The following is a 105,481-nucleotide window of genomic DNA, read 5'->3' as shown; positions in this document are numbered from 1 at the left end:
TACCGGTTCCACTGGACCTACTGGGACTACCGGGGCTACTGGAGCTACTGGAGCTACCGGGACTACCGGTTCCACTGGACCTACTGGGACTACCGGGGCTACTGGAGCTACTGGAGCTACCGGGACTACCGGTTCCACTGGACCTACTGGGACTACCGGGGCTACTGGAGCTACCGGGGCTACTGGAGCTACTGGAGCTACTGGTTCCACTGGGACTACCGGGGCTACTGGAGCTACCGGACCTACTGGAGCTACCGGTTCCACTGGACTTACTGGCTCTACTGGGGCTACTGGACTTACTGGCTCTACTGGGACTACCGGGGCTACTGGGACTACCGGGGCTACTGGCTCTACTGGGACTACCGGGGCTACTGGAGCTACCGGTTCCACTGGACTTACTGGCTCCACTGGGACTACCGGGGCTACTGGAGCTACCGGGGCTACCGGTTCCACTGGACTTACTGGCTCTACTGGGGCTACTGGACTTACTGGCTCTACTGGGACTACCGGGGCTACTGGAGCTACCGGGGCTACCGGTTCCACTGGACTTACTGGCTCCACTGGGACTACCGGGACTACCGGGGCTACTGGGGCTACTGGTTCCACTGGACCTACCGGGGCTACTGGAGCTACCGGGGCTACCGGTTCCACTGGGACTACCGGGGCTACCGGTTCCACTGGACCTACTGGGACTACCGGGGCTACTGGAGCTACTGGAGCTACTGGAGCTACTGGAGCTACTGGAGCTACCGGGGCTACCGGTTCCACTGGGACTACCGGGGCTACCGGTTCCACTGGGACTACCGGGGCTACTGGTTCCACTGGGCCTACTGGGACTACCGGGGCTACTGGAGCTACTGGAGCTACCGGGGCTACCGGTTCCACTGGGACTACCGGGGCTACTGGGGCTACTGGTTCCACTGGACCTACCGGGGCTACTGGAGCTACCGGGGCTACCGGGGCGGCTAGTGTAGGATTAACAAACTATCTATATGTTTTTGATACTACTAACCAATCAATTGCAGTAGGAAGTAGTGTTACTTTTAACACAAATGGACCTATAACAGGAACTGCCCTTAGCCACATCACAGGTACTGGAAATATTATAATTAATACACTAGGAACATATGTAGCAGAGTTTCAATTACAAGCTTCTCGCGAAAACCAATTCTCCCTCGAACTAAATGGTACACCAATTCCAGGTGGGCGTTTTGGTACGGGGTCACCACATTCAATAAATCAAGGTACTGCTGCTTTTACCGTAACAGTTGTTCCTTCAACATTGACTTTAATAAATAACACCTCTTCAGCAGGTACTATCACTCTCTCAAATAGTGATGGTGGCTCTTTAACAAATGTATCTGCAAGTATAAGTATTTTTCAGGTCGGATAATTAATTTGGTTAGAAAAGTAATTCATAAAGTTTACAAATAAAAAAATGAGGCTTCTCTTTTCTAGAGAAACCTCATTTTTTTTATTAAATTTTAAACTGACTCGTATACAGATCAAAATAAAACCCTCTATCTTCCATAAGAGACTCATGATTCCCTCTTTCTAAAATTCTTCCATCCTTTATAACAAGGATTTGATCTGCTTTTTCAATTGTTTTAAGTCGGTGAGCGATTACAAAACTTGTGCGACCTCTCATTAAATTATTTAGTCCTGCTTGTATTTGTAATTCTGTTCTTGTGTCAATATTAGATGTCGCTTCATCGAGAATTAATATATCTGCATCTGCTAAAATTGCTCGTGCAATCGCAAGAAGTTGTTTTTGTCCTTGACTTAAATTCGATCCTTCTGAAGCAATTTCTGTTTCATATTGATTTGGCAAATGCTTAATAAAAGAATGTGCAGATGCTGCCTTAGCTGCAGTGATAACTTCTTCATCAGTAGCATCTAAGCGTCCATAACGGATATTATCCATAATCGAACCAGCAAATAAATACGTATCCTGTAAAACTACTCCTATTTTACTTCGTAAAGAATTAATATCATAATCTTTTATATCTTTTCCATCAATATGAATTTGTCCTTGCTGTATATCGTAAAAGCGAGTTAACAAATTAATGATTGTTGTTTTCCCTGATCCAGTCGGGCCAACTAAAGCAATTGTCTCTCCTGGCTGCGCTTTAAGACTCACTTCTTTTAAAATCGTTTTATTCTCTGCATAGCCAAATGAAACATTCTCAAGTGCAACATGCCCTTGTAAATTTTGTACAACAAATGCGTCTTTTTTATTTTGAATTTCTGGTACCTCATCCATAATCTCAAAAACACGTTCTCCACCAGCAACTGCCGCTTGAATTGTATTCATTAAAGTCGCAAATTGACTTAACGGTCTTGAGAATTGACGAGAATAATTAATAAAAGCCGCAATAACACCTACTGTTGTCATTCCGTTTAAGACCATAACTGATCCAGTCCCAATGACAAGCCCCATACCTAAGTTATTAATAAAGTTCATACTTGGAAAAATAAAAGCTGAAAATGTATCAGCCTTCGTAGCTGAAACTCTTAGCTGTTCATTAATTTTATTGAAATTTTGTACAGTTTCTTTTTCTTTTCCATACAACGTCGTAACATCCGCACCTGTAATTGCTTCCTCAATAAATCCATTTAATTCACCTAAATCTTTTTGACGCTTCGCAAAGTTTTTACCACTATATGCAACTAGTTTTTTTGTAACGTAAAACATAATAGGTACTGTAATTAAAGTTACAATTGCTAAAATCCAATTTAAGGCGAACATCGCAATCGTTACACCTATAAAAGTTAGCGCTGATGAAATAATTTGTACAACACTTTGTGTCAAAGCTTGGTTCAAATTATCTATATCATTTGTCACACGGCTCATTAAATCACCTTGAGAACGCACATCAAAGAACCGTAAAGAAAGCGTTTGGATTTTCTCAAAAATATCTTGTCGTATTTTTTGAATTGTTTTTAATGCAACGTTAATCATGACAAATGTTTGTAACCATGTTAAAAGTACAGTTACACCGTAAATCGCGATAAGTAACATACACATTCTTGCTGTACCACTTAAATCTTTCGGTACAATATATTGATCTATAATGACTCCCATAAAATAGGGACCTAATAATCCAAGTAAAGTAGTAACAACGACTAGAAATATAACAAACATTAGAGCAGCTTTTTGATAGCCCATATAGTTCCATATCCGCATTACAGTTCCTTGGGCATTTTTAGCTTTTCCCATCTTCGGTGTGTTTCGTCCACCTTTTTTAGCAAATTGCCCTTGAAAATTACGCATGTTCTTCCCCACCTTCTTTATGCAAATTACCACCTTGGGAAAGATAAATTTCCTGATAAACCTCACTTCGTTCTAACAATTGTTCATGTGTACCATTGCCAACTAATTCACCATTATCTAATACAAGTATTTTATCCGCATCCATTATGGAAGAAATTTTGGACGCGATTAATAATGTCGTTGTGCCTTTATATTTTGTTTTTAAAGCTGTTTGAATAGTAGCCTCTGATTTTGCATCAACTGCTGATGTAGAATCATCTAATATGAGAATCGGTGGTTTTCTCACAAGTGCCCTTGCAATTGATACACGTTGTTTTTGTCCACCTGATAGATTTGTCGCACCTTGTGTTAAATTATATCGATAAGATTCTTCCAGCTTATTGATAAACTCAGTCGCACAAGCTGATGCAGCTGCTACTTCCAGCTCATCATGTGTTGCATTTTCTTTACCATAACGTAAATTCTCTTCTATACTACCTGAGAACAACAAAGCCTTCTGAGGTACAAACCCTATTGAAGCACGGAGTTTTTGCAAATCATATGTTTTAACATCTATTCCATCTATACATATTTCACCTTGATCCACATCATATAGACGTGGTAACAGTTTCGCTAAGGTAGATTTACCACTTCCAGTTGATCCAATAATCCCTACTTTTTCACCTTTTTGTATGCTAAACGAAATATCCTTTAAAACGTATTCATTATTTTTCGTATAGCTATAACTAACATTTTTAAATTCGATATTCCCCTCGATTTTCTCAGGTTCGATTGCATTAGCTGCGCTTATAATATCAACCTCGGTATTTAACACTTGCTGTACACGATCCGCAGATGGAAAAGCTCGCGCAATTTGAATAAATACCATGCTAATCGACATAAGTGACATTAAAATGATATTCAAGTAATTAATAAATGCCAAAATCGCTCCTACTTGAAGCGTTCCATTGAATACTTTTTCTCCACCAATCCATAATGTTGCGACAATCCCGCCACTTACAACTAGCATAATGATTGGCATCATTAAAGAAATAAGTTGCACAGCTCGAATATTTATCTTCGTTAAATTTGTATTTACATTTCCAAATTGGGCGATTTCGTATTTTTGTCTTACATACGCTTTTATAACACGTACACCAGATAAATTTTCTTGTAACTTTGTATTCACTTTGTCCAATGCCTCTTGCACCTTTTTAAATGTACCACTTGCTTTACTTGCAATTAAAATAATCGCAAGTAATAAAATCGGAACAACTACAAGTAATATTGGAAATAACTCTCGCGCTGTTACAAAAACAATAATTATACTTCCCATAAATAACAGTGGACCACGAACGAGAACACGTAATGTCATCGTCATTGCCGATTGAATGGAAGTGATATCATTCGTCACGATCGTTAATAATTTACCTGTTCCAAATGAATCACGATTATTACTAGAAAATGTTTCTATTTTCGCAAACACATCTTTTCGTATGTCTGTAGCGAAATTAACAGCTGCTTTTGTAGAATACATCATACACCCAAGCCCTCCAACTAAACCGAGTGCTGCTGCTCCTATCATAAGAAGCCCCATTTTTATTACATAATTTAAATCCCGATTTGCAATCCCAACATCAATGATATGTTGCATAATAGTCGGTTGAATTAAGTCCATCGCAACCTCAAGTACCATAAATAGCGGTCCAATAATAGCGAAGAACATGTATGGTTTTAAATACTGTAATAACTTACGAAATGATTTCATACATAATCTCCTTTTCCCATGAAATTACCACTGAATAATTCATATCCCTCCTTATTTAATTGATATTTTTTGTAATTTCTTCATTACTTTTATTATATTATGCAAATTAATATTTAACATTATTAAATGATAAGTATTAATGACTTTCTGGTCAATAAATGTGCTTTATATTATGTAAATACAAAAACCGCATTCTTAATGAAAAGAATACGGTTTTTTCATCTATATTTCTTCAATTGTAAAATTTAAAAACTCAGTCTCAAATCCCTTATTTTTAGAAGGACTACACGTGTAAAAACCTATTTTAATAGGCTCATTCCCTATATCCTCCATTAAATGAGCGATTCTTATTTGTTCCCATTGATGGCTCTTTTTCACATATATTGTATAATCACCGCGTTTTCGAATAATTCGAAAACGAAGTTGTTGCTTAGCTGCTTCAGTTGGATAATCTTGCGTTGACCAGTCAGAATATCCATTATTCGTTACGACAGCTCCTAAATGAGAAGGGCCATCTGGAATATACTCTAATGAAGTTTTCAACCAACACTTTTCCGAAATCATAACAAAAAGACCTGCTTGATCGAATTTTGAATTTGGATTCATACGTAACTGAACTTCAGCTTGAAAGTCTGTCATCATCTCATTATAAAATACATGACCATTCATTACTTCAAAACCATAATGTGTTTTAAGCCAAAAATCGGTTTCTGCTTTCGAACGGACAATAAACGCATGATTATCATTAATTTTATAGTATTCAGGTACATTCATTATAGTGAGTTGCTCAATACGTTCTGGTATATACGATATATTCATAGCTCCTCCATAATAAAGCATTTATATAGACATTTAAAACTCCGCTAATACTGGAAATTTATAACCTTTAAAATCTAACTCTTTATCACTTCGAACCATTAAATACTTGCGAGACTGTAATTCAGTAAACTGTACATCCTCAACCCCTAATTGATCCGGAGAAAAATAAAATTCGATTTCGGTAAACCTTTCATTGATTTCTCCACATAATTCATCTAAAACCGGAAGTACTGGCGCAAATACTCCAAATAATTTCAACTTTTCATTGTCTACTTCATAAACGATTAGAGCATCTAGTTTCTCTGAATAATACAATTTCTCATTCCATTCCGAATCATACATATTCAAATAAAATGAAGGATGGAAGTTTAAAGTTGAAAAACTATTTGAAAGTCTTTGGCTACTATCAATCGTTTCATGTATTAACTGTCTATTCTCTATATTATAGAAATCTAACTTTTTAAGTAGTGAATCGTTATTATTAAGATTTTTATCATATGGTATAGTCATCAAATATTCCTGCACAACTTTAAATCCAAATGCTGTATATAGTTCAGGTTTTTCCGTAAACAATAATGCACATTCACATTTCTTATCGATTTCCTCTATCATTTTACTCATTAATTGTGTCATTAGCCCTTGTCTACGGAAATTAGGGTGTGTCATTACTGATTGAATACCCGCCGCATTTATTTTTTCACCATTAATTAATAATGGGAGTGAAAATGCCGAAACATTTGCAATCACTTTATCTTCTTGTAAAAATGATAAAGCTTTATATGTATCATCCCAATATCCTTTATCCGAAAAATCATTCAATGTTTGAGTTGTAATTCCAAACACTTCTTCAAATAAAGGAAATAACTGCTCTCTTTTCGGTTCTTCTATTAGAAGACTTGCCAATTTTACAACATTCCCCATGTTGTACCTCCAAATGTTAAATTCCATTAAATTAGATATACTTATATGACCTACTCTTAAAAATAGAGGTCTTACCAATCAATATACTATCATAAAACATAAAAAAAAAGTCTAATTAATTTTATGTTTCGACTATTTGAAAATAAGTCGAATAAAAAAATATTAAGATTTTCGGATATTAATTAGTTTATTTTATAAAAATAGCGCTTTCTAATTAGCTTTTACTAATAGAAATACACTATTTATAATAAAATATTTTTATTCTTTTATCCCTTCAAGTCTTTCCTTCGTATTAATTTCTTCTCCACTTATACGCTTTTCAAAAGACTTTCTCCAACTATTTGAAAGTGCATTTACTTCTAATATCCTTTTTACCCCTTCAATATTTTGTTTTTCCTTATGCATGATACGGTTAGCGAATGCTACTGAAACACCTTTTGGATCAGACTGTAGTCTTTTTAAGGTGTCGACTGATGATACCCATCCTTCTTTTAATACACGAAAATAAAATCCTGTATATTCTGTTTCTTGAAAATATAGTGGTAACTTTGGAATATTATATTTTTTTGCTAATTTAAAACAAGGTTGCCTTGGTTGTGTTACCTGTACGATTGCCTGTCCTAGCTCAAACGTATCACCAATACAAACATCCTCTTCGCTCATACCACTAACTGTTATATTTTCTCCGAAAGCCCCATATACAAGATCTTGATTCAATTCTTTTTCCCAGTATGGATAGTGATCACCAGTATAAACACAAACTGCTTTATCTACTCCTCCATGATGAACTAAGTCAGCTTGTCCATCCCCATTAAATTTTACAAAGGATAAATATACCGGTTCCTTTACTTGTTTCTTATTTATGCCTGTATGAATTACCTTTCCGCCGTATGTAACCTCTTTTGGTAATCCTATATTTAAAGATAATAATTGATATTCATTAGCCATTCTATTTCCTCCTTTAAAGGTGTTACATGTATTTTCTCTCGATTAATTTTTACAACCCTCTCTGCTATATAAAGATGATTATAAAACCTTTAAAATCATTGTTCAATTCAATTATTTATATAATAATGATAGGTATAACCTATTATTATACTTGAGGTGATTCCAATCGAATTACGACAACTTGAATACTTTTTAGCTGTTTCAAAAGAATTACATTTCACAAAAGCAGCTGAGAAATTAAATATTTCACAGCCTTCACTAAGTCAACAAATACGTGCATTAGAGCATGAAGTAGGAATGCCACTTTTCGATCGAATTGGTAAAAAAATATCTTTAACTAAAGCAGGGAAGATTTTATTATCACATAGTAAAACCATTTTTCATGAAGTCGAACAAGCTCGTTCAGCTATTCAAGATCTAAACGGATTACAGCAAGGTTCCTTAACAATAGGGGCTTTGTTAACCGTCGTAAATTATTTACTACCAACAGCTATTTTAAATTTTAATAATTTATATCCCAATATAGAGCTTTCTGTATTAGGGCTTCGCACAGGAGATATTCGTGAAAAATTATTACAAAATGAACTAGATATTGGAATCACATTTCTCCCGGTGCATGATAAAGAGATTATCTCTATCCCTCTATACAAAAGCGATCTTACATTGGTCGTGCCCACTGGTCATCGATTAGCTGAACGTAATCATGTATCTATTGCTGAATTACAAAACTATCCTTTAATTCTTTTACCTAAAAATTTCTTTTTAACCGAACTAATTACATCTCATTGTCAAAAATTTAACTTTAAACCAAGACCAATTTTAGAAATTAGCACGATGGAATCTTTAATCCAAATGGTTTCCAAAGGAATGGGAATTACAGTGTTACCCAAACCATATATAGACTTTTTACAAAATAATAACATTCAAGCTATTAAAATAGAAAACCCTACTCCAACAATTGAAATAGGGTTAATTTATAGAAAAGATAAATATATGTGTGCTGCAACTCAAGAATTTATTGAACAACTAAAAAGCACAGTACGTTCTTTCCAAAACTAAAAAAAAGAGATTATCCTATGAAACCGTTTCACAACGATCTAGTAGAATAATCTCTTTTCAAAACAAAGTAAACATTATATTAAACTCTTATAGATTTTAATGTACCTTTTTAGATATTGGAATATATTTAGTAAAATATGCACCAACTAGCAATAATACAATTGAAAATAACCAAGTAAAAGCACCGCCAAAGTGAAACCAATATGCAAACATATTTAAAATTGCGAGTGAAAAGAAGCAAATAGAAGTTAACGCACTTTTCAATCCTTTTATCCCGGTTTTTTTTCTCTTTTGATAAGCAATATACATCGCAATGACAAGAAAAAAGATAAGAATAAATGGTAACATAACTTTTAGCATTGGTAATCCCTCCAGTGTAAATGCACTCTCTTCATTATCATCTTATCTCATTTATCTTTTAGGCATCAATTCATTCTTATCTTCCCTCCAAAAGTCAGTATAAGTTTTATTTTTAAAGTTCACGTTCACCTCGGAAAACGGCATACTTCCTCCAACTTTCAATGAGTACCAGTCGTTTAAAAGTGGTGATCCGAAACAAATCTTCATTGTACGATCATGTAAATCGAATAATACAGAATGTAAAGTTCCAAACCATTCTTCATAGTTATGTACAGTCAGTCCATCAGGATATTCTTCTTCTACTAACTTTTTTAAAGACTCTATGCTCACTTGTTCATATCCATTTAAATGCTCATGTAAAACATGATATCTCTTTGTAGATTGTTCTAATTTCCTATTATTTAATTTCTGAATTGATGAACTAACTGCATGGTTTGTTGATACAATAAAAGCTTGGTTGTCACCATCAATCGTTGTTGTGGATTTATGACCGTCAAATATTTCAATATGTGCTGCGTTTAAAGGATCAGCTACTATTAAATTAATATTACTAGCAATTGGTATTTCTTCTATTAGTGATTTAGCTTCCTGCACATTTTTACATTTCTCCAACAACAATCGAATTACCGCAAAACACTGTAAACCATTTACCATTGGCTTTCTTAAACCTGCAATGTTTCCTACTGGTTGACCACATGCTGAAAATGTAACAGATAATCCATGTTCGTTAACCCCTTCTGTTCGACCAAAATATTGAGTAGAAAAGCCACTATGTGCATACGCACCTTCAACATGCGTCGAGCAAAAACGCATATCATCTATTACTGGTGACAAATCATAATTTCTTAATACATAAGTGTGAGTTGAATCTGTCTTTTTAGGTAATACTGCACAATGACTACAACCTGCTTTCAATAGTGTTTGATAGTAATACATCATATTTTTTGAAGGAATTTTTAACACTTCACAAAAACCTTCAATTTCTTCATTAATTCCAGAACAATATTGATTTAATATATTTCTAGATTCTGTCCAATGGTTATGCGATATTAAGTTTTCTTGCTCTATAAATTGCGGAATAAGATAAGAATGTTGTTTCACAAATTCACCTTGTTGCTTACCAATTTCATAATGACTTCCTTTGAGCGATGAAAAATACCCCTTTACTTGATACATCAAATTCCCCCTCTTATTAAACATATCCATATCGTACCAAATGAATCCCATTCATTCTTGATGTTTTTTACTACCTTACCTTAACTCCATGCCACTTTAAAACCTCCACTAATAATTATTTACTAAATAATTATTTTTTTGTTAATATTGCTACAGAAGCTTTACTTCAAAATAAAATAGTTTAATATCAAATGAGCAAAATACTATATTGAACTTACTCGTAAGCAATCATCTAATTTTTGAGATTAAGAAACTTATTTATCAAAGCAAAAGGAGAATTTATGTATGAGCAATTGCAAACCAATTGATGAATTAACTATTGAAGACCTAAAACAAAACCCCATTTGGGAATGGGCAATAGATGAAGAGGAAAACGAAGAACATGACGAAACATGGGTAAAACCAGCAGCAACTACTAATTTTACAGAGGAGTTAAACGGTTCAATCGTACTAGGCGAACTATTCTTACATAATGGTGAAAAATTCCCTATGATGTGTGAAATTGACATTGAAAATAACGAGGCAGTAATTCGTTCTGTTGTTTATTATAACGAAGCAGAAAATGAGTATATTGCTATAGAAGATATTGTGAAAACGGTCGAAATGCCGTTATCGATTATTATTAACCTAACAATTCATGCAGAATCCAAAACCTTACGCTTCACTGCACATAAAGTAGATATTTATAAAAATTCAATAACGACTAATTTAAATTAAAGTTGGACGAAATAAAGAAAACAATTATTAAATAAAGTGAAGCTTTAATCAGTGGGGGTCTTACTGCCCAGCAAATAGCGGGATAAAAACCGGAAAATCATTATCGATTCCCCGGTTTTTCAAACTAGATTAAAGTATTCCCTTTTCTACTAAAGTCTCTGCGATTTGAACTGAATTCCAAGCCGCACCTTTTAATAGGTTATCGGAAACAATCCAGAGGTGGAATCCGTTTGGCATATCAGGATCTTTACGTATTCTTCCGACAAATGTATCTATTTTCCCTTCTGCATATAATGGCATTGGATACAGCTGTTTACTAGGGTTATCCTGCAAAATAACACCTGGTGCATCCATTAATACTTCCTTAATTTCCGTAACGGTTGCTTCTTTTTCCAGTTCTATATAAACCGATTCTGAATGCCCTGATACAACTGGAACACGTACACAAGTAGCTGCCATTTTCAGGTTTTCATCTTCTAATATTTTCTTCGTTTCTTGAATCATTTTTACTTCTTCAAAAGTAAAATCATTGTCTGTAAATATATCTACTTGAGGCAGTACATTAAACGCTATTGGGTAATGTTTTTTATCTTTTTTCGCCGGTAATATATTACTTTTCACTTCTTCACCAGCAAGCGTAGACTTAGCCTGCTCTTGTAATTCATGAATCGCATGAATGCCAGAACCCGATACGGCTTGATATGTTGAAACGATAATTCTTTCTAAACCGAATGATTTTCGAATCGGCTGAAGTACTGTTACCATCTGTAATGCTGAACAATTTGGAACTGCAATGATACCTTTATGCTGCTTTAAAGTATGCGCATTCACTTCCGGAACAACGAGCGGTACATCTTGCGCCATTCGGTACTCACTTGTGTTATCAATTACAATCGCACCACTAGAAACTGCATGAGTTACAAATTGTCTAGATACTTCTCCCCCAGCGCTAAAAAAGGCAATATCTACACCTTCAAAGCTAGTTGTTTTTGCCTCTTTTATAATTATCTCTCGTCCTTTAAATCTTACTTTCTTACCGGCGGATCGTTTTGACGAAAGCAATGTAACTTCAACTATATTAAACTTCATTTCATTCTCTAACAGTTCAATAATTTTTTGTCCTACCGCACCTGTAGCCCCAACAACAGCTACATGATAGCCCTTTTTGATCATCTTTTCTCCTCCAATATTACCTGAATGAATATTTCTACAATTTCATTTTATACAGAATTTAATCATTTGGAAAATTAAAATACATGATATAATCATTCACAAATCATGATAATAAAAGAGGGATCGCTTATGGAAATGAGACATGTTAAAACATTTTGCGCCATTGTGAAGTATGGTAATTTTTCTAAGGCTGCGCATGCGCTAGGTTATGCGCAATCTACTGTTACAGCACATATGAAAGCTTTAGAGAACGATTTACATATTCCTCTTTTCGATCGGTTAGGGAAAAAAGTGCTACTTACAAAAGCAGGTCATCAATTTCATCCTTATGCATTAGAATTACTTTCAATATATGAAAAAGCGCAAGAAATCCCCCAAAATACAGATTATTTAGAAGGTACATTAAGTATTACATCTAATAAATCATTAGCGGTATACCGATTACCACAATTATTACGTACTTACAAACAGAAAAATCCGAAAGTAAATATCGTACTTGAAACAAACACAAATGAACAAGCATTACAAAAATTACGTGAAGGAGAAACAGACGTTATCTTCATAATTGGAGAAAGTATAGAACATAATGATTTTATTACGCGTACTTTGAGTAATGAAATATTTGGATGGATTTTACCAGATCATTCCGCTGCACATACAAATCCATTCCAGTTATTACAGGACACCCAGTTCATTTTTACAGAACAAAGCTGCGGCTATAGGCCAATGGTAGATCGTTTTTTATGTCAAAGTGGAAATATTCCAGCTAAAACATTTGAAACTTCCAATGTTGAAGTCATTAAACAATCCGTTATGTGTGAGTTAGGCATTTCAATTCTTCCTTATATCGTTGTACAAGAAAGTTGCCAAAAAGGACAACTATGTTTTCAACCTATCGAAACTGCAACAGTTATTCAAAGTTATGTAATCTATCATAAATCTAGATGGATTTCCCCGGTATTACAATCGTTCCTTTCCTTACTTGAACGAGACTAAAATATTAAGACGTACATAGAAAAAGAGTAATTGCCTAATAAGCAATTACTCTCTTTCATTAATTAGTATACTATTTATTAGTCTGTTCCCCACCTACAATTAATTTACTACCTGAATATGTACCTTTGTTCATAAACACTTGATTAATTAATTCTTTTTGCTCAGCTTGCGACATTACTCCTTTTCCTTCTCCTAAATTCCCACTTTGTAATTTCCAAATCTTATTGTGATCCCCATCAACCTTTTCATACTTTCCTTGTTTCCATCGTTCTAAAATTTCTACATATGTACTTCCCTGTACAAGATCATTACTCTTTACAATATCAATTAAGCTTTCAATCCGCTCTTGTGTAATAAAAATATAGCCCCACTTTTGATCAGCTTTCGCTTTTTGATGTGCCATTTCATGTAATGCTGTCTGTATGTTCTCATCTGTCCATTTAAAATTTTTATTAAAACCACTATTCGGCAATGAATAATTTCCATTTTCTAAAAGCTTTGCATCTTCTGCTTTTACGTTACTATCAGCTAATACTTCTACTGCTGGAGCAGCTGGTGATGCCTTTTTCGCAGCTGGTTTACTATTATTTAAATAATGCAGCATACCATATGTTAAACCTACTCCAATTACCGCCATACCAGCTATAACACCTATTATTTTCAAAAATGTTTTCATCTCGCTTGTTTCCTCCCAAATATCTCCGTTCTGACTACCTAATTATTTCTTATATAAAAACTGTTACTTCATTCAAAATATCGCATCCCATCCCCTATCATATTATTTATATATACTTCCTCATATTGTATTTCTTTTTCTTTAAAATTGAAAGATTATTCTGTTAAATAATGAAAATATTCTACAAATTTTTCCTTTATATTTATAAAGAAACAAAAAACAACGAGGGCGTTCTACAACACTCGTTGTTTTTACTTTATGCACGATTTTCTTTTAACCACTTCGTAATAGCATCTAACTTCGAAACATCAAAACGTCTTTCTTCACACACGTTCAAATTTTGTGAGTTTCTCACTATTTCTAATTCATTATTTCTTACACTTTTTGCCTCAATTAATTTACAATACCCATCTGTAACAGTATTTAAATTTTCATAATAACGCTGAAACGATTTTGATATATGTAAATGTTTTTCAAAGTTTCTTCTTCTTTTCGTCTCATCAGATACTTTCCGCTTTCTAAGTTCTTCATCGTTCGTATATAAATAAAAATATTGATCCGGAAAGCCAATTTCCCTATTTATCATCTTTTCTTTATAAAAATTTTCTATTAAAGATAATGGCTGATTAAATATATCAAAATGAAAACACCAATTATAACTAAGTGGCTGATAAATATCGCCATCGAGTATTACTAATTCATATTGCTTTGACTTCTGAACAGCTATATTCCAGCGCTCAACTTGTTTTTCAAAATACCATGTTCTATGTTCATTTTTTGGCCTTTCAAATAAAGAATTCACTTCAGGTATTATATAAGCACCATAATTCTTTTCTAATTCACGGCACGTGGTACTTTTACCAACAGCGCTTGCTCCCTCAAATGCTATTATCCCCATAGTTTCTCCCTCTTTCATTAACTAAAATTTCGTTGTTTCGCTTTTCTTCCCCATAACTTTCTCCATAAAACAATTGAAGCGACAGTGAGCATGATTGTTGTAATGATACTACCTTCAATTCCGAACGCGCCTCCATGCAATGTTTCTGGTCCATTTGTTATAGACTTAAAAATTGGAGTAGAATATACAGTTGTGCCACTAACTGCAAAACCATATACATTATATTGAGCCCAGTTCCAAATTGAGTGCCATGCACATATTCCCCACAGACCGTCTTCTTTCAATACATATAAAGCTGCGAAAACACCCACTAATATTATATTCAATATAGATAATATTGTAATTCCTGGATTAAGTAGATGAAGAAATCCAAATAAAAATGAAGTTACAATTATTCCAACCCATATACGACTTCTAACAGAAAGAACCGGGAATAACCAACCTCGTACAATAATTTCTTCCGTAGCCCCTTGTATTAAAAATGCAACTAGAGATCCTGCTATTCCTACTATCACTGTTGAGGTAATATGTTGTACTTGCAATTTCACACTCCCCATTAATAATAGTAGAATAACTGGCGTTGAAATAAATAAAAACCCTATTAACGCACCTTTTAAATACTTTCTCATCCATTTCTCTTTCCAAAAGCCAATGGATGAAAAAGGTCTTTTTTCTACAAAACGAACCCATATAAATAAAATAAATATAGCTCCGCCAAACGTTAACACCATTCTAACATTGTCATAAATACCTTTCATGAATATCGTTTCAGCTTTCGGTAAAAATAACATAAATAACATAAAAAGTTCGCCTAAAGTCAAAAATATAATGGCTAATATTACAGCAAAGACTGGATGGACCTTTTTTCTCCCTGCTTTTGCTGCTTCAATTATTATAAATGAATTATTTTTCACTTTCTTTTCTCCTTTTATAATATTTAACTACCAACAGTAACCAACCATATTTTACCACAAAAAATATATTATTAATATTTACTCTAAGTTTTTCTTACATGATTTTGCATAAATCCCAATTAGGAATAATATATAAATAAAAGAGGTGCCTTTGTGCCTTTACTATTATCACCCAGATTACTCAGTGGTATTACCAGCACTTGCTATTTCCCACCATTTGTTGTAAGATAGTAATTAAGGTCAATTTAACACTATATTTTCTTTGCATATTATCAAGTATCAATCAGGGACAGTTTGTACTCCTTATGGGTTTTTGATAATATGTGAAATTTTATTTTCATTCAAATAAGGCCGATCATATTGTAATTTTTCTACTTTTAGGAGGCATTACCATGACATTAACAGGTAAAGTAAAATGGTTTAACAGCGAAAAAGGTTTCGGTTTCATCGAAGTTGCAGACGGTAACGATGTATTCGTTCACTTCTCAGCTATCACTGGCGACGGCTTCAAGTCTCTTGACGAAGGTCAAGAAGTTAGCTTTGAAGTTGAAGAAGGTAACCGCGGACCTCAAGCTAAAAACGTTGTAAAGCTATAATTCAAACAATAAAAAGGTTGTTACCAGCAAGGTTAACAACCTTTTTAATATATAACTAAAATTTTTTACATAAAAGGAGTGGTTACATGTATCGCAATCGAAAGAACGATGTAGCAGAAGTACCACCAGAACAAACCCCTGTTTGGGAATGTGAATCAGAGGATTGTTTAGGATGGATGAGAAAGAACTTTTCATTTGAAGAAGAGCCTAAATGCCCTTTATGTAAAAGTAGCATGAAAAGCGGAGAACGTTTATTACCTAAATTAGGTTAATTTATAATAAAAAAAACCTCTTTTAATTAAGAGGTTTTTTTTATTATAAATTTATGTCCTCAACATCAGTTCGCACTATAGAATACAACAATGCATCGTGTTGCTTATTTCCTTGATGAATATATCCGCGCAATAGCCCTTCCTTTTGGAAACCAATTTTAGATAACATTCTACAAGAAGTAACATTTTCAGGATATGTAATAGCTCCAATTCTAAACAAACCTAAATCTTTAAATCCATAATCAATAATTTCTCCAGCTGCTTCTGAAGCATAACCATTTCCCCAATAGCGAGGATGCAGATCATATCCAATCTCAGATCGTTTACTCCATAATTGTAAATTGTTTAGTCCAATTGTTCCTATTAAAACGTTCGTTTCTTTTAACACAATTCCCCATCGTATTGCCTTTTTCTCAAAGTAATTTTTTGAAAAAGATTCAATCATACGTGAAGCTTGTCCAAACTCCGTAAAAGAATTCATACCGTAGTAACACGTCACTTCATCCAATGAAAAGATTTCATATATTTTTTGACAATAAGATTGTTCTATTTCAACTAAACGTAAGCGTTCTGTTTCTAATATAGGAAATGCCATAGGATCACTCCTTTCTCTCTACTCATTCATTATATCAGAAAAAATATGTATAATTAGTAAAGTCCTTATTGTTCCATAAATCAAACATTTCTAATGGCACATTCTCTCTTAATTCTATATACACAAATTAGATACCTTCTGATTGCACCTCAAACATGACGCTATAATTTCCATAAATCGAATTTTAAATTATCAAGAACTGTAAAGAAATTGTTTCTTCATTTTCTCCTTCTAAACAACCAACCTACCCATACATTTATGGTAAAATATAGTTAATATTTATTTTATTGTGGAGGTGAAGATTTCCTATGTATATATTCATCGGCTTATCCCTCTTACTCATATTACTTATTTTTTTATTCGCAAAAAAATTCACACCAAACTCATTCATGATGACTAGCTTTAAAGGTAATAGCTTTAGGACATTTTCAATCGGTATTTTAATCGCTGCCATACTCTCACTTTCATATGGAACTTATCATGCGGTAACATATCAACCTAGTTATTTAGATATTAAATTAAAAAATCAAAACTATACTGTTTTCGGTAATGTAGGCGAATTCGGTTATTTCTCCGAAGAATTATTAAAAAAAGATACAGAAGTACAACTATATTTCGTCTCTTGGAAAACAATACAGTTAAAAAATCCGGTAATACTTATAGAATATCCTTCAGGAAAACAAGAAACATGGAAGCCAAATATCGTATCAATACCGGTAAATAAATTACAAGAAAAACATGATATAAAAGATATTTATCAACTATCACCGTATTCATTTAAAGAGTCTGGAGAAATAACATTAACAATAAAAGAAAACAATGTAAAAAACAATACAATTTCCATTCAAATAAAATAAATAAAAACTGTTCCTCCATTTTGCTGAAGGAACAGTTTTTATTTATTCTACAGTATTATTTATTTAATGTAGCCATTATTTCATTGGCTATATTCTTTCCATTTCCAATACACGCACCAATTCCGACACCATAATATGAGGCACCAGCTAAATATACATTTGGATAAAGATTCGTCATTTTTTCTTGCAATGCTTGAACCGCTTGATTATGTTCTAAATGATATTTCGGCATTAAATCTTTCCAATTTGTAACTTCGACTACTTCTGGCTCACCTTTAATTCCGAGACTCTTTTCAATATCATATAAAGCTACTCGTACTAATTCTTCTTCACTATAATTTTTGATTGTTTCATATACCGGATTGGTGCTCTTATAAAACATTCTTACTAATAATTTTTGTTTACCCGATGTATGTTTCCACTTTCGACTTGTCCATGTACAAGCATCACAATGTAAATCACTGTTTTCCGTTACAATAAACCCTGTGCCGTCAGCTGGTAGTTGTTCATCTAGTATGTCAAATCCTAAGTAAATACTTATAAGAGATGAGTTTTTAAATGTATTAAACTGCTCATTTAACTCATTAGACTGTAATAAAGTTTGTGCTATATCATGCGGAGCTGCTAAAACAACATAATCAGCTTGTATTGTTTCATGATTTACAAAAGAAATCTCATATCGATCTTCTTGTTTACTTACAGCCGTCGTTATAGCACCTTTTTTTACGACAGTTTCAGTGAGCACTTCTTCTAAGCGATTAATTATCGTAGATAGTCCACCTTTAAATGATACGAATTTTTTATTTCCTGCTGATTGAAATTGTTTTTTATTCTCTTCAAAACCTTTAATAATACTTCCATACTTATTTTTATAATCCAGTAAATACGGTAATGTAGATGCCATTGTAAGCTCATTCAACTTACCAGAATATACGCCTGAAAGTACAGGAGCAATTTGTCTTTCCACTAACTCTTTCCCTAAGAAACTTTCTAAAAATAGAGCAAGTGATGTATCTTTCGTAAACTCTTTATTTTTCGTTATGAAATCTTTTAAAGCTACGATTTTCCCTTTCGTTGAGACTAGCGTACTGCTAAACAAAGACTGGGTGCTCATCGGTATCCCAAATATAGTATCAGAAGGAATCGGATGTAACATGTTTTCAGAATATATGTAAGAAATACCCGTTTCATTATATACCATTTCATCTTCTAAATTTAAATCTTTTACAAGTGGCATAACATATTCATTACGAGCAACGATTGAATCCGCTCCTGACTCCATAATGAAATCCTTTTCTTCCACACTATGGATTTTACCACCTAAATACTCTTCTTTCTCAATAAGAATTAAATTTAAATCGATATTATAATCCTTTTTTAATTTTTCTAAATAAAACATAGTAGAAAGTCCCGTTATACCTCCACCGATAACAACAACTGTTTTCATATGTGCTGCGCTCCTAACCGATACAATTAATAATTCCTTTTTATTATAACCAAAAGTCCTTATATTCGACTAGCAAGTTGCGCATTCTGTAAGAAATTAGACAATATATTTGAATATATTTTCAAATTACCTAATAAAAAGAACTATAACATATACAAACCACGTCATAGTTCTCTTTATTTTAAAAACATAAAGTAATTGATTAATTTGTCTAGTTCTTGACTCAATGCCAATACTTTTTCATGTTGAATTCCATAATCCGATACTAAGTATAAAAGTTCTTCTTTTTTTATTTCAATTACTTTTTCCAATTTCGCTAGTTCCATGTCGTTTTACATCTCTCCAAAAATAAAATGTATGTATTTCAGTATAGCCTACTTACATAATTAGTAAAAGTAAAATACGCATGTAAAATCTTACATATTTGAAAAAATAATATACTACTAACAAAAAAAGAAACTAGATTAAGCTTCCTTTTACAGATTATTGACGTTCATTAAGAATGAATAACATATCGGAATTTTTCTAATGTTATATCTTTATAATTTGGAGCTCTCTTTATATGATTAAAATAACTAGCAATTGCAGCTGCTCCAAAATGCGCATGCCAAATATCATTTGTTTCTTTTTTACATTGAGAAATAATTGAAAGGCCGCCTTTTAAAATACTTTTGTTTTCCATTTTCTTTCTCCTCTAGTTAAAATCACTATATTTTCATCCTAAAGATGGTGTCAGTACAAATAAAATGTGATTCGATTCATCACTTTTATTCAAAAATCGATGCTTCACATTTGGTGGAATACGTACAACATCGCCTTCTTCTAAAAAATATTCTTTTCCCTCCAATTCTACGTACACTTCCCCTTTCATAATAACAGCAATCTCTTCCTTATCTTCATGGGAATAATGACTTTCTGTTGTGTTTGCTTGTTTATTTAAATCCATCATTAACATTTCAATACGTGCTTTCATAAAATCAGGTGTTAATACATCATATACAATGTGATCATTGTTTTCCCGATATACTTTTTTTCGATCTTTTTTCTTAGAAATGAGCGAATCTGTATCGATATCATTAATAAAAAGTGTAAACAGCGGTACATTTAATGCTTTTGCAATTAACTCCAAAACATTTAAAGAAGGATTAGCATGTCCTCTTTCAATTTGGCTAATTAGTGATGTACTAATCCCTGCATAATCAGCAAATTCACGAATTGTCATATTATTTTTCTTACGATAACTTAATACTGTTTGTCCAAGCCTATCATGTATCATAGTAAAACTTCCTTTCGTCCATCATAATGCATATTTCATTGTCTTTGTGCTGACATACTAAACAAAGGCAAATAATCCTTTCCTATTATCTCCGGGACTTATATACTTACTTTTGTACATTATATCGCATTAAGTTTATTATAATAAACATTCTATCGGAGGGACAAACTTTGAAATCACCTATTCTTTCATATTTCATCTTATTTTTTGGTGTATTCGCCTTATCAACTTCAGCAATTTTTGTAAAATTGGCAGATGCTCCTGCGACAATCATTGCTTTTTACCGATTATTCTTTGCCACACTGATCCTGTTACCGTTATTACTATTTAATAAAAATAGTCGAAATGAGCTAAAAACTTTAACGAAAAAACAATGGACATTCGGATTCACATCTGGGCTATTTTTAGCTGCACATTATGTACTATGGTTTGAATCATTACAATATACTTCTGTAGCAAGCTCTACAGTTATCGTAACGTTACAACCTTTGTTCTCAATGATTGGTGGTTATTTTTTATTTAAGGAGAGATTTACGAAAGGAGCGGTTATTGGTTGCCTCATCGCTATTTCAGGTAGTATCATCATTGGCTGGCAAGATTTCAAAATTAGTGGAGAAGCTTTATATGGAGATATTTTAGCATTTATCGCTGCCGGTATCATTACTGCTTATTTTTTCATTAGCCAACACGTTCGTAAAGATTTGTCACTTATACCATATTCGGTAATTAGTTATGGAAGTAGTGCTGGCTTTCTTAGCATATTTGCTTTCATGCAACAAGAATCTTTCATCCATTACTCTACACAAACTTGGTTGTGCTTTATTGGATTAGCTTTCATTGCTACAATTTTAGGACAAACCATTTTTAATTGGTTATTAAAATGGATGAGTGCTACTGTAATTTCAATGAGTATTTTAGGTGAAACAATTGGCACTTGTATGCTAGCGTACTTTATATTACATGAGACTATTTCTTTACAACAAGGACTAGGAATTACCGTTATTTTTATTGGTTTAGTATTATTTTTATTACAGCCAAATTCTAATGAAAAAGCATGACAGTATACTGTCATGCTTTTAACTATTCATTATGTACAATTAAACCATTCGGTCTAAAACGACTCATCATAATTTCATTAATAAACTTTCCGTGAGCTTTCAAATTCCCTATCTTTACTCCCTCTTCTACAAATCCAAATTTTTCATATAAAGCTTTTGCTTTTGGATTCGTTTCTAACACACCTAGTTCTACTCTCTCTAACATTAACCAATTATCAGCCAGATCAAGCATCTTCATAAGAAGTGCTTTCCCAATTCCTTTATTATGATATTCACTGTCTACCCCAATGAATAAATCGCCTGAATGAGATCTTCGGCCCGGACTTTGTGTTAAACCTACAAATCCAACAACTTCTCCATCATATTCTGCAACAAATTCAAATTGATTTGGTGCTAAATTTCGAATTCTATTTTCCATAGCTTCTACAAGCATGCTAGGTAAGAAAACCATATACGGTAAAACGTCATCCTGTATACATATACGATGAATTGCTCTAGCATCTTGTATTTCTACTGCTCTAACGTTGATCCCCATCTTTCTCTCCTCCATATAAATAACAATATATTTGTTTGTGTGTATTCTAGAAACGTGTATGAATGACCTTCTCACTCGTATTTCTTTATGTCATTTTTACATAATTATTTCGATATAATACTTAATTTCCAAAAAGATTAACAACTATATGGATTTGGTTAACTTTTCGCCTCGTTATATAAATTAAGCAAATTTTCAATTGGAATACCATTTAGTTTCATGCCGACTATATTACAATTTTCTATTTCAATATTTTTCAGATTACTATTACTTATAGTGCTGCCTTCCAAATCACATTTATCGAATACAATAGGTTCCTTCTCATCTCCGAGACTTGTATTTTTAAATTGCACTCCACCTAAAGTCACCAAATTAAATTTACTGCCAGAAAGATTTAAATCTGCATATGATGACCATCTAAAATTTATATTTCTAAACTTTGATTGACTTACATTACAATTACTCATATTCATATTTATTATATTGCTACCAACAAATGAACTGTTTTTTAAATTCACTTGATAATACCCTGTATTCGCTAAATTACAGTTTTCGTATTGACTATTTTTCATATCTTTATTTGTAACTACACTCTCTTTGTTTGAGCTTGTTTTTATTCTTTTCACGTAACAATACTCATCTTCCGATTCAAAAATCATTTGGTAGCCCATCTTTTTATAAAAGTGATGATTATTAATTTGTCTACTAGATGTTTCGAGATCCCAAATCTTTATGTTTGGATATTCCTTTTCTATTAATTTCATAACATGTGATCCAATTCCTTTTCCTTGATAAACAGGATCTACAAAAATACGATCAATTCGACCGTACGACTTACCAGAAATCGTAACTATTATCCCTCCAATTATTTCTTTATCCATTACAACTTTGAAAGAATCCAATTCTTCAATGGAATATTCCATCATTTCAACTGAAGAGTACCCTGGCGGTTGAATGTTATAATCAATGACATCATCTTGGCCGTATAGCCATTGTTTTGCTTCTGCATCAAATGTTCTTTTCATTATTTCTGTTAATTTCTCAGCATCTAAAATTGTAGCTTTTTCTATAGATATTCTCGTCATTTTCGTTTTCCCCTTCATTATTACAAACCAACCATTTTGTGAATGCCATAATTATCAATTCACTTTTATTTTTAATACTTTTCCCATTATTACATATGGAACATCATTTTTACTTGGATGAAATGGCTCTAAAACATTTACCCAATCTAATCTTTCATATAACGAACGTGCTTTTTCATTGTTTATTTGTGTTGTTAAAACACTCGTTCTATTTGAAAGCCCTTCTAGTAATTCATTATGTAATTTCGTTCCAAGACCTTTATTTTGATATTGTGGGTGAACTGCTAACTCTACAAATTCAAAACAATCTTGCAACCATTCGTCTACTTGCTCTAGATGTAACGCTTCTCTCATTAATTGATTATAGTACTGTCCCTCGATTGAGCGATAACCATAAGTAAAGCCAACTACTTCATTTTCATCATTTATTGCTACTATACCTTTAAAACCTGTATATTCTATATGCCTATTCATTCGCTCGATCATTTCATTGAAATTTATTTTCTCAAATACTTTACAATACAATTTTGCCATATCCTCAATTAAGATTTCATCTTTTTCAATGCTTACGAATTTCACTTTATTCCCCCCTGTTAAACATTTACATACTTAAAATTTTAAAAACAAAGAAAATTAATACTAATCACTCTCTTTACTATTAAACTACAAATCATCCTATATTTTCCACAATTACTTAGTATTAATGAATAAAAGAAGAGACCATGTAATATCAACATGGTCTCTTCTTTTATTCATTTTCAATTTTATTCCGCTATTTGCCGGGCAGTAAGACCCCCATCTCAAAATTCAGCGAAAGCAAAGAAGTTAGGTGGCGGTCGGGCTAATAATCAGCGGGGGCTGACACCCCACTGATTAAAGTTTCACTTTATATAATTAAAAATTAGATATTACTTAAGCCAATCGTTGCAAGTGTTACTTAACTGCTGTAAATCTTCTATAAATTGACTCGCATCATATCCATCACAAACCGAATGATGTACTTGCAATGAAACTGGTAGCATAACCTTATTTCCTTCGTTAAAATATTTCCCACAAGTTATAATTGGCAATAGAAAATTTCCATCATTATTAATATTAAGATTAAATCCAGTAAAACTAGTCCAAGGTATGCTAGAAATCGGAAATACATTAGGAGGAATATTTTCTTTCGTGAAAAGACCATGAACACTAGCATAGCATCTCATATCGTCTTCATAATTTTTATAGAAAGTGCGGAAATCACTTGAATAATCCGTCCATATACTTGAAAAAGACTTATCATCTTTATGAAAGATTGTATAACTCGGTATCATTTCCTCCCAATAGCCTAAAACTCCTTCATCGTTAAAACATGTTCGAAATTTTTTATGATTATTTACTACTCTAGAAATTAAATATATAAAAACGGGATAAAATTTTATTCCCTTTTGATATACTTTCTCTAATAACATCGTGATATCAACATTAACAGTCATACTAAATGTACATTTCAACTTTAAATAATGCTCAAAATACTGCTCTCTATTCCAATCTTCTCTATCAATTACATGAAACTTCATTCTAATAGCCTCCTAAAATTTTCTTTTTATTTTAGAAGGCTATTTCCCTTGCTTTCACCATAATTGTTCACTCCTAACAGTTTACATTTCACCCTAATTATTTATTTAATTATATAACATATGTAAGAATCAATTCACATATTTCTTGAAATCCATCCACATACTATAGATAAATCAAATGAAATTTGGAGGATACATACATGAATAACAAAAATATGAATAAAAAAGAAAATGTTACTGAAAATACTACATCTATTCAAAATAATAATACTGCAAACCTTACTATTGAAGAACAAGCAATGAACGGCTTATACGGAATGCCCGAAACAACAATTGAAGATGCTGATCACGCTGCAGCTGATGATTTGACTTCAAAAAATTAATTAACTACATTGAAAAAAGCCAAGGAAAATATCCTTGGCTTTTTTAACTATGCATCCACCTTTTGTACTTCTTCACTTTTTCTTGAAAGCTTTCCTGGCCAAAAAGCAAAGCGTCCTAGAACAACTGTAATTGCTGGTACAAGTAATGGTCTAACAATAAAGGTATCTAGTAATACACCAATTGCAGTTACAATACCAAATTGAACTAATACTTGAATTGGAAGTGTACCTAACACTGCAAAAGTTCCTGCTAAAATTAAACCTGCCGATGTAATAACACTACCTGTTTGTATTACACCATTTTTTACTGCATCCAAGTGATTTTGTGTCTTTCTGTTTTTCCATATTTCTGAAACCATAAAGATATTATAATCTTCACCTAAAGCAACTAAAAATACGAATGCGTACAACGGTATCGCACCTTGAATGGCCGGCGCTCCCATACCGTAATGAAGCAATATCCATCCTGCTCCTAACGCTGAGAAGAATGATAAAACGACAGTTACAATTAAATAAATCATCGCAACAACCGATCGTAAGTAGACAAGTAATAGTAAAGCGATAATGCTAATCATTACTGGAATAATTACTGATTCATCACGTTCAGTAATTTGCTTTGTATCGTATAATGAAGCTGTTTCTCCACCAATCCACAATTGCTCTTCAGCATTACTAATCCCAGCATCTTTTAATACTTTTTCTACATTACTTTTCAATTTAGGAATTTGATCTAACGCTTCAATTGAGTATGGATTTTCCGCTAAAGAAACTTCATACATTTGTATTTGCTTATTTTCTTTTCCCTCTTTTGGCTCTTTCACTGTATTTACGAAAGAAAATTTCTCTAGTTCTTGTTTAATAGGAAGCTCTTTTCCTTTCGTATCAACAACCACTTTTACTGGTGCTAGTTCACCAGCTGAGAAATGATCACTAATTAACGTAAACCCTTCACGAGAAGGCATATCCTTTGGAAACGATTCTAATAAGTCATATGTGTATTGAATACGTGGTACGAACGAAGCCAATCCACCTAATACAAACACAGTTAGCATAATTATTGTCCACGGTCTTCGTACTACTACATCTCCAAGTTTTTTACTAAAGGAGCCTTTTGATTTTTCAACTTTTACAGCCCTCTTTTTCTTTCTTGCAAACTCCTCATTCATTGAAGTTGTTCTAGGTATAAACGGGAAAAATGCAATCCTACCGAAAATTAATAATAGTGCTGGTAAAATCGTTAAAGCCGCGATTCCCATTATAAATACAGCAACACTAAATGGTACTGCAAATCGATGAAAGGCACCATAATGGGCAAGTAATAATGTCCCTAATCCAAGTACAACAGTTAACGCACTCATTATTATTGCACCGCCAGAAGCTTTAATCGCAAGTTGTAATGCTTTATATTTACTTTCTTCTTCTAACAAGTACTCTCTATATCTCGAAATTAAAAATAGACAATAGTCCGTTCCAGCACCAAACAATAATACTGTCATAATTGATATCGCTTGGGCATCTACTTTAATCCATCCGTGATCAGCTAAAAAACCGAGTGTAGGACTAATGATACCGTATGCAAAGCCAACAACAAGTATAGGTAAAATTGCTAAAATTGGCGAACGGTAAAGCAAAATTAATAGGACCAAGACTAATAATACAGTAGCCACTAACAATTTCACATCTGCTTGACTAAATAAACTAACTGCATCCGTTTGAATACCTACAGGTCCAGATAATCGAACATGTAAACCAGATTCACTTATTTTTTGTTTAAATGGATCTTCATCCACCTTACTATTCACTATTTTTCTAAACTCTTCAAGATTTCCTTTTAATATATCCGTACCAGCAGATTTATTAAAAAATACCGGTGTAACAAATGATGTACCATCTTTTGATGCACTTTTTGATAATACTAGCTCTGGGATTGTATCAAATGGTGGTAACGTTGATTGTTCTTTTAAAGGACTAGCTTTTAACTCTTTATAAACATCTTGTATGAGTTTATAATCCTGTGACTGTAATCCACCATCTCTATACCATACTACTAACAACGGATTCCCTGCATTATTCGGAAACTCTTTTTTCATAAGCGCTTCCGCTTGCTGTGACATAGCTGTTTCAGGTAAATTTTTCGGATTCGGTTCTCTTGTACTGTTTACTTGTGGTAACGTAAATGAAAGTAATAATGTAATAAGAACCCACACAGATAAAGTGATCCATTGCGTATTTCTCCCTGCTACAAGCCTCCCTAACATATGTAACGGGTGCTTTTTCATAAAAACCCACCTTCCTTTTTTCCTCCATTATTAATTATATATACTGGTCGGTTAATTAATCAAGAATGATTGAAAATTATGTTATAATTATCTCAATCATAAATGTCAGGAGCGAATGTATTTGGAACAAAAACAACGTCCTCTCGGAAGGCCGCGTCAAAATAAAAATACAAAATCTACTAAAGAAACCATTTTAGAAGTAGCAACCCGCTTATTTCTTACACAAAATTATCAAGTCGTTTCTATGGATGAGGTCGCAAAAGTTTGTGGTGTTACGAAAGCAACTGTCTACTATTACTATTCAACAAAAGCCGATTTATTTACTGCTACTATGATCGAAATGATGGTACGTATACGTGAGAATATGTCTCAAATACTCTCTACAAACAAAACTTTAGAAGAAAGATTATTAGACTTCGCTAAAGTTTACTTACACGCAACGATGGATATTGATATGAAAAATTTTATGAAAGATGCAAAACTGTCGTTATCTGAAGAGCAATTGAAACAATTAAAAAATGCTGAAGATAATATGTATGAAGTACTAGAAAAAGCACTCGATAACGCGATGCACATCGGAGAAATTCCGAAAGGAAACGCTAAATTTGCGGCTCATGCTTTCGTATCTTTATTATCAATTGGGAATTTTAAAGATGAAAATCACAATCCTATTCTGGCAAATATAGATGAATTAGCAAAAGAAATCGTTTCTTTTTATTGGAATGGGTTAGGTCATTCATATTAAACTGATTTACTTTAATAAAAGAGCATGTTTAATTTTTTCAAACATGCTCTTTTATAATTTATTTATATACTAATAATCAGATTATACTTCAACGTCACTTAACAAAAAACTCCATTTTAACTTTACAAATTTTGAAGTTGAACATTTATATTCTCCTTACTTAATCCCCCATGGTAACAAACTACAGATTCAATATGTAAATTTAAATACTTCTTCAAAGACTGCTTTGCTTCCTTAATATTTATAGTTGTTGGGGCGTGAATTCCTCCTAACATCCCATTCACACTATACATAGAGTCTCCTGCAATAAGAATTTTGCTTTGTTTCAAATATAAACTAATATGACCCGGAGTATGCCCTGGAGTATGAAGAATTAGTATTCCACCGCAATACGGAAGTTCTTGCCCGTCAATCACAGTATCACTCACTTTTCCTTTTGGGCGGTTCTCTACATTTCCGTCCTTCAATAAAGGTAAATCCCCCTCGATATATGGCTTATCTAGTTCGTGCGCATAAACTTTAATATTACTTCGACAGCGCTGCAACAATTCTGGCAGACTACCTATATGATCAATATCCTGATGCGTCAAAATCACGACTTTTAACTTATCAAATGATACCCCAACCTTTTCCATCTTTACTTGTATATCTTCAATTTGTCCTGGGAAACCCGTATCTATTAATACTGCCATTTCATCATTCCATAAAAGAATTGGATGAATAACAAATTCTTGAAATTCAAGTTGTAACATTTCTACTCCTTTAGCAATCTCCATACAGCCATTCTCCTTTATGTTGAAGTTTGAAAATATGTACAAGTAAACTGAAAATATAAAGTGAAACTTTAATCCGTGGGGTTTTACTACCCGACAAATAGCAGGATAAAGCACCTCTATCTTATAATATGTTTTGTCATCCCAATAGAGAATGCTTCAAACCCTATAGATTCATAGTAAGATTGCAATTTTTCTACACACATAAGTTGTGGAATAACCTTGTTTTGTTCACAGTGCTGGATTAATCGTTTCACTATTTCTTTTCCGATGCCACTAGACTGATATTTTGGCAATACACCAACTCCACAAATAATGCCTGTTATGACTCCATCTGATATGACACGCCCCATCCCTACTAACCTCTTATCATCAAAAACATAAATTGCATACCAACTTTGCTTACACATTCGTTCTAACTCGTTAACCGTTAATTTAAGAGAATTCCATCCTAAAGATTCGTATAAGGATAATAATCCATTAAAATCTGTAGGGTGTTCACTTGTGTAGCGTATACTATTTTCCATGTAAACACTCCCTATTCTCTGGCTTGTTTATATTTCATAAAATTCCCTTTACACAAATCTGATCGATGTAAAAATAACTAGAACAAACTTCAATAAGAAAGATAGAATTCCTTCTCAATATAAAATAAAAAGAAGTTATCTCAAGCGAGATAACTTCTTTTATATAAGACTCTCATTATATTATCAACCAAAAATTATACAACTACATACGATAAGCACAAACAAAACTAATAAACCATTTGAGAAATAACCCATTAAATACTACCCCTTTATTAAATTATGTAAAAAATTTTATCATAAAATGATTTACAACTTAATAACTGAAAAAGACATTGTATTCATTAGTTATATACGTTTAGTAATATTTTATATTCGGTTATATTCTCGTTCCCTGAAATTGCTTATCATACTCTTCTACTTCAGTTCATATAAGTTCAAAATATTAAATAATAAATCAAGAAGACCTCCACCTTACGAGGTCTTTTTTACTTATTTTCCAAATACACTAATTGATTCTTCCTCAATTACAAGTAAACAATTAGCATATTACATGATTTAATATCCCAATAACCAATTCAACTCTATTAATTCGGTTCGACCTTAATATCCCCCTTTTATTCCAAAAACTCAATAATTGTTTCACATACTTTATCCGTCTCCTCGATATCTGGGAAATGTCCACTATTTTCAAATATAACAAGTTTACCATTTTTCAATTGTCTCGTTATTCTATAACTCATTCCTACACCCGTGTTATAGTCATGCGCTCCAACTATGACACACGTATCAATTTCTAAACCTTTAATACGCTCAATAAGCGGTAAAGATGATTTTGTTCCAAAAATAACTTTGCTCATCTTCCCTGTATTACTTAACTGACTTTCCTCCCAAAGACTCCGATTTAGCTTTGCAAATTCTTCATTTTTAAACAATAATCGATCTACAGCTTTTGTATCAACTATACTCCAAACTTGATTATACCTTTCTTTTAAAGGAATTTCTGACTTACTTATTATCAATATTTCTTCTTTCATTTCTCCTTTCGTTACTTGTACAAAACCTTCTATCTGCACAGTATACATATCATTTAAATCATCTAACGATGGTGCTTGTAATACCATTTGTTCAACATTTTTCGGATATTTCAAAGCATACTCTAAACAAAGTTGTCCACCAAAAGAATATCCTAACAAATTTATCTTCTCTACATGTAATTGCTTTCTTAATTCCTCTAAATCTTCGACTAGAGTATTGATTGAGTACTCACCGTCATCTTGTGGTGCCTCACTTTTACCACATCCTCTTTGTTCATAATAAACAACAGTCATATTTTCTTCTAACCTCAACCCAAGTGTTCTTTCGAATACATAATGATTGCCACCTGGACCACCATGTACAATAATGAGAGGAACTGTATTATGAGCTGCCCCTGCAACTTTACACCAATGCAATACCCCATTGCTTTTCAAATAGTGTACACCATCTTGCAACATTAACTGATTCATTTATCCTCTCTCCTCATCGCTCACTTATTACTATCTAAATGTATAAGTTCTGACCATTCACACTTTTCCCCTTTATATCCTTTAGACACTATCCTCATTTATATGAATAGCTTTCTTATTCAAAAATAGATTTTTAAAAATTCCTACTCCCACAATTAATAAACCTATACCAACTAATTTATTTATTTGTAATGGAATGCTCTCCATTCCAAATAATCCAAATGTATCAATGCATAACGCAACAACCAATTGAGTAATAAGACTAATTAGCACCGTATATGCTGGACCTAGACTCTTTATTGCACCCATTATACAAATAATTAACCCGATACCAAACAGTCCACTTACATAAAACAAATAATTTGCAGTATACACTTTAATGCTAATACTGTTTTCTGTAATGCTATAAAATAGAATAGAGCTAATGAGACCTATCCCAAGGACACATGTAGTCGTTAACCACTGCCCTACATTTTCATTTACTTTTGCATTAAAAACAGATTGTACGCTAATTAATATTCCTGCTAATATAGCTAAACTAAATCCAATCAAAATCTTCCTCTCCCTTTCATTGCTCATATATATTATCTTTAGCGACTTCCTTCATTCTAGAAAAATCTTTAATTACAATAACTCCATTACTCTTTTCAATTAGTTTTTCATTATAAAATCTTTGTAATACCCGAATTACGTGCCTATAACTTACCCCTATAAAATCTGCAATACTCGTTACTGAAGTTGCATCCAAATCCCCTTTATACATATTCCCGTTACTATCTGTTGAAATTGAAAGCAAATAACTAGCTACACGTACTTCTACAGGATAAAGTAAATTAAGAGCAGTAAAACGAGTCGATATTTTTAACGTGTTCGCAATGTTTTCAAGCAAGAACTTTATAAATATAGGATCATGTAATAACTTGTTTCTAATAACCGTATTAGAAATAGAGATTGCTACAACATCTGAACAAGCTTCAACGACATTATGCGCTTTGCTATTTTGAATTAATTCAATATCACCAACAATGGCCAATGGATTGATAAAGCGAAGAATTAGTTTCTTCCCTTCAGATGTAATCGTGTAAACTTTTACTTTACCTTTAACAACAAAATATAAACGATCCATTTCGTCATCTATATTGCAAATGAGCTCGCCTTTTTCAAAGTGATTTAATTGAAAATAAGCTGTATCTATTTCTGAAAAAACCTCGAGCGTTTTATTGGTTTTCAAATAATGCGTAATTAAACCTGATCTATCCTCCATATTCATTTCTCCTTTCATTTACATATTAAATACAACAATACCTATAATCATTATTATTGTTCCCACAATATGATATCTCTCCATCTGTATCTTTTTTATATGAAACAGTCCTTTCATTTCAATAACTGTTGCCGTTAACAATTGAGCAACCATAAGTGTGCCAGCTGTCAATGTAACTCCTAGTGCATATATCGCCATAGTTTCTGCACAAATAATGAATCCACCAAATGCACCCGCTGCTAAATATATTTTTTTCACACTCTTTAAATCCGTTATTTTCTCTTCTTTCTTTAACAAAAATACAGTTGTTGCAATAATGAATCCAATTAAATGGGTTATAATACTCGTCGACCATATACCGATATGTGAACTAAGTTTCGCATTAAAGGTTCCTTGAAGTGTTATAAATATCCCCGCAAAAACAGCAAATATAATACCTTTCAAAAAATCATCTCCTCATCCTTTATTTCTGACTTAATTAAAAACCATCATCCTATAATGGCAAAAGGACAAATGTCACATCACTATGAAAATAACTTGGAATGAACAAAAAAACACACCTCAAAAATGCGAGATGTGTATATTTTTTATTATTTATATATAATGTTTTATAAAAAAAAATTACGCTACATTAAAAGATTTCTTTTTCATAACAAACTTTGCAAATAAGAAACGTACAAGCGGTCCCATAATAATTAATTGTAATGGATATGCCATTATGAAATTTTTAATAAAAATCGAAAAATAAATGGAAACAAATGAATCTCCTTGTAGTCCACCATGTAAATACATCATAGCCATACCGAAAAATGACATAAAGAACACCATTCCAATTACCATAGTTGTCGCCATTGCAACGATAATATTTATTTTTTTAGATTTATCAAATGGCAATATGAATACAATTTTTTTCGCACAAGGTCCAACGATACATATTTCAATTAATAGTGCAATAATAAAGCCAATTAATAGTTCTAATGCAATCTCTTTAATATAAATTGGTCCTCCTGTTTCATTCATTAGTAAATTGTAAAACGTCATTACGATAACCATCCCAAGGCACATCATCATGCCAAATTGGAGGTTTTCCTTTCTTGTTGTTGGCAAATTTCATCATCCTTTCTCTTTGAGTCTTTGTCATTATATCGACATTGGAAACCCCTTCGTAAGTGAACATTTTGTGAACAAATTTAAAGCGTTTTCATTTTTTCCTTTCTACTCAAATTCTCACTTTTACTTATAGAGGTTATATATATCGCAATGTTGAATTACTAAATTTAACATTGCATTACACTATTACTAGGAGGATAACCATGAATGAAGCAGAATTTTACGCATATCACATCGTAACAAGGAAAAAAATGCATATCGGACAAATCATTCCTTTTAACAAAAATCAACACAATACTCTATATCACTTCTTTTTTGAAAGAGAACAATTAAATGCTAGTGGTGAAGATGGCATACAAATTTTAAATAAACACTATAAAAATAACGAATTACATATAAATAATGAAAATACTAAAGTAGTTGTGAGTTATATGAATCAAACAATTAGAGCAGTTAGAGAAACAATTGTAGAAATGGTTAGACTACAAGAATTCCCTGAATACCCTTCCAGGTTATCTTGTTTATACGCTTCAAAAAGCTATGAAGATGCTTTAAAATGGAAAGCATTATTTGATTCTTACAATCGAGAAGTTTTACAGATTGTTAAACTACGAGTGATCGGAAGTTCTTTTGAAGGTGACGGGAATCTTTTACCGAAAGAAGATGGAATTCCTTTTTCTCAAAAAATCGAACAAGCTAGAGAGTATTGGAAAGGAAATATTAGAAATGAGCTTCCTGAGCTACTGATTAATGGAGAAATTGAAGTGGTGGAAATTATTGATGACTTTTCCTCAATTCATATTTAATTTCTAACTAAATCATATAGGATGGAGATTACAATGAAGAAAAAAGTGTACTTCAATCATGATGGCGGTGTAGATGATTTAATTTCATTATTTTTATTACTTCAAATGGAAAACATTGAACTTACGGGGGTATCTGTTATCCCAGCAGACTGCTATTTAGAACCCGCAATGTCTGCCAGTCGTAAAATTATCGATCGCTTCGGCAAAGGTAATATTGCCGTAGCCGCTTCAAACTCTCGCGGGCAAAACCCGTTTCCGAAAGACTGGCGGATGCATGCATTTTATGTAGATGCTTTACCAATTTTAAATGAGTCTGGAAAAGTTGTAACACCCGTGACGGCAAAACCTGCGCATCATCATTTAATAGAAACGCTTCTACAAACGGAAGAAAAAACAACTTTATTATTTACTGGGCCCCTAACTGACCTTGCTCGTGCATTATATGAAGCTCCCATAATCGAAGATCAAATTGAGCGCCTTGTTTGGATGGGTGGTACATTTCTTAAAGCTGGCAATGTACATGAACCAGAGCATGATGGAACAGCTGAGTGGAATTCGTTTTGGGACCCTGAAGCAGTGGCTCGTGTATGGGATGCAAAAATTAAAATCGACTTAGTGACACTAGAAAGTACAAACCAAGTTCCGTTAACTATAAACATACGTGAACAATGGGCAAAAGAACGAAAGTATATTGGTATGGATTTCCTTGGTCAATGCTATGCAATGGTTCCCCCTCTCGTTCACTTCTCAACGAACTCTACCTACTATTTATGGGATGTACTAACTACCGCGCTTGTCGGAAACACTAACCTTGCAAAAACTGAAACAATTAATAGTATTGTTCATACATACGGACCAAGCCAAGGACGTACAGAGGAAACTGCTGATGGACGACCTGTAAATGTCGTTTACGATGTAAAACACGATGTTTTCTTTGAATATATTACTAAATTAGCTAAAAAAGCTGCTACTTGAAACCTCAATAACACGAAAAAAATTTATTAAGAATGATATACTTTAATTAATATAACATGAGGTGATAAGATGGATTATGAGTTACTAAAAGAACGAATAGAAATTATAACTTCTAGAATTAAATACATAGGTGGTGAAGTTCAAGAAGTTTGTATAGATGAACCATCTTCCCTTGAACAAATAATCCAAGTAGAAGAAAAACTGGATATTAAACTACCAAATAGCTTCAAAAAAGTACTTTTAGAGTTCTCAGGAAATTTTAGCTTACGCTGGTTTTTACCTGACGATGTAGAGCTACCAAATGAATTTACTGATATTTTTTGCGGAACACCCCACTGGAGTTTAGAAAGTCTTTCTAAATTCGAAAAAGAACGTAAAGACTTGGTTGACGAGTTTTTTTCAAATCTAGATGATGAATATGATGTAGTTTGGCACAACAAATTAGCATTTTGTGAAGTGGGAAATGGAGATTATTTAGCATTTGATATGAAAGATGATATAGATGCTCCAATAATTTACCTAAGCCACGACGATGGAGAAGGACATGGGTATAAGATTGCGAATAATTTCATTGAATTCATTGAGAATTGGTCAAGAGTAGCTTTTGTAGGATGCGAAGATTGGCAGTGGTTACCTTTCACTACCAGTTTTGAAAGTGGTATAAATCCAGATGATGAACCAGCCAAAAAATTTAGAAATTGCTTGGGACTTAATATTTAAAAGAGTATTGAATTAAATTTCAATACTCTTTTTGTGCAATTTAATTATATTTGATTAATGTAGTGTCTTACAGATTATTCATTTCATAACCATTGACAAAATACGTTATTGTTTCTAACTTATCTTCATTTAATTCTCTATCTAGTTCTTGTTTGTACGCTGCCTTTATCTTCTCTTCATCGCCCTTATGAGCTTCTGTATAAGTTCCTACTGCTTTTAACATGCGAATCTCTTGTAAAAACTCCTCTCGATTTATCGCTTCCCCATGAGAAAGAATATATGTCTCAGCATCAAATTTCTCTAATTCATCTATCAATTTAAACGTTCTTTTCGTCGTATAGTTCCACTTTGAAGAAAAAATATCTGCATATATACAATCTCCTACAAACAATATCTTTTCTTCTTTTATGTACATAACAACTGAATCATGCGCATGATCTCCGCCCACATGTTTTAACACGCATGTCACTTCACCAAGGTCTAATTCCATTTGATCCTGGAACGTTAAGGTTGGAGGAATAATGTTAATATTTCTCGCTTTTTCTTCAAACTCTTTCTTGATACAATCCGCACAAAATGCAATTTCAGTACCCTCTTTTACGCGTGCGTCCAACGCTTCATCTGTCCATTCATAAGATACTATTGCCTGCATTTCTTTTTTCGTTTCAGCGTGCGAAATAGTTAATGCATTCTGTAATACAGATAATCCAAAAATATGATCCCAATGCCAATGCGTTAATGCTACAAAATCAGGATTCGATATATTTTGTTCTTTTAACATTTCTAAAAATAATTGTGCATGTTCTTCTGAATTTCCTGCATCAATCATTAACGTTTTTTCTTGTCCAACGACCATTCCTAATATAGGCCTATCTGTTTCAGAAACAGGTGTCATATACCAAAATGAGTTTCCTATTTTTTTAATTTGTTGCATAACCAATTCCCCTTTTCATTTTCTCACTTAAAATTAATATATAAATTATAACGAATCACTACTTTTTTCTCTATAATCAAACACAATTACTTGGACTAATCTAACTTTCCTTTTCGTAAGCTAAAAATAAGGGAATAGAATCGGAGTGTGATACTATGGAACGTTTATGGATTCCAATGATTGTAACATTTTTTTCGTTCGGTGGATTACTATTAGGAGGTGCTGTTGGAGTAGCAACACGTCAACTTATTGAAGAAAAGATGCATCGTTTATACGCATTATGTGGTGGTATTTTACTTGGGCTTTTATCCCTTGAAATTATTCCTGAAACATTTTCAAGCTACGAAATGGTTGGGCCTATACTTGGTATAGCTATCGGTATTTTAGTTATGAGCTTATTAGATAACTATTGTCACCATCCAATGATACATAAAAAAGATCAACAAGCATGGCAAACCTTCCTTTTTCTCTCTTTCGCTATATTTATTCATAATATACCGAGTGGATTTGCGTTAGGTACAGCTTTTATAAATCATAATGACTCTGCCATTCCCTTTTTAATAGCAATCGTCGTTCACCATATTCCAGAAGGATTAGCTTTAATTATTCCATTTCTTTTTACAAAACATAAATATATTTCCTTTTTATTAACGACTTTATTACTTTCTCTTATTCTCGGTACTGGCACAGTTTTTGGCATTTTGATGGAAGGAAAAGCTCTTCACCTGCAAGGCCTCATTATGGGAAGTGCTATCGGTTCACTTGGATATGTCACAATTCATGAAATGCTTTGGAAAGCTAAGAAACAGCTCTCTTTCCTTACATTTCTAATGTGGGCAACTAGTGGTTTTTTACTAATAACAGTGTTCACTTTATTCGCTGGTCATCATTAAAGTTGCTAAAGTGAAACTTTTGTTCCTCCCACACTGATTCTTGGATTACAAATAACTAAATAAATTTCTTACTTGTATATTTTTCCTTTTTATTCAAAACATAATGTTATCTACCTATTATAAGGAGGAACAATTATGTTTGGGAAAACAGCAGGTGAAGCATTAGTTGATTTATTAATTGATTGGGGAGTAGAGCACATATACGGTATGCCTGGAGATTCCATTAATTCTATCATTGAAGCTTTAAGAAAAAAACAAGATAAAATTAAATTCATTCAAGTTCGCCATGAAGAAGCTGGTGCATTAGCAGCGGCTGCCTATGCGAAATTAACAGGAAAACTTGGCGTTTGTATGGCAATTGCAGGACCTGGTGCTATTCATTTATTAAATGGTTTATATGATGCGAAACTCGATAAAGCCCCTGTTCTAGCAATTTCAGGTCAAGTAGAAACCGATTTACTTGGAACGGACTTTTTCCAAGAAGTAAATTTAGAAAGAATGTTTGATGATGTTGCGGTTTATAACCAGCGTATTATGTCAGCAGAGCAACTACCTGCCGTAGTGAATCAAGCAATTCGAATGGCTTATACGAAAAAAGGTGTATCCGTTCTTACTATTCCAGATGATGTCCCAAAATTCGAAGTGAAAAATGGTGCCCGTGTTACAAATACTTCTTTTACTTTGCCTGAGTTGTTTCCACAAAAAGAAGATTTAGATGCAGCGAAACTCGCAATAAATGAAGCGAAAAAGCCTGTGATTTTAGCTGGAAAAGGAACAAAACATGCGAGAGAATCTTTACTTGCATTGGCAGAACAAATTGGTGCTCCAATCGTACTTACATTACCAGCTAAAGGAATTATTCCTGATGAACACCCTCTTTGTATTGGTGGATTAGGATTAATTGGAACGAAACCTTCTTATGAAGCAATGAAGCATGCAGATACTTTAATTATGGTCGGTACTTCTTATCCGTTCACCGGCTTCTTACCTGAAAAAGCAAAAACAATTCATATCGATACAGATCCTGCCCAAATCGGGAAACGTTATGCGACAGATATTGGTTTAGCTGGTGATGCTGATAAAACATTACGATGGTTAATTGAAAATGTTGAAGAACACACAGATCATTCCTTCTTAGAACAGCACCAAGAAATGATGAAAAAGTGGGAAGATAAATTACACGATCAAGAAGAAGACTCTTCCATTCCAATTAAACCACAACGCGTTATGCATGCTCTGCAGCAAGTAGCACATGATGACGCAATTCTATCAGTCGATGTTGGAAATGTAACAGTATGGACCGCAAGACACTTCCGTATGACAAACCAGCAATTTGTCATTTCTAGCTGGCTCGCAACACTTGGTTGCGGTTTACCTGGTGCTCTTGCTGGAAAAATTGCATTCCCGGATAAACAAGTATTTGCAGTTTGTGGTGATGGCGGATTTGGAATGACGATGAATGACTTCGTAACAGCTGTAAAATATAAATTACCAATCGTTGTCGTCGTATTAAACAATAATAAAATTGCGATGATTAAATTCGAGCAAGAAGTCATGGGTAATATCGAATTCGAAACAGATTTAACGAACCCTGATTTTGCAAAATATGCAGAGGCGTGTGGAGGTATTGGATACCGTGTTGAGAATTTAGATGAACTCCTTCCCGCTTTCGAAAATGCAGTAAAACAAAATAAACCGTGTATTATTGATGTAGTTGTAGATGCTAACGAAGCACCAATGCCAGCAAAAATCACATTTGGTCAAGCCGCTGGTTATACGAAGCATATGATAAAAGAATTATTTGAAGAAGGTAAGATTGATTTACCTCCACTTTAGGCGAAAAAAGATAGCTGAAAACAATTTGTCTTCAGCTATCTTTTTTTATTTTTGTATCTCTTTATAAAAATAAAAGTCATTCATAGTTGGTTGTCTTAAGACTCTTATTTTTTATCAAGAGTCTTTTTATTTAATTTCGCTTCAGTTAATACTATGTAATACTATGCATCTAAAAATCTTTATACATCTCGCTAACTATTTCAATTCTCTAAAGTTCGGATATACTTTATTTTATGAATGTATCGCACATCCACTTATAGAATTTTTCTTTCTCTTCAAATTGTGGATAATGAGCTGATTTCTCAAAAGTAATAAATTGTTTTTGATCTGCTTCTATCTTATCAAAATATGTTTTTGCTGCATGGAATGAAGCTTAGTAGGCAATGGATTTTTTAAATCCTTTTCTAATAAGACAGTTTGAGAATGTGATAATCCAACGTTATAACGAATTACGTCTAACAAGTTATATTCATTACAGAAAGATTTGAAAACATCTCGCATACACATTTTTATAAAAACACATAGAAAAGAGCCCTTGCTTTCAACACAAGGACTCTTTTCATAAACTATTTAGCTACCTCTTCTTTCGGCATTACCATACCTTTATAAAGTTGAACGGTTATCCAGTAATAAATGAAATAAATGACTAAGAAGATTCCTATTGGCACCCATACTTTTACAAACGGGTCAACTAATATAAAGCTGAATAAGTTAAGCCCTACTAATACGTGGGAAATGCCAATGATCGCTGGGAAGATAAATAAATATGAAATTTCTTTATATATACTTTTCGTTAACATACTGCGTCTCACACCAATTTTTCGTAACATTTCATAACGGCGTACGTCGCGAGAAGCACCTGTTAATATTTTGAACATAAGGGAACTTGCCATCATTGCTAAAAAGGCAATTCCGAGGAAAAATCCCATAAACATTGTTCCGCTCATGAAGCTGTTCATAAACTGATAAATTGTCATTTTCGTAAATAAGTCTACCTTTTCACCTGTTGCTTTTTCAATTTGTTCTTTTTGTCTCTTGTCTATTTCGATCAATAACGGTTTATATTTTTTCATATCATCTACTTTTGCTAATGTTACAGTATGTTCTGTTCCTTGAATCCCTTTATAATGCTCTTCGTCTGCAATCCTTACTGGTTTTCCGCTAAATTGATTATGCGTAATTTGTATCTCTCTTACAACTGCGTCTTCCCAATCCTTTGGCATTTGAGGGAATTTTGCTAATTCAGGAGCCTCTAAAGCTGAATATACAGGTTCAGTTAAAGGTTCAGTCACACGTTTACGAATAGGCTCTTTTAAAGTTTTTGTATCAAAATGGTCTGAAACAAGTGGTGGTTTCGCAGTTAAGTCGTTACGTAAATAATAAACCGCTTCTCCATCTACTTTATATTTGTACTTGCTTTCTTCAACAATTTCCATTTCTTTTAAGGCAGCTTTATCTTGATCATTCGGATCATGAATTACAACATCATATACACGAGAAAAGTCTGTCATAATACCTACATTTTTTTGGAACGCCATACCTGCCGTCATCGCACCTGCGCCTAATGCAATTAACATTGCTACAGTACCTAATACTCTCGATAAACTATTTACTCGAAAGCGTAGCTGTGCATATGTAAAACTATTTAGACCAGTTTCATTTCGTTTTTTATTCCCCTTAATTTTCATCACAAAAAATGGGAGTAATGAACTAAAGATAAAATATGTTCCAAGTGTTGTAACGATGGTTGCTATAATAAAACCTAATTCAGCATAAATTTTTACATTGATCATAAAATAGTACCCTGTACTTACTAGTAATACACCAAGTACTGTCATTATAATAATGCGAGTTTTACTTTTCTTCACTTCATCTAGTGTTTCATCTTCACGAATTAACTCTAGTTCAGTTTTTCGTAACAATCGGACACTGTTCATTATGCCAGTAATGAAAAATAATATTAAGAAGAAAATAGCTGTAACTAAAATTGCTGGTGTGTATACAGATGCGTAACTACCTTTTGCTGAAATTTCCATTCCATTCATTAAAAAGTTCCCTGCTACACTTGCGAGTAACATCCCTACTAAAATACCGATAATAATACTGACAATACCCATACCGAATGTTTCAATAAATAATAACTGTGCTACTTTTTTCTTTTTCGCACCAAGCATCATGTACATACCGAGTTCTTTTCTTCTTAACGTGAGCAAGAAAGAGTTGGCATATATAATATAAAATACAGTAATGAAGGATAATAGTATTGCACCTACCCAGAAGACGAGCCTTATACTACTAATTAGACTATTATCTTTTGTAAATTCACTATTCATCGCCATCGTTTGGAACATGTAGAAAATACTAATACTAATAACGAGGCCAATAAGTAAAACCATATAATCTTTTAACATCTTTTTCATACTATGACGTGATAATTTAAATAACATAGTTTCACCCCCTACTTAGACTCAGCAGCTGAGCCCATATGAGCGAGCACACCTAAAATGTCTTGATAGAAATTCTCTCGAGTACCTTGACGGTTTAATTCTTTATAAAGAAGACCATCTTGAATAAATAAAATACGCTCACAATAACTTGCACTAAATGCATCGTGTGTAACCATCAAAATACTTACATTGTGATTTTCATGTAAATCTTGCATCGCTTCTAATAAACTTTTTGCGTTTTTACTATCAAGCGCACCTGTCGGTTCATCTGCTAATACAATTGCTGGATTATGTACTAAAGCTCTTGCCGCCGCTGTTCTTTGCTTTTGTCCTCCAGAAACAGCCGTCGGATATTTTGTTAAAATTTCGGTGATGCCTAATTTCTTCGCAACGTCATTTACCTTTCCAGTAATCTCACTTGACGGTACGCCTTGCAAAGAAAGTGGTAAAGCTATATTTTCATAAATTGATAAGTTTTCTAGAAGATTAAAATCTTGAAAAATGAAACCTAATTTTTGAGAGCGAAAATCAGATAACGCATTGCCCTTCATAGAAGTAATATTTGTACCAGCTATCGTCACACTACCACCTGTCGCTTGGTCAAGTGTACTTATCACATTAAGTAAAGTCGTTTTTCCAGACCCAGAAGGTCCCATGATCCCGACAAATTCTCCTTCTTTAATACTTAACGATACACCCCTTAATGCTTTTGACTGATTCTCATTTCTTTTCCCATACGTTTTTTCTACACTTTCTACAGTAACTACATTTGTTGACATCTCTTTCACTCCATCCCTTTTGTATAAAATTAATTTCTCACATATTTCTTATTATTTTGTCATGTGAATTCTTAATAATTTTTTAATTATTCATTCAATAAGAGTTACACCTGTAACATGAACCTTTTTCCTACTTCATATTCTCATTTTTCTACAACTCGTTCCCTCGATTTCGCTTACATTTACCTTACATTTTTGTAAGATAAAAAAGAAAACACACTAATTGCTAATAGTGTGTTTTCTTTACAATCAATATTTTCTATTCTTTATTTCCTCTTCAATAGTTGCCACAAATACATCTAGCGCAATAACTTCTGACTTCTCTTCCCCATATTTACGTACATTTACAGCTCCGTTTTCCATTTCCTTATCACCAATAACAAGAACATACGGTACTTTTTGCATTTGTGTTTCTCTTATTTTACATCCTAATTTTTCATCTCGTGCATCTTGTTCAACACGAACTCCAGCTTGTGCTAATTTATGTGCAATCTCATTGGCATATTGTTCATGTACTGCATTTGAAACTGGAATTACTTTCACTTGAACTGGTGCCACCCATGCCGGGAACGCACCTCCAAAGTGCTCAATTAATATTGCTAAGAAGCGATCTAATGACCCTAAAACTGCCCTGTGAATAACAACTGGTCTTTTCTTTTCATTATTTTCATCTATATAATTTAAATCAAATTTCTCTGGCATTTGGAAATCAAGCTGGATTGTTCCGCACTGGTGGCTTCTATTTAAAGCATCTTTAATATGAAAATCAATTTTCGGCCCGTAAAATGCACCGTCACCTTCATTTAGTCTATATTTATAATTTAGCGATTGTAATACATTTTCTAATGCCGCTTCTGCTTGCTCCCATAATTTATCATCACCCATTGAATCTTCTGGACGAGTAGAAAGCTCTACTTCATATTCGAATCCAAAAGTTTTATATACGTAATCAATTTGCGCCATTACTGATTTAATTTCATCTTCAATTTGTTTTGGAGTTACAAATAAATGTGCATCATCTTGGCAGAAAGTACGTACTCTTAATAATCCGTTTAACGCACCACTAAATTCATGACGATGTACTTGACCAAATTCACACATACGAATCGGTAATTCACGATAAGAATGCAATTTATTTTTAAACATAAGCATGTGCCCTGGGCAGTTCATCGGTTTTAATGCAAAACTTTTATTATCTACTTCAGAGAAATACATATTATCTTTATAATGTCCCCAGTGCCCTGATCTCTCCCATACTTCTTGGTTCATCATGAACGGAGTGCGTACTTCTTGATAATTGTACTCTTTTTGAATTTCTCTTAAAAATGCTTCCAATTCGTTACGAATCATTTGTCCTTTCGGTAAATAAAACGGCATTCCCGGAGCCTCTTCAGAAAACATAAATAACTCAAGCTCACTGCCTAACTTACGATGATTTCTTTTTGCTGCTTCTTCAACGAAATGTAAATACTCTTCTAATTCTTTTTGAGAAGAGAATGCAACACCATATATGCGCTGAAGCACTTGGTTATTACTATCACCTCGCCAATATGCACCGGAAACGTGAGTTAATTGAAATGCTTTCAAATAACCTGTAGATGGTAAATGTGGTCCTCTACATAAATCTACAAATTCACCTTGTTTATATAGTGTTACACTTTCCCCACTAGGAATTGCTTCTAAAAGTTCTAATTTCAAGCGGTCGTTCATTTCTTGAAACAGTTTAGCTGCTTCTTCTCGAGAAACCTCAACTCGTTCTATCTTTATATTTTCATTTATGATCTTTTTCATTTCTTTTTCGATTTTTCGTAAATCTTCTATGTTTACACTACTTGGAAGATCCATATCATAATAAAATCCATTTTCAATAACAGGTCCTACTCCAAGATTTATATCACCATACAATCTTTTTACAGCTTGCGCTAAAATATGTGCTGCGGAGTGTCTTGCAATTTCTACCCCTTCATTTGAATCTATAGTAATGATTTCCACTTCCGCATTTTCTTCAATATTTCGGCGTAAATCATATAATCCATCATTTACTTTCCCCGCGACTGCTTTCTTTTTCAAACTACTGCTAATGGATCCAGCAATTTCTTCTAAAGTAACTCCATTTACAAATTCTTTAACCCTACCATCTGGAAATTTAATTTCAATCATTTGTTCTTTCATTTTTCATCTCTCCATTTCATAATAAAAAGCACACTCATCCCTAAAATAGGGACGAGCGTGCTTTTACCCGTGGTTCCACCCAGATTCCCATTGTAAACAAACAATGGCTTCTTTTACGGTAACGTCGTTTATACGGCACTAGATACTTAATTTCCCCAGTGCAGCTCTAAGGTGGTAAGTTATTTTTCTGCGTTAGGAAGTTCTCAGCTTTCCTTCCTTCTCTGTATAACCGGGTAAAATAACTCGTGTCCTTTTCTTCGCTTATTATGAAATTGAATGCAAAAAAGCATATTCATCCCTAAATATAGGGACGAATATGCTTATATCCGTGGTTCCACCCAGATTCCCATCACAAAAAAACATAATGGCTTCTTTTGCGATAACGTCGCATACACGGCACTAGATACTTAATTTCCCTAGTGCAGCTCTAAGGTGGTAAGTTATTTTTCTGCGTTAGGAAGTTCTCAGCTTTCCTTCCTTCTCTGTATAACCGGGTAAAATAACTCGTGTCCTTTTCTTTGCTTTTTGTAAAACATCCATTTATTGTTATTTAATATATCTTATTCATTTTATTTTTGCAAGTGTTTAAAAAAATTATTTATTTAATTTAAAAAAGCGAAACCAAATTTTTTTGGTTTCACTTCACAATTTTACCAATCTTGTGGTTCGTAATTTAAGTCTGCAAATAGACGTCTTTTCTCTTTCTTCGTTAAATCTCTCCACTGCCCAACTGGTAAATTATTCAATTCAATATTCATAATTCTCGTACGTTTTAACGTGTATACTTGATAACCTAAAGCTTCACACATACGGCGAATTTGGCGATTTAGCCCTTGTGTTAAAATAATTTGGAACTCATATTTTGATAACTGTGTAATCTCACAAGGAAGCGTTTTTGTTCCTAAAATTTTAACACCCGCTGCCATTTTCTCTAAGAAATCAGGTGTAATTGGCTTATCTACTGAAACGATATATTCTTTCTCATGTTTGTTTTCAGCACGTAAAATCTCATTAACAATATCGCCATCATTCGTTAACAAAATTAAACCGTCAGAGTCTTTATCAAGACGTCCAATGTGGCTAATTCGTAAAGGATGATTCACTAAATCAATAATATTACCTTTTACTGATTTTTCACTCGTACATGTAATACCTACTGGTTTATTTAAAGCGATATATACGTGATCTCGAGCAATTCGAAGCTGCTCTCCATTTACTCGTACATCATCACCTGGGTTCACTTGGTCACCAATTTTTGCAACCTTACCGTTAATAATTACTCTTCTCTCATTAATTAGTTTATCCGCTCCACGTCGAGACGCTTTTCCAGCTTCACTAATAAATTTATTGATACGCAAATTAGGCACATCCTTTTCTAAAAAAAATTTCAAGCTCACACTGCTTCTACCGTACAATACAAAAGGGTAAGCCTCCTATTATAACTTAAATATATTAACATGAAAGGGTATATAACGTCTTCTATTAATTACTTGTTTATAAGAAAATATCTTTATTATACATTCATTTATGCACTTTTTCAGCGTTTAATATACAAGCCATTCTTCCTTACATACAGCTTGTTTTCCTTTTATCTCTTCTATCTCTTCATGAATATTAGCTAATTTATATAAACCTGGGAAAATCTCTTCCACATAATGTTGATGCGTCTTTTCATCTTTCCAATACGTTAACACTATGTAACGATTTTTATTTTTTAAAGACTTCCCAACTACTCCACCTAACATGCCTTTTGCTTTTTCCATTCCTTTATTCCAAATTGTTTCTTGCTTATGTAAAAAATGATTTTCCTTTTCCATCTTTACATCACATATAGCAACTCTTACGAATGATCCTTCTTTAACAACGTCTTTCAAATGCGTATCAGTTATATCATACAACGTTTGAAATAATTCAATTTCACATGAAAGAAACGTATCCTCTTGATTACTATTTAAATAAATTGTATCGTGAGCACCATTCATAAATAATTGATATGCACTTCTATCTTCCCATAAAGTAAATACACATGCCTCATCTTCATACCATCCACCAAATTGTCCATGAAACCCATCTAGGTGCCGTATATCACGCCATTTTCCTTGCGCATTTGAAAACAATTCCTTTTTCTCTTCTTCCACCTTACAGTAGATTGTTTTTAGTAGCATTTTTAATTCCCCCTTTAGCATATAATTTATCTTCTTCTCACAATAATTAGTTCACATAATATTTTTATAATCACCCTAATACTCTTTATAGACATATAGAACTAATCATATTTATCACTACATCTATCAAAACATCTATCGAATTTAATTTCAAATGATTCAGAATAAAAAAAGATGTAACTCTTAATGAATTACATTTTTAGCTAATCTCCCTTATTCATCTTTTTCTCAAATAAATAATACGTAATGTCTCCTGGATAATGTACTACTGTTACCTTCCGCTCCCCTTTTTTAAAACTAACAGTATGCCCGTTTTCCCCTAAGTTCTCCCATCCACTCGCCTTTGTAATCGGCATTACACTTATATATTGATAGTCCTCTTCCTTATCATCGTTAATATGAATTGCTGACATTGGTACTGGAAAACCTTTAATTTTAGATTCTTTATTCATAAATATGAATGCAATTACACCAACTAATAACATAGCCATTGAAATACTTGAAACTAGTTTTCTTCTATTCATTTTCACTAAAAACCCTCTTTTCTCACATATAACTTTCATCATTTTACTAACTTTAATTATTTATGTATAGAAAAGATATATTTTAAATCATTTCTAACCTATTTTCTCTACTTAAAACAACATTATTATTATATATTATAATTATAAGTTTTTAAATTTTGGAGGCGTTACATATTGCAGAAATTACTTTTTACTAAATGGACAGTTGTTATTTCTATTTTCATCATTTTTGGTACAATTTTCTACGTTACTAATGTTAAAAATAACCACGAAAAAGCAACTGTAGAAACAGCGGAGACAAAAACTTTCAAAACTAAATTACAACCTAAAATTAATGAATTGACTACTCATTATAATGACATCATCGAAAAAGATTGGTTACCTGCCTGGGAAGAGATTAACACGAATGGAGATTCAGTAGATCGAAATAAACTATTAGTTACAATGAGTGCTGTTTCCAAGCAGTACGAAACAATTATGAACGAAATAGACACGCTTAAAATTGAAGAAAACATAACAGATATAGATATACAAAAACAACTACTTCAGTTCACAACTCAGTTTAAATCCGCATCAAATTTCATGAAAAATGCAGCAAATTTAATTATAGACGGAGCAAATAACTCTACTCCAACCGATGAAACTATTGAAAAAACAAAACAAGCTTTAGGACTTGCGGATCAACATATTGTCATCGCTTTATCTACTTTAAATGAAGTTGAAGATAAATTAGGACTTACAAAAAAATAAAACTATTTACTATTTTAAAATAAAAAAATGATTGCAATTCACAATTTGTATGTCTATAATATTTTTATTGATTTACAATCAATGTGTTTATAAATTTTATAATTCGGATGAACCATTCAGGAGAAGGTCTATTGATCTACCGACGGGGCAAAAAGTTGTTATACCAGCTTTGAAACTCTCAGGTCTTGGTTACAAGTAGAACTGCATGGGGACGAATCTCTGGAGAGACTCCCTCTCGCTTTCATAGAGCGCGGAGGAAAACGAGCACCGAAGGAGCAAATCCGCTACTATAGCGGATAATCTCTCAGGTAAAAGGACAGAGACAAGCGAAAGAAAATGCCGATTTGTATCGGTTTATTTTTCTATCCCTTGTTTCTCCAGAGACCATTTCATTTACTTGAAGTGGTTTTTATTTTTTCTAAATAAAGGAGAATAAAGATGGAGACAGTAAGTAAAGTATTAGAACAAATGAATCAATACGTGTGGGGATTACCAACTTTGTTGCTACTCGTTGGAACAGGTATCATTCTCACAGTGCGTTTAAAAGGTTTACAGTTTAGTAAACTATTATACGCTCACAAACTAGCATTTAAAAAATCAGAAGATACCTCTTCTTCTGGAGATATTAGTCACTTCCAAGCACTCATGACAGCTATGGCCGCAACGATTGGTATGGGAAATATAGCCGGTGTTGCAACAGCTGTTACAATTGGTGGTCCTGGTGCAATATTTTGGATGTGGATTACCGCTTTATTCGGTATGGCAACAAAGTATGCCGAGGCAATACTTGCAGTAAAATACCGTGTTAGTAATGAAAATGGTGAATATTCAGGTGGACCAATGTATTATTTAGAGCGTGGTTTAGGTAAGAAATGGCTGGCAGTATTATTCGCTATATTCGGCACAACTGCTTCTTTCGGTATTGGTAATATGGTGCAATCTAACTCAGTTGCAGAGGCAATGCGAATTAATTTCTCTTTCCCTCCTGCTTTAACTGGTATAGTAATGTCATTTTTAATCGCAATTGTTATTTTAGGCGGTGTAAAAAAAATTGGGAAAGTGACGGGATATGTCGTTCCTATTAAAGCTTTCTTTTATATAATTGCTGGTCTTATAATTATTTTCTATCACTACGACCAAATTCCAGAAGCATTTTCACTTATTTTTTCTGGTGCATTTAATGGTACAGCAGCTGCTGGTGGTTTTATTGGGGCAACAGTTGCATCAGCTATTCAAATCGGAATGGCGCGTGGTGTATTTGCGAACGAAGCTGGTTTAGGGAGTGCCCCTATTGCCGCGGCGGCGGCAAAAACTGATTCGCCTGCAAAGCAAGCTTTAGTTTCAATGACTGGTACTTTTCTAGATACGTTTATTGTATGTACAATTACAGGACTAGTATTAATTACTACAGGTGCTTGGAGATCTGGTAAAACTGGCGTTGAAGCTACAACACTTGCATTCCAATCTGTATTTGGTACTGCTGGTAGTATGATTCTCGGTATCGCAATTATTTTATTTGCCTACTCTACTATTTTAGGCTGGTCGTATTATGGAGAAAAATGTGTAGCTTATTTATTCGGAGAAAGTGCAGTTAAATATTATAAAGCAATCTTTATTGTTATGATTGCAATTGGTGCTAATTTAAAGCTAGGAATCGTATGGACATTTGCTGATATTGCAAATGGACTTATGGCAATTCCAAACTTGATTGGTCTAATTGGATTAAGTAGTATTGTTGTTGCTGAAACGAATCGCTTTTTACAAGCAGAGAAATTGAAAGAAAATAATAAAAAACAGGCAAGTTAATCTATGAAAAAAGGAATGACTCATACATGATGAGCATTCCTTTTTTCATCCCCTCTTTTACTCAATTACTATCATTAAAAATATATTTATATCAATATTCACTCCTTTTTATTCCTTCAAAAGTTTTTCACATAAATGTCATAAATCGTATGGTCTAACTATATAGTTGAAAAGGAATGCGACATTAAGGTGTCACTGAAAAACTCATCCAAGAAAAGGGAGGAAAAATCTTTTGAAAAACAAAATCATCGTTTTCCTATCTGTTTTGTCATTTATCATTGGTGGTTTCTTCTTTAACACGAATACTTCAAGCGCTGAAACATCATCTACTGATTACGTTCCTAACCAATTAATCGTTAAGTTCAAACAAAATGCATCTTTAAGTAATGTGCAATCTTTTCATAAATCTGTCGGAGCTAATGTCTTATCTAAAGATGATAAGTTAGGTTTTGAAGTCGTACAATTTTCAAAAGGTACTGTAAAAGAAAAAATAAAGAGCTATAAAAATAATCCAGATGTGGAATATGCAGAACCGAATTATTACGTTCACGCCTTTTGGACTCCAAACGACCCATATTTTAATAATCAATACGGGTTACAAAAGATTCAAGCTCCACAAGCTTGGGATAGCCAACGAAGTGATCCTGGTGTAAAAGTAGCTATTATTGATACAGGGGTTCAAGGCTCACACCCTGATCTGGCTTCGAAAGTAATTTACGGGCATGATTATGTTGATAACGACAATACATCTGATGATGGTAATGGTCATGGTACACATTGCGCTGGAATTACTGGAGCACTTACGAATAACAGCGTCGGAATTGCTGGTGTTGCCCCACAAACTTCAATTTATGCTGTCCGCGTATTAGATAATCAAGGAAGTGGTACTCTTGATGCTGTAGCGCAAGGTATTCGAGAAGCTGCTGATTCGGGTGCAAAAGTAATTAGTTTAAGTTTAGGAGCTCCAAATGGTGGTACTGCATTACAACAAGCCGTTCAATATGCATGGAATAAAGGCTCTGTTATAGTTGCAGCTGCTGGAAATGCTGGAAATACAAAAGCTAATTACCCTGCTTATTACAGCGAAGTAATTGCAGTTGCTTCTACAGATCAATCAGATAGAAAATCTTCATTCTCTACTTATGGTAGCTGGGTAGATGTTGCAGCACCAGGTTCAAATATATATTCAACATATAAAGGAAGCACGTATCAATCATTAAGTGGTACATCTATGGCAACACCTCATGTTGCAGGAGTCGCAGCTCTTTTAGCAAATCAAGGATATAGCAATACGCAAATCCGCCAAATTATTGAGTCTACTACTGATAAAATTAGTGGTACAGGTACGTACTGGAAAAACGGTAGAGTCAATGCATATAAGGCTGTACAATACGCTAAGCAATTACAAGAAAATAAAGCTTCTTAAGAAAACTTTAATCAGTCGATCTACCATGAATGCAGAATAAAATAGAAGGAGAGACTTCTATAATTAAAGCCTCTCCTTCTTACAAACTATATTACTCTCCCCGCTTTTTAACCATATGTAAATACAGTACAAAATCCATCATTGTCGATGAATGACCAAGTTGACGAATCATCGCTGTTATATTTCCTCTATGATATGTACCATGATTTACGACATGTTGCACTAATTCTAAAATCGAAGTTTCTAATTTCCCTACGTATGGATTCTCAATAACAAATACAGCATTCACATCTTGTATTGTAATTAAAAACTCTTTATATTGATTTGCCATGTTTTCAAACATTTTTTCTAATTCATGTAACGATTTAGTTTCAATTTGTTTTCGTAAATCTTCTCGGTCTTGTATTGCTTCATTCATACTTTTACCATGCAATATATGTAACCACACTTGATCTGTAATATAAATATGCACAAAAGTATCCTTAATGGATGGGAATACACTCTGTATCTGCTCATTAAAAATTGTCTCATAGTTTGGTAACTCTTTTAATCGATTGAATAATCTAGTATTAGCCCAAGCATGATAATCACACTGTTTTAATATATACTCTTTCAATTTATATTACCTCCTTATTGTATGAAACGAATGGTTTGTTTCTTCATTTCTGATTCTCTATCAGCCTTTGCAATCCCTTTTTCTTTCATTTCATGCTTATTTATCGTTTTATATTTTACATACGTATAAAATTCCGTTTGAAATGGAAATGGTGTAATCCGAATTGTTTCCTCGTCCACCCATTGAGCTTGAATAAGTTTCTCCTCTTTACTATTAAACATTTCTGTTCCTTCAAAACCATCTTTAAATAAGTCAATTTCATCTTTCTTTTTGACACCAGGCTTATTCATACATACGTATAAAGAAAGTTCATCACAAAACTTTAATAATCTATAATGCTTATCGAACATCGCAAACTGTTCCTTTGTTAACGTTTTCAAAATTCTTTTTTGTCGTTCTAATTCATGTTTATAAAATGACATCATCTCTTCATCTTCCTCGTTTAGTGGAAATGATAAAAAATGTTTACTACAAAGCAATGCCCCGTATGGATTAGAATTTTCAATTTCATTCAATCCAATCGTATAAAAAGCAAAACGTAATGGGCTTGGACAATCCATAAATGTATATGGAATATTTTTAGCATCATTCAAAATTGGTACTTTATCAAGCTCTATCCATCCTCTGTCATGCTCATATATTGCATCAACTGTTTCTTTTAAATATGTTTTATCTTCAAAAAAGTCTTCTTTTATATGCTTTGCAATCTCTCCAGCTAAAAAACCATGATCATGTTGACGAATTAAAATACTTTCCTTCTCATTTTTTTCACGAAAAATCATTCGTATACTCCCCCTCATCCTCATATTAAAGCTTTTTATATGCATCGATTCTTAATTAATCCCTAAATAATAGAAGGGATTCAGTCTCTTGCAACGAAATTAACATAATTATATAGTATTCTTTCTAATCATAGTGATAGCTTTATCTTTACTATCTATTATACTAAAACATTCATTCCAAAAATTTTTTTATGAGGTGAAAACATGAACAAAACAGAATTAATTAAAAACGTAGCTCAATCAGCTGATATTTCTCAAAAGGACGCTTCTGCAGCTGTACAATCCGTATTTGACACAATTGCTAATGCATTACAATCTGGAGATAAAGTTCAACTAATCGGGTTTGGAACTTTTGAAGTACGCGAAAGATCTGCTCGTACAGGACGTAATCCGCAAACTGGCGAAGAAATTCAAATCGCCGCTGGTAAAGTTCCTGCATTTAAAGCAGGTAAAGAATTAAAAGAAGCTGTTAAATAAAAACAAGAAACCAGCCATTTTATAGGCTGGTTTCTTGTTTTTATTTAAGTAATTGCTTTATATTCTCTGCATGATACACTTCACAAATATAAAATACACATTTGCAGTTACTTACAATTTGATACTTTCTAGTTGGATACACATTCGCTGTAACAGAACATCCATCAAACAATTCAATAATATTTCCAGATGGCTGATATCCTTCATATAATACGTTTCTTCTTACTTCCATCTTTTCTATAAGCTTTTCAACAGGAATATTTCCACTCTCTAATTCACTCTTTATTGCGTCCGGTAAAAACGAAGTGTCTGCAAAAATTAGATTTTCAGATAACACCTTTCCTTTATAACTAACATTAGATACACGGTAAAGAAATGTTCCATCTTTATCAAAAAAATTCTTTGCTTCTTTCGGAATGTACTGTCTACCAAGTGCCTCTTGTTCAAGAACATCAAACTGAACTGTATCATTTAAAAGCTTTTCTAAAGCATGAATGGATGATGTATCTCCAGAAAATAAAATATTTTTAATTGCTTGTACATTATAAGTGAATTCATTCTTTCTATTTTCCGCTACTAACATGAGGAACACCTCTTCTGTAATTTTTTTATTTAAGATTTAAAAGTGCTGCCGCGTCTAATTGCGTAATTTCAGTCACTTCCTTACTGAATATTGCAACAGAAGCCCTATAATCTAAACTAGGCCTTACATCTTCCATCATTGTATTACTTGCTAACTCTTGTCTATCCTTAAAAACCAACAAGTTTGGAGGATCATTTGGAGCTGATACTGTAATATGTACTGGTGGAATCATTAGTCCTTCACCTGTCGCTTTCAGCACCGCTTCTTTTCGAGTCCAATATGTTAAAAAACCTTCTATTTTCTGTTCATTTGGCAGTTTCATAACTTGCGCTATTTCAATGTCTGTTAATACACCTTCTGCCATTTTCATAACATCTATACTTGGATTCATTTGTTCTACATCTATGCCAACAGGTGCAGATTTTGTAAATGCAACGACAACCCACTCACCTGAATGCGAAACGGATAATTGCGGCATACCTTCTGGTAATTGTGGTCTTCCATGCTGCAATTTACATACTGAGCACATTCGATCAATTGGTACTTGGACTGGTGACATAGAAAGTATCTTGCCGAGAACTAATCTACTTATTACGCAACCTATTATAAAACGAGCTCGATCTGCCGAATGATGATACGAATTTGCTTTCTCTCGCTCTATATCATTTAGTAAATTGTAATGCCATGATTGTAAATCCGAAATTCTTGCCCACCACATTTGACAATCATTCTCATTCAAAGTTGGAATAGAATCTACAACTTTACTTTCTATCATGTAAACTCTCCTTTATTCAACGAATATCAATTTTCATAAAAAAGCATACGTATATTGTTATTCATTGACAAGTACTTTCTCTTTTTCTGATACAGATAATGTTTTTTCTTTCTTCTTTGACATTACCTCTTTATCGGAAATACGTAAAGAAAATAGTAGTGCTATGAGCAAAAATATTGCTGACCCAATTAATGCTGCTTGATATGGTAAAAAATCGGATTGAACGTTATTACCTCCAAAAACAGCTAGTATACTAGCTAAAAACGCTACTCCTATTGCTGAACCTAGTCGATTTTGCACATTGAATATAGTAGTCGCTCTCCCCATAGAAGGCGGCGTGATATTGTTAAAGGCAGAAAATTGAACCGCACCGACAGATTGACCTAAGAAAATACCGATACCAAACAATAATGCCCGGATTTGCCACGGATTCGTATCGTGATTTACAAAACTCAATAAAACAAATATAACCGCCGTACATATTAATCCAATAGAAATTACCTTTCGAGCTCCTAATTTCTTATATGACCATGGTACAATTTGTGAAGAAATCATTAATCCAATCGCCTCTGGAAATGTCGTAAGTCCTGATTCCAGTGCAGAAACTCCTATCACATTTTGATACATAAGAGGAAAAACAAATAACATTCCTAATAAACCAGCTGATGAAAATAATGATATAATGCTCATCTTTCTAAAGACTGGTTCTTTTAATAAGCGTAAATCTAACATCGGTTGCTTTACTTTCAGTTCTACAATTATAAACAATGTAATGAATACAACCCCAGCTATCCCAGTACTCATAATTTCTGGAGAAATCCACCCTTTTGATGGTCCCTGACTGAGTGCATATATGAGCATCGCAAATCCTGGTGCTGATAAAATAAAGCCGAGCGAATCAAAGCGACCAGCTGATTTTTCAACATGTTCTGCTAAAAATAGAAGTCCAAATAGCAATGCAACGATTCCAAACGGTAGATTAATATAAAATGCCCAACGCCAAGACATTTGATCTACAAAGAAACCACCGATGATAGGACCAATTGCTGGTGCTACAGCAATTGGAAGTATAATGAACCGGGAAATCTTCGGTCTTTCCTCGGGTGAAAATGTTCGAAATAACATCGCCATTCCAACCGGTGTTAAAAGCCCTCCGCCAGCACCTTGAATAATACGGAAAATATTCAATGAAGTAATATCGTTAGCCATTCCGCATAAAGCAGATGCAATTGTAAATACGAAAAGAGCAATTAAAAATACTCTTTTCGTACCAAAACGATCTCCTAACCAACCAGAAATCGGAAGGAAAACAGCTAAACTAACTAAATACCCAACATTCACCGTCCCCATTGCAGATGGAGGTACTTGTAGTTCTCTACTTATCGTTTGCAGTGCTACATTTACAATCGTTGCGTCCATCGCAGCCATAAACATCGCAGTTATATAAACGATACTTACAACTACTTTTGGATTTAGTTTTTCTTTCATTATCGTTTTCCTACTAATGTTTTTTCGCGAACTTGATTACCTTGTGGATTCAAATCTTTCCAGTTATATTCAACATATTCTAAGCAACTCTGCCTACTAGCTTCTTCATATACGACATTCCAGCCAATAGGTACATCGAGAAAAGCAGGCCAGAGAGAATACTGGCCCTCCTCATTTATTAATACTTTATATGTGTAATTATCATTTTCAAATGGATTCGTCATACTCTACTTACCCCTTTCTTATTCTGCAAATATTTCGCTAATACTTGTCCAATTTCCGTAAGTGGACCTGGCTGACATAGATCTTTATGTCTACAATCAACATCGTGCTGCACAATTTGCCCATCTAAATAATTTAACCACGTATTTGGAGAAATAGGATCAAACCAGTCTGGTATAACAGTAGATCTAAAGAATAAGATATCTCCGTTATAAACTTTCGGTACATATTTCCCTAACAACCCTACTGAATTTACATATGTTTCTTTCAAGTTCAATATAGTCTCTTCTTCAAGACTTGCTAATGCACTTCCATCTTTACGAAGGATTTCAACTGCACTTTCCATTGTAAGTGGTTTACCATCCATGTTATCTGGGTCATATCCGCCTAAAGCAAGTAATGCGATTAACGCTTCCTCTTCAGTAGGCGCTTCCGTATTCGGTAAGAAGTGTCCAGGATAAGAATCAAGCATAACGAGTAATTCTACTTCTTCCCCTTCATTTTGTAGTTGCGCCGCCATTGCATGCACAACATTTCCTCCAAGCGACCAACCTAATAAACGATATGGTCCATAAGGCTGTACTTCACGAACGTGTTTCAAGTAATCCGCCGCCATCTCCTCTAAACTTTTTGGAAGTTCTTCATTTTTAGCGATACCACGTGCTTGTACACCATAGATTGGATAATCTGTTCCTAAAGATTTCATAAGTCCTGCATAGCACCAACTTAATCCACCTGCTGGATGTACACAAAATAGTGGTAATTGATCCCCGCTTGCTCGTAATGGAAGCAACACATCAAGTGCACTTTGACCATTCCCCATCTCAAGTCTTTCAGCTAACCCTGCAACAGTCGGTGCTGCAAATAAAGTGCCAATATTTAGTTCCACTCCAAGCGCCTCTTTCATGCGGCTCATAAGCTGCACTGCAAGGAGTGAATGGCCACCAAGATCAAAGAATCCGTCATCAATTCCAATTTGAGGTACACTTAGCACTTCTGTAAACAAGTCACATAACATTTCTTCTTGCGGTGTTCTTGGACCACGACTAGAAGATGATGCGATAAATTCTGGAGCTGGCAATACCTTTCTATCTAATTTACCGTTTGGAGTTAAAGGTAACTCATTTACTACTACAAAAGCGTATGGAACCATATAATCTGGTAAACTACCACTAGCAAACTGACGCATTTCATTCGTATCAATCGCTTCATTATTTGATGCAACGATATAAGAAACTAACCGTTTATCCCCTGGTTGATCTTCCCGTACAATAACGGCTACTTGCTCAACTTTAGGGTGCTTCATTATGACTGCTTCTATTTCTCCTAATTCAATTCGGAACCCACGAATTTTGATTTGATGATCTGCACGTCCTATATAATCTAGCGTCCCATCTTTACGCCAGCGAGCTAAGTCTCCTGTACGATACATTCTTGTACCTGGCTTGCCAAATGGATCTGCGATAAAGCGTTCAGCCGTTAATCCTGCTCTTCCTAAATATCCACGCGCAAGCCCTGCACCTGCAACATACATTTCTCCAACTACTCCAGGTGGCACTGGTTGTAAATAGTTGTCTAACACATACACTTTAAGGTCAGGTATACTGCACCCAATTAAACTATTTGCTCGTAAAGAGACGATAGTTTCATCTAATTCAATATAACTAACATGTACTGTCGTCTCCGTAATACCGTACATATTAATAAGCTTTGGTGCGTTATGAGGATGTCGACTATACCAATCTTCTAAGCGACTTAGCTCAAGTGCTTCTCCTCCAAAAACAACATATTGTAAAGATAATTTTTGGCCAATCTCTTCATTTTCACGATCTGCTTGCATCAATTGATAGAACGCTGATGGAGTTTGGTTTAAAACCGTAACCTTTTCTTTAACAAGAAGCTGTAAAAATTCTTTCGGTGAGCGACTTACAGTATGTGGCACTACAACTAAACGCCCTCCGTATAATAAAGGTCCCCAAATTTCCCAAACAGAGAAATCAAAAGCGTATGAATGGAACATCGTCCAAACATCGTTTCCGTCAAACTGGAACCAATGATCAGTTGCTCCTAAAAGTCTTACTACATTTTGATGAGGTATCATAACGCCTTTCGGTCTACCCGTTGAGCCTGACGTATAAATAACGTAAGCAATATGTGATGGAGATAATGGCTTAATGCGTTCTACTTCATCAATATTTTCTTCACTATATTTCTCAACTTCTGCTATTACTTTTACATCATCAACTAAAACTTTTAGTGCCTCATCACATTCAAATTCCACTTCTGAATTCGTTAAAACACATGTTGGTTTCGCATCGTGTAGCATAAATGAAATGCGGTCTGCTGGGTAATCTGGATCTAACGGAAGGTATCCAGCACCAGCTTTAAGAACAGCTAATAAGCTTACAACCATGTTTAATGATCTTGGCATCGCTAAAGCAACGAGTTGATCAGGACCAATCCCTTTTGCTATTAGGAATCGAGCTATTTTATTTGCTTTTCTACTTAACTCTTTATAAGTTAATTTCTTATCTTCAAAGACAACAGCAATAGAATTTGGATTTATATGAACCTGCTTTTCAAACAATTGTGGCAATGTCATTTCTGGTGCAATTTGAAAACCACCATTCCACTTTTCTAACACTGTATTTTTCTCTGCTACAGTTAATATTTCTAATCTGCCAATTGATTGATCCGGATTTGTAGCTGCATCATCTAATAACAAAATGAATCGTTCTATTAGTTTTTGAACCGTTTCACGTTTATATAAATCGGTACTAAACTCTAGTAATCCATGTAAACCGTTCGGAGTACCATCAACCCCGTTACTCTCACTAATTTCAAATGTTAAATCAAATTTTGCAGAACCGACGCTTTGAATTTCAAGGCTCGCTTCTAAACCTGGTACATGAAACGTTGCTTCTGGTGTATTTTGAAAAGCTAACATAACTTGAAACAACGGGTGGCTGTTTCGAGTACGTACTGGATTTAACACTTCAACAAGCCTTTCAAATGGAACATCTTGATTTTCATAAGCTGCAAGATTTACCTGCTTCACTCTATTTAATAATTCTTTAAAACTTGGATCTCCTGACGTATTTGTACGTAACACTAATGTATTTACAAATAAACCAACAATATCTGAAAGTACATCATCATTTCTTCCAGCAATCGGACTTCCAATTGGTATATCAGTGCCTGCACCTAATCTTGTAAATAGTGCACTAAGCCCTGCTTGCAATACCATAAACAAACTAACTCCATTTTTACGTGCAAGCTCTACTAACCTACTATGCATACCTTCATCTATATGAAAATGAATTGTTTCCCCGCGGTAACTCGTCTCAATTGGACGCTGGAAATCTGTAGGTAACTCCATTTGGTCTGGTAAACCTTTAAGTTCTTCTTTCCAAAAATCTAATTGTGTTGAAATAAGACTCTCTGGTGTCGTTTCATCACCTAGCAATTGCTGTTGCCAAAGTGCATAATCCGCGTATTGAACTGGTAGTGTCTCCAGCTGAACTCTGTCACCTTGACATCGCGCTTTATACGACGCTGCAAAGTCTCTCGTTAACGGCTGTAATGACCAGCCATCACCTACAATATGATGTAATAAAATTAATAATACATGTTCGTTTTCACTCACTGTAAAAAGTTGTAAACGAACTGCCGGCTCAAAATCGAGGTTAAAGCTATATCTTACCGCCTCTGAAAGTACACTTTCTAATTCATCTTTACATGTATTAGTTATAACCATTTCTAGATTTAAGTTTTCCATATCTAAAATTCTCTGATAGGAACTACCTAATACGTTAGGGAAAATTGTTCTAAGTGTTTCATGTTTCTCAACTACATCATAAAAAGCACCTTGTAATGCTTCCCGATTCAATATTCCATTCATACGAATGACTAGCGGAATATTATAAGTAGGACTTGGACCTTCTAAACAATTTAAGAACCATAACCTGCGCTGTGCAAATGAAAGTGGAACTTCATTTGGCCTACTTGCTTTCTGAATAGCTGGTCTTGCACTTTTTGCATCGTTTAATTGTTTCGCCAGTTCGGCAACAGTTGGTGATTCAAATAGTTTCCCGATTCCTAATTCCACACTTAACGTTTCACGAATCCTTGCCATTAAACGAGATGCGAGAAGTGAATGTCCACCCATTTCAAAGAAATTATCATCAATGCTAATTCGAGAAACACCAAGTACTTCTGCAAATAAATCACATAATATTTCTTCTTTCGGATTTCTAGCAACTCTCTCATTGTGCATTCCATTAAAATCAGGAGCAGGTAATTTCTTTCTGTCAACCTTACCATTTGGCGTTAATGGTAATTCTTCTAGCACAACAAATGCCGATGGTATCATATAATTCGCTAAACTTTCTGAAACATAAGAACGAATTTCTGAAAGATTAATCGGTTCCTTTTCTTCTGCAACGATATACGCAATGATGCGTTTATCATTTGGACGATCTTCTCGTACCATTACTACCGCTTGTTGAATATTTTCATGTCGTTGTAATACCGTTTCAATTTCAGCTAATTCAATTCGGAATCCACGAATTTTAATTTGATGATCTGCGCGACTAATGTACTCTAACGCACCATCACTACGCCATTTCACAAGATCTCCTGTACGGTACATGCGCTTCCCTGATTCTCCATAAGGATTTGCAATAAACCGTTCAGCTGTTAACTCAGGTTTTCCTAAATATCCGCTTGCAAGTCCCTCCCCTGCAATATATAATTCCCCAATAACTCCAGGTGGAACTGGTTGTAACCCTGCATCCAATACATACACTTCTGTATTGCAAATTGGCTTTCCAATAGGAGGTATACCCTTTTCACCTTCATCAATGTTCATAAAAGTAGACCAAATCGTCGTTTCAGTTGGTCCATATAAATTAGTTATTGAGCAACCTAATTCTTTTAATTTATTTGCTAAATGCGCTGGAAGAGCTTCACCACCAACTAGTATATTTAGCCCTTGTAGCTTCTCTGGATAATCAGTTACTAACGCCTGCCAAAGCGTCGGTGTAGCCTGCATAATGGTCACTCTTTCTTCTTGTAAAAGTGTCGTTAATGCTGATGGCTCTTGTATGTCTTCTTTTTGCGCAATTGTTAAACTTGCACCACTAATAAGAGGTAAATAAATTTCTAGAGCAGAAATATCAAACGCAAACGTTGTAACTGCTAATAAATGATCATTTTCATTTAATGAAAACTTTTGTTGCATAGCCATTAAAAAGTTACTTAAACCTCTCATAGGAACAATTACACCTTTTGGGTTTCCTGTTGAGCCTGAAGTATATATTGTATAGGCTGGGTTTAAAAGTGATACATCATTCTTACATGCTATATTCATACGAGAATATGTATGTAACGCTAGTTTCGTTTCTTCTTCATCTAATACAATTTTTTTCATATCATTTTCTATAACTAACTTAGATGAAACAGATGAATGTGTTATGATACAAACTGGTTTTGCATCATTTACTATATAATTAATTCTTTCTGCTGGGTATTCTGGATCTATTGGTAAATACGCTGCACCAGCCTTTAAGACTGCTAGCATACTAACTACCATTTCTATTGATCTAGGGAATACTAAAGCTACAAATTGGTTTGGTCGTATTCCTTCTTCTACTAAATAATGTGCTAGTTCATTCGCTCGTTCATTTAGCTCTTTATACGTAAGGTTTACACCGTCACAAGTAATGGCTAGTTTATTGGGATTTTTTTGCACTTGTTTTTCAAATGATATAGGCAGACTGATTAACTCATCGTCTTCCTTCGTTTCATTCCATTCCAATAAAACTTTATGATTTTCTTCAGGCAGAGTAATGTTTATTTTTCCAATCGACTCGTTTTTCTCATAATTATTTACTACTAATTCAAATAGACTCATAAATCTTTCTTTATGCAATGCTAGCTCCGCGCCATTATATACTTCAGGATTTGCATCAAAATGAATCATTAGCTCATTTTGATCAAAACGTTTATATACATTTATTGATAAATCATCGACAGGTCCTGCTGATAAATTATGCGTAATACCACGATTCCCAGCAAAATTTAGCCCGTAATCAAAAGGCATAACATTCACTAACGGTCCAAACAACCTTTGATTTTCACCTAGTAACTTTAAGTCTCTTCTTAATTCCTCATGACGGTATTTATAATGGCGACGTACATCTCGGATTTCTTTAGAAACTTGCTGCAATAATTCCGCAAGAGTTATATTTGGAGTTACTGTAATACGAAGTGGCACTAAATTCATTACCATACTTGGTGTATGAATAGATACCGAACCTAGACGTCCCATCATCGGTAAACCTAAAACAATATCATTTGCACCTGTTAACTTATGCATATAAATACTTGTTACAGCGACAATGAATTCCGGCCAACTTGTTAACGAAATATTGATATCTTCTAATAAAGTTTTCGTGCTAGAACTAGATAAATAAGCTGTTTCTCGTGAAAATCCATTTGATGTTCTCGGTGCTCGCTCTGCCAAGCTTACAACTTCTGGTTCATCCGCAAATTTTTCTAACCAAAAAGTACGATCTTCCTGAAATTTTTTAGACTCACGATACTCAATATCTTCTTGCACGACTTTTGTAAGAGAACCAAACGGCTTTTCATTCTTGTTTGTTTCTTCTATAAGTGATGTATACTCATTCGCCACTTTTTGGCTAAGAAGTGAAAATCCATAGCCATCCATCACAATGTGATGGATGCGCTGATACCAAAAGAAACGATTATTTTCAACTTGAATAAGTGCTTCAGTAAATAATGTATCTTTTTTCAAATCGACTGGCATAGATAAATCATTTTTCATCCATACTTTAGCAGCTTCTTCAGGATTTTCTTCTTTACGAACGTCAATAAAATGCATATGAAACTGTGATTCTTCAATAACTTGCCATGCGCCAATTTCATCCTCCTCGAAGCGAACATGAAGTGCTTCTGCTTCCATTACAACTTTACGTACAGCTAATTCGAAAATTTCTTGATGAATATTTCCGTTTATTTCTACATATTCCCCAGTATTGTAAATTGGATTAAGCGGATCTAATTGTTGCGCAAACCACATACCAGACTGCGCAGATGATAACGAATGACGAATCTTTTGACTGTTAGGCATTCTTTACTACCCCTTTATTATGTAGTCTATTTGTTACAGCACCTGTGCTGTTTGTGAAGATAGTAAACTGTACCAACCTGCAACAGTTGGACGTTCTGCTAAATGTGCAAAAGTGATTTCTTTCCCTTCACGACGCCACTTCTCTACTAAACTCATAATTCTGACCGAATCAAGCCCTCTATTTAATAAGTCCTCATCAATATCAATACTCTCTACTGGCTCACGAAGTAGTTGTGCAACTAGTTCATGCACTTCCTGTATAGTGATTCCTTCACTCTCATCATCTTTTACACTTTGTAAATCGTTTAACAGTAGGTTTGTTGATGTCGTTACTGCACATCTATTAGATGCATACTCCAATGCTTGTTTATGATGCTCTAGTGAAAAATCAGCAACTGCATCTGCTACAAAGAACGGCTCTATACCATCCATAAATGCTTCACAAGCTGTTAAAAGACAGCCAATATGCGCATAAATACCGCAAATAATGAGTTGATCTTTTCCTTGTTCATTTAAAATTTCTAATAGATTTGTCTTTTTAAATGCACTATATCTCCATTTTGTGAGGAATATATCATCCTCATCAGGAGTAAGTTCATCAACAATTTTCTTTTTATCTGGTCCAGCAGGTATACCGTCACCCCAAAAGTCTTGTAATAAACCTCGTTGTTCTAACGTTTGCCCACCAGGTTGTGCTGTATAAACAACTGGTATACCAAGTTCCTTACATTTTTCTCTTATCATTTTTATATTTGAAATAAGTTCTACTTTTGGTGATTCTTTATCGCTATATGCATCAAGAAAATATTCTTGCATGTCATGAATTAAAAGTACTGCACGTTTCGGATCTGGCGTCCAATTCACTTTATTTTTTGGTAGTTCTGATTCAATTGGCATTTTATATACTGAAATAGATGGGATAGCCATCTAATCACTTCCTTCCGGTTTTTATTATTGTTTTACTGTAATAAGCTTTTCAGCAATGACTTTACGTAGTTCTTTTTTGCTGACTTTTCCGACTCCTGTTTGCGGGAATGCTTCAATAAATTCAATTCGATCTGGAATTTTATAAGCCGCTATACCACGTTCTCTTAAAAACATTTTTAATTCACTTACTGCTGGAACTTGTCCGCGAGCTATAACAAAAGCACAGGTGCGTTCACCTAAATAATCGTCAGGCATAGATACAATTGCTACGTCATGGACCGCATCGTGTGCTAATAGATGATTTTCAACTTCTTCCGCAGCAACTTTCTCACCACCGCGGTTAATTTGATCTTTATCTCTTCCTTCTACAATGATGTATCCTTGTTCATTTACTTTTACAAGATCACCTGTGCGATAAAATCCATCCTTTGTAAATGATCGTGCATTATGCTCTTCGGCTTTATAGTAACCACGAATTGTATATGGACCTCTTGTTAATAAACTACCTACTTCGCCAGGTTGTACATCGTTGTCATTTTCATCAACAACTCGTACTTCATCGAGTGCAGACATTGGTCTACCTTGTGTATAAATAATAAATTCTTCCGGATCATCTAATCTTGTATAGTTCACTAATCCTTCCGCCATACCGAACACTTGCTGTAACGTACATCCAAATGTAGGACGTATACGTTTTGCAACCTCAGCGCTAAACTTAGCACCACCTACTTGAATAATCTCTAGGCTTGATAAATCGGCATTACGAGAAGATGCAGCATCAAGCCAAATCATTGCTAATGGCGGAACGAGCGCTGTAATTGTAACTTTTTCTTTTTCGATAAGAGCAAAGGCCTCATCTGGACTACCACCAGTTGCCAATACCACTTTTCCACCCGCATAGAAAGTTCCAAATGTCCCTGGAGAACTCATTGGGTAATTGTGTGCTACTGGAAGAACTGCCATATAGACGCTTTCTGCATTCAAATTACAAATTTCAGCGCTAACACGTAAACTATAAATATAGTCATCATGTGTTCTAGGAATTAATTTAGAAAGACCTGTTGTGCCTCCTGATAATTGGAGAAATGCAACATCACTTGGCTGAACTTCTGGTAATGAGACGGGATCCATATACAGATCATTTATGTTCACAAACTCTTCTTCTTCTCCCACTACAATTACATGTTGTAAAGTTGGCACTTTCTCTTTCACTTCTCTTGCTAATTTTCGATAATCAAAACCGAGAGCCTTATCTGAAATAACGTAAGCGCTCGCCTCGCCAAACTCACAAAAATAACTAATTTCACTGCTTCGATGTGAAGGTAGTGTAAAGACAGGAAGCGCTCCAATTCGAAATAGTGCAAAACATATTTCGAAAAACTCGATAATGTTAGGTAACTGGATTACAACTCTGTCCTCTTTCTTTATTCCTAAATTCAGTAAACCTGCTGCTAAACGATCTACCTTTTTATTAAGTTCACTATATGTTATATGCTTCTTACCACTTACAACCGCGATTCGATCTCCATATTTCTCAGCCCGCTCTCTTAACACTCCTCCAAATGTTTCACCAAGCCAACATCCTGCTTCTCGGTAACGATCGGCAAATTCTTTTGGCCATTCTGTATAACCTACTAGCATTCTTTCTTCCCCCTATTTTTCATTAAGTGAACTATCTCTTAACCCTAAAGCTTTTAGCATTGTTTGGAACTTAGCTGATGTTTCTGCTAACTCATCTTCTGGTTTTGACTCAGCAACAACTCCAGCTCCTGCATATAAACGAAGTGTATTTTCTTGTACTTCAGCACAACGAATTGTAACAATCCATTCTCCATCTCCATTTAAATCGCTCCATCCTAGCATTCCTGTAAAGAACTCGCGGTCAAATGGCTCAATATGCTGTATAGCTTCTCTTGCTTTTTCCATCGGAGTTCCGCAAACTGCTGGCGTAGGATGAAGGGCAATTGCTAATTGTAAAGAAGAAGTATTTGGATCCTTAAGTTCACCTTTCACTTCTGTAGACAAATGCCACATCGCTTCACTATGAATAACTGATGGCTTTTCTGGAACATGTAATGTATGACAATACGGACGAAGTGCAGCGGCAACCGCTTCAACTACTACCGCATGTTCATGTAAATCTTTTGGCGAAGAAAGTAATTCCTCTGCTCTTCTTTTATCTTCTACTGGGTCCTCACTACGTGGCCTTGAACCAGCTAACGGGTTAGAAATAACTTGCATACCATTACGTGAAACAAGTAATTCAGGGCTTGCTCCAATTAGCGTCTTACTGTTCTCTTTTTCATCTTTCGGTAAATTTACAGAAAATGTATAACCATGCTTATTATGCTCTGCTAATTCTCGCAGAAGTTTTTGCTTATCAATCTTTTCGGAAGATTTAACATCTAACGATCTGGATAGAACGATTTTCTTTAAATCACCGTCCTGTATTTTTTCAATTCCTTGCTTCACACCATTCATATAAACTTCAGGGTCTGGCACTGGTGTCATTTCAAATGTTACATTCTCATTTGTTTCAAGCTGATTTGTTGTATCCAATTGTAAACGCTCAGAAATTCTGCTATATTCTGGTACGATGAGTTGGACTTCTTTTCTACGATCAAATGGCAAAGCACCCACAACGATAGGATTTGGATTTCCAGCTTGTTTCGCATTACTTAATTTCGCTTGCACAAGCTCTGGGAAACTTTCAATTTCACGATGCTTTACTATAGTAAACTCTCCTTCTGCTAATATCGTTCGAGTTGGTGAAGCGAAAAAGAATGAAGATTCAGTCTTATAATCTTCTAAAAGTTTTTCTGACAATTCCTTTACAGCTATATGTTCATTCATAATATAATAACCTCCTGAATTTTTATTAAACTCCTAACGTAGCACCGCCATCAACACATAAATTGTGCATTGTAATATGACTTGCTCTATCTGAGGCTAAAAATAACACTGCTTCAGCAACTTCTGAAGGTTGTGCAATTTTTTGTAATGGAATTCCGAGTCTATATGTATTTTGAGAACCAGCAATTATATTTTTAGCTCCATTCTCATCAGCCCATAGTAATCTTTGCATCTCTGTTTCAGTAGAACCTGGAGAAACTAAGTTGCAGCGTATATTGTATGCCGCAAGCTCTAGTCCTAAACATTTCATAAACATCGTCGTTGCGGCCTTTGACGCAGCATACGCAGCCATCTCCATTCTTGGCGTATTTGCCGCATTTGAACCGACTGTAACAATTGCCCCCGATTTTCTTAACATCATATTTTTACTTACCGCTCGGGACATATTGAAAACCCCTGTCGTATTTACAGAGAATGTTTTATTCCAATCTTCATCACTTAACGAATGAATTGGTCCCATACGTAAAACCCCTGCAACATTTATTAAAATATCTATTGGCGCTATTTCATTTGCAATATGATTTACCATGTCTTCAGCAGCGGCGCTATCACTCACATCTAAACGAAACGTTTTCATACGTGTATTGTTTAATTCATTTTGATTTAAGAGTACATTTAACCCCTCTTCATTTTGATCAACCGCAATAACTGTGGCTCCTCTTTCTAAAAACATTTTGGCAACGACACTGCCTATGCCTTGTGCTGCACCTGTTACTAAAACTGTTTTCCCATCAAATTCCCCTAAGTTCATTTTCTCTATCCTTTCACATAAACATTAATTTCATTAAGTAACACCGATGATATTGATTTTCATTATCAGTTGTGTTGTAAAAAATAATACACTTACTAAACTAATTGGTCAAGTGCGCATTACTTTAAAATCCATTTTATTGATAATGTTTTTCATTTACCATCTTACACCGAAATGATAATGTTTCTCAATAAACTTGTCAATCTTTTTTTATTTTTCAGATAAACCATTTTAATGCTTCTTAATAAAATCATATGTAAACGCATTAAAAGTACTTATATTATAAATAAAATTCAAAGTCCTCTTTTTAAAATTGAAGAAACTAAACTAGAGATACGTTCATTTACAATGCTTTATGAAAAACTCAAGTATATATTTTCTCAATATTTTTCTGAAAATATATCTTACAAATACTAATGAATGTCTTTTTTGTCATTTAAGATTTAATATATATTTCGAATACGATGTATCAATTTATTGTATTTCAATATAATCCAAATAGGCATTTCACTCACTTTTACATCTATGAAAATCATAAAAGTAATTTAACCTTGTTAAAATAACTCATAAAAAAAGCATCCTAATTAATAGAATAGGATGCTTTTTCGTAATCATATTGTTATAGAAGATTTATATACTTATGCTACGCTGCGATACTCTTCTTCTTTTTCTTTTTTCTGCTTAGGTGCTTGAATTAAAATTGCGATAATGAATGACACGACACATAATACACCTATTACCATGAACGTTGGTTTGAATCCACCTAGAAGTGCACCGATAAAGGAACCTGCAAGCGCCCCAAATCCAAATCCTTGATACACAATTCCGTAGTTCTTACTATGGTTTTTCATACCGAAGAAATCACCAACAATAGCTGGGAAAATAGTGATATTTCCACCAAAGCAAAACGCTACACTTGCTACACATACGAAGTAAATACCATAATTTAAATCTACAAAACTTAGAACTAAGACTGAACTCGCCATAACAACAAAAGTACCAGTAACGATTTTTAAACGCCCAATTTTATCCGATAACGGTCCTAAAATGATACGACCTAACGTATTGAAGATTGCAACCATAGCCACCGCATTAGCTGCTGTTGCTGCGCTAAGTCCTACAAGTTGAACACCAATGTCTTTTACCATACCAATTAAGTATAAGCCACTCATACATGATGTAAATAACATGATAAATAATAAGTATACTTGTTTTGTGCCTAACATTTCTTTCGTTGTGTATTCCTCAGTTTTTGTTTCATGAACTGCTCCTTGATCTGCAGCTTGATGGATTAAACAAGCACCAATTACAATCATAGCTGTAACAATTAAACCCCAGTATATAAATGCTTGGGATACACCAACTGATTCAATCAACTGTGCGTTAACGTATTTAAAGATTAAGCTACCTGAACCATATGCAGAGACAGAAATACCAGCAATTAAACCTTTACGCTCTGGAAACCACTTTATTAAATTTGATAGTGAAGTGATATATGCTGTACCATCTGCATAACCTACAACAACTCCCGCTAGTACATAAAGTAATATTAGTGAGGATGCTTGTGAACTAAGTATTAATCCTAGTCCTAATGCTAATCCAGCTATCATAATAAGTTTACGAAGTCCCCATTTTTCTTGCAATTTACTCGCAAATAAAGTTGAAAATGCTAAAGAAAGACTAGTAATTGAGAAAGTTATCGCAACAGCGTTAAGACTCCAACCATATTTACTAACTAAAGGCTGATTGAATAAACTCCATGTATATATCGTCCCAAGCCCCATTTGTACTATAACTGTGCCAAGGACAACAAGCCATGGATTAACAGTTGATTTTTTCATACCTTTCCGCCTCCTCTTTCTATTTCAATGCTATTCGCTAAATTTACTTTTTTTATGTTCATTTTGGTCACCTCTTTTGATTTGACACCTTCATTGTATAAGATGTTTTTGTTTATGTAAGCACTTACAAGATAGAGCGTCAAAAACATGGAATCAGTTACAAAAAACGAAGGATGAAATACAAAAAACTACTGATTAAATACAATAGAAAAATTTTTTATACTTCAATCCACCTTATTTTTTATAAAATCACAAATTTTTTTCCAATAAATAAAACTAAATATTCACTAATATATCTATCCGTGGTTTAATATATATAATAAAAAAATATTTCTGTCTTTAATGAGGAGGTACTATGAAAGCAAACGTAGGGGATACTATACTTTTTCAACGAAATAATTTAAAGATTACAGGATCTGTATTAAAACTTTATACTGAATCGGTCTTAGTTGAAATTACAAATGTAAGCGGTGGTACTTTTGAATTTGATCGAACAATTGTAAATCATAAAAACTATAAAGTTTTAAATACAAATACATAAAACAACACAAAATAGCCCCTGCTCAACAGCAGGGGCTATTTTATATAAAAATATTTCACTAGTTTATATACCCTAAAACATTAACAATCTTACTCGCTTTTAAATTGTTAATATGATAATAAATTTCTAAACCTCTTCTCTCTGCTCGTAACACTTTACCCTTCATTTTTGATAAATGTTGTGAAACAGTAGATTGCGGAATATTCAGTAACTCTGTTAATTGTGTTACATTACAAGTTTTTCTCGTACTTAATTCATTTACAATTTGCAGTCGGATTGGATGCGCCATAATTTTTAAAATATCTACATCTTCTTCTGAAACTAAAGTTTTTCTCATTTCACTCGTATATGTTGTCATAAGACATTCCCCTTTTATATGAATTCCATATTCATAAGATCTATTTCCAAATTTTTTAAAACCCTTGATTAAAACTTTCATATAGAAATAAAAGGATTTTAAATTTTTGAAAACAGAACTTACATTCACTTTATTTATTTATTTGGTACATATACATAATACAATGTTAATATGTGCTCTATGTGAAGTTCACATAAATTTATGATGAAGATTTACTTAGCCACTCGCATCCTACTCATCTAATTACCCACTGCATAAAATCATCAGTTATTTTAACACATTTTAGGCGTTTGTATATACTATTTATAAAACAACTTTTATAAAGGGGGGATTCATATGCCTACAGCGTTACAAGAAGAAGTCGAAGAAGCACGGGAAACATATGTCAGTCGTATCATCTTAGTTGGAGGATCCGCTTTATTTTTAGTAGGCGGGGTTATCTCAGCAATTTCAGCCTTTAAAACTTATAATCGTTTGGAGAATACGCCGCCTTCTACAGATAATTCATAGATATTTTATAAAATAAAACGTCGCCTCCAATATGAAGAGACGACGTTTTATTATTCATACATATGACACTAAAAGTATCGGTAGATTCCCTACTCCATTTTCTAAGCTTACTTCACCACAAACCTAGTCTGACTACACCCATCCTTCTGCTTCGTTACTTCTAATACAGCTGGCATTGCGTTTTTCAGCTCTTGAACGTGTGAGATGACACCGATAAATCGGCCTGATTTTTGTAAGTCAATTAAGGCATCTACCGCTTTCGTTAACGATTCTTCATCTAATGAACCAAACCCTTCATCGATGAACATCGTTTCGATGGAAATACCGCCTTCATATGCTTGAATGACATCTGCCATTCCTAGCGCTAGGCAAAGTGATGCGTTAAATTTCTCTCCACCGGATAGTGTTTTTACATCGCGTGTTTGGCCAGTGTATGCATCGTACACATCTAAACCTAATCCACTTTGACGGTTTCTTTTTTCAACTCGCTCACTTCGTTTTAAATAAAATTGTCCATTTGATAATTTACGTAGTCGTTCGTTTGCGATTTGAACAATTTGTTCTAAATACTCAATTAAGATGTAACGTTCAAATGATATACGACTTTCGTTATCACCTTTCATTACTTCATATAAATCAACAAGTTCTTGGAAGGCTTTTTCTTCCTCGTGAATTTGTTCGTCAATACGTCTAATGTTTTCATGTAAATCAGAAATATATGTTGCCGCATTTTGCGCACGTTGACGTTTTTCTTTAATGATATCGAGATTAATTTCTAGTTCTTTTATGTGTTCACCTAAAGATGTAATATCCATATACTCTTTATCTTTTAATTCTGAGTTTAACTCTTCAATTTGTTTTGCAAGCACTTCAAGCGATGAATAATAACCTTGAATTTCTTTTTGTAACATCTCCATCTCGGGATCGCTTAATTTGGCTTTTTTATACGTGAATTCATCTGTAAACCCGCTTTGTTCTAGCTCTTTCATAAAGCGTGCGAAAGTCTCTTCTTTCTTTAATTTTGCACTTTCAAATTGATTAGAAGCACCTTTTTGTTCTGCTTGAATACGTATATTTTCATTTTGCCAATGCTGATACGCTTCCTGCACTTTCTTCCATTCGTCCTCCATTAACCTAAGTTCCTGCATAGCTTGGTCAAACTGTGCTTTCCAAGCTTGTACTGTTTGTAAGTTTTCTGGAATATTTCGTTTATCATGTTCATATGACGTACGAAGTTGCATACACTCCATTTCTGTACGGTGCTGCATTGTTTCCAATTCTCGTTTTTGTTTCTGAAGTTCTTCTATTTTTTCTTCTACGCTTTTCATGTTCGCAGCAATCTGCTTACGTGTTTCTTCACTTGCTTTTAACGTATTAACATCTGCAGCTAATTGTTTTCCTTTTTGAACAAGTGCACTATATGTTTCAGCTAATTTTTCCGAATTGTAGCCGCGCTTCACAACTTCTTCTATCACTTGTTCATATTGTAGTCGATAGAAATTCCATTTCTCCTCTACTTGCACATGGAATTTTTCAGCAATGTTCTTCTTATCTCTTAAATCGTTTAACTCTTTTTCATCGATCGCATTACTTTGCTCTGTAGCTTTTTGTGGATGACTCGTACTACCACATACCGGACAAGATTCACCGTCATGTAAATGAAGAGCTAATATACCAGCTTGTTCACTTAACCAGCGGCGCTCCATGTTTTCATATGCACGAACTGCCACTTGCATTTTATTATTTACCGCTTCTTTTTCTTGCTCGAATTTTTGTTTTTCTTGCCAAACATCATATGCTTGTTTTAAAACTTTTGCATCTTCTCGCATATTCGTTAGTTCTTCCACTTTAGCTACATATTGCTCAAGTGCTTGTTCTAATTGCTGCAATTCATCAGACATTCTCTGTTTTTGGTTTGTATGCTCTTCTAGTTGTTGATCTAACTTTTGCATACTTTCTTTTAATTTCCCTATTTGAATTTCGGCATTTTGTAAATTCAGCTTTCTCTCAGCTAATGATTCAATGATCGCTTGTAACTCTTCTAATCTTTGAACAAGTTTTTTAGCCTCTTCTCGTTCAGCTTCTTTATTCTTTACTACTTCATACTTCTCCTGAGCAAGTTCAAAGCTATTCATTATCTGTTCTTGTTTGACGATTATCTGTTTTAACATACTTTCAGCTTTCTGCTCATTTTCCATCGCTTCTTCATACCATTGTTCAAATGGTAATAAGCGCTTTGCTTGTTCCGCACGTTTAAAGGATTTTTCTTTCCTTTCAATTGCTGCACGGTTCTCTTGTAAAGTGTTATATTTCTCATTCTTTTGTTGTAAATCTATAAATTTCTCATTTACAGATTTTGCTGCATGAAAACGTGTTTCTGCATCCTTTAATTGCTTCGTTTGAACATCTTGTTCTACTTGTAATTGCTCAACCTCTGCCTTATACACGGTTGTTTCTTGTTCTAACGCTTCTACTACTTGATGCGTATTTACATGTTCTTGTGCCACTAATGTCTCTAATAATGCTCCATCACGGATTGGTAATTTAAAAACATTACGGAAATAGAGCTCTCTCTCTTTTTGTTTTTCTTGCAAGACGTCTTTCCATTGTTTTCTCTTTTGATCAAGTAACTCACGCATTAATTTATAACGATCCGTTTTAAAAATACGACGTAAAATCTCTTCTTTGTTTTCCGTCTCAGATGTTAATAGTTTTCGGAATTCCCCTTGGGGTAACATAACAATTTGGCTAAATTGATGTTTACTTAACCCAATTAAATCTTCCACTTTTTTATTTACGTCTGTTACATGAAAACGATCGACGGCTGGAACGTTTTCTCCATCGATAACTTCATATAATTCTACTGCATGTCCTGTAATGGTCTTATTCCCTTGTTTTTTATGTCCAAGTTGTCGTTTTATTTCATAGCGTTTCCCTTTTAACTGAAAGGTTAATTCAACACTTGTATAAACATTATCATCAGCAAATTGACTTCGAAGCATGCTCGTATCACTACGTTCTTCTCCACTAGCCTCACCATATAACACATAACAAATCGCATCAAAAATCGTTGTTTTTCCAGCTCCTGTATTCCCAGAAATAGCGAAAATACGATGTTCTCCAAGATCTTCAAAATCGATTATTTCTTTCTGTTTATATGGCCCGAATGCTGTCATAATAAGCTGAATCGGTCTCATCCTCGTTCACCTTCCCGTTCTTGCACTGTTTGTAATACATCTATAAATAGGCGTTCTTTCTCTTCTGATAAATCTAACCCCTTCATTTCTTTATAGAAAGCCTTTAAAAGAGATAAATCATCCGTTTTATGTCTTGAAACAGTTACTTCATTTGTATCTGTGAGTTCTCGTCTTTGCATCGCTCTTTCAACGTGCATTGCATTTGGATATACAGATCGTATTTTCTCCATTGGCTGTAAGACAGGGTTTTCGTCTAATAATTTTACAAATACGTAATCTTCACTTGCTGGGTGCTGTAATAATTCATCTATTTTCGCTTCTACTGTTCGCATTTTACGACGTGGTGAAAGTAACCTTTTTTCAATTGCTACTTCACCAGTTTCATTCAGTTCTACAATGTAATAACCTTTTTTATGTTTCTCTTCAGAAATTGAATAGGCAAGTGGTGAACCTGAATATCGAATCGTCTCATTACGTACGAAATGCGCTTGATGTAAATGTCCAAGCGCTGTGTAATGAAACTTATCAAAATAATGACTATTTACATATTCAGCACCACCAATTGAAAGTGGTCTTTCTGCATCACTTGTATTCTCCTCCGCTTCTCCTGAAGAAGTTACAAATGCATGTCCAACAAATACATGTCTAGCTTCTTTATCCATCGTTTCAGAGAGCTCATTCATAAAAATGCGCATCGCATCATCATGAGAACGTACGTCTTCATTTTTCAACACGTGCCTTACTATGCTTGGGTCTGCATACGGTATTAGATGGAAGTGAACCTCTCCATATTCATCATTTAGTACGACAGGTTCATACGGGAATTGAAATTGACCTGCAATATGTAATCCTTGTTTTTTCATTAAACTACTTCCAAAATGGATACGATCCGGACTATCATGATTACCAGCTACCGCAATAACTGGTGTTTGTAAATCAATAACTATTTTTTGCAGCACATCATTTAATAAGTCTACTGCTTCTGTAGGTGGAATTGCTCGGTCATATAAATCCCCTGCAATAATTACAGCATCTGGTTTTTCTTCTTCAACAGCCTGTACAAACTGATCTAATACAATCTTTTGGTCTTCAGTCATATACACGCCATGAACAAGCTTACCTAAATGCCAATCCGCTGTATGAAATAACTTCATATTTTTCTACTCCTTTTAATTTACTGATTTTAGTGAAACGAGTTGATAGTTTATTGTAGTTTTTCCGTTCTCCCACTCTAGCTTCAATATCGTTGCACTTCCAATTCTTTCTTCATTTGATTTATATAAAGGCAATATTTCTTGAACTGTAAATAAGTGATAACCATCCAATATTAATTGAAATATATTTTCTTCAATATGTAATCTTACTTCTTTTTCATTTGAAATAATTTTTGTGTGCATCTCAAATTTCATGATAGATACAACCCCTTTTTATAATCTCTACATTTTAATAGTATAGTGGCTATGCAAGATTGACAAGTACATACACAGCAAAGTACACACTTTTCTATTGTTATATACTTCATGTATTTTATATAAAATACGGTATGTGAAATTTTATATTTTCTCCAAAATAAAAATGCCTATTATGACACCTTTATTTTTGTATAAAGTCTTTCATTACATAATATAAAACGGTAATTAAAACGATTGCGACGAAAAATGAGAACACTGCGACAATGTAGCCATCTTTATTTAATAAAATACAGAATGAAATAGATATTATAAAAATCGGAAATACGAGACGTACTTTATCCTTCACTTCTTCTGTCGTATCTGTATGATGAAAATACTGCGTTATTCCTATCATTAAAAAAGACAAAATAATAACCGACAATAGTAAAGGTCCTGGCATTCCGATTTCTCCTTTCTCTATTTCTAATTCAGTGTAAAATTTTTTATTACAATTGTACGATTTATTTTTTCTTCAAACACACTTTTAGAATTGATAATGAACATTTCACACCTATATAATAGCGCTTTTATCATTATAACTTCAAATAATTACACTTACAGTAATGTTGTAATATTCCCCCTCAGTCTCTGAAATCCTGCAAAGATAACTCGTCAAAATATGCAGTGACCAAATTAATATTTACCGTCAACTTTTGACAAAATTTATAAAGGACATTTCAGTACATATCAAGAATTAAGAATAAGAAGATATGTAAGGGAGGATGCATTATGACTGAACAAGTTTTATTTTCTGTTAGTGAAAACGGCGTTGCGACAATTACTTTAAACCGTCCAAAAGCACTTAATTCTTTATCTTATGACATGTTACAACCTATCGGACAAAAACTTAAAGAGTGGGAACACGATGAGCGTATTGCACTTATCGTGTTAAAAGGAGCTGGCACAAAAGGTTTTTGTGCAGGCGGCGACATTAAAACTCTTTATGAAGCGCGTTCCAATGAAGTGGCATTGCAACATGCAGAACGTTTTTTTGAAGAAGAGTATGAAATTGATACATATATTTATCAATATACAAAACCGATTATTGCTTGTTTAGATGGAATTGTAATGGGCGGTGGTGTCGGTCTTACAAATGGTGCGAAGTATCGCATTGTAACTGAGCGTACGAAATGGGCAATGCCAGAGATGAATATTGGCTTCTTCCCAGACGTCGGAGCTGCATATTTCTTAAATAAAGCGCCTGGATATACAGGACGATTCGTTGCTTTAACAGCATCTATTTTAAAAGCTTCTGACGTATTATTTATTAATGCTGCTGATTACTTTATGACATCTGATTCATTACCAGAGTTTCTTACTGAACTTGAAAGTGTAAATTGGCATAAAGAAGATGATGTACATACTAATTTAAAAGAAGTTATTCGTACATTTGCAACTGCTCCAAACTTAGAAAGCGAGCTTGCTCCTTCATTAGAAGTAATCAATTCACATTTTGCTTTCGATACAATGGAAGAAATCATCCATTCATTGGAGAAAGATGAAAGTTCCTTTGCTCTAAAAACGAAAGAAACACTGTTATCAAAATCCCCTATTTCACTAAAAGTAACATTAAAACAGTTTATTGATGGAAAAGATAAATCCGTTGAAGAATGTTTCGCTACGGACCTTATACTTGCTAAAAATTTCATGAGACATGAAGATTTCTTTGAGGGAGTACGCTCCGTTGTCGTTGATAAAGATCAAAATCCGAATTATAAATATAAACAGTTAAGTGACGTTTCAGAAGAAGATGTGAATCGTTTCTTTAACTTACTTAATGCATAAAATGAAATTGTCATGAGGGGATGTTTTGTTCATCCCCTACCTAACTTCTTTGCTTCAGCTAAATCTTGTGCGGTGAAAATCTTACTACCCGCAAATAGCGGTATAAAATCGAAGCTATATAGTAGTGTAATTACAGCTACTATATAGCCTTTTTTATTTAATTATTTTTAACAAAATTTAATTTTATTAAATCCATTTTTGTGCTACACTGATTTTAATCAAATATTCTAAAAATAAAAAGGAGGGGCGGCTATGATAGAAAATTATCTTCTTTTCATCATTATGTCTATTTGCCTTATCATTTTACCTGGTCCAGATACAGCAATGGCTACGAAAAATACATTGGTTGCTGGTAAAGTCGGTGGAGTGAAAACAGTGTTTGGTACATGTATTGCACTATTAATTCATACTTTAGCTGCTGTAATTGGTCTTTCTGCACTTATTGTAAAGTCAGCTCTTTTATTTTCTATTTTCAAGTACGTTGGGGCTCTATATTTAATTTATATTGGTATTAAAGCCCTTTTAGCAGTAAGAAATAAAGAAGGCATTGATACGAACGATATATCTTTGAATAATGAAGATGAACACACCTCTTGCTTTCGACAAGGGTTTCTTACGAATTTATTAAACCCTAAAGTTGCAGTATTCTTTTTAACGTTTTTACCGCAATTTTTAAATCCAAATCATAATACGTTTATCCAACTACTCGTAATGGGCCTTACTTACCTCGTTTTAACAGCCATTTGGTTCGCTTTTTATATATTTTTAATTGATAAAATTAGTGCTTTTATGAAAAAACCGAAGACGCAACGTTATATTCAAGGGCTAACAGGAGTCTTCTTAATTGGTTTTGGTATTAAACTTGCTTTTGAAAAAAGTAATTAACAAGATGAAAACCACCACTATTAATAGTGGTGGTTTTCATTTAATAACTAATTTGGCTGTTTATTTTATATTAAAACCAGCGCTCAGTTACAACTTTTTTACGTGTATAGAATTGAACGCCATCTGTGCCATTTGTACCTAAATCACCAAAGAATGACGCTTTATTTCCTGCAAATGCGAAGAATGCCATTGGTGCTGGAACATTTACGTTTACACCGATCATACCAGCATCGATATTATCACGGAACGTTTGTGCATGTTTACCGTTTGACGTATAAATAACTGCACCATTTGCAAATTTAGATTGATTTGTTAGTTTAATACCTTCTTCTAAATCTTTAACTCGTACAATGCTTAATACTGGAGCAAAAATCTCATCTTGCCAAATTTTCATTTCTTGATTCACGCCATCAAAGATTGTCGCACCTACAAAGTAACCTTCTCCAACTTCTTCATTAATTTTACGGCCATCTACTAATAAAGTTGCCCCATCTGCTACACCGCTATTAATGTAGCCTAAAACGCGCTCTTTATGAGATTCACGGATTAATGGTCCAACATAGTTCTCTTCGTTAAAGCCATCGCCTACTTTTAATTTTTTCGTTTCTGCTACTAATACATCAATGAATTCATCAGCAATTTCATCCACTACTGCTACTACTGAGCATGCCATGCAGCGCTCTCCACTACTTGCAAATGCAGATCCAATTACACCTTGTACTGTTTTCTCAAGATTGCAATCTGGCATTACAATCGCATGGTTTTTCGCACCTGCTAACGCTTGTACACGTTTTCCGTGTTTCGTACCTGTTTCATATACGTAACGAGCTACCGGCTCAGAGCCAACGAACGAAACAGCCTGAATATCTTTATTTTCTAAAATGCTATTTACAACATCTTTTCCGCCTTGTACTAAATTTAATACGCCTTTTGGGAAACCTGCTTCATAGAATAATTCTACAAGTCGCTCCGCTAAAAGTGGCGTTCTTTCAGATGTTTTTAATACGAATGTATTACCGCAAGCAATTGCAAGTGGGAACATCCATAACGGAATCATCATCGGGAAGTTAAATGGCGTAATACCAGCAACAACTCCGATTGGGTAGCGCCAAATCGATCCATCAATTCCGCTAGCGATATTCGGAAGTGCTTGACCCATCATTAAATTTGGCGTAGATGTTGCAAGTTCTACCGCTTCAATACCACGTTGCACTTCACCTGTTGCATCCGTTAGCGTCTTACCATTTTCTAGCGTAATGATTTTTGCAAGCTCATCTTTATTTTCTTGTAATAGCTGTAAATATTTATATAAATTTCTTGAACGATTTGGAACTGGTACTTTAGACCATGTTTCGAATGCTGCTTTTGCCGCTTCAACAGCTTTTTCAACATCTTCTTTTGGAGATAGTGGAACGTAAGCGATAATTTTTCCAGTCGCTGGATTTGGAACTGCTTCTACTTCCGTACCTGTCGATTCAACCCACTCACCGTTAATGTGATTTTTTACTCGTTTAATTTCAGTTGTAATCATTGTATTCTCTCCTTTGTATAATTTATTTTTGATTAGAAATTAATTGCTCGCTAACTTTCTTATATAAAGCAGCCATATCGTTTTCACCATATCCAGCTTGACTCGCTTCGTCATATACGTTTAATAACATTTCGCTTACCGGTAAATGGAGTTCGCTTTCCTTAGCTAAGTCAACTGCAAATCCTAAATCTTTTTTCAATAAGTTCACAGTAAATCCTGGCTCGTAGTTTTCAGGCGCTATAAAACTTTTATAATTACGTTCATAAATTCTACTTTGACCGTAACTTACATTTAAAATATCAAACATTTTATCTAAATCCATATTGTTCTTTTTCGCTAATGTTAAAGCTTCACTCACACCAGCTGTATAAAAACCAATTAATAAGTTATTAATTAACTTAACAGTTGTACCACTATCAATCTGCTCACTAACGTGGAAAATGTTCGCGCCTAGTACGCCCATGATAGATTCCGTTTTCTCATATACCTCTTTTGATCCACCAACCATAAACGTTAATGTACGGTTTTCGGCTCCGATTACACCACCGCTCACAGGTGCTGCTAAAAAGTCTACTTTCTTTTCCTTTGCAGCTTCCTCTAACTGTTTGTTTAACTGCGGCGATACCGTACTTGTATCAATGAAAACTACATTCGAGTGACCATTTTCAAATAATCCTTCTGCTCCAAAATATACCGCTTCAACAGCGCGAGGTGAAGGTAAACTTGTAAAAACTACATCACATGTTTCTGCTAGTTTTGAGATTGATAGACCGATAATTCCGCCTTCTTTTTCAAAGGACGCTTCCGCCTCTTTATTTAAGTCCACGCCATATACTGTGTAACCTGATTTAACTAGATTTTTTGACATTGGAAGGCCCATGTTACCTAAACCGATAAAACCAATCTTTTTCATATCGCTTTCCTCCTATTTACACAATATATTTCCCGCGATTTATAATAGCTTTCGCAATTTCTCTCTTCTTCGTAAATACGTTCGTGTATAAAGGCACTAATAATTGACGGATTTCAGCTAAAATCACATGTCTATCTTGTTCTTTTGTGACAGCTGCTGAAAGTACAGAAATCGCCGCTTCTTCTACTTTACGGTATCCTTCTTCACAAATAACATCCGTTATGAGTTGCTTCGTACGTTCTTTTTCCTCTCCATTTTTACGTACTGCTTTTCTCGTACGTAAAAACGCTGATTCCATGATGTACACGTCCGTCAACATATTTGATATTACACGTGAATATTCTTGTTCTTGGTCAATTTTTAGACCTGGAGTTTTAGAGAGCGTTTTCAAAGATTGTTTCAACAATTTTTTCGCTAATAAAATGTAACGATGGTTTCTTTCTACATTTGCTACATTACTTTCTACTTCAGTGTCTTCTAATTGTTCGATTTGCTTCATTAACATTTTAGCAACTGTTAATCTATTAATTTCGTTTGTTCCTTCAAAAATACGACTAATTCTTGCATCACGATATAATCGTTCTACCTCATACTCTTGCATATAACCGTAACCACCATGAATTTGTACAGCTTCATCTACGATATAAGCAAGTGTTTCAGAAGCATTTACTTTATTCAGTGCACATTCAATTGCAAATTGGGACATTTTCTTCATAAGATCTTCATCGCTCTCATGAATTGCTTCATCGATTACACCTGCTGTACGATAAGCTGCACTTTCGGCTCCATATGTAGCAATAATCATATTTGCAATTTTCTCTTGAATCATCGTAAAGTCTACTAATTCCGTTTGGAACTGTTTTCGCTCTTTTCCATATTGAACCGACAAACCAATTGCTTGTTTTGCTGTTCCAATATTTCCAAAAGCAAGTTTAAGTCTAGCAAAGTTAAGAATATTAAGGGCTACGTGATGCCCTTTCCCAACTTCCCCTAAAACATTTTCAGCAGGGATGACAACATCTTCTAAAATAAGAGTCGCTGTTGAAGAACCTTTAATCCCCATTTTCTTTTCTTCTAATCCAATAGATACACCTTCACATGTTCTTTCGACAATAAACGCTGTCATTCCTTTATTTGTCTTCGCAAAAACAACGTATACATCTGCCATATGAGCATTTGTAATCCATTGCTTCTCACCATTTAACTTCCAAGCTGTTCCCTCTTCATTCAATACGGCGCTTGTTTTTGCACTTAATGCATCCGAACCAGCATTTGGCTCCGTTAAAGCATAAGCCCCAATCCATTCTCCCGATGCGATTTTCGGTAAATATTTTTCTTTTTGCTCTTTCGTTCCATAATATATGTAAGGCAATGTACCGACACCAGCGTGTATATTAAAAGAAACGCTAAACGCACCAGCGTACCCCATTTTCTCTGCTACAAGACCTGAGACAGCCTTTCCTAACTCGAACCCGCCATAATCTTCTGGTACCTCAATGCCTAATAATCCAAGTTCCCCAGCTTTCTCAAATAATTGACGAGAAACTTTATAGTTATGTTGTTCAATATTCTCCATTTGTGGAACAATTTCTTGTTTAACGAATTGTTCTGTCGTTTTTGCGATTAAATCTTCATCACCTGAAAAATCTTCTGGTGTAAAGTAAGTATGATTTATATCTTTATTAAGTGAAAAAAATTCATCCCATGGTAACTTCGTTTTCTCCATATGTATCCCCCTATCATTCGGCTTTCATAGCTTTTTGCTTATGCTCGTCTACGATGAGTGGAATATCTTTTTTGAAAATAGAAGGCGATGATTTTTCACATCAAGCATTTTATTTTGCCAAAGATGTATTTTCATCGCCTTCGCTGCTTTATCTATTGATCTTCTGATAATACTGTTTTTGCAATACCAGTATCTAACTCTTCAAAGTCATGATATGAAATTGTTTCGTATAATTCACTTCTCGTTTGCATATTAGAAAGTGCATCTTTTTGAGAGCCTGTTTCTTTAATTAAAGTAAACACATTTTCATACGCTTTCGCTGCAACGCGAAGTGAAGTTACAGGATAAATAACCATTTGGAAGCCCATATTCGCAAATTCCTCTGCACTATAATATGGAGTTTTTCCAAATTCAGTCATATTCGCAAGCAAAGGTGCATTTACCTTACTATTAAATAGACGGAATTCTTCCTCTGATTGAAGCGCTTCAGGGAAAATTGCATCTGCACCTGCTTTTACATATGCATTTGCTCTTTCAATTGCTTCATCTAATCCTTCAACGCCGCGAGCATCAGTACGTGCTACAATGTATAAGCTCGGTGCAACTTCTTTAATCGCTTTAATTTTTTGAACCAATTCTTCTGTAGTAACAAGTTTCTTACCATTTAAATGTCCACATTTTTTTGGTAATTGCTGATCTTCAATTTGGACAGCTGCTACTTTCGCTTCCACCATTTCTACAGCTGTTCTCGCCACATTTAGTACACCACCAAATCCTGTATCAATGTCAACAAGAACAGGTAAGTCTGTAGCTCTTACTAAATCTCTTGCTCTCTCAGCCACTTCAGTAGACGTCACGATACCTAAATCTGGTAAGCCTTTACTTGCAGTATAAGCAGCTCCTGATAAATAAAGAGCTGAAAAACCTGTATTTTTTGCAACTAAAGCCGCCATTGCGTCATGAGCACCTGGAATTTGCAAAATTTCATTTGCTTCTACTAAAGCTCGGAATCGATTCGCAAGCTCCTCTTGTGTTGACTGCTTTTTCACAACCCAAGCCATTCTAAATTCCCCCTATTATTAAATTAAGAATAGATCTACAAATTCGTTTACATTCATATTTTCTAGTTTTTCTTCATTTAAACAAACTTCATGAATTTGTTCTTGTTGCTTACTAGAATAATGACCTGCCATATTTGCAGTGAATTTTTGAACAACTTTTGGAATTGCTTCGTCTCTACGGAAGCGGTGACCAAGTGGATATTCACATTCCACATTTTCTGTTACTGTGCCATCTTTAAAGTGAACTTGAACAGCGTTGGCGATTGAGCGCTTGTTCGGGTCAAGGTAATCTAAACTGTACTGTTTGTTTTCAACAACAACCATCTTATTACGTAATTCATCTACACGTGGATCGTTTGCTACTGCATCTTCATAATCGTCTGCAACGATATCTCCTTTTAATAAACCAATTGCCGTAATGTATTGTAAGCAATGATCACGATCAGCTGGGTTATTTAATGGACCTTCTTTATCAATAATACGAATTGCTGATTCATGAGTTGTAATTGTAATACGGTCAATTTCATCTAATCTCTCTTTAATTTCCGGATGCAACTTCACTGCACATTCTGCAGCCGTTTGTGCATGGAATTCTGCTGGATATGACACTTTAAATAATACATTTTCCATTACATATGACTCTAGTGGTCTTGCTAATTTTAATTCTTGTTTATTGAATAATACATCTTGGAATCCCCATCCTGGCGCAGATAATGCTGTTGGATAACCCATTTCACCTTTTAGAGCAGTCATTGCAAGATGAACACCGCGGCTCGTTGCGTCACCTGCAGCCCATGATTTACGTGAGCCCGTATTTGGAGCATGACGATATGTACGAAGACTAGAATTATCAATCCACGCATGTGATAATGCATTAAAGATTTCTTCACGTGTTCCGCCAAGCATTTTCGCAACTACTGCAGTTGTTGCTACTTTTACATATAATACATGGTCAAGACCAACTCTGTTTAAGCTGTTTTCTAAAGCAAGCACGCCTTGAATTTCATGTGCTTTAATCATCATTTCTAATACTTCACGTACTTTTAAAGCTTCTTTTCCTTCTGAAATACGAACACGGCTAATATAATCTGCAACTGCTAAAATTCCGCCTAGGTTATCAGATGGATGTCCCCACTCTGCTGCAAGCCAAGTATCGTTATAGTCTAACCAACGGATCATACATCCGATATTAAATGCACCTTTTACTGGATCTAGTACATAAGACGTACCTGGTACACGTGTACCATTTGGCACGATTGTTCCTGGCACAACTGGTCCTAGTAATTTCGTACATTCTGGATATTGCAGTGCTAAAATTCCACATCCAAGTGTATCAAGTAATACGTAACGAGCTGTACTGAATGCTTCTGCACTAGTAACCTCTTTATTTAATACATAATCGGTAATCTCTTCTAATAATGCATCTTTTTGCTTAATTTCATTTGTTTTAATCATGCTATTCTTTCCTTTCTGTCGAAAATTCGTTATTATTAATGATGGGTGTCGGTCAAACACCCATCTGGCGGGCGGCGCTAACAACTCCCCAGTTGTTCTTATTTACTAAGTACATGTCGCTCGCCAATATAATTTACACGTGGACGGAACAAACGATTATTTGCATGTTGCTCAATAACGTGCGCACATAACCCCACTGTTCTAGAGCTAAAGAAGATTGGTGTGTAAAGTTGAATTGGAATACCTAGCATCCAATATACTGGAGCTGCATAATAATCAAGATTTGGATAAATTCCTTTTTCTTTTTCCATAATCTTTTCTCCAGCTTCACACATTTCATATAGTGTATAATCACCTTTTACATCACATAACTGTTTTAAAGCTTCCTTCATCATAAGTGCTCTTGGATCCATCTTCTTCATATAAACACGGTGTCCAAAGCCCATAATTTTTTCTTTGTTATATAGTTTCTTCTGTAATAACTCTTCAAATTTCTCAACATTACCAGCTTCTAAAAGCATGTACATAACCGCTTCATTTGCACCGCCATGTAAACTTCCTTTTAAAGATGCAACTGCACCTGTTAGAGCGCCGTATAAATCTGATTGTGTTGATGCAATAACGCGAGCTGTAAATGTAGAGTTTGGCATTTCATGCTCACTATATAAAACAAGGGAACGATCAAAGATCTTTTCCTCAAGTTCAGTTGGTTTTTTACCAGTTAACATATAGAAGAAATTCGCACTATAAGATAATTCTTTAAGAGGTTCAATTGGCTCCTCATTATTTAAAATATGATAGCTATTTGCTACAATGTTTGGCACTTTACTTAACAGCTTGTACCCTCGGCTTTTATTCACTTCTAACGAGCGGTTTTCGATATCATTATCGTAACCAGCTAACGCTGACACACCTGTACGTAATCCATCCATGGGATGCGTCTCTTTAGGCAATGCCTTTAGTACGTTGAATACACCTTCTGGTACTGCATATTCTTCTTTTAATTTCTTTTCAAGTGTTGCTTTTTCATCTTCATTCGGTAGATGTTCCTCCAATAAAAGGTGCACAATGTCTAAATACTCTTTTGTTTTTGAGAGTTCGATTAAGTCATACCCTTGAATTACAATTTCACCTTTTACTGTGTCAAGAAACGAGATTTTCGTCTCCGCTGCCACTATACCATCTAATCCCGGGGAAAATTTCTCTTCAGCTTTCATCATTATTTCCTCCAATCCTAATAGATCTTCGTGCACATAACTGTAAGCCTTTACAATATTGTGAAACTACATTTCTATTTCAATGTATCAGAGTTTTTAGAAGATTTCAATTTATTTTATAATGATAAGTTTCCTACACTTTTCTTACTGTAACAATACAATTTTTTGAAAATAATTCTTATATTTTATAAAGAAAGGATAGACTTCTTTGCGTATTTTCAAAAACAAAATATAAAGATTTTTCATATAACACCGCCAAATATACAATTATTCTAATTTTATTTGAGAAATAGAAAAAACGAGCTGTACATAAATACAGCTCGTTACTATATGATATTTATTTCACTATCTCTTAAATATAATTTTTATATAAAACTTATTCATTTTTAATAAAGTTATTATTTTACATAATTAAATTGAATTTCTTCCATTTCCTCATGATAACTTACAAATAAATCATAGTTTTGAAAATACCAAAGATCATCACAATCTACAAAAAATATAATACCTTCCTTCTCAACTGACACTATTTCGCCATCGGGTCTCTCAGCAACAACCCCTAAAGAATATCCGGGCTGAATTGAACTATCCCCTCCGTACCTTACAGTAAAACGTACAGATTCACCGTGCTTTATACGTAATTCTTCCTGGAACCATTGCAGAGCTTTACGATCAATTGAAATTCTCATCTTTATTCCTCCAGTTTATGCAAACTCTTTTTTTCCTAATCGTTGTTTTACAAAAAAGACGAAAATAATTAAGGCTATCAATGCTGAAATTGCACTCCCTGAAAATAAAATACGATAACCAAACATTTGTGAAACAACTCCAAGTAAAATAGCACCTAACCCGATTCCTAAATCAAACGCTGTAAAAAATGAAGCATTTGCAACTCCTCTTTTACTCGGATCGACAATTGTAAGCATTGCCGCTTGCAAAGCTGGCTGCGCTGAACCAAATCCAATACCGTATAATGTTGCTGCGATAATTACACCTATCAAACCATTTGAAATAGTTAAAACAACTATAGCTAAAATAGTAATACATAATGCTGGAAGTATGATGAATACTTCTCCATACTTATCTAATAGTTTCCCTGAAATTGGTCTTACAATTGTTAATGCAATTGCATATACAAGAAAGAAAGTTCCCGGATTCACATGAATTGATGATGCAAATAACGGTAAAAAGGTTGTTATTCCTCCATATGCAAACGATAAAAAGAATACTACAATCGTGATTGTTAATACAGATTTCTCAAATAGCTGCATCTTCCCTTTTTCTTTTTGTGGTGTAAATGGCATCTTCGTTATTAATGATAATACGACTGCCATAAAAGATAACAACGTCGCTAATAAAAATAGACCATCAAATGAATAATTTTGCACAACCCATAGTCCAATCATAGGTCCGATCGCCATTGCAATTGTCATCGCCATCCCGTACCAACCCATACCTTCACCGCGGCGTGAATCTGGAATAATATCCGTTATTGCTGTTCCAACAGCTGTTGTAGAAACAGCCCATGTTACTCCGTGAATAACACGTAAAACAGCTAAAAGGACAATAGTCGATGCTATATTATAGGAATACATCGTTAAGCCAAAAAAGATGAGTCCGAAAATAATAAAGGATCTTCTACCATATTGATCTAACATTCCTCCAATAATCGGTCGTATTACAACAGCAGCTATTGTAAACATCCCCATCATAAGTCCAACTTGCGATTCATTGCCACCTATCTCTTTAATAAAGAGCGGGAGCGTTGGAACAAGTAAATAAAATCCTGTAAATAAAAATAACATTGCGAAAGTCATTTGAATAAATGATTTCGTCCATAATCGTTCCATAAAAATACCTCCATACACTCGTAAAATATTACGATTAACACCTTCATTGTATATTTTTTTTATCTCTTTTCCCTCCGCAAATAGACGTATCTTTTCATATTAAATAGTCCACCATCAGCTTACATTAGTCTTAAGACTTTGTACGCATGTTTTAAACAAAAGTCCTATATAATATGTACCTTTATATGTGTGAAAAGAATATACTAATTTATTAACTCAACTTAGGAGTGAATATTTCATGTGGGTATTATTAAGAGTAACTGCCGTAGTTCCTTCGACTCCTGGGATACATGTTCCTGCAGTTCATACAGCTAGCTCCGATGTAGGAATTGAACTTCCCGCAACTTGGCAGCAATATCAAATTCCCGGTCAAGTTACCCCATCATTTTGGCATCATGGTACACACCCCAGTAGTACTCCCATTCATAGCCATAGTTATCCTCCACTACCTCCGACTCAAGTCTTTTATCATTTCCCATCAATTTATTTTCAAAATTTTTATGGTACGTTTAACATTTAAAACAGATCCTTTCATAGCTACTACATTTAAACGAAAAAAGCACTTAAGATTGTAAATTTCACAAATCTTAAGTGCTTTTTAATATTTTTTATAAATTTTTCTTATTGCCCATTATTAGCAGGTGCCTCTCCTGCATTACCACCGGTCTCTGGTTGTGTGGTCGCTGGTGGAGTTGTATTTCCTTGACCTCCTCCGTTATTTGCTGGAGGTGTCGTATTTCCTTGACCTCCTCCGTTATTTGCTGGAGGTGTTGTATTTCCTTGACCTCCTCCATTATTTGCTGGAGGTGTCGTATTTCCTTGACCTCCTCCGTTATTTGCTGGAGGTGTCGTATTTCCTTGACCTCCTCCATTATTTGCTGGAGGTGTCGTTCCTTGGCCATTTCCATTATTTTGCTCATCTTGTTTCTTTTGCTCTTCTAGTTTCTTTTGTTCTTCTTGCTTCTTAAGTTCCTCTTGTTTCTTTTGTTCTTCTTGTTTTTTCAGTTCTTCTTGTTTCTTTAATTCTTCTTGCTTTTTCTCTTCTTCAGTTTTTTGCTGTTGATCTTGTTTTGGTTGCTCCGTTGTATCCGGTACGCTAGTATTTGGCGATGAATCACGTTTTTCACCTTTTATACGTAGCTCACTACCTTCTTGAATAACGCTACTTGGCATTTTAAAGCGTGATTTATCTGTAGCCATTTCGCTCATCATTTCTTTAAAGATTAACTGTGCAATTTTCGTGTTTTTACTACTAATATACTCGTCTTTACCATCTTTCATATACCCAGTCCATACTGCCATCGTATATTGCGGTGTATATCCAGCAAACCAACTATCACGAGTTGCACTTTCTGGAATTTTATATTGAGCTAATTGCTTTGATGAATAGTTTGTCGTACCCGTTTTACCAGCTACATCTAAAGAGCCTACATTTGCCGATGTACCAGTACCCGATGTAACTACAGAACGAAGCATATCAGTAATCATGTATGCGGTAGAATCTGTCATAACTTGTTTTGGTTTTTGTCCAAAACTTTGTGACTTACCGTCTGGATAAACAACTTTCTTAACAAAATGCGGTTTCGTATATTTACCTTCATTACCAAATGCCGCATAAGCACCCGCTATTTCAGTTGGCGATACTTCATTTGTACCAATAGCTGTCGATTCTGTCGGTGCTGTATTAAATGTAATACCTAGTTTCTCAGAGAATTCTTTTGATTTACTAATCCCTACTTCTTTTGCAGTTTTAATTGCAGGAATATTACGCGACATTTTTAATGCTTCACGCATTGTAATTGGACCCATATAACTTCTATCTGCATTTCGAACTTCTTGACCCGTTGAATACTTAAATGGAGAGTCATCGATTTGATGATACGTAGCCCATTTTAAATATTCAATTGCAGGAGCATAGTCGAAAATCGGCTTCATCGTTGAACCAGCTGCACGATCTAATTCAATTGCCATATTATGCCCTTTAAATACAGCTTTATTTTCTCCACGGCCACTACCTATAGCACGAACTTCTCCTGTTTTCGTATCCATAAATGTGAATGCACCTTGGAATTTATCGTTTGGATAATCAATGATATTATTATTTAAAATATTATCAGCAAGTTTCTGTGCTTTCGGATCTAACGTTGTATAAATTTCTAAACCGTCAGAACCAATATTAGCATCTGGCAATTCTTTTTCTACTTCTTTCACAACTGCATCCATAAATGCAGGGTATGGCATTGTTTGTAGTTGAGCTGCAGGCTTAAGCCCCTTTTCTACGTCAACTTTTGATGCTTCTTCCATTTCCTGTTTTGTTATATATCCATGTCGGTTCATTAAACTTAGAACAACATTTCTTCTTTCTGTTGCTTTTTGAACATTTTCTTTTTTCGTTGGATCATAGTTATTCGGTGCTTTCGGTAAACCTGCAAGCATCGCAACTTCTGGTAATGTTAAGTCCTTCAATTCTTTACCATAGTAGTTTTGTGCTGCTGTTGCGATACCATATGAACGATTACCTAAGTTAATTTTATTTAAGTACATCTCTAATATTTCATGTTTTGAATACTGTTGTTCTAGCTTATAAGCTAAATATATTTCTTGCGCCTTACGCTTTGGTGTTTTATCCATAGATAAGAAGTAGTTTTTAATAACTTGCTGCGTTATCGTACTTCCACCTTGAGAGCCATAATCTCCTTTAAGACTCACTAAAACAGCACGGGCAGTACCTTTAAAGTCTACTCCGCTATGCTCATAAAAACGTGAATCTTCTGTCGCTAAAAATGCATTTTCTACTAATTTAGGTATTTGATCATACGTAACATTCGTCCTTTTTTCTTTTCCATATTCATATACCAAATCCCCGTTTTTATCATAAATTTTTGAGGATAACGGATTAACAAGTTTTGCTTTTTCCAGTTTTGGTGCGTCCTTAATCATTACGAAAAAGGTAGCAACCCCCGCCACTAAACCTACAATACCAAGTAATAAACAAGTAATTAAAAACTTGCGGAAAAATGATGTTTTACCTTTTGGTTTTTGTGTTTTAGAAGCTGGTTGTTTTTTCTTTTTAACTTGTCGTCGCTCCTCGCGAGAACGATAATTTTCTGACATGTTACTTTCTCCTGCCTTTCAATTCTCCCGTTGATTTAATTAAAAATATTGAGGTCACTTTCGTAAATACGTTTAGGCAAGAAAGTGTATTGACCTGGAGCATTCAATATTTTCCCAATTCACAGATTACAAATTTTAAAATGGCTCTTATACATACTATTTTCACTTCTAATTTTCTAATAATGCTGCCCCTTTTAGCATAATAATGAAAGAAGTGAATTTTTATTACCTCGTATAAATAATATACCTTTTTTTCAAATGGTCAATATTTTCTTATTAATAAATCAAAGGTGAAATAAAAATAGCATATCAATATGAACTTCGTGTGAACTTACTTATAATTACGTATAACCAATATTAAATATATTGAATATAGGTATAATACCTCTTTAATTATAAAGATTTCAACACCACAATACCGTTACCTACAAAGAATTATTAAAAATGAAAAATAAGGAGTTGCATAATAATGAAGCTATCTCCGGTTACCTCAAAAAATATAGTTGCTGTTGGTTATAATCCTTTTTCTATGATTTTGCGAATCCAATTAAAGCATGGTATGTATGATTTCTTTAATGTACCAGAAAGCATTTATACTGGCCTATTACATGCACAATCTAAAAGTTATTATCATAATACTTACATTAAAAATTCTTTCCGCCACACAAAAATTTAAACTTAACACCCACTAAAAAAGAAAGGAGGTGAATCCTCCTTTCTTTTAAAAACATTTTACAGATGAATTATCTTCGGTTCCTCTTATTAATTTCATCATATGCTTGAATTTGTTTTTTCAAACGCCGATCAGCTTTTTTATCATGCACTACAAGAATTGCATGTATAACTCCTGGAACCCAAAATATTAATGTTAATATAAAATTTATTATTGCCTGAAATGGTTTTCCACAAAACAATACAGCAACAGGTGGAAGAAAAATTGCTAATAAATACATCATCCCTTGAAAACTCCTTATTTTGTATTTTATATATCACTTTTCAAAATATACGCAAAAAAACCTACTACCATTTTAATCTTAACCTGCCTCTAAAATCAATGTATCTCCTTCTATTTATATAAGTATTTCAGACTTTTCATTGTTTTCTAGCCTATTTTCTTCCTCTATTGCAGTTATTCCAATTGCGGAAATTAACGTTCCTATCGCTTGTATCCAAATACCAATGAGTGCAATGATTCTCTCATTCTTCTTATCAAAAATATTATCTTTATTTTCTTTCTCATCTTTCAATACATTTAAAACACCTTGATACGCTTGTAATCCAGCCCCTAAACTTTGCATGGAGTTACCCAGTATAATAATTTTCTGTAATACATTTATATCCACCAAAGCTGCTTCTACTCCTAAAAAAGCACCGATCGATTGTAAACTGTTCCCTGTAATGATAAGATAATCATTTTCTTTCAATTGTTCATTTATATTAAAATATGTTCCTATTACATTTGATATATTGCCTAATGCTAATAACTCAATTCCTATCTGATCAAGTAATTTACTTTGATTCTCTAAGCCTATATTTTGATTTTCTCTTTTTTCTTCCCCATCATCATACTTGCTCGCAATGATTTGTAATATATATCCGAGGGCTTGTAATGAGCTTCCTACAATAACAAGATCCGATTCAACTTTCTCTTCTCCAATAAATCCTCTTGTCGTTCCAATAGCAGCTGTAAGATTCCCTCCCACTTGAAACCATGCCCCTGTCACTTTTAAACTGCTTGGATTCATTTTTATCACCTATTCAAATATTTTCTAAAGCTTTCAAAACAAACAAATCTCACCCTTAATCTTTTATTTTATTTTTCAGATGTAATTTTGTGAATGATATAATGTGCTACTAATATAAAAAGCACCTTAAAGGTGCTTTTTATACGCATGCTGGGCATGTCAATGAATCTCCATTTTTATCTATTGTTATATTCAATATATATTCAATCGCTTTATGTGACCAAGTTTCAGGTGTAGGCGATTCATTTATATATTGTGGCGCACATGACTTCAGCATTGGAGTACTAATACTCCCTCCAGGATCTAAAGCAACTACAGCCATGCCATGGGGTAATTCCAGGGCCATAGATTTAGTGATACCTTCAATTGCAAATTTCGAGGCACAATATGGCGCAAGCTCAGCTTCACCTTCTCTCCCCCAACTAGAACTCATATTAATGATAATTCCTTCTTTCCTAGCTACCATTGCGGGAACAAATGCTCTTATTACATTTACTACACCATTCACGTTTACATTCATTACATTTTCAAATTCTTGAGCCGTAATTTTCCAAAGTTGTGCATTTTGATTTACAATTGATGCATTATTTATTATCAGATTGGGAGCCGTATGTCTATTAAGTATATAATTTGCCCAATTGTTAACTTGCTGAGAATCTGAAACATCAGTTACTTGGAAATCATGTATTTTACTGTACTGTTTTTTTAGTTCTTCAATTTTATCTTTTGAACGTCCACAACCATATATGTTCCACCCTAATTCATGAAATCGATCAACCATCGCACGTCCTAACCCTTGTGTCACGCCTGTAATAATTACAGATTTACTAATTTCTTTTCGCTTCATTTCCCTCATCCTCCTTCCCTATATCTTACTCTCTTCATTTTTATTCAGCGATTTACTATAGTATCAACTCAACTCATACTTTAGTAATAGTTTTGATATTGCATACATAAACAAAAAAGTAACCATCATGGTTACTTTTTGCTATATATCTAAAAATTCATTGTTTATTTCATTATTATTTTTATATTTCAACTTCTCTTTTCCACATTTCTCACACTGGTAAATATAAACTACACCTAATCTACCTTTTTTAAAATCCTCATTATCCTGCATCTTAATAAAAATATATTTATGTTTACAATGCGATTCACCCAAATAATTTCTAAACCACTTTTTCAACACAACACATTCCACCTTTATGATAGAACCTTTATTTAGCTGCTTTATTACATACTCTTATTTAAATGTTCAATCTCATCTTGCAATTTTTTAAATTGCTCAAAATGCATGGTAATAGATTGGCTACTACCATAATCAACATTTTGTTTCACTAATATAACACCCGTATCATGAAAAAGCGCTTCAAGTTCTTTCCTAATAGACACTTTCGCAATATGAGCTGTTTTAATTGCAGATAAAATTGCAATTTCATTAAACTTTAATTTTATTTCATTTGGACAAAATGCGTCTTCAACTAATATAACTTCATTACTATAAATTAGTGCAACAAGATTACTTGATTTGGCATCTGTTAAATCAACTTTTTTCATAATATCTTTCATTACATTTTGCCTCCTTTATTTTCATATATATCAATTATACAAATTTTTTTAAAAAATTACTCAACTTTATTATATTAATTTTAACACACTTTTATTGAAATCCACGCTCCAAACGTTTTACTATTCCACAATTTTTATTGTATGAACCATCTGAACTATAACTCCATATAGTAATGTTAACAACTTATTATAAAGCAGGTGAAAATTATGCCATCAGTTGTAGGAAATTTAGTTGTACAAAATAGCAATGGATCATTTAACTTAGGTGATTTCTACAACGTATCTCCAAAAGAAAATACGAAAGCTTATAATGGTTCCGGCGCATCAAACGTTGGTTTTGTTGTTAATACTTTTAGCGGTGTTAGCGCGACCAATACATTTGATTCTGACCTTGCAGATCAAAACCAAGTGGGTACAGCCTAATCTTATGTTCAACTTTCTGTATAGAAAATTTTAATTTGTCTATACTATAATCAGGCTGTTTGACAGCTCTTGTCGATTTTGGAGTACCCTATCTTTTTCTCCCTTTCCCTGGGGCTCAGCAGCTAGCACGAAGCTAGCTGTTTTTTCTTGTATTATTTGTCTCATAAATCAGAAATAAAAGAAGCTGCCATTTAATACTCAGCTTCTTTTACGTTATTTCAATAATATCCATAGCGTTAAATACGTAAGTTTTATAAAAAGCGTCTGTACAAATTACAATTTGTTTTACCGGATTGATATGTACAACAGTCATGTAGCTTGTTAGTATGTAACCATCTTCAAAATATGTTACCAATATTTCTTTCTCAGACAGTAATGACGTTAATAATTTATCAGAAATTCTCTCTTTTGCTTCATTTGTTAAAAGCGGTTTTTGTACTTTTAATTTCTCTCCAATAATCTTTCTCATATTTAAAAGTTGTTCGGACATTACTGTAAACGGAACCCACTCTCTTTCTTCTTTTTGTATCTTTACATCGTTCATTTTTTATCTCCTTGATCATTTATACATTTATTTAGCCATACTATCCCTTAGTTATTTTTAATACTTACTAAACTCGAATTTACTTCTAAACTATAATTAGGTTACTTCTTAAAAGAACATTCGTTCCTATTATACACGAACTTACGTTCTTTTGAGAAGAGCCATACTTATTATTTCTTAACAAAAAACATAATTTTATTTATCTCCATACTTTTTTCCTTTATCAAATAAACTTCTCATTTCTTATATAACATGCATATAACAACTAAAAGGCGACTTCACCCAAAGTGAAATCGCCTTTTTCTAAAAAATATTTCAAAGCTTATTTTTCTATCCTAACTAATGTTCTTTCTGGAATACATAATTCATCTATATTAAAATGATTTATTTTTAAGTTCAATTCCCCTACTCGTTCCTTATCTTCATCACCAACCCAACAACTAAATAATTCGAAATAGTCTCTATCTTCCAAATAACCTTCCATAAAGTTAAAAGTTTTTCTTTCGCTTCTTTTTTTCCTTTACATTTTGCCACTCGACAAGTTCAATTCCCCAACTAGTTGAAACCTCATATGTGTAATTTGTTTGGAATTGATACTCTTGTGCAATTTCAAGCATACTTTCATCTGAAAAACACGGTCCAAAAACAATTAAATCATTAGAATCTGAATCCGTTAACGGAATTTCTACATTACAGCCTATGTAACTTGCTAAACTCATTTTATACTCCTCCAGTATTCGTATAAAAAATACTTCATAGTATATTTGTTTACTTAAATATAAAATCCCTGCCTAAACGAAAAAGTTTTAAATTTTTATCGTTTATTAACCATCTATAACTGAAAACATATACTATGATAAACGAACTCACAAAGCATAAGAAAAGAGAGCATTTACAACACTCTCTTTTCTTACATACTCTATGGAACTTTACAAAACTGAATCAATGATTTTTATTATTATATTTTATTACATATACTTAGGTTGTACTATTATATGTAACTCTCTCTCTGTATCCGCTTTTTTCGGATGACGAAAATAATTAAGTTCGTACTTTAACACTTTATACTCAACCATCCCGATTTTAATCCCTTTCGTTTCTTTTAATATAGCTAATAAATCACTTACATTTTCATCATATGACTCAAAAATTTTCGCGCCGCCCTCTCCTTGAAAGATTACTTTCATATATTCTCCACCACCTTAATTTATTGATGTGGTAAATGACGCGTTTAAAACGATTCATTCTTTATCCTAAAATTTTCATATGAAAAAGAACATCCTTTCCAATCGAATGCTCAGCTTTTTACTAATTATCCATGTTAAATATTTATTCAAAAACATTATATGTATTATTTTTTAAATTATGTTCGATATCCATTATTAAAGAGTAAATATATGTAATAAACTTGCATAATGAAAACCGTAGAATATCCACTTTCGTTGAAATAATTATAATCCATAATTTTCCATTGTAATTCTTAATATTTAAATGTAATATTGTATTGTCTTACTATCTATTTATAACTCACACACTAATTAGAAAAAGGGAACTCTATATGAGTTCCCTTTTCTAATTATGATTACAGTCATTATTTCTTTTCTAGAAATTTAAATGTATCTTTAAATTCTTTATTATTCACTTTAATATCAGCATCTTTCAATAAATCATTGACTACTTGTTGTTTCCATTTACCTGTCGTATCTTGTAGTCTTTGTTGTTCTATATCTTTACGAATTTTATCCTTTACTTCATCAAATGGCTTCAATTCTTTTTTATCCGTCACTTTAATAATATGGTAACCGTAAGTTGTTTTAACCGGCTCACTTACTTGGCCTGCATCTAATTTATACGCAGCTTCCTCAAATTCTTTCACTGTTTGTCCAGGGGCAAAACCAGATATTTCCCCGCCCTGTTCCTTTGAACCAGTATCTTCTGAATACTGTTTTGCTAAGGCAGCAAAATCTTCACCATTATTTACTTTCTCCTTTATTTCTTTAGCCGTTTTTTCATCTTTCACTAAAATGTGACTTACTTTCATTTCTGGTTTATAGTTATCTTTCACATCTTTATCTGTAACTGTTGCTTTAATTGCTTTCTCAAATGCAATTTCTGGCTTCATTTTTTCTTTTAATTCATCTTCATTTTTCAACCCAAGTTGTTCTAAAGTCGATTTAAAGTTTTCACCCATTTTATCTTTTGCTTCTTCTACTTTCTTTTTTGCTTCCTCATCTGAAACTTTATATTTATCTAGCAATGCCTTACTTAACATCATTTGATATAAAGTACTTTCTCCATATTGTTGTCGTAATTCTTTACTTAATTCTTTCTCTGTAACATTTCCTACTTTTGATGTTACTACGTTGTCTGAGGAACCACATGCAGATAATGCTAGCATCATGCATGAAATAATTGTTCCAATAAATATTTTCTTCTTTTTCAATTCAAATACCTCACTTTTATCATTATGCAAATTAACTATACACAGTCATTGTGAAAACAGTGTGTTTTCTACATGTAATTCATTTCATATGAGTTGACTATGTATCATGTATTTTCATTTTTAAATATAAAGAGCCTTCTTACTATGCATAGTAAGAAGGCTCTTTATATAATTCTCAAAAAAATATAGCTTCTATAGTTGCTTAATAATTACATGTTTTTCAGGTATCCAACTATTCTGTCCGATATCTACCGCATTTCCCACTCTACCCCACACTCGAAAAGATGTCGATCCATCTATGTTTCCTTTATAATTCATACATTCAGGCTCTTCATAATAATTTACTCCGTAACCGACAGGATATTTTGAAGTTGCATAAAACCATTTCACATTAAAATGTTTTAAATATACCCACTGCTTATCGTTCCCTAAACAAATCATATCTTGCTCACCGCCTCCCCAATAACCTGCTAAGATTAAATATGGAATTTTTTGAGTGAGTGTACCTGTAAATTGAGGATTCATGGGGTTTTCATATAAATTTATTCCATATCCATCAGGATATTTCGAAACTGCAATACCAATGCCATTTGGTTGCTGTGTATACACTATGTTAGATTGATTTGCTTTGTTCGAATTTATAAACCAAGAAAGTGACTTATTTCCTACTAATCGATTCAGATCACATTTCCCAATCCCAGGAACATTCCCTGAATCCGTATATTGCCACATATCGCATGGATATGCTGGCTTATTCCCTCCATAACGAGGGATCCATACGAAATCAGCTTCAATATTACGTGCTCCAAATGATAGATACGTGTGATGCCCTACATATAATCCTACTTTTTCCGCACCTAAACGGCGTAATTCATCAATAAATGCCTGTGTCCCGCCTTGCATATCTACCATCGTTTGAACTTCTACGTCCGCTACCCAAAACTTAGCAGATTGATCACCACGATTCCAAAAATCTTGTGCCTCTTTCTTTGCATCAGCAATAGATATAAAACGGCAAAAAGCATAATTACCGAATGGGATACTATGCTTTTTCATTTCACTAACATAATTTTGATACATAAAATCCACCGTATTAGAGCCATCTTGAACTCTAGCAATCACTAAATCTAGCTGAGATGCTGCAATATCCCAATTGATAGTTCCATTCCATTTTGAAATGTCTACAATATACCCCATACATTCCAGCTCCTTTTGAATGTCCTATTCATAGCTAGTTTTATTGTAAGCCTCAGCTCTCTAAAACTAGCTATCTATAATATAAGTAAAAAGAATCTTTACTGTTTTTCAAAATATATTCTCTTTCAGAAATATTTCTATAAACTTTAACATGTATGCCACATAAAACATTCGAAATATACCCTACTATTCATTTATTATGTAATCTCGTCCTATTAATCATTTTTACAGATATTAGAAAAAAATCCCTGTTTTATTAAATTATAACTTTCAGTATCGATTTCCTTTCAACTAAAAAATTTCATCCCTCATTTTCTATATATTCTTAAGTCAAAATTACTACCTCTACATGAAATTTGAGATTTAGAAAAATTTAAATTAATTGAAGTTTACTCCTTTTAAATCACAATTTTCCAACCTGAACACTATTGGTGCATAAAAAAAGACATTTTCTATTAATGAAAATGTCTTTTTACAGTTTAATAAAACAACTTTGGTGCTAAATCTGTATTTTGTAATTCTTTATTTTCACTGCTCATAACACAACTTGTGGAAAATAGAATTGGGATACCACAAATCTCATCTTTCATTACATCACGAAATACATTGGCAGCAACACCTGTAAACGTTTGACATAAGTTAGAAATATCGTCATTGAAAAACTGAATGACTTCCGCAGCGAAAACCGGAAAGACAACATTCGGTCCGCCAGGGAACTGAGGCTGTACCACAACTTGTTCAAAATAAGGATTATTTTCTAGTGCTACTTGAAATAAATGAGCTATTTCAAATGCATCTAGTGGACAAGGAAATGGATTTACAATTTCATTCTCATTATTCGTTACAATAACTGTCACACTTACATTCCCAAATTGTACAAAAGATTTTAAAAGAGTTACTAATGCTCTCGCTTTTTCGTTGCTTAACGCATGCACTAAAATAATATAATTACCACCAACAGGAATAAGTGGCCCAACTGTAACAGTTGGATCAGCACCTATTGAATTTTTCAATTCATTAAAATATGTGATCCAAGGTGGCGAAAGCTGAACTTGTACATTCCCTTCCAATATTTTACACTACCTCCTTATACAATTCTTACTAGCATAATATGTAAAAAACTAAAAAATGCATCAGTTATATTAATTAAACATCTTATTTCACATTCTCAATTTTCCCTTTACATCTTTAAGCACTTTTACTACTATGAAATTCTTTATTATAAGCAAATCCACTGAAATTTCATATTATACTAATACGACTCTATATCCTTTAAATTATAATACTCAATATTAGGAGCTGATTTCATGGAAAAAAAACCTATCGTGTTCAAAATCCCACCAAATTCAAAACTAAAAGTTACATTTTTCGGTCCTTGTAACGAAGTAATTACAAATGTGTCTATAATTAATCAACTATGCGCCCCTAAATGTCAAACTATCACGCAATATCCAGACTTTAAGAAATATGTAACTGAAGTACGATCGTTATCCCGTTGTTAGTCCGCATAATGCACGATTTTCACAACTTTGTTACCTAAAATAACTGAGAAAGAAAATAACTGCATTCCTAGACTAAAATTACTCATTTTATGATATTCCATTGATAATTCATTGATTTTTTACACGTTTTTATTAAAAGAACATATATTATCGTATGGAGATTATCCACTCATAAAACCTATCTTTCTTTGGAGCGTACTTATTATGTATGCTCTTTTTTTATATAACCGTCCCCCCTTCTAAATTGACCAACAATATATTAAAATTCTTTATATACTCAAGGAGGTCAAATATGTTCAAGCTGCATCCGATACTACTCATCTTAGGATTGATTTTGTTTTTATATAGTGTAATCGCCTTTATGTTATTCTTTTCAGTGTATTAGCATTACCTATACAAAGCTGTGTTCAATATGTAATTTCTATATAGTAAAGAAAAAACGTAATGATACGATCTTTTATGTATTCCGTCTTTCTGTTCAATAAGAAAACTAGTAAACTTACTAACAATGAGTTTTCACAAGCATGTTACTTATTTGCATATTATTTTGTTCATTATCTGCAGAAGGTTGAAGCCCCTACAAATTAAACCACACTTTACCTATTTACTTATATATTTTAGAAAAACAATAATATTCCCCCACCATTTGGTAAGGGGATTAACTAAACCTACTAAAAAACATTTAATTATCTGTTTTATTTAATTGGAGAAGGAAATCTTGCTGCTTCAAAATGTGCCCCATCTTCTAAAGGACTTAAAACCCCATCTATACTACTTTGTGCATAAATCTCAACTTCATTCCTTACTAGTTATAAGTTGTATATAGTTCCATATGGAATAGTAAGAAAAGAACTTCCGTACGGTGTAACATGATGTACTGGATAAAGATATTCTACGGATGAGTAATATGGTTGTACTCCTTGCTGCTGCATTTGCATTTGTTGTTGCATTTGCAATGCTTGTTGAATAGCTTGGACTGTACTTTGTGCTCCACTATATGTTATAGACGTACCATACGCTGGTCGCATGCCAGCTTCAGAATTAAAATATGAATAAAACATGATCTTCAACTCACTTCCGTATAATTTATTACAAATTATATTATGATTCTTTATTTCAGTAGGTACTATAAGCTAGTCCGCTTGCTTATGTTCAAATGACAAAATAAAACAGTAGCTGCTAGACTACTTTGAATTCTTCTTATTACCAAATGAAATGATATACATATTCTCCTGTTACACGCTCATCGATTCCAGCAACCCTAACGAACCTAAGTAAATCCGCCCCTTGAAGAAAATATATCGACATCGTAACCGGTACTTGTGACCACATGAATTGAAAAAGCTCATTCACCCTCTGATTCGTCGTAATGATTAAATCATTTACAGGTCCATGATTCCATGCAGAGGTTTGAACTGAAGTGAAAGAAAGGTCTTTCCCATTAACCACTATTCTTGCCACGCTTTGAGTTATGTCCACAATAATCCCCTCCAACATTACAAAAATTGGACCTTTTTTAGTTCATATTATTATAAATATTCTTGACTGTAATAAATGTTTAAGGCAAATCCCTAATAAAGTGAAACTTTAATCAGTGGAGGTCTTACTGCCCGTTAATGCGGGATACAATTTTTTTATTCATATCCCTCAATTCCCATTACAACCATATAATTTCTAACCTGATTCAATTTTTGTAAAAGTTGAACCAGCAAATGTAAATTCCGTAAAAGTATTAGAAAAATTAAACTTTACTTTTGTAAGGTACTCTGAGAAAAAGCGAAAAATCAGCTGGAAAGCTTATCGATTTAAATGTTTATTCGAAATTAATAAGCAATTAATTTTAGTCACTCTGCCCATACTCAATCAAAGTTTGGGCTTCTTTAATTTCTGTATAAAATTCAAAAGTTTGACACAATCCTGGAAAAAGCTTATAAAGAAAAGTGAGGTTCCGTTATTTTCACACTTAGTAGCGCAGCCATGTTACATACAATTTTATAAGTGTGAACGAACTACAAAACTAAAAAACAAATAATAAGTTTGCAACATGTTTGCAAATGCGAATTTTGCATATAAATTCGTGTGATATTGAAAGGAGTTTTACTTATGAAAGAAATTAAAACAGAACAAGAATTCAAAGACATCATCGCAAGCGAGGAGCCAGTAGTTGTTAAGTTCTTTACTACATGGTGCCCAGATTGCGTACGTATGGACAACTTTATCGGAGATGTAATGGAAGAGTTCAATAAATTTGAATGGTATTCTATTAATAAAGATGAGTTTCCAAGTATCGCTGAAGAGTATCAAGTAATGGGTATTCCAAGTTTACTTGTATACCAAAACGGTGAGAAGCTAGGCCACTTACATAGTGCTAACGCAAAAACAGAAGAGCAAGTTACTGAGTTTTTAGAAGCATACTAAGATGAAAGCCCTCTGGAAAATATTTTCCAGAGGGCTTTCATCTGTTTTCATAATTATCTTTTGACGTTTTTCCTCGTTTAATGAATTACACCTTGTCATGATAAGAATAATATGTAGTAAGAAAAGTATTCGTTTCTTGATCCATCTCCCCTCCTATCTCTTTAGTAAATAGACTCTAATTAGGTTTACACCCTGACTTTGTACTTTTCAACATATTTTTCCTTCACGAAACTTTGTTATCCCCTTCTTAAAAAGCTATAAAACGTCAACAATGTTTGTATAGACCCACACGACTTTCGTTTGATACTCTATTTATAGAAAGAAATTCCTTTAAAGAAAGGTGAGTGATTAAAATGGATACTCTTTCTCATAAAGAAGCTGATAAAGGCGCTATTGTCAGCATTATGGCCTACATATTTTTATCCTCTATGAAAATCATCATCAGTTATATTACCCTCTCTAGCGCATTACGTGCTGACGGTTTAAATAACTTAACGGATATCGGTGCTTCTTTAGCGATATTAATTGGTCTAAAAATATCTCGTAAACCTCGTGACCCAGATCATCCGTATGGGCATTCGCGGGCCGAACAAATCGCATCACTTGTTGCGTCCTTCATTATGGCAACAGTCGGATTAGAAGTTGTTATTAGTGCCATTCAATCTTTCTTAAATCCGAAACAAGCAGCGCCTAATATACTCGCTGCATGGGTTGCTTTATTTTCTGCTGTCGTTATGTACTGCGTGTATTTGTATACGAAAAAAATTGCAGCACGAACAAAAAGTAAATCATTAGAAGCCGCTGCAAAGGATAATTTATCAGATGCACTCGTAAGTATTGGTACCGTAGTAGGTATTGTCGGTTCTCAGTTCCAAATGCCTATTTTAGACCCTATTGCCGCTTTAATTGTCGGTCTTATTATTTGTAAAACTGCATGGGAGATTTTCGTAGAATCTTCTCATATGCTTACAGATGGAATTGATCCTGATAAAATGGAAGAATACGCTGATGCTATTGAGCATATTGGCGGTGTGGAAAACATTGTAGATATTAGAGCACGTATGTATGGGAATCAAACGTACGTTGATATTACAATTGAAGTAGATGCTCGCATGGATGTTGGAGAAAGTCACTGTATTACCGACAACATCGAAGCTATGCTTCGCAAAAAGTTTGGAATTTACCATGCACACATTCATGTTGAGCCAATGAAAAAAGAACCTATTATGACATAGGTTCTTTTTTTATGAACGTTTTATGGAATATAACACATAAAACGAGCCAGCTACCACCAGCTGCCCATCCTGCTAATATGTCAGATGGATAGTGCACGCCAAGATATATTCGGCTAACTGAAATAGATAATACAACAAAGCTTGCTATAAGAATAATTAACAATTTTTTATGCAACGAAATACGCTCTTCAGTAATTGTGACGTATGCAATAAATCCTAAAAAAGCAGTAGCATTCATCGTATGACCGCTCGGAAAACTATATCCAGTTGCAGTAACAAGCTGCGTGACATCAGGTCTTGCTCGTTCGTACCATAGTTTAAGCATACTGTTTAAATAACGAGATCCGTAGTAATTAATTGTTAGAAGTAACGCACTAAGCAACTTTTTTCTAACGAGAAAATACATTACAAGAATAATGAGTAATGGAAAATATATTCTTTTGGAACCGATAAAAGACACCCAAGTAAAATAGGTCGTCAAATAATCGTTTCGAAAGCTTTGA

At 33.9% G+C, this 105,481-nt stretch carries 104 protein-coding genes, 3 pseudogenes, 1 riboswitch and 2 other annotated features (1 of these 110 running past the window's edge); of the genes and pseudogenes, 29 read left to right on the top strand and 78 right to left on the bottom strand.

All coding sequences use genetic code 11. From position 1 onward, the window contains the following. The 6 genes from ACS2CR_RS05760 to ACS2CR_RS05735 all read right to left on the bottom strand — a co-directional run. On the bottom strand, nt 1-921 hold a 921-nt coding region (locus ACS2CR_RS05760), incomplete at its 3' end, for a hypothetical protein (RefSeq protein ID WP_438906058.1). A gap of 556 nt (nt 922-1,477) precedes the next feature. Further along, a complete protein-coding gene (locus ACS2CR_RS05755) occupies nt 1,478-3,274 on the bottom strand; it encodes an ABC transporter ATP-binding protein (protein WP_053512240.1) in 1,797 nt (598 codons plus the stop codon). Continuing rightward, nucleotides 3,267-5,021: an ABC transporter ATP-binding protein gene (locus tag ACS2CR_RS05750; protein ID WP_000834788.1), complete on the bottom strand. Its 1,755-nt coding sequence runs from the start codon at nt 5,019-5,021 to the stop codon at nt 3,267-3,269. Before ACS2CR_RS05750 ends, ACS2CR_RS05755 begins: the two co-directional genes overlap by 8 nt. Before the next feature lie 222 nt (nt 5,022-5,243). Further along, nucleotides 5,244-5,840: a DUF1349 domain-containing protein gene (locus ACS2CR_RS05745; RefSeq protein WP_053512241.1), complete on the bottom strand. Its 597-nt coding sequence runs from the start codon at nt 5,838-5,840 to the stop codon at nt 5,244-5,246. 33 nt (nt 5,841-5,873) lie between these two features. Continuing rightward, nucleotides 5,874-6,761, bottom strand: coding sequence for a GNAT family N-acetyltransferase (locus ACS2CR_RS05740; protein ID WP_153602422.1), 888 nt, complete (start codon nt 6,759-6,761; stop codon nt 5,874-5,876). A 258-nt stretch (nt 6,762-7,019) separates the two neighbouring features. After that, entirely contained in the window at nt 7,020-7,709 is a 690-nt protein-coding gene (locus ACS2CR_RS05735; RefSeq protein WP_153602421.1) for an MOSC domain-containing protein, read from the bottom strand. A 156-nt stretch (nt 7,710-7,865) separates the two neighbouring features. Here ACS2CR_RS05735 and ACS2CR_RS05730 point away from each other — a divergent pair, with 156 nt between their 5' ends. Beyond that, a complete protein-coding gene (locus tag ACS2CR_RS05730) occupies nt 7,866-8,768 on the top strand; it encodes a LysR family transcriptional regulator (protein WP_053512243.1) in 903 nt (300 codons plus the stop codon). Between the two features lie 96 nt (nt 8,769-8,864). Here the strand turns inward: ACS2CR_RS05730 and ACS2CR_RS05725 are convergent, their stop codons facing one another. Together ACS2CR_RS05725 and ACS2CR_RS05720 are read right to left on the bottom strand one after the other, a co-directional pair. Continuing rightward, nucleotides 8,865-9,128, bottom strand: coding sequence for a hypothetical protein (locus ACS2CR_RS05725; protein ID WP_000921852.1), 264 nt, complete (start codon nt 9,126-9,128; stop codon nt 8,865-8,867). A 51-nt stretch (nt 9,129-9,179) separates the two neighbouring features. Beyond that, a complete protein-coding gene (locus ACS2CR_RS05720) occupies nt 9,180-10,304 on the bottom strand; it encodes a C45 family autoproteolytic acyltransferase/hydolase (protein WP_044584451.1) in 1,125 nt (374 codons plus the stop codon). Nucleotides 10,305-10,589: 285 nt separating this feature from the next. On the opposite strand from ACS2CR_RS05720, the gene ACS2CR_RS05715 reads away from it, so the two are divergent. Beyond that, nucleotides 10,590-11,021: a hypothetical protein gene (locus ACS2CR_RS05715; protein ID WP_000063764.1), complete on the top strand. Its 432-nt coding sequence runs from the start codon at nt 10,590-10,592 to the stop codon at nt 11,019-11,021. 129 nt (nt 11,022-11,150) lie between these two features. Here the strand turns inward: ACS2CR_RS05715 and ACS2CR_RS05710 are convergent, their stop codons facing one another. Then, the gene (locus ACS2CR_RS05710; protein ID WP_053512244.1) at nt 11,151-12,194 is read right to left on the bottom strand and encodes an aspartate-semialdehyde dehydrogenase; all 1,044 of its coding nucleotides are present in this window, start codon (nt 12,192-12,194) and stop codon (nt 11,151-11,153) included. A gap of 129 nt (nt 12,195-12,323) precedes the next feature. Here ACS2CR_RS05710 and ACS2CR_RS05705 point away from each other — a divergent pair, with 129 nt between their 5' ends. Then, entirely contained in the window at nt 12,324-13,190 is an 867-nt protein-coding gene (locus tag ACS2CR_RS05705) for a LysR family transcriptional regulator (RefSeq protein WP_153602420.1), read from the top strand. Nucleotides 13,191-13,260: 70 nt separating this feature from the next. On the opposite strand, the gene ACS2CR_RS05700 is transcribed toward ACS2CR_RS05705, so the two are convergent. From ACS2CR_RS05700 to ACS2CR_RS05690, 3 genes are all read right to left on the bottom strand, one after another. Next, nucleotides 13,261-13,866 carry a PRK06770 family protein gene (locus ACS2CR_RS05700; RefSeq protein WP_053512246.1) on the bottom strand — a complete coding sequence of 202 codons (606 nt, stop codon included), beginning with the start codon at nt 13,864-13,866 and terminating at the stop codon, nt 13,261-13,263. Between the two features lie 256 nt (nt 13,867-14,122). Next, nucleotides 14,123-14,782: an AAA family ATPase gene (locus tag ACS2CR_RS05695; protein ID WP_002005064.1), complete on the bottom strand. Its 660-nt coding sequence runs from the start codon at nt 14,780-14,782 to the stop codon at nt 14,123-14,125. Beyond that, on the bottom strand, nt 14,782-15,678 hold the full coding sequence (locus ACS2CR_RS05690) for a CPBP family intramembrane glutamic endopeptidase (protein ID WP_053512247.1): 897 nt from the start codon (nt 15,676-15,678) through the stop codon (nt 14,782-14,784). The genes ACS2CR_RS05695 and ACS2CR_RS05690 overlap by 1 nt, the downstream gene beginning before the upstream one ends. Nucleotides 15,679-16,070: 392 nt before the next feature. Between ACS2CR_RS05690 and cspD the strand changes: the two genes are divergently transcribed. After that, nucleotides 16,071-16,274, top strand: coding sequence for a cold-shock protein CspD (gene cspD, locus ACS2CR_RS05685; protein WP_000176366.1), 204 nt, complete (start codon nt 16,071-16,073; stop codon nt 16,272-16,274). Nucleotides 16,275-16,360: 86 nt separating this feature from the next. Further along, nucleotides 16,361-16,546 (top strand): cold-shock protein, encoded by a 186-nt coding sequence (locus ACS2CR_RS05680; RefSeq protein WP_000286203.1) that lies wholly within the window; start codon nt 16,361-16,363, stop codon nt 16,544-16,546. Between the two features lie 43 nt (nt 16,547-16,589). On the opposite strand, the gene ACS2CR_RS05675 is transcribed toward ACS2CR_RS05680, so the two are convergent. Then, nucleotides 16,590-17,141 (bottom strand): GNAT family N-acetyltransferase, encoded by a 552-nt coding sequence (locus ACS2CR_RS05675; RefSeq protein WP_000885387.1) that lies wholly within the window; start codon nt 17,139-17,141, stop codon nt 16,590-16,592. A gap of 308 nt (nt 17,142-17,449) precedes the next feature. On the opposite strand from ACS2CR_RS05675, the gene ACS2CR_RS05670 reads away from it, so the two are divergent. After that, nucleotides 17,450-17,998, top strand: coding sequence for a hypothetical protein (locus ACS2CR_RS05670; protein WP_000275250.1), 549 nt, complete (start codon nt 17,450-17,452; stop codon nt 17,996-17,998). Nucleotides 17,999-18,053: 55 nt separating this feature from the next. Here the strand turns inward: ACS2CR_RS05670 and ACS2CR_RS05665 are convergent, their stop codons facing one another. The 4 genes from ACS2CR_RS05665 to ACS2CR_RS05650 form a co-directional block, all read right to left on the bottom strand. Continuing rightward, a complete protein-coding gene (locus tag ACS2CR_RS05665; protein WP_053512248.1) occupies nt 18,054-19,445 on the bottom strand; it encodes a protoporphyrinogen oxidase in 1,392 nt (463 codons plus the stop codon). A gap of 176 nt (nt 19,446-19,621) precedes the next feature. Further along, nucleotides 19,622-19,771 (bottom strand): aspartyl-phosphate phosphatase Spo0E family protein, encoded by a 150-nt coding sequence (locus ACS2CR_RS05660; protein ID WP_000417698.1) that lies wholly within the window; start codon nt 19,769-19,771, stop codon nt 19,622-19,624. Between the two features lie 170 nt (nt 19,772-19,941). After that, nucleotides 19,942-20,127 carry a hypothetical protein gene (locus ACS2CR_RS05655; RefSeq protein ID WP_000428904.1) on the bottom strand — a complete coding sequence of 62 codons (186 nt, stop codon included), beginning with the start codon at nt 20,125-20,127 and terminating at the stop codon, nt 19,942-19,944. Between the two features lie 33 nt (nt 20,128-20,160). Continuing rightward, complete coding sequence (locus ACS2CR_RS05650) at nt 20,161-20,721, bottom strand: helix-turn-helix domain-containing protein (protein WP_000581029.1); 561 nt, start codon at nt 20,719-20,721, stop codon at nt 20,161-20,163. A 170-nt stretch (nt 20,722-20,891) separates the two neighbouring features. Here ACS2CR_RS05650 and ACS2CR_RS05645 point away from each other — a divergent pair, with 170 nt between their 5' ends. Further along, nucleotides 20,892-21,779, top strand: a complete 888-nt coding sequence (locus ACS2CR_RS05645; protein ID WP_000841812.1) for a DMT family transporter — start codon at nt 20,892-20,894, stop codon at nt 21,777-21,779. Nucleotides 21,780-21,801: 22 nt separating this feature from the next. Here ACS2CR_RS05645 and ACS2CR_RS05640 read toward each other — a convergent pair whose 3' ends face one another. The 4 genes from ACS2CR_RS05640 to catA all read right to left on the bottom strand — a co-directional run bounded on the left by ACS2CR_RS05640 (nt 21,802) and on the right by catA (nt 24,958). Continuing rightward, nucleotides 21,802-22,314, bottom strand: a complete 513-nt coding sequence (locus ACS2CR_RS05640; protein WP_153602419.1) for a GNAT family N-acetyltransferase — start codon at nt 22,312-22,314, stop codon at nt 21,802-21,804. Between the two features lie 158 nt (nt 22,315-22,472). Next, nucleotides 22,473-23,417, bottom strand: a complete 945-nt coding sequence (locus tag ACS2CR_RS05635; RefSeq protein ID WP_002061342.1) for a GNAT family N-acetyltransferase — start codon at nt 23,415-23,417, stop codon at nt 22,473-22,475. Between the two features lie 36 nt (nt 23,418-23,453). Then, nucleotides 23,454-23,978 carry a GNAT family N-acetyltransferase gene (locus tag ACS2CR_RS05630; protein WP_000673961.1) on the bottom strand — a complete coding sequence of 175 codons (525 nt, stop codon included), beginning with the start codon at nt 23,976-23,978 and terminating at the stop codon, nt 23,454-23,456. 329 nt (nt 23,979-24,307) lie between these two features. Continuing rightward, complete coding sequence (gene catA, locus ACS2CR_RS05625) at nt 24,308-24,958, bottom strand: type A chloramphenicol O-acetyltransferase (RefSeq protein WP_053512249.1); 651 nt, start codon at nt 24,956-24,958, stop codon at nt 24,308-24,310. A 200-nt stretch (nt 24,959-25,158) separates the two neighbouring features. On the opposite strand from catA, the gene ACS2CR_RS05620 reads away from it, so the two are divergent. Beyond that, nucleotides 25,159-25,341, top strand: coding sequence for a DUF4021 domain-containing protein (locus ACS2CR_RS05620; RefSeq protein ID WP_001060657.1), 183 nt, complete (start codon nt 25,159-25,161; stop codon nt 25,339-25,341). A 47-nt stretch (nt 25,342-25,388) separates the two neighbouring features. On the opposite strand, the gene ACS2CR_RS05615 is transcribed toward ACS2CR_RS05620, so the two are convergent. Then, nucleotides 25,389-27,620 (bottom strand): MMPL family transporter, encoded by a 2,232-nt coding sequence (locus ACS2CR_RS05615; RefSeq protein ID WP_053512250.1) that lies wholly within the window; start codon nt 27,618-27,620, stop codon nt 25,389-25,391. Nucleotides 27,621-27,741: 121 nt separating this feature from the next. On the opposite strand from ACS2CR_RS05615, the gene ACS2CR_RS05610 reads away from it, so the two are divergent. After that, nucleotides 27,742-28,365, top strand: a complete 624-nt coding sequence (locus ACS2CR_RS05610; protein ID WP_053512251.1) for a TetR/AcrR family transcriptional regulator — start codon at nt 27,742-27,744, stop codon at nt 28,363-28,365. Nucleotides 28,366-28,487: 122 nt separating this feature from the next. On the opposite strand, the gene ACS2CR_RS05605 is transcribed toward ACS2CR_RS05610, so the two are convergent. The 7 genes from ACS2CR_RS05605 to ACS2CR_RS05575 form a co-directional block, all read right to left on the bottom strand. Then, complete coding sequence (locus tag ACS2CR_RS05605; RefSeq protein ID WP_000401504.1) at nt 28,488-29,141, bottom strand: MBL fold metallo-hydrolase; 654 nt, start codon at nt 29,139-29,141, stop codon at nt 28,488-28,490. A gap of 116 nt (nt 29,142-29,257) precedes the next feature. Continuing rightward, on the bottom strand, nt 29,258-29,665 hold the full coding sequence (locus tag ACS2CR_RS05600) for a GNAT family N-acetyltransferase (protein ID WP_000431735.1): 408 nt from the start codon (nt 29,663-29,665) through the stop codon (nt 29,258-29,260). Between the two features lie 614 nt (nt 29,666-30,279). Then, nucleotides 30,280-31,170, bottom strand: a complete 891-nt coding sequence (locus tag ACS2CR_RS05595) for an alpha/beta fold hydrolase (RefSeq protein WP_053512252.1) — start codon at nt 31,168-31,170, stop codon at nt 30,280-30,282. An 81-nt stretch (nt 31,171-31,251) separates the two neighbouring features. Beyond that, complete coding sequence (locus tag ACS2CR_RS05590) at nt 31,252-31,722, bottom strand: DMT family transporter (protein ID WP_016109939.1); 471 nt, start codon at nt 31,720-31,722, stop codon at nt 31,252-31,254. Nucleotides 31,723-31,738: 16 nt separating this feature from the next. Continuing rightward, nucleotides 31,739-32,434, bottom strand: a complete 696-nt coding sequence (locus ACS2CR_RS05585; protein ID WP_053512253.1) for a Crp/Fnr family transcriptional regulator — start codon at nt 32,432-32,434, stop codon at nt 31,739-31,741. 18 nt (nt 32,435-32,452) lie between these two features. Beyond that, nucleotides 32,453-32,878 (bottom strand): DMT family transporter, encoded by a 426-nt coding sequence (locus tag ACS2CR_RS05580; RefSeq protein WP_000676013.1) that lies wholly within the window; start codon nt 32,876-32,878, stop codon nt 32,453-32,455. Nucleotides 32,879-33,055: 177 nt separating this feature from the next. Then, nucleotides 33,056-33,541 carry a hypothetical protein gene (locus ACS2CR_RS05575; RefSeq protein WP_002103059.1) on the bottom strand — a complete coding sequence of 162 codons (486 nt, stop codon included), beginning with the start codon at nt 33,539-33,541 and terminating at the stop codon, nt 33,056-33,058. A 206-nt stretch (nt 33,542-33,747) separates the two neighbouring features. Here ACS2CR_RS05575 and ACS2CR_RS05570 point away from each other — a divergent pair, with 206 nt between their 5' ends. From ACS2CR_RS05570 to ACS2CR_RS05560, 3 genes are all read left to right on the top strand, one after another. Then, on the top strand, nt 33,748-34,350 hold the full coding sequence (locus ACS2CR_RS05570) for a DUF2441 domain-containing protein (RefSeq protein ID WP_016109936.1): 603 nt from the start codon (nt 33,748-33,750) through the stop codon (nt 34,348-34,350). A 21-nt stretch (nt 34,351-34,371) separates the two neighbouring features. After that, nucleotides 34,372-35,325, top strand: coding sequence for a nucleoside hydrolase (locus ACS2CR_RS05565; protein WP_074644327.1), 954 nt, complete (start codon nt 34,372-34,374; stop codon nt 35,323-35,325). 69 nt (nt 35,326-35,394) lie between these two features. Then, nucleotides 35,395-36,045 (top strand): SMI1/KNR4 family protein, encoded by a 651-nt coding sequence (locus tag ACS2CR_RS05560; RefSeq protein WP_006918611.1) that lies wholly within the window; start codon nt 35,395-35,397, stop codon nt 36,043-36,045. Between the two features lie 67 nt (nt 36,046-36,112). Here the strand turns inward: ACS2CR_RS05560 and ACS2CR_RS05555 are convergent, their stop codons facing one another. Then, nucleotides 36,113-36,979 carry an MBL fold metallo-hydrolase gene (locus tag ACS2CR_RS05555; protein ID WP_016109934.1) on the bottom strand — a complete coding sequence of 289 codons (867 nt, stop codon included), beginning with the start codon at nt 36,977-36,979 and terminating at the stop codon, nt 36,113-36,115. Nucleotides 36,980-37,134: 155 nt separating this feature from the next. Between ACS2CR_RS05555 and ACS2CR_RS05550 the strand changes: the two genes are divergently transcribed. Together ACS2CR_RS05550 and ACS2CR_RS05545 are read left to right on the top strand one after the other, a co-directional pair. Beyond that, nucleotides 37,135-37,872 carry a ZIP family metal transporter gene (locus ACS2CR_RS05550; protein WP_000440632.1) on the top strand — a complete coding sequence of 246 codons (738 nt, stop codon included), beginning with the start codon at nt 37,135-37,137 and terminating at the stop codon, nt 37,870-37,872. A gap of 135 nt (nt 37,873-38,007) precedes the next feature. Then, a complete protein-coding gene (locus ACS2CR_RS05545; RefSeq protein ID WP_000467239.1) occupies nt 38,008-39,708 on the top strand; it encodes a pyruvate oxidase in 1,701 nt (566 codons plus the stop codon). A 226-nt stretch (nt 39,709-39,934) separates the two neighbouring features. Here ACS2CR_RS05545 and ACS2CR_RS05540 read toward each other — a convergent pair. From ACS2CR_RS05540 to ACS2CR_RS05510, 7 genes and pseudogenes are all read right to left on the bottom strand, one after another. Then, nucleotides 39,935-40,182 (bottom strand): annotated as a pseudogene (locus ACS2CR_RS05540) (hypothetical protein); the annotation flags it as partial. Nucleotides 40,183-40,274: 92 nt separating this feature from the next. Further along, nucleotides 40,275-42,155 (bottom strand): FtsX-like permease family protein, encoded by a 1,881-nt coding sequence (locus tag ACS2CR_RS05535; RefSeq protein ID WP_016109933.1) that lies wholly within the window; start codon nt 42,153-42,155, stop codon nt 40,275-40,277. An 11-nt stretch (nt 42,156-42,166) separates the two neighbouring features. Further along, the gene (locus ACS2CR_RS05530; protein ID WP_000106426.1) at nt 42,167-42,934 is read right to left on the bottom strand and encodes an ABC transporter ATP-binding protein; all 768 of its coding nucleotides are present in this window, start codon (nt 42,932-42,934) and stop codon (nt 42,167-42,169) included. A 249-nt stretch (nt 42,935-43,183) separates the two neighbouring features. Next, nucleotides 43,184-45,106, bottom strand: a complete 1,923-nt coding sequence (gene thrS / locus ACS2CR_RS05525) for a threonine--tRNA ligase (RefSeq protein ID WP_309567800.1) — start codon at nt 45,104-45,106, stop codon at nt 43,184-43,186. Nucleotides 45,107-45,150: 44 nt separating this feature from the next. Further along, nucleotides 45,151-45,373 (bottom strand) — a binding site (T-box leader). 36 nt (nt 45,374-45,409) lie between these two features. Then, nucleotides 45,410-45,634, bottom strand: a binding site (T-box leader). Between the two features lie 122 nt (nt 45,635-45,756). Continuing rightward, nucleotides 45,757-46,464: a 23S rRNA pseudouridine(2604) synthase RluF gene (gene rluF / locus ACS2CR_RS05520; RefSeq protein WP_001222170.1), complete on the bottom strand. Its 708-nt coding sequence runs from the start codon at nt 46,462-46,464 to the stop codon at nt 45,757-45,759. 186 nt (nt 46,465-46,650) lie between these two features. Then, nucleotides 46,651-47,271, bottom strand: coding sequence for a YdbC family protein (locus tag ACS2CR_RS05515; protein ID WP_053512254.1), 621 nt, complete (start codon nt 47,269-47,271; stop codon nt 46,651-46,653). Between the two features lie 203 nt (nt 47,272-47,474). Beyond that, nucleotides 47,475-47,837 carry a hypothetical protein gene (locus tag ACS2CR_RS05510; protein WP_002061304.1) on the bottom strand — a complete coding sequence of 121 codons (363 nt, stop codon included), beginning with the start codon at nt 47,835-47,837 and terminating at the stop codon, nt 47,475-47,477. A gap of 132 nt (nt 47,838-47,969) precedes the next feature. Here ACS2CR_RS05510 and ACS2CR_RS05505 point away from each other — a divergent pair, with 132 nt between their 5' ends. From ACS2CR_RS05505 to ACS2CR_RS05495, 3 genes are all read left to right on the top strand, one after another. After that, nucleotides 47,970-48,545, top strand: coding sequence for a hypothetical protein (locus ACS2CR_RS05505; RefSeq protein ID WP_001170884.1), 576 nt, complete (start codon nt 47,970-47,972; stop codon nt 48,543-48,545). A gap of 209 nt (nt 48,546-48,754) precedes the next feature. Beyond that, nucleotides 48,755-48,875: riboswitch (glycine riboswitch) on the top strand. A 108-nt stretch (nt 48,876-48,983) separates the two neighbouring features. After that, the gene (locus ACS2CR_RS05500; RefSeq protein ID WP_016109930.1) at nt 48,984-50,351 is read left to right on the top strand and encodes an alanine/glycine:cation symporter family protein; all 1,368 of its coding nucleotides are present in this window, start codon (nt 48,984-48,986) and stop codon (nt 50,349-50,351) included. A 232-nt stretch (nt 50,352-50,583) separates the two neighbouring features. Further along, a complete protein-coding gene (locus ACS2CR_RS05495; protein WP_000790937.1) occupies nt 50,584-51,777 on the top strand; it encodes a S8 family peptidase in 1,194 nt (397 codons plus the stop codon). A 91-nt stretch (nt 51,778-51,868) separates the two neighbouring features. Here ACS2CR_RS05495 and ACS2CR_RS05490 read toward each other — a convergent pair whose 3' ends face one another. Beyond that, nucleotides 51,869-52,393, bottom strand: a complete 525-nt coding sequence (locus ACS2CR_RS05490; protein ID WP_053512255.1) for a DinB family protein — start codon at nt 52,391-52,393, stop codon at nt 51,869-51,871. Nucleotides 52,394-52,407: 14 nt separating this feature from the next. After that, complete coding sequence (locus ACS2CR_RS05485; protein ID WP_000577279.1) at nt 52,408-53,175, bottom strand: DUF3891 family protein; 768 nt, start codon at nt 53,173-53,175, stop codon at nt 52,408-52,410. Between the two features lie 204 nt (nt 53,176-53,379). On the opposite strand from ACS2CR_RS05485, the gene ACS2CR_RS05480 reads away from it, so the two are divergent. Then, entirely contained in the window at nt 53,380-53,652 is a 273-nt protein-coding gene (locus tag ACS2CR_RS05480) for an HU family DNA-binding protein (RefSeq protein ID WP_001043905.1), read from the top strand. 40 nt (nt 53,653-53,692) lie between these two features. Here the strand turns inward: ACS2CR_RS05480 and ACS2CR_RS05475 are convergent, their stop codons facing one another. From ACS2CR_RS05475 to ACS2CR_RS05430, 10 genes are all read right to left on the bottom strand, one after another. Further along, a complete protein-coding gene (locus ACS2CR_RS05475) occupies nt 53,693-54,235 on the bottom strand; it encodes a hypothetical protein (protein ID WP_000959126.1) in 543 nt (180 codons plus the stop codon). A gap of 25 nt (nt 54,236-54,260) precedes the next feature. Continuing rightward, complete coding sequence (gene sfp, locus ACS2CR_RS05470) at nt 54,261-55,010, bottom strand: 4'-phosphopantetheinyl transferase Sfp (RefSeq protein WP_053512256.1); 750 nt, start codon at nt 55,008-55,010, stop codon at nt 54,261-54,263. Between the two features lie 57 nt (nt 55,011-55,067). After that, nucleotides 55,068-56,498, bottom strand: coding sequence for an MDR family MFS transporter (locus ACS2CR_RS05465; RefSeq protein ID WP_000660199.1), 1,431 nt, complete (start codon nt 56,496-56,498; stop codon nt 55,068-55,070). After that, a complete protein-coding gene (locus tag ACS2CR_RS05460) occupies nt 56,498-56,722 on the bottom strand; it encodes an MbtH family protein (protein WP_000184059.1) in 225 nt (74 codons plus the stop codon). The genes ACS2CR_RS05465 and ACS2CR_RS05460 overlap by 1 nt, the downstream gene beginning before the upstream one ends. After that, nucleotides 56,719-63,876: an amino acid adenylation domain-containing protein gene (locus ACS2CR_RS05455; protein WP_053512257.1), complete on the bottom strand. Its 7,158-nt coding sequence runs from the start codon at nt 63,874-63,876 to the stop codon at nt 56,719-56,721. Before ACS2CR_RS05455 ends, ACS2CR_RS05460 begins: the two co-directional genes overlap by 4 nt. Before the next feature lie 33 nt (nt 63,877-63,909). Continuing rightward, nucleotides 63,910-64,803 (bottom strand): isochorismatase family protein, encoded by an 894-nt coding sequence (locus ACS2CR_RS05450; RefSeq protein WP_001007253.1) that lies wholly within the window; start codon nt 64,801-64,803, stop codon nt 63,910-63,912. Between the two features lie 24 nt (nt 64,804-64,827). Further along, on the bottom strand, nt 64,828-66,444 hold the full coding sequence (locus ACS2CR_RS05445; protein WP_053512258.1) for a (2,3-dihydroxybenzoyl)adenylate synthase: 1,617 nt from the start codon (nt 66,442-66,444) through the stop codon (nt 64,828-64,830). A 12-nt stretch (nt 66,445-66,456) separates the two neighbouring features. Then, the gene (dhbC, locus tag ACS2CR_RS05440; RefSeq protein ID WP_053512259.1) at nt 66,457-67,656 is read right to left on the bottom strand and encodes an isochorismate synthase DhbC; all 1,200 of its coding nucleotides are present in this window, start codon (nt 67,654-67,656) and stop codon (nt 66,457-66,459) included. 25 nt (nt 67,657-67,681) lie between these two features. Continuing rightward, the gene (gene dhbA, locus ACS2CR_RS05435) at nt 67,682-68,467 is read right to left on the bottom strand and encodes a 2,3-dihydro-2,3-dihydroxybenzoate dehydrogenase (protein ID WP_001048428.1); all 786 of its coding nucleotides are present in this window, start codon (nt 68,465-68,467) and stop codon (nt 67,682-67,684) included. 638 nt (nt 68,468-69,105) lie between these two features. Next, nucleotides 69,106-70,308: an L-lactate MFS transporter gene (locus ACS2CR_RS05430; RefSeq protein ID WP_000750126.1), complete on the bottom strand. Its 1,203-nt coding sequence runs from the start codon at nt 70,306-70,308 to the stop codon at nt 69,106-69,108. A gap of 355 nt (nt 70,309-70,663) precedes the next feature. On the opposite strand from ACS2CR_RS05430, the gene ACS2CR_RS05425 reads away from it, so the two are divergent. Continuing rightward, nucleotides 70,664-70,849, top strand: a complete 186-nt coding sequence (locus tag ACS2CR_RS05425; protein ID WP_000646793.1) for a YkvS family protein — start codon at nt 70,664-70,666, stop codon at nt 70,847-70,849. Nucleotides 70,850-70,907: 58 nt separating this feature from the next. Here ACS2CR_RS05425 and ACS2CR_RS05420 read toward each other — a convergent pair whose 3' ends face one another. Then, nucleotides 70,908-71,207, bottom strand: coding sequence for an ArsR/SmtB family transcription factor (locus ACS2CR_RS05420; protein ID WP_000214801.1), 300 nt, complete (start codon nt 71,205-71,207; stop codon nt 70,908-70,910). A 336-nt stretch (nt 71,208-71,543) separates the two neighbouring features. Here ACS2CR_RS05420 and ACS2CR_RS05415 point away from each other — a divergent pair, with 336 nt between their 5' ends. Further along, nucleotides 71,544-71,717 (top strand): hypothetical protein, encoded by a 174-nt coding sequence (locus ACS2CR_RS05415; protein WP_001141667.1) that lies wholly within the window; start codon nt 71,544-71,546, stop codon nt 71,715-71,717. Nucleotides 71,718-71,824: 107 nt separating this feature from the next. Here the strand turns inward: ACS2CR_RS05415 and ACS2CR_RS05410 are convergent, their stop codons facing one another. The 4 genes from ACS2CR_RS05410 to ACS2CR_RS05395 all read right to left on the bottom strand — a co-directional run bounded on the left by ACS2CR_RS05410 (nt 71,825) and on the right by ACS2CR_RS05395 (nt 76,765). Continuing rightward, on the bottom strand, nt 71,825-74,914 hold the full coding sequence (locus ACS2CR_RS05410) for an AAA family ATPase (protein ID WP_053512282.1): 3,090 nt from the start codon (nt 74,912-74,914) through the stop codon (nt 71,825-71,827). Further along, on the bottom strand, nt 74,911-76,068 hold the full coding sequence (locus ACS2CR_RS05405; RefSeq protein WP_053512283.1) for an exonuclease SbcCD subunit D: 1,158 nt from the start codon (nt 76,066-76,068) through the stop codon (nt 74,911-74,913). Before ACS2CR_RS05405 ends, ACS2CR_RS05410 begins: the two co-directional genes overlap by 4 nt. A 15-nt stretch (nt 76,069-76,083) precedes the next feature. After that, nucleotides 76,084-76,323: a DUF2584 family protein gene (locus ACS2CR_RS05400; protein ID WP_000667346.1), complete on the bottom strand. Its 240-nt coding sequence runs from the start codon at nt 76,321-76,323 to the stop codon at nt 76,084-76,086. Between the two features lie 184 nt (nt 76,324-76,507). Then, complete coding sequence (locus tag ACS2CR_RS05395) at nt 76,508-76,765, bottom strand: hypothetical protein (protein ID WP_001119404.1); 258 nt, start codon at nt 76,763-76,765, stop codon at nt 76,508-76,510. Between the two features lie 329 nt (nt 76,766-77,094). Between ACS2CR_RS05395 and ACS2CR_RS05390 the strand changes: the two genes are divergently transcribed. Then, the gene (locus tag ACS2CR_RS05390) at nt 77,095-78,150 is read left to right on the top strand and encodes an enoyl-CoA hydratase/isomerase family protein (RefSeq protein WP_016109925.1); all 1,056 of its coding nucleotides are present in this window, start codon (nt 77,095-77,097) and stop codon (nt 78,148-78,150) included. 252 nt (nt 78,151-78,402) lie between these two features. Continuing rightward, the gene (locus ACS2CR_RS05385) at nt 78,403-79,035 is read left to right on the top strand and encodes a LysE family translocator (protein ID WP_000572356.1); all 633 of its coding nucleotides are present in this window, start codon (nt 78,403-78,405) and stop codon (nt 79,033-79,035) included. 70 nt (nt 79,036-79,105) lie between these two features. Here ACS2CR_RS05385 and ACS2CR_RS05380 read toward each other — a convergent pair whose 3' ends face one another. The 8 genes from ACS2CR_RS05380 to ACS2CR_RS05345 all read right to left on the bottom strand — a co-directional run bounded on the left by ACS2CR_RS05380 (nt 79,106) and on the right by ACS2CR_RS05345 (nt 88,788). Further along, nucleotides 79,106-80,566 (bottom strand): CoA-acylating methylmalonate-semialdehyde dehydrogenase, encoded by a 1,461-nt coding sequence (locus ACS2CR_RS05380; protein ID WP_000633347.1) that lies wholly within the window; start codon nt 80,564-80,566, stop codon nt 79,106-79,108. Nucleotides 80,567-80,588: 22 nt separating this feature from the next. Beyond that, the gene (locus tag ACS2CR_RS05375; RefSeq protein WP_000719411.1) at nt 80,589-81,479 is read right to left on the bottom strand and encodes an NAD(P)-dependent oxidoreductase; all 891 of its coding nucleotides are present in this window, start codon (nt 81,477-81,479) and stop codon (nt 80,589-80,591) included. Between the two features lie 16 nt (nt 81,480-81,495). After that, nucleotides 81,496-83,205 (bottom strand): acyl-CoA dehydrogenase family protein, encoded by a 1,710-nt coding sequence (locus ACS2CR_RS05370; RefSeq protein WP_000415997.1) that lies wholly within the window; start codon nt 83,203-83,205, stop codon nt 81,496-81,498. Nucleotides 83,206-83,357: 152 nt separating this feature from the next. Next, entirely contained in the window at nt 83,358-84,266 is a 909-nt protein-coding gene (gene prpB / locus ACS2CR_RS05365; RefSeq protein ID WP_000312640.1) for a methylisocitrate lyase, read from the bottom strand. Nucleotides 84,267-84,284: 18 nt separating this feature from the next. Further along, nucleotides 84,285-85,721 carry a 2-methylcitrate dehydratase gene (gene prpD / locus ACS2CR_RS05360; protein ID WP_000598123.1) on the bottom strand — a complete coding sequence of 479 codons (1,437 nt, stop codon included), beginning with the start codon at nt 85,719-85,721 and terminating at the stop codon, nt 84,285-84,287. Nucleotides 85,722-85,819: 98 nt separating this feature from the next. Beyond that, nucleotides 85,820-86,941 carry a citrate synthase gene (gene mmgD, locus ACS2CR_RS05355; protein ID WP_001987369.1) on the bottom strand — a complete coding sequence of 374 codons (1,122 nt, stop codon included), beginning with the start codon at nt 86,939-86,941 and terminating at the stop codon, nt 85,820-85,822. A 395-nt stretch (nt 86,942-87,336) separates the two neighbouring features. Next, a complete protein-coding gene (locus tag ACS2CR_RS05350; RefSeq protein ID WP_001222844.1) occupies nt 87,337-87,627 on the bottom strand; it encodes a HesB/YadR/YfhF family protein in 291 nt (96 codons plus the stop codon). 15 nt (nt 87,628-87,642) lie between these two features. Further along, the gene (locus ACS2CR_RS05345) at nt 87,643-88,788 is read right to left on the bottom strand and encodes an MFS transporter (protein WP_000440665.1); all 1,146 of its coding nucleotides are present in this window, start codon (nt 88,786-88,788) and stop codon (nt 87,643-87,645) included. Nucleotides 88,789-89,026: 238 nt separating this feature from the next. Here ACS2CR_RS05345 and ACS2CR_RS05340 point away from each other — a divergent pair, with 238 nt between their 5' ends. Beyond that, complete coding sequence (locus tag ACS2CR_RS05340) at nt 89,027-89,308, top strand: hypothetical protein (RefSeq protein ID WP_000270090.1); 282 nt, start codon at nt 89,027-89,029, stop codon at nt 89,306-89,308. Between the two features lie 101 nt (nt 89,309-89,409). On the opposite strand, the gene ACS2CR_RS05335 is transcribed toward ACS2CR_RS05340, so the two are convergent. Then, nucleotides 89,410-91,902 carry a PBP1A family penicillin-binding protein gene (locus tag ACS2CR_RS05335; protein WP_033698787.1) on the bottom strand — a complete coding sequence of 831 codons (2,493 nt, stop codon included), beginning with the start codon at nt 91,900-91,902 and terminating at the stop codon, nt 89,410-89,412. 469 nt (nt 91,903-92,371) lie between these two features. Between ACS2CR_RS05335 and ACS2CR_RS05330 the strand changes: the two genes are divergently transcribed. Next, complete coding sequence (locus tag ACS2CR_RS05330; RefSeq protein ID WP_000777843.1) at nt 92,372-92,578, top strand: KTSC domain-containing protein; 207 nt, start codon at nt 92,372-92,374, stop codon at nt 92,576-92,578. 67 nt (nt 92,579-92,645) lie between these two features. Here ACS2CR_RS05330 and ACS2CR_RS05325 read toward each other — a convergent pair whose 3' ends face one another. The 5 genes from ACS2CR_RS05325 to ACS2CR_RS05305 all read right to left on the bottom strand — a co-directional run bounded on the left by ACS2CR_RS05325 (nt 92,646) and on the right by ACS2CR_RS05305 (nt 95,216). Continuing rightward, nucleotides 92,646-92,858 (bottom strand): YqaE/Pmp3 family membrane protein, encoded by a 213-nt coding sequence (locus ACS2CR_RS05325; RefSeq protein ID WP_000990215.1) that lies wholly within the window; start codon nt 92,856-92,858, stop codon nt 92,646-92,648. A 114-nt stretch (nt 92,859-92,972) separates the two neighbouring features. Continuing rightward, on the bottom strand, nt 92,973-93,647 hold the full coding sequence (locus tag ACS2CR_RS05320; RefSeq protein ID WP_053512285.1) for a DUF6944 family repetitive protein: 675 nt from the start codon (nt 93,645-93,647) through the stop codon (nt 92,973-92,975). A 139-nt stretch (nt 93,648-93,786) separates the two neighbouring features. Then, complete coding sequence (locus ACS2CR_RS05315) at nt 93,787-94,494, bottom strand: SDR family oxidoreductase (RefSeq protein ID WP_053512286.1); 708 nt, start codon at nt 94,492-94,494, stop codon at nt 93,787-93,789. Between the two features lie 141 nt (nt 94,495-94,635). After that, nucleotides 94,636-94,836 (bottom strand): hypothetical protein, encoded by a 201-nt coding sequence (locus tag ACS2CR_RS05310; protein ID WP_053512287.1) that lies wholly within the window; start codon nt 94,834-94,836, stop codon nt 94,636-94,638. A gap of 44 nt (nt 94,837-94,880) precedes the next feature. Next, nucleotides 94,881-95,216 (bottom strand): hypothetical protein, encoded by a 336-nt coding sequence (locus ACS2CR_RS05305; RefSeq protein ID WP_000651907.1) that lies wholly within the window; start codon nt 95,214-95,216, stop codon nt 94,881-94,883. A gap of 207 nt (nt 95,217-95,423) precedes the next feature. Between ACS2CR_RS05305 and gerPF the strand changes: the two genes are divergently transcribed. Next, the gene (gerPF, locus tag ACS2CR_RS05300) at nt 95,424-95,639 is read left to right on the top strand and encodes a spore germination protein GerPF (protein WP_001141569.1); all 216 of its coding nucleotides are present in this window, start codon (nt 95,424-95,426) and stop codon (nt 95,637-95,639) included. 208 nt (nt 95,640-95,847) lie between these two features. On the opposite strand, the gene ACS2CR_RS05295 is transcribed toward gerPF, so the two are convergent. From ACS2CR_RS05295 to ACS2CR_RS05270, 6 genes are all read right to left on the bottom strand, one after another. Further along, nucleotides 95,848-96,183, bottom strand: coding sequence for a YolD-like family protein (locus ACS2CR_RS05295; protein ID WP_001999741.1), 336 nt, complete (start codon nt 96,181-96,183; stop codon nt 95,848-95,850). A 488-nt stretch (nt 96,184-96,671) separates the two neighbouring features. Next, nucleotides 96,672-96,902 carry a hypothetical protein gene (locus ACS2CR_RS05290; RefSeq protein ID WP_058840252.1) on the bottom strand — a complete coding sequence of 77 codons (231 nt, stop codon included), beginning with the start codon at nt 96,900-96,902 and terminating at the stop codon, nt 96,672-96,674. 249 nt (nt 96,903-97,151) lie between these two features. Continuing rightward, nucleotides 97,152-97,370 carry a hypothetical protein gene (locus ACS2CR_RS05285; protein ID WP_000864279.1) on the bottom strand — a complete coding sequence of 73 codons (219 nt, stop codon included), beginning with the start codon at nt 97,368-97,370 and terminating at the stop codon, nt 97,152-97,154. A gap of 404 nt (nt 97,371-97,774) precedes the next feature. Then, nucleotides 97,775-98,626 (bottom strand): peptidylprolyl isomerase PrsA, encoded by an 852-nt coding sequence (locus tag ACS2CR_RS05280; RefSeq protein ID WP_000727342.1) that lies wholly within the window; start codon nt 98,624-98,626, stop codon nt 97,775-97,777. 192 nt (nt 98,627-98,818) lie between these two features. Next, nucleotides 98,819-99,823 (bottom strand): glycoside hydrolase family 25 protein, encoded by a 1,005-nt coding sequence (locus ACS2CR_RS05275; RefSeq protein WP_000540659.1) that lies wholly within the window; start codon nt 99,821-99,823, stop codon nt 98,819-98,821. Nucleotides 99,824-100,302: 479 nt separating this feature from the next. Beyond that, nucleotides 100,303-100,893: a hypothetical protein gene (locus ACS2CR_RS05270; protein ID WP_000398986.1), complete on the bottom strand. Its 591-nt coding sequence runs from the start codon at nt 100,891-100,893 to the stop codon at nt 100,303-100,305. 237 nt (nt 100,894-101,130) lie between these two features. Between ACS2CR_RS05270 and ACS2CR_RS05265 the strand changes: the two genes are divergently transcribed. After that, nucleotides 101,131-101,325, top strand: coding sequence for a hypothetical protein (locus ACS2CR_RS05265; protein ID WP_000412556.1), 195 nt, complete (start codon nt 101,131-101,133; stop codon nt 101,323-101,325). A 695-nt stretch (nt 101,326-102,020) separates the two neighbouring features. Here the strand turns inward: ACS2CR_RS05265 and ACS2CR_RS05260 are convergent. The 3 genes and pseudogenes from ACS2CR_RS05260 to ACS2CR_RS05250 form a co-directional block, all read right to left on the bottom strand. Next, nucleotides 102,021-102,125: pseudogene (locus tag ACS2CR_RS05260) on the bottom strand (ABC transporter permease); the annotation flags it as partial. Between the two features lie 9 nt (nt 102,126-102,134). After that, complete coding sequence (locus ACS2CR_RS05255; protein ID WP_153602417.1) at nt 102,135-102,386, bottom strand: DUF3947 family protein; 252 nt, start codon at nt 102,384-102,386, stop codon at nt 102,135-102,137. A gap of 142 nt (nt 102,387-102,528) precedes the next feature. Then, the gene (locus ACS2CR_RS05250) at nt 102,529-102,804 is read right to left on the bottom strand and encodes a hypothetical protein (protein WP_000355689.1); all 276 of its coding nucleotides are present in this window, start codon (nt 102,802-102,804) and stop codon (nt 102,529-102,531) included. Nucleotides 102,805-103,012: 208 nt separating this feature from the next. Between ACS2CR_RS05250 and ACS2CR_RS05245 the strand changes: the two are divergent. The 3 genes and pseudogenes from ACS2CR_RS05245 to ACS2CR_RS05235 all read left to right on the top strand — a co-directional run. Beyond that, nucleotides 103,013-103,163: pseudogene (locus ACS2CR_RS05245) on the top strand (GNAT family N-acetyltransferase); the annotation flags it as partial. A gap of 265 nt (nt 103,164-103,428) precedes the next feature. Beyond that, nucleotides 103,429-103,743 (top strand): thioredoxin family protein, encoded by a 315-nt coding sequence (locus ACS2CR_RS05240; protein WP_000658787.1) that lies wholly within the window; start codon nt 103,429-103,431, stop codon nt 103,741-103,743. A gap of 353 nt (nt 103,744-104,096) precedes the next feature. After that, nucleotides 104,097-104,978, top strand: coding sequence for a cation diffusion facilitator family transporter (locus ACS2CR_RS05235; RefSeq protein WP_000380380.1), 882 nt, complete (start codon nt 104,097-104,099; stop codon nt 104,976-104,978). On the opposite strand, the gene ACS2CR_RS05230 is transcribed toward ACS2CR_RS05235, so the two are convergent. Next, a protein-coding gene (locus ACS2CR_RS05230) for a phosphatase PAP2 family protein (RefSeq protein ID WP_000833370.1) crosses the window boundary here: on the bottom strand, nt 104,968-105,481 show its 3' portion. It continues 122 nt past the right edge of the window; the window shows 514 of its 636 coding nt (coding positions 123-636); its start codon lies beyond the right edge, outside the window — the gene reads right to left on this strand; it ends in the stop codon at nt 104,968-104,970. The two genes, ACS2CR_RS05235 and ACS2CR_RS05230, sit on opposite strands and share 11 nt — an antisense overlap.

This window comes from Bacillus cereus group sp. BceL291, from assembly GCF_051776705.1.
GTDB lineage: Bacteria > Bacillota > Bacilli > Bacillales > Bacillaceae_G > Bacillus_A > Bacillus_A cereus.
Note: the sequence above shows the minus strand (reverse complement) of the source record. Positions and strands in the feature narration are given on the sequence as shown.

What these genes read in the sequence shown, in the direction of transcription:
- ACS2CR_RS05570 (WP_016109936.1), top strand. Translation starts at nt 33,748, where the DNA reads ATGAATGAAGCAGAATTTTACGCATATCACATCGTAACAAGGAAAAAA.
- ACS2CR_RS05255 (WP_153602417.1), bottom strand. Translation starts at nt 102,386, where the DNA reads ATGTTTTATTCATATTTTAATTCTGAAGCTGGCATGCGACCAGCGTAT.
- ACS2CR_RS05675 (WP_000885387.1), bottom strand. Translation starts at nt 17,141, where the DNA reads ATGGCATTTCCTATATTAGAAACAGAACGCTTACGTTTAGTTGAAATA.
- ACS2CR_RS05670 (WP_000275250.1), top strand. Translation starts at nt 17,450, where the DNA reads ATGTATATATTCATCGGCTTATCCCTCTTACTCATATTACTTATTTTT.
- ACS2CR_RS05595 (WP_053512252.1), bottom strand. Translation starts at nt 31,170, where the DNA reads ATGAATCAGTTAATGTTGCAAGATGGTGTACACTATTTGAAAAGCAAT.
- ACS2CR_RS05370 (WP_000415997.1), bottom strand. Translation starts at nt 83,205, where the DNA reads ATGGAGAAAACGAAGTTACCATGGGATGAATTTTTTTCACTTAATAAA.
- ACS2CR_RS05650 (WP_000581029.1), bottom strand. Translation starts at nt 20,721, where the DNA reads ATGATACATGATAGGCTTGGACAAACAGTATTAAGTTATCGTAAGAAA.
- ACS2CR_RS05410 (WP_053512282.1), bottom strand. Translation starts at nt 74,914, where the DNA reads ATGAGACCGATTCAGCTTATTATGACAGCATTCGGGCCATATAAACAG.
- ACS2CR_RS05715 (WP_000063764.1), top strand. Translation starts at nt 10,590, where the DNA reads ATGAGCAATTGCAAACCAATTGATGAATTAACTATTGAAGACCTAAAA.
- ACS2CR_RS05620 (WP_001060657.1), top strand. Translation starts at nt 25,159, where the DNA reads ATGAATAACAAAAATATGAATAAAAAAGAAAATGTTACTGAAAATACT.
- ACS2CR_RS05530 (WP_000106426.1), bottom strand. Translation starts at nt 42,934, where the DNA reads ATGTCAACAAATGTAGTTACTGTAGAAAGTGTAGAAAAAACGTATGGG.
- ACS2CR_RS05305 (WP_000651907.1), bottom strand. Translation starts at nt 95,216, where the DNA reads ATGAAAGATATTATGAAAAAAGTTGATTTAACAGATGCCAAATCAAGT.
- ACS2CR_RS05640 (WP_153602419.1), bottom strand. Translation starts at nt 22,314, where the DNA reads ATGGGGATCAACGTTAGAGCAGTAGAAATACAAGATGCTAGAGCAATT.
- ACS2CR_RS05405 (WP_053512283.1), bottom strand. Translation starts at nt 76,068, where the DNA reads ATGAAGTTATTTCATACAGCGGATTGGCATTTAGGTAAGCTTGTTCAT.
- ACS2CR_RS05430 (WP_000750126.1), bottom strand. Translation starts at nt 70,308, where the DNA reads ATGAAAAAATCAACTGTTAATCCATGGCTTGTTGTCCTTGGCACAGTT.
- ACS2CR_RS05320 (WP_053512285.1), bottom strand. Translation starts at nt 93,647, where the DNA reads ATGAATCCAAGCAGTTTAAAAGTGACAGGGGCATGGTTTCAAGTGGGA.
- ACS2CR_RS05395 (WP_001119404.1), bottom strand. Translation starts at nt 76,765, where the DNA reads ATGCCAGGACCTTTACTATTGTCGGTTATTATTTTGTCTTTTTTAATG.
- ACS2CR_RS05750 (WP_000834788.1), bottom strand. Translation starts at nt 5,021, where the DNA reads ATGAAATCATTTCGTAAGTTATTACAGTATTTAAAACCATACATGTTC.
- ACS2CR_RS05390 (WP_016109925.1), top strand. Translation starts at nt 77,095, where the DNA reads ATGACTGAACAAGTTTTATTTTCTGTTAGTGAAAACGGCGTTGCGACA.
- ACS2CR_RS05445 (WP_053512258.1), bottom strand. Translation starts at nt 66,444, where the DNA reads ATGCTAGTAGGTTATACAGAATGGCCAAAAGAATTTGCCGATCGTTAC.
- ACS2CR_RS05275 (WP_000540659.1), bottom strand. Translation starts at nt 99,823, where the DNA reads ATGGGGTATATTGTAGACATTTCAAAATGGAATGGAACTATCAATTGG.
- ACS2CR_RS05565 (WP_074644327.1), top strand. Translation starts at nt 34,372, where the DNA reads ATGGAGATTACAATGAAGAAAAAAGTGTACTTCAATCATGATGGCGGT.
- ACS2CR_RS05725 (WP_000921852.1), bottom strand. Translation starts at nt 9,128, where the DNA reads ATGCTAAAAGTTATGTTACCATTTATTCTTATCTTTTTTCTTGTCATT.
- ACS2CR_RS05480 (WP_001043905.1), top strand. Translation starts at nt 53,380, where the DNA reads ATGAACAAAACAGAATTAATTAAAAACGTAGCTCAATCAGCTGATATT.
- thrS (WP_309567800.1), bottom strand. Translation starts at nt 45,106, where the DNA reads ATGAAAGAACAAATGATTGAAATTAAATTTCCAGATGGTAGGGTTAAA.
- ACS2CR_RS05710 (WP_053512244.1), bottom strand. Translation starts at nt 12,194, where the DNA reads ATGATCAAAAAGGGCTATCATGTAGCTGTTGTTGGGGCTACAGGTGCG.
- ACS2CR_RS05385 (WP_000572356.1), top strand. Translation starts at nt 78,403, where the DNA reads ATGATAGAAAATTATCTTCTTTTCATCATTATGTCTATTTGCCTTATC.
- ACS2CR_RS05330 (WP_000777843.1), top strand. Translation starts at nt 92,372, where the DNA reads ATGAAGCTATCTCCGGTTACCTCAAAAAATATAGTTGCTGTTGGTTAT.
- ACS2CR_RS05475 (WP_000959126.1), bottom strand. Translation starts at nt 54,235, where the DNA reads ATGTTAGTAGCGGAAAATAGAAAGAATGAATTCACTTATAATGTACAA.
- dhbA (WP_001048428.1), bottom strand. Translation starts at nt 68,467, where the DNA reads ATGAACTTAGGGGAATTTGATGGGAAAACAGTTTTAGTAACAGGTGCA.
- ACS2CR_RS05735 (WP_153602421.1), bottom strand. Translation starts at nt 7,709, where the DNA reads ATGGCTAATGAATATCAATTATTATCTTTAAATATAGGATTACCAAAA.
- ACS2CR_RS05515 (WP_053512254.1), bottom strand. Translation starts at nt 47,271, where the DNA reads ATGCTACTAAAAACAATCTACTGTAAGGTGGAAGAAGAGAAAAAGGAA.
- ACS2CR_RS05315 (WP_053512286.1), bottom strand. Translation starts at nt 94,494, where the DNA reads ATGAAGCGAAAAGAAATTAGTAAATCTGTAATTATTACAGGCGTGACA.
- ACS2CR_RS05340 (WP_000270090.1), top strand. Translation starts at nt 89,027, where the DNA reads ATGTGGGTATTATTAAGAGTAACTGCCGTAGTTCCTTCGACTCCTGGG.
- ACS2CR_RS05240 (WP_000658787.1), top strand. Translation starts at nt 103,429, where the DNA reads ATGAAAGAAATTAAAACAGAACAAGAATTCAAAGACATCATCGCAAGC.
- ACS2CR_RS05335 (WP_033698787.1), bottom strand. Translation starts at nt 91,902, where the DNA reads ATGTCAGAAAATTATCGTTCTCGCGAGGAGCGACGACAAGTTAAAAAG.
- ACS2CR_RS05605 (WP_000401504.1), bottom strand. Translation starts at nt 29,141, where the DNA reads ATGGAGATTGCTAAAGGAGTAGAAATGTTACAACTTGAATTTCAAGAA.
- ACS2CR_RS05635 (WP_002061342.1), bottom strand. Translation starts at nt 23,417, where the DNA reads ATGAAGGGGAAAACGAAAATGACGAGAATATCTATAGAAAAAGCTACA.
- gerPF (WP_001141569.1), top strand. Translation starts at nt 95,424, where the DNA reads ATGCCATCAGTTGTAGGAAATTTAGTTGTACAAAATAGCAATGGATCA.
- ACS2CR_RS05700 (WP_053512246.1), bottom strand. Translation starts at nt 13,866, where the DNA reads ATGAAAACATTTTTGAAAATAATAGGTGTTATAGCTGGTATGGCGGTA.
- ACS2CR_RS05695 (WP_002005064.1), bottom strand. Translation starts at nt 14,782, where the DNA reads ATGAAAGAGGGAGAAACTATGGGGATAATAGCATTTGAGGGAGCAAGC.
- ACS2CR_RS05655 (WP_000428904.1), bottom strand. Translation starts at nt 20,127, where the DNA reads ATGGAAAACAAAAGTATTTTAAAAGGCGGCCTTTCAATTATTTCTCAA.
- ACS2CR_RS05545 (WP_000467239.1), top strand. Translation starts at nt 38,008, where the DNA reads ATGTTTGGGAAAACAGCAGGTGAAGCATTAGTTGATTTATTAATTGAT.
- ACS2CR_RS05455 (WP_053512257.1), bottom strand. Translation starts at nt 63,876, where the DNA reads ATGCCTAACAGTCAAAAGATTCGTCATTCGTTATCATCTGCGCAGTCT.
- ACS2CR_RS05285 (WP_000864279.1), bottom strand. Translation starts at nt 97,370, where the DNA reads ATGAAAGTAATCTTTCAAGGAGAGGGCGGCGCGAAAATTTTTGAGTCA.
- mmgD (WP_001987369.1), bottom strand. Translation starts at nt 86,941, where the DNA reads ATGATGAAAGCTGAAGAGAAATTTTCCCCGGGATTAGATGGTATAGTG.
- sfp (WP_053512256.1), bottom strand. Translation starts at nt 55,010, where the DNA reads ATGATAGAAAGTAAAGTTGTAGATTCTATTCCAACTTTGAATGAGAAT.
- ACS2CR_RS05535 (WP_016109933.1), bottom strand. Translation starts at nt 42,155, where the DNA reads ATGTTATTTAAATTATCACGTCATAGTATGAAAAAGATGTTAAAAGAT.
- ACS2CR_RS05415 (WP_001141667.1), top strand. Translation starts at nt 71,544, where the DNA reads ATGCCTACAGCGTTACAAGAAGAAGTCGAAGAAGCACGGGAAACATAT.
- ACS2CR_RS05550 (WP_000440632.1), top strand. Translation starts at nt 37,135, where the DNA reads ATGGAACGTTTATGGATTCCAATGATTGTAACATTTTTTTCGTTCGGT.
- ACS2CR_RS05295 (WP_001999741.1), bottom strand. Translation starts at nt 96,183, where the DNA reads ATGAACGATGTAAAGATACAAAAAGAAGAAAGAGAGTGGGTTCCGTTT.
- cspD (WP_000176366.1), top strand. Translation starts at nt 16,071, where the DNA reads ATGACATTAACAGGTAAAGTAAAATGGTTTAACAGCGAAAAAGGTTTC.
- ACS2CR_RS05380 (WP_000633347.1), bottom strand. Translation starts at nt 80,566, where the DNA reads ATGATTACAACTGAAATTAAACGAGTAAAAAATCACATTAACGGTGAG.
- ACS2CR_RS05740 (WP_153602422.1), bottom strand. Translation starts at nt 6,761, where the DNA reads ATGGGGAATGTTGTAAAATTGGCAAGTCTTCTAATAGAAGAACCGAAA.
- ACS2CR_RS05375 (WP_000719411.1), bottom strand. Translation starts at nt 81,479, where the DNA reads ATGAAAAAGATTGGTTTTATCGGTTTAGGTAACATGGGCCTTCCAATG.
- ACS2CR_RS05665 (WP_053512248.1), bottom strand. Translation starts at nt 19,445, where the DNA reads ATGAAAACAGTTGTTGTTATCGGTGGAGGTATAACGGGACTTTCTACT.
- ACS2CR_RS05420 (WP_000214801.1), bottom strand. Translation starts at nt 71,207, where the DNA reads ATGACAACATATACGAGTGAAATGAGAAAAACTTTAGTTTCAGAAGAA.
- ACS2CR_RS05615 (WP_053512250.1), bottom strand. Translation starts at nt 27,620, where the DNA reads ATGAAAAAGCACCCGTTACATATGTTAGGGAGGCTTGTAGCAGGGAGA.
- ACS2CR_RS05265 (WP_000412556.1), top strand. Translation starts at nt 101,131, where the DNA reads ATGGAAAAAAAACCTATCGTGTTCAAAATCCCACCAAATTCAAAACTA.
- dhbC (WP_053512259.1), bottom strand. Translation starts at nt 67,656, where the DNA reads ATGAATGAACATATAGCTGTAAAGGAATTGTCAGAAAAACTTTTAGAA.
- ACS2CR_RS05660 (WP_000417698.1), bottom strand. Translation starts at nt 19,771, where the DNA reads ATGGAACTAGCGAAATTGGAAAAAGTAATTGAAATAAAAAAAGAAGAA.
- ACS2CR_RS05345 (WP_000440665.1), bottom strand. Translation starts at nt 88,788, where the DNA reads ATGGAACGATTATGGACGAAATCATTTATTCAAATGACTTTCGCAATG.
- ACS2CR_RS05705 (WP_153602420.1), top strand. Translation starts at nt 12,324, where the DNA reads ATGGAAATGAGACATGTTAAAACATTTTGCGCCATTGTGAAGTATGGT.
- ACS2CR_RS05450 (WP_001007253.1), bottom strand. Translation starts at nt 64,803, where the DNA reads ATGGCTATCCCATCTATTTCAGTATATAAAATGCCAATTGAATCAGAA.
- ACS2CR_RS05720 (WP_044584451.1), bottom strand. Translation starts at nt 10,304, where the DNA reads ATGTATCAAGTAAAGGGGTATTTTTCATCGCTCAAAGGAAGTCATTAT.
- ACS2CR_RS05325 (WP_000990215.1), bottom strand. Translation starts at nt 92,858, where the DNA reads ATGATGTATTTATTAGCAATTTTTCTTCCACCTGTTGCTGTATTGTTT.
- prpD (WP_000598123.1), bottom strand. Translation starts at nt 85,721, where the DNA reads ATGATTAAAACAAATGAAATTAAGCAAAAAGATGCATTATTAGAAGAG.
- ACS2CR_RS05485 (WP_000577279.1), bottom strand. Translation starts at nt 53,175, where the DNA reads ATGATTTTTCGTGAAAAAAATGAGAAGGAAAGTATTTTAATTCGTCAA.
- ACS2CR_RS05585 (WP_053512253.1), bottom strand. Translation starts at nt 32,434, where the DNA reads ATGGAGGATAGATCAGGTTTAATTACGCATTATTTGAAAACCAATAAA.
- ACS2CR_RS05290 (WP_058840252.1), bottom strand. Translation starts at nt 96,902, where the DNA reads ATGAGTTTAGCAAGTTACATAGGCTGTAATGTAGAAATTCCGTTAACG.
- catA (WP_053512249.1), bottom strand. Translation starts at nt 24,958, where the DNA reads ATGAAGTTTCATGTAATTGATAGAGAAGATTGGAATAGAGAGCAGTAT.
- ACS2CR_RS05460 (WP_000184059.1), bottom strand. Translation starts at nt 56,722, where the DNA reads ATGACGAATCCATTTGAAAATGATAATTACACATATAAAGTATTAATA.
- ACS2CR_RS05745 (WP_053512241.1), bottom strand. Translation starts at nt 5,840, where the DNA reads ATGAATATATCGTATATACCAGAACGTATTGAGCAACTCACTATAATG.
- ACS2CR_RS05465 (WP_000660199.1), bottom strand. Translation starts at nt 56,498, where the DNA reads ATGAAAGAAAAACTAAATCCAAAAGTAGTTGTAAGTATCGTTTATATA.
- ACS2CR_RS05755 (WP_053512240.1), bottom strand. Translation starts at nt 3,274, where the DNA reads ATGCGTAATTTTCAAGGGCAATTTGCTAAAAAAGGTGGACGAAACACA.
- ACS2CR_RS05560 (WP_006918611.1), top strand. Translation starts at nt 35,395, where the DNA reads ATGGATTATGAGTTACTAAAAGAACGAATAGAAATTATAACTTCTAGA.
- ACS2CR_RS05600 (WP_000431735.1), bottom strand. Translation starts at nt 29,665, where the DNA reads ATGGAAAATAGTATACGCTACACAAGTGAACACCCTACAGATTTTAAT.
- ACS2CR_RS05500 (WP_016109930.1), top strand. Translation starts at nt 48,984, where the DNA reads ATGGAGACAGTAAGTAAAGTATTAGAACAAATGAATCAATACGTGTGG.
- ACS2CR_RS05400 (WP_000667346.1), bottom strand. Translation starts at nt 76,323, where the DNA reads ATGAAATTTGAGATGCACACAAAAATTATTTCAAATGAAAAAGAAGTA.
- ACS2CR_RS05235 (WP_000380380.1), top strand. Translation starts at nt 104,097, where the DNA reads ATGGATACTCTTTCTCATAAAGAAGCTGATAAAGGCGCTATTGTCAGC.
- ACS2CR_RS05680 (WP_000286203.1), top strand. Translation starts at nt 16,361, where the DNA reads ATGTATCGCAATCGAAAGAACGATGTAGCAGAAGTACCACCAGAACAA.
- ACS2CR_RS05555 (WP_016109934.1), bottom strand. Translation starts at nt 36,979, where the DNA reads ATGCAACAAATTAAAAAAATAGGAAACTCATTTTGGTATATGACACCT.
- ACS2CR_RS05510 (WP_002061304.1), bottom strand. Translation starts at nt 47,837, where the DNA reads ATGATGAAAGTTATATGTGAGAAAAGAGGGTTTTTAGTGAAAATGAAT.
- ACS2CR_RS05425 (WP_000646793.1), top strand. Translation starts at nt 70,664, where the DNA reads ATGAAAGCAAACGTAGGGGATACTATACTTTTTCAACGAAATAATTTA.
- ACS2CR_RS05350 (WP_001222844.1), bottom strand. Translation starts at nt 87,627, where the DNA reads ATGAGAATTTCAATTGATCGTAAAGCTCTGCAATGGTTCCAGGAAGAA.
- prpB (WP_000312640.1), bottom strand. Translation starts at nt 84,266, where the DNA reads ATGGCTTGGGTTGTGAAAAAGCAGTCAACACAAGAGGAGCTTGCGAAT.